Origin of the sequence: Ramlibacter sp., from assembly GCF_028291745.1 — a bacterium.
Classification (GTDB): Bacteria; Pseudomonadota; Gammaproteobacteria; order Burkholderiales; family Burkholderiaceae_C; genus Ramlibacter.
Genome location: NZ_JAQGNQ010000056.1, coordinates 165,536 through 251,693, shown reverse-complemented (window position 1 = coordinate 251,693; position 86,158 = coordinate 165,536). Strand labels below are relative to the sequence as shown.

The 86,158-nt window shown below is 69.5% G+C and carries 75 protein-coding genes and 1 pseudogene (1 of these 76 only partly in view); 38 read left to right on the top strand and 38 right to left on the bottom strand.

Annotation, left to right across the window (positions count from 1 at the left end; translation table 11 throughout):
* The 5 genes and pseudogenes from JWP60_RS10275 to JWP60_RS10255 all read right to left on the bottom strand — a co-directional run.
* Positions 1–1,593 (bottom strand): annotated as a pseudogene (locus tag JWP60_RS10275) (copper oxidase); the annotation flags it as partial.
* A gap of 480 nt (positions 1,594–2,073) precedes the next feature.
* Positions 2,074–2,463 carry a response regulator gene (locus tag JWP60_RS10270; RefSeq protein WP_299790176.1) on the bottom strand — a complete coding sequence of 130 codons (390 nt, stop codon included), beginning with the start codon at positions 2,461–2,463 and terminating at the stop codon, positions 2,074–2,076.
* Positions 2,464–2,642: 179 nt separating this feature from the next.
* Positions 2,643–4,082 (bottom strand): efflux transporter outer membrane subunit, encoded by a 1,440-nt coding sequence (locus JWP60_RS10265; protein WP_299790173.1) that lies wholly within the window; start codon positions 4,080–4,082, stop codon positions 2,643–2,645.
* Between the two features lie 244 nt (positions 4,083–4,326).
* The gene (locus JWP60_RS10260; RefSeq protein ID WP_299790171.1) at positions 4,327–4,476 is read right to left on the bottom strand and encodes a hypothetical protein; all 150 of its coding nucleotides are present in this window, start codon (positions 4,474–4,476) and stop codon (positions 4,327–4,329) included.
* Positions 4,477–4,514: 38 nt separating this feature from the next.
* Positions 4,515–6,446, bottom strand: a complete 1,932-nt coding sequence (locus JWP60_RS10255; protein ID WP_299790168.1) for a hypothetical protein — start codon at positions 6,444–6,446, stop codon at positions 4,515–4,517.
* A gap of 204 nt (positions 6,447–6,650) precedes the next feature.
* On the opposite strand from JWP60_RS10255, the gene JWP60_RS10250 reads away from it, so the two are divergent.
* The 7 genes from JWP60_RS10250 to JWP60_RS10220 all read left to right on the top strand — a co-directional run bounded on the left by JWP60_RS10250 (position 6,651) and on the right by JWP60_RS10220 (position 18,198).
* A complete protein-coding gene (locus JWP60_RS10250) occupies positions 6,651–8,048 on the top strand; it encodes a sensor histidine kinase (RefSeq protein ID WP_299790165.1) in 1,398 nt (465 codons plus the stop codon).
* The gene (locus JWP60_RS10245) at positions 8,041–8,685 is read left to right on the top strand and encodes a response regulator transcription factor (RefSeq protein ID WP_299790162.1); all 645 of its coding nucleotides are present in this window, start codon (positions 8,041–8,043) and stop codon (positions 8,683–8,685) included. The genes JWP60_RS10250 and JWP60_RS10245 overlap by 8 nt, the downstream gene beginning before the upstream one ends.
* A 12-nt stretch (positions 8,686–8,697) precedes the next feature.
* The gene (locus JWP60_RS10240) at positions 8,698–9,900 is read left to right on the top strand and encodes an HlyD family efflux transporter periplasmic adaptor subunit (RefSeq protein ID WP_299790159.1); all 1,203 of its coding nucleotides are present in this window, start codon (positions 8,698–8,700) and stop codon (positions 9,898–9,900) included.
* A 94-nt stretch (positions 9,901–9,994) separates the two neighbouring features.
* Positions 9,995–12,694, top strand: a complete 2,700-nt coding sequence (locus JWP60_RS10235) for an ATP-binding cassette domain-containing protein (RefSeq protein ID WP_299790156.1) — start codon at positions 9,995–9,997, stop codon at positions 12,692–12,694.
* A complete protein-coding gene (locus tag JWP60_RS10230; protein WP_299790153.1) occupies positions 12,691–14,847 on the top strand; it encodes an ABC transporter ATP-binding protein in 2,157 nt (718 codons plus the stop codon). Before JWP60_RS10235 ends, JWP60_RS10230 begins: the two co-directional genes overlap by 4 nt.
* Positions 14,844–16,067, top strand: a complete 1,224-nt coding sequence (locus tag JWP60_RS10225; RefSeq protein WP_299790150.1) for a class I SAM-dependent methyltransferase — start codon at positions 14,844–14,846, stop codon at positions 16,065–16,067. The genes JWP60_RS10230 and JWP60_RS10225 overlap by 4 nt, the downstream gene beginning before the upstream one ends.
* Before the next feature lie 211 nt (positions 16,068–16,278).
* Complete coding sequence (locus JWP60_RS10220; protein ID WP_299790147.1) at positions 16,279–18,198, top strand: PAS domain-containing sensor histidine kinase; 1,920 nt, start codon at positions 16,279–16,281, stop codon at positions 18,196–18,198.
* On the opposite strand, the gene JWP60_RS10215 is transcribed toward JWP60_RS10220, so the two are convergent.
* Positions 18,190–18,600: a response regulator gene (locus JWP60_RS10215; protein WP_299790144.1), complete on the bottom strand. Its 411-nt coding sequence runs from the start codon at positions 18,598–18,600 to the stop codon at positions 18,190–18,192. The two genes, JWP60_RS10220 and JWP60_RS10215, sit on opposite strands and share 9 nt — an antisense overlap.
* A gap of 48 nt (positions 18,601–18,648) precedes the next feature.
* Between JWP60_RS10215 and JWP60_RS10210 the strand changes: the two genes are divergently transcribed.
* From JWP60_RS10210 to JWP60_RS10195, 4 genes are all read left to right on the top strand, one after another.
* A complete protein-coding gene (locus JWP60_RS10210; protein ID WP_299790141.1) occupies positions 18,649–19,686 on the top strand; it encodes a D-cysteine desulfhydrase in 1,038 nt (345 codons plus the stop codon).
* Between the two features lie 98 nt (positions 19,687–19,784).
* The gene (locus JWP60_RS10205) at positions 19,785–21,167 is read left to right on the top strand and encodes a HAMP domain-containing sensor histidine kinase (protein WP_299790138.1); all 1,383 of its coding nucleotides are present in this window, start codon (positions 19,785–19,787) and stop codon (positions 21,165–21,167) included.
* Between the two features lie 2 nt (positions 21,168–21,169).
* On the top strand, positions 21,170–22,630 hold the full coding sequence (locus JWP60_RS10200; protein WP_299790135.1) for a sigma-54 dependent transcriptional regulator: 1,461 nt from the start codon (positions 21,170–21,172) through the stop codon (positions 22,628–22,630).
* A 170-nt stretch (positions 22,631–22,800) separates the two neighbouring features.
* On the top strand, positions 22,801–23,001 hold the full coding sequence (locus JWP60_RS10195) for a hypothetical protein (protein ID WP_299790132.1): 201 nt from the start codon (positions 22,801–22,803) through the stop codon (positions 22,999–23,001).
* A gap of 95 nt (positions 23,002–23,096) precedes the next feature.
* On the opposite strand, the gene JWP60_RS10190 is transcribed toward JWP60_RS10195, so the two are convergent.
* The 3 genes from JWP60_RS10190 to JWP60_RS10180 are packed head-to-tail and all read right to left on the bottom strand — an operon-like array spanning position 23,097 to position 25,832.
* Positions 23,097–24,074 (bottom strand): tripartite tricarboxylate transporter substrate-binding protein, encoded by a 978-nt coding sequence (locus JWP60_RS10190; RefSeq protein WP_299790129.1) that lies wholly within the window; start codon positions 24,072–24,074, stop codon positions 23,097–23,099.
* A 20-nt stretch (positions 24,075–24,094) separates the two neighbouring features.
* Positions 24,095–25,156 (bottom strand): Ldh family oxidoreductase, encoded by a 1,062-nt coding sequence (locus JWP60_RS10185; RefSeq protein ID WP_299790126.1) that lies wholly within the window; start codon positions 25,154–25,156, stop codon positions 24,095–24,097.
* Positions 25,149–25,832 carry an aspartate/glutamate racemase family protein gene (locus JWP60_RS10180; RefSeq protein ID WP_299790123.1) on the bottom strand — a complete coding sequence of 228 codons (684 nt, stop codon included), beginning with the start codon at positions 25,830–25,832 and terminating at the stop codon, positions 25,149–25,151. The genes JWP60_RS10185 and JWP60_RS10180 overlap by 8 nt, the downstream gene beginning before the upstream one ends.
* Before the next feature lie 148 nt (positions 25,833–25,980).
* On the opposite strand from JWP60_RS10180, the gene JWP60_RS10175 reads away from it, so the two are divergent.
* The 4 genes from JWP60_RS10175 (at position 25,981) to JWP60_RS10160 (ending at position 26,917) form a co-directional block, all read left to right on the top strand.
* Positions 25,981–26,337 (top strand): hypothetical protein, encoded by a 357-nt coding sequence (locus JWP60_RS10175; protein WP_299790120.1) that lies wholly within the window; start codon positions 25,981–25,983, stop codon positions 26,335–26,337.
* A gap of 69 nt (positions 26,338–26,406) precedes the next feature.
* On the top strand, positions 26,407–26,574 hold the full coding sequence (locus JWP60_RS10170) for a hypothetical protein (RefSeq protein WP_299790117.1): 168 nt from the start codon (positions 26,407–26,409) through the stop codon (positions 26,572–26,574).
* 20 nt (positions 26,575–26,594) lie between these two features.
* Positions 26,595–26,771: a hypothetical protein gene (locus JWP60_RS10165; protein ID WP_299790114.1), complete on the top strand. Its 177-nt coding sequence runs from the start codon at positions 26,595–26,597 to the stop codon at positions 26,769–26,771.
* Positions 26,768–26,917, top strand: a complete 150-nt coding sequence (locus JWP60_RS10160; protein WP_299790111.1) for a hypothetical protein — start codon at positions 26,768–26,770, stop codon at positions 26,915–26,917. Before JWP60_RS10165 ends, JWP60_RS10160 begins: the two co-directional genes overlap by 4 nt.
* 146 nt (positions 26,918–27,063) lie before the next feature.
* Here JWP60_RS10160 and JWP60_RS10155 read toward each other — a convergent pair whose 3' ends face one another.
* Positions 27,064–27,825 carry a hypothetical protein gene (locus JWP60_RS10155; protein WP_299790109.1) on the bottom strand — a complete coding sequence of 254 codons (762 nt, stop codon included), beginning with the start codon at positions 27,823–27,825 and terminating at the stop codon, positions 27,064–27,066.
* 101 nt (positions 27,826–27,926) lie between these two features.
* Between JWP60_RS10155 and JWP60_RS10150 the strand changes: the two genes are divergently transcribed.
* On the top strand, positions 27,927–28,298 hold the full coding sequence (locus JWP60_RS10150; protein ID WP_299790106.1) for a hypothetical protein: 372 nt from the start codon (positions 27,927–27,929) through the stop codon (positions 28,296–28,298).
* Between the two features lie 6 nt (positions 28,299–28,304).
* Here JWP60_RS10150 and JWP60_RS10145 read toward each other — a convergent pair whose 3' ends face one another.
* The 3 genes from JWP60_RS10145 to JWP60_RS10135 are packed head-to-tail and all read right to left on the bottom strand — an operon-like array spanning position 28,305 to position 31,183.
* On the bottom strand, positions 28,305–29,204 hold the full coding sequence (locus JWP60_RS10145) for a DMT family transporter (protein ID WP_299790103.1): 900 nt from the start codon (positions 29,202–29,204) through the stop codon (positions 28,305–28,307).
* Positions 29,205–29,208: 4 nt separating this feature from the next.
* The gene (locus JWP60_RS10140; RefSeq protein ID WP_299790100.1) at positions 29,209–29,700 is read right to left on the bottom strand and encodes a methylated-DNA--[protein]-cysteine S-methyltransferase; all 492 of its coding nucleotides are present in this window, start codon (positions 29,698–29,700) and stop codon (positions 29,209–29,211) included.
* A gap of 1 nt (position 29,701) precedes the next feature.
* On the bottom strand, positions 29,702–31,183 hold the full coding sequence (locus JWP60_RS10135; protein WP_299790097.1) for a DNA-3-methyladenine glycosylase 2 family protein: 1,482 nt from the start codon (positions 31,181–31,183) through the stop codon (positions 29,702–29,704).
* Between the two features lie 106 nt (positions 31,184–31,289).
* Between JWP60_RS10135 and JWP60_RS10130 the strand changes: the two genes are divergently transcribed.
* The 3 genes from JWP60_RS10130 to JWP60_RS10120 are packed head-to-tail and all read left to right on the top strand — an operon-like array spanning position 31,290 to position 34,899.
* On the top strand, positions 31,290–32,672 hold the full coding sequence (locus tag JWP60_RS10130) for a phosphomannomutase/phosphoglucomutase (RefSeq protein WP_299790094.1): 1,383 nt from the start codon (positions 31,290–31,292) through the stop codon (positions 32,670–32,672).
* Positions 32,669–33,655 (top strand): lipopolysaccharide heptosyltransferase I, encoded by a 987-nt coding sequence (waaC, locus tag JWP60_RS10125; protein WP_299790091.1) that lies wholly within the window; start codon positions 32,669–32,671, stop codon positions 33,653–33,655. Before JWP60_RS10130 ends, waaC begins: the two co-directional genes overlap by 4 nt.
* Positions 33,656–33,657: 2 nt before the next feature.
* Positions 33,658–34,899: a 3-deoxy-D-manno-octulosonic acid transferase gene (locus tag JWP60_RS10120; RefSeq protein WP_299790088.1), complete on the top strand. Its 1,242-nt coding sequence runs from the start codon at positions 33,658–33,660 to the stop codon at positions 34,897–34,899.
* 112 nt (positions 34,900–35,011) lie between these two features.
* On the opposite strand, the gene JWP60_RS10115 is transcribed toward JWP60_RS10120, so the two are convergent.
* From JWP60_RS10115 to JWP60_RS10085, 7 genes are all read right to left on the bottom strand, one after another.
* Positions 35,012–36,328 (bottom strand): TolC family outer membrane protein, encoded by a 1,317-nt coding sequence (locus JWP60_RS10115; protein ID WP_299790086.1) that lies wholly within the window; start codon positions 36,326–36,328, stop codon positions 35,012–35,014.
* A gap of 56 nt (positions 36,329–36,384) precedes the next feature.
* On the bottom strand, positions 36,385–36,720 hold the full coding sequence (locus JWP60_RS10110; RefSeq protein WP_299790084.1) for a rhodanese-like domain-containing protein: 336 nt from the start codon (positions 36,718–36,720) through the stop codon (positions 36,385–36,387).
* Between the two features lie 10 nt (positions 36,721–36,730).
* On the bottom strand, positions 36,731–37,420 hold the full coding sequence (locus JWP60_RS10105; protein ID WP_299790082.1) for a protein-L-isoaspartate O-methyltransferase: 690 nt from the start codon (positions 37,418–37,420) through the stop codon (positions 36,731–36,733).
* A gap of 15 nt (positions 37,421–37,435) precedes the next feature.
* On the bottom strand, positions 37,436–40,636 hold the full coding sequence (locus tag JWP60_RS10100; RefSeq protein ID WP_299790080.1) for an efflux RND transporter permease subunit: 3,201 nt from the start codon (positions 40,634–40,636) through the stop codon (positions 37,436–37,438).
* Positions 40,637–40,649: 13 nt separating this feature from the next.
* The gene (locus tag JWP60_RS10095; RefSeq protein WP_299790077.1) at positions 40,650–41,837 is read right to left on the bottom strand and encodes an efflux RND transporter periplasmic adaptor subunit; all 1,188 of its coding nucleotides are present in this window, start codon (positions 41,835–41,837) and stop codon (positions 40,650–40,652) included.
* Entirely contained in the window at positions 41,834–42,523 is a 690-nt protein-coding gene (locus tag JWP60_RS10090) for a TetR/AcrR family transcriptional regulator (protein ID WP_299790074.1), read from the bottom strand. Before JWP60_RS10090 ends, JWP60_RS10095 begins: the two co-directional genes overlap by 4 nt.
* A gap of 87 nt (positions 42,524–42,610) precedes the next feature.
* Complete coding sequence (locus tag JWP60_RS10085; protein WP_299790071.1) at positions 42,611–43,375, bottom strand: YdcF family protein; 765 nt, start codon at positions 43,373–43,375, stop codon at positions 42,611–42,613.
* A 93-nt stretch (positions 43,376–43,468) separates the two neighbouring features.
* Here JWP60_RS10085 and msrA point away from each other — a divergent pair, with 93 nt between their 5' ends.
* A complete protein-coding gene (gene msrA, locus JWP60_RS10080; protein ID WP_299790068.1) occupies positions 43,469–44,005 on the top strand; it encodes a peptide-methionine (S)-S-oxide reductase MsrA in 537 nt (178 codons plus the stop codon).
* 136 nt (positions 44,006–44,141) lie between these two features.
* On the opposite strand, the gene pdxH is transcribed toward msrA, so the two are convergent.
* Positions 44,142–44,798, bottom strand: coding sequence for a pyridoxamine 5'-phosphate oxidase (pdxH, locus tag JWP60_RS10075; RefSeq protein WP_299790065.1), 657 nt, complete (start codon positions 44,796–44,798; stop codon positions 44,142–44,144).
* Positions 44,799–44,824: 26 nt separating this feature from the next.
* Here pdxH and JWP60_RS10070 point away from each other — a divergent pair, with 26 nt between their 5' ends.
* Positions 44,825–45,361: a nucleotidyltransferase family protein gene (locus JWP60_RS10070; protein ID WP_299790062.1), complete on the top strand. Its 537-nt coding sequence runs from the start codon at positions 44,825–44,827 to the stop codon at positions 45,359–45,361.
* 53 nt (positions 45,362–45,414) lie between these two features.
* Here JWP60_RS10070 and JWP60_RS10065 read toward each other — a convergent pair whose 3' ends face one another.
* On the bottom strand, positions 45,415–45,999 hold the full coding sequence (locus JWP60_RS10065) for a gamma-glutamylcyclotransferase (RefSeq protein WP_299790059.1): 585 nt from the start codon (positions 45,997–45,999) through the stop codon (positions 45,415–45,417).
* 118 nt (positions 46,000–46,117) lie between these two features.
* Between JWP60_RS10065 and edd the strand changes: the two genes are divergently transcribed.
* Positions 46,118–47,944: a phosphogluconate dehydratase gene (edd, locus tag JWP60_RS10060; protein WP_299790056.1), complete on the top strand. Its 1,827-nt coding sequence runs from the start codon at positions 46,118–46,120 to the stop codon at positions 47,942–47,944.
* Positions 47,935–48,591, top strand: a complete 657-nt coding sequence (gene eda / locus JWP60_RS10055) for a bifunctional 4-hydroxy-2-oxoglutarate aldolase/2-dehydro-3-deoxy-phosphogluconate aldolase (RefSeq protein ID WP_299790053.1) — start codon at positions 47,935–47,937, stop codon at positions 48,589–48,591. Before edd ends, eda begins: the two co-directional genes overlap by 10 nt.
* A gap of 141 nt (positions 48,592–48,732) precedes the next feature.
* On the opposite strand, the gene gloA is transcribed toward eda, so the two are convergent.
* Entirely contained in the window at positions 48,733–49,122 is a 390-nt protein-coding gene (gloA, locus tag JWP60_RS10050; protein ID WP_299790050.1) for a lactoylglutathione lyase, read from the bottom strand.
* Positions 49,123–49,220: 98 nt separating this feature from the next.
* On the opposite strand from gloA, the gene JWP60_RS10045 reads away from it, so the two are divergent.
* The 5 genes from JWP60_RS10045 to JWP60_RS10025 all read left to right on the top strand — a co-directional run bounded on the left by JWP60_RS10045 (position 49,221) and on the right by JWP60_RS10025 (position 56,874).
* Positions 49,221–51,008, top strand: coding sequence for a BamA/TamA family outer membrane protein (locus JWP60_RS10045; protein WP_299790047.1), 1,788 nt, complete (start codon positions 49,221–49,223; stop codon positions 51,006–51,008).
* Entirely contained in the window at positions 51,005–54,808 is a 3,804-nt protein-coding gene (locus JWP60_RS10040) for a translocation/assembly module TamB domain-containing protein (RefSeq protein WP_299790044.1), read from the top strand. The genes JWP60_RS10045 and JWP60_RS10040 overlap by 4 nt, the downstream gene beginning before the upstream one ends.
* 202 nt (positions 54,809–55,010) lie before the next feature.
* Positions 55,011–56,246: an MFS transporter gene (locus tag JWP60_RS10035; protein WP_299790041.1), complete on the top strand. Its 1,236-nt coding sequence runs from the start codon at positions 55,011–55,013 to the stop codon at positions 56,244–56,246.
* Positions 56,247–56,433: 187 nt separating this feature from the next.
* Positions 56,434–56,610: a ribbon-helix-helix protein, CopG family gene (locus JWP60_RS10030; RefSeq protein WP_299790038.1), complete on the top strand. Its 177-nt coding sequence runs from the start codon at positions 56,434–56,436 to the stop codon at positions 56,608–56,610.
* Between the two features lie 60 nt (positions 56,611–56,670).
* Positions 56,671–56,874: a CopG family transcriptional regulator gene (locus JWP60_RS10025; RefSeq protein ID WP_299790034.1), complete on the top strand. Its 204-nt coding sequence runs from the start codon at positions 56,671–56,673 to the stop codon at positions 56,872–56,874.
* A gap of 10 nt (positions 56,875–56,884) precedes the next feature.
* Here the strand turns inward: JWP60_RS10025 and JWP60_RS10020 are convergent, their stop codons facing one another.
* The 8 genes from JWP60_RS10020 to ugpC form a co-directional block, all read right to left on the bottom strand.
* Positions 56,885–57,685, bottom strand: coding sequence for an SDR family oxidoreductase (locus JWP60_RS10020; RefSeq protein WP_299790031.1), 801 nt, complete (start codon positions 57,683–57,685; stop codon positions 56,885–56,887).
* Entirely contained in the window at positions 57,682–58,326 is a 645-nt protein-coding gene (locus JWP60_RS10015) for a 2-dehydro-3-deoxy-6-phosphogalactonate aldolase (RefSeq protein WP_299790028.1), read from the bottom strand. The genes JWP60_RS10020 and JWP60_RS10015 overlap by 4 nt, the downstream gene beginning before the upstream one ends.
* Positions 58,327–58,328: 2 nt before the next feature.
* Entirely contained in the window at positions 58,329–59,210 is an 882-nt protein-coding gene (locus tag JWP60_RS10010) for a 2-dehydro-3-deoxygalactonokinase (RefSeq protein WP_299790025.1), read from the bottom strand.
* Positions 59,211–59,457: 247 nt separating this feature from the next.
* A complete protein-coding gene (locus JWP60_RS10005) occupies positions 59,458–61,185 on the bottom strand; it encodes an IlvD/Edd family dehydratase (RefSeq protein WP_299790022.1) in 1,728 nt (575 codons plus the stop codon).
* Positions 61,186–61,193: 8 nt separating this feature from the next.
* Positions 61,194–62,066, bottom strand: coding sequence for a carbohydrate ABC transporter permease (locus tag JWP60_RS10000; protein ID WP_299790019.1), 873 nt, complete (start codon positions 62,064–62,066; stop codon positions 61,194–61,196).
* The gene (locus tag JWP60_RS09995) at positions 62,063–62,917 is read right to left on the bottom strand and encodes a sugar ABC transporter permease (protein WP_299790205.1); all 855 of its coding nucleotides are present in this window, start codon (positions 62,915–62,917) and stop codon (positions 62,063–62,065) included. The genes JWP60_RS10000 and JWP60_RS09995 overlap by 4 nt, the downstream gene beginning before the upstream one ends.
* Before the next feature lie 112 nt (positions 62,918–63,029).
* Complete coding sequence (locus tag JWP60_RS09990) at positions 63,030–64,343, bottom strand: extracellular solute-binding protein (RefSeq protein WP_299790016.1); 1,314 nt, start codon at positions 64,341–64,343, stop codon at positions 63,030–63,032.
* Positions 64,344–64,406: 63 nt separating this feature from the next.
* Positions 64,407–65,486: a sn-glycerol-3-phosphate ABC transporter ATP-binding protein UgpC gene (gene ugpC, locus JWP60_RS09985; RefSeq protein WP_299790013.1), complete on the bottom strand. Its 1,080-nt coding sequence runs from the start codon at positions 65,484–65,486 to the stop codon at positions 64,407–64,409.
* A 331-nt stretch (positions 65,487–65,817) separates the two neighbouring features.
* On the opposite strand from ugpC, the gene JWP60_RS09980 reads away from it, so the two are divergent.
* Positions 65,818–66,588 carry a transglutaminase-like domain-containing protein gene (locus JWP60_RS09980; protein WP_299790011.1) on the top strand — a complete coding sequence of 257 codons (771 nt, stop codon included), beginning with the start codon at positions 65,818–65,820 and terminating at the stop codon, positions 66,586–66,588.
* 142 nt (positions 66,589–66,730) lie between these two features.
* Here JWP60_RS09980 and JWP60_RS09975 read toward each other — a convergent pair whose 3' ends face one another.
* Together JWP60_RS09975 and JWP60_RS09970 are read right to left on the bottom strand one after the other, a co-directional pair.
* Positions 66,731–67,309 (bottom strand): nucleoside-diphosphate sugar epimerase, encoded by a 579-nt coding sequence (locus tag JWP60_RS09975; protein WP_299790008.1) that lies wholly within the window; start codon positions 67,307–67,309, stop codon positions 66,731–66,733.
* Complete coding sequence (locus JWP60_RS09970; RefSeq protein ID WP_299790005.1) at positions 67,299–69,095, bottom strand: DEAD/DEAH box helicase; 1,797 nt, start codon at positions 69,093–69,095, stop codon at positions 67,299–67,301. Before JWP60_RS09970 ends, JWP60_RS09975 begins: the two co-directional genes overlap by 11 nt.
* A 327-nt stretch (positions 69,096–69,422) precedes the next feature.
* Here JWP60_RS09970 and JWP60_RS09965 point away from each other — a divergent pair, with 327 nt between their 5' ends.
* The 3 genes from JWP60_RS09965 (at position 69,423) to JWP60_RS09955 (ending at position 75,592) form a co-directional block, all read left to right on the top strand.
* Entirely contained in the window at positions 69,423–71,663 is a 2,241-nt protein-coding gene (locus JWP60_RS09965) for a DUF1631 family protein (protein ID WP_299790002.1), read from the top strand.
* An 81-nt stretch (positions 71,664–71,744) separates the two neighbouring features.
* Complete coding sequence (gene ettA / locus JWP60_RS09960; RefSeq protein WP_299789999.1) at positions 71,745–73,412, top strand: energy-dependent translational throttle protein EttA; 1,668 nt, start codon at positions 71,745–71,747, stop codon at positions 73,410–73,412.
* 104 nt (positions 73,413–73,516) lie between these two features.
* On the top strand, positions 73,517–75,592 hold the full coding sequence (locus tag JWP60_RS09955) for a DUF1631 family protein (RefSeq protein WP_299789996.1): 2,076 nt from the start codon (positions 73,517–73,519) through the stop codon (positions 75,590–75,592).
* 130 nt (positions 75,593–75,722) lie between these two features.
* Here the strand turns inward: JWP60_RS09955 and JWP60_RS09950 are convergent, their stop codons facing one another.
* The 3 genes from JWP60_RS09950 to JWP60_RS09940 are packed head-to-tail and all read right to left on the bottom strand — an operon-like array spanning position 75,723 to position 77,195.
* Positions 75,723–76,055 carry a hypothetical protein gene (locus tag JWP60_RS09950; protein ID WP_299789993.1) on the bottom strand — a complete coding sequence of 111 codons (333 nt, stop codon included), beginning with the start codon at positions 76,053–76,055 and terminating at the stop codon, positions 75,723–75,725.
* A 2-nt stretch (positions 76,056–76,057) separates the two neighbouring features.
* Positions 76,058–76,531, bottom strand: coding sequence for an OsmC family protein (locus tag JWP60_RS09945; RefSeq protein ID WP_299789990.1), 474 nt, complete (start codon positions 76,529–76,531; stop codon positions 76,058–76,060).
* A gap of 13 nt (positions 76,532–76,544) precedes the next feature.
* Positions 76,545–77,195 (bottom strand): GntR family transcriptional regulator, encoded by a 651-nt coding sequence (locus JWP60_RS09940; protein WP_299789987.1) that lies wholly within the window; start codon positions 77,193–77,195, stop codon positions 76,545–76,547.
* 257 nt (positions 77,196–77,452) lie between these two features.
* Here JWP60_RS09940 and JWP60_RS09935 point away from each other — a divergent pair, with 257 nt between their 5' ends.
* Positions 77,453–78,298, top strand: coding sequence for a hypothetical protein (locus JWP60_RS09935; RefSeq protein ID WP_299789984.1), 846 nt, complete (start codon positions 77,453–77,455; stop codon positions 78,296–78,298).
* A 58-nt stretch (positions 78,299–78,356) separates the two neighbouring features.
* Here JWP60_RS09935 and JWP60_RS09930 read toward each other — a convergent pair whose 3' ends face one another.
* Both JWP60_RS09930 and JWP60_RS09925 read right to left on the bottom strand, forming a co-directional pair.
* Positions 78,357–79,685, bottom strand: coding sequence for a TAXI family TRAP transporter solute-binding subunit (locus tag JWP60_RS09930; protein WP_299789981.1), 1,329 nt, complete (start codon positions 79,683–79,685; stop codon positions 78,357–78,359).
* Positions 79,682–80,659 carry a P1 family peptidase gene (locus JWP60_RS09925; protein ID WP_299789978.1) on the bottom strand — a complete coding sequence of 326 codons (978 nt, stop codon included), beginning with the start codon at positions 80,657–80,659 and terminating at the stop codon, positions 79,682–79,684. The genes JWP60_RS09930 and JWP60_RS09925 overlap by 4 nt, the downstream gene beginning before the upstream one ends.
* Positions 80,660–80,763: 104 nt before the next feature.
* On the opposite strand from JWP60_RS09925, the gene glgP reads away from it, so the two are divergent.
* The 5 genes from glgP to JWP60_RS09900 all read left to right on the top strand — a co-directional run.
* Complete coding sequence (gene glgP / locus JWP60_RS09920) at positions 80,764–82,452, top strand: alpha-glucan family phosphorylase (RefSeq protein WP_299789975.1); 1,689 nt, start codon at positions 80,764–80,766, stop codon at positions 82,450–82,452.
* Between the two features lie 175 nt (positions 82,453–82,627).
* Positions 82,628–82,918, top strand: coding sequence for a hypothetical protein (locus JWP60_RS09915; protein WP_299789972.1), 291 nt, complete (start codon positions 82,628–82,630; stop codon positions 82,916–82,918).
* Positions 82,919–83,032: 114 nt separating this feature from the next.
* Entirely contained in the window at positions 83,033–83,377 is a 345-nt protein-coding gene (locus JWP60_RS09910; protein WP_299789969.1) for a DOPA 4,5-dioxygenase family protein, read from the top strand.
* Between the two features lie 89 nt (positions 83,378–83,466).
* Entirely contained in the window at positions 83,467–85,161 is a 1,695-nt protein-coding gene (locus JWP60_RS09905; RefSeq protein ID WP_299789966.1) for a long-chain fatty acid--CoA ligase, read from the top strand.
* Positions 85,162–85,267: 106 nt separating this feature from the next.
* On the top strand, positions 85,268–86,158 hold the 5' portion of the coding sequence (locus JWP60_RS09900) for an ATPase domain-containing protein (protein WP_299789963.1). It continues 624 nt past the right edge of the window; 891 of the gene's 1,515 nt are visible here — the first part of the coding sequence; the start codon lies at positions 85,268–85,270; its stop codon lies beyond the right edge, outside the window.

Genomic DNA, 86,158 nt, shown 5'->3' with positions numbered 1-86,158 from the left:
GCCCAGCGCCAGGAAGCGCGACACCGAGCCGTTCAGGATCCGGAAACGATAGCGGCGGGCCCGCACGTCCAGCGTCGGGGCGTACTGCCAGTTCACCGTCAGGCGGTCGCCGATGAAGCCGTCCGTGTTGAAGGGGTTGAACCACAGCTGGCCGGTCTGGTCCCACGCCTTGTCGGCGATCACCAGGTTCACGTCGTAGTCGCGGTTGCCCCAGGCCATCGCGCTGCCCGAGGGCATGCGGATGTTGACGCCGTCGTTGATGGCCTCGTTACCCCGGTCCAGCGCGGAGTAGTAGTTCATCATCACCGCGTTGCCCTTGTAGACGTTCTGGGCGGTGAAATCGAGCATGTGGTCGTGGAACCAGTGCGTCGACATCGTCTCGCGCCAGTCGCCGCGGATCTTGATGCTGCCGTTGACGCAGTCCTTCAGGCCCGGGTTGGCATCGTTGACCCACAGCTGCTCGCCGGGCCCGCAGGGGAAGGCGGCGCGCGCGTCGGTGGCGGAGGTGTTGATGGTGTCGTAGCCCGCGAGCTGCAGCGGCCAGCGATAGTCGTAGAACTGGCCGGGGAAGAAGAAGGCGTTGGCGAAGCCGTCGCTTTCCGCCGGGTTGTGGCCGTTGTGCTCGTGGGTCGTGATCGTGTGCAGACCGAAACCGCGGTTGGCTTCCGGGTTGATCGGCAGCGCGTTGTAGTGCCGCATCATGATCGGCTGGCCATAGCGCGCCATCAGCAGCTTCGGCGGGAAGGTGCCGTCGAAGGTCCACAGCGACTGGTGGTTCTGCACCGGCATGTTCGGGTGGATGCGGGGCAGGATGCCCTTGGTCGTGCCGTCGAAGCCGGGGAGACCCGTGGTGTTGAAGTACAGGCCGCCAGGGCCGAACTCGCCCACGCTGTAGTGGTGCAGTTGCTTGTTGTCACGCAGGCCGCCGTTGCTGCGAGCGCCCGCCTGCGCGGTCTTGTAGAAAGACTGCGGGAAGAACTCGTTCCAGCGCTGGTGGGCCCAGCCCTCTCCGGGCGGACGGCCTTCGGCCGGCGGGCTGCTCAGGAAGCGGCCGAGGAACAGTTCCACGTCCGATTGCCACGGGTTGCTCAGGAGCGTGTTGGCTTCGCGGGTCGGGAAGGGCGAAATGCCGGCCTGCTTCAGGAACGCGTCGAGCGCGAGGCTTGCCGGGCCGCTGCGGGCCACATCGGCCGGGTCCTGCTCCGGGTTCGAACCCAGGCTCGGACGCGGGAAGGGATCGGTTCCGGCCTGGACGCCGGGATCCAGCTTCTCGGGACCGAACTCTTCGAACATCAGCAGCTTCTGGGTGAAGGGCTGCGCGCCGAACATGGGGCTGGGCAGCCCGTTGGTGGGATAGTTGAACGGGAACAGCGCGTCGCGCTGGATCACGTTCGCGGTGCCTACGTCCTTCTTCTCGGCGAAGACGCCGCCAGGCAGCTCCAGGGCTCCCTGGTTGGCCTCGGGCAGCGTCAGCAGGTTCTGCAACGCCGCCGTCGGGTCCGCTGGCTGATCCGTCTGGGCCGATGGGTCGGTGGCCGGAGGGGGTTCGAAGGGATCGAGTGCCGCCTGCGCGGTGAACGTGACCGAACCCATGGCGGCAACGCAGACCGCCGTCAAAACGAACCTCGTGGCGGGGCTGACCCCTCGCCCGCTATAAGCGCTTCTCGACTTCATTTTTGCTAGCTCCTCAGGTTTTGATTCGTGTCGTTGCGTGCGCAACGTTCTTGGCTCCTGCAAGCATCTGTAACGCATCAACCATGCCAGTGAAGGAAATCGCCTACACGGGCATCAGCGCGTTTCGTACTTCGCCCAAAATCCGTTCGCTACCAAGGAGGGATGTGTTCGATACCAAGGTGCCGTGGGTCTTCACCCACTCCCCCGCCATTGGGGAAAATGCCCCGAGACAAGGGGTGGGGACCCGCTTGCGTGTCTCGGGCGACACGCCCTCATCCCGATGGATGAGGCAGCGCGAAAACACGGCACGCAACAGCGCTGCGGAAGGCGGAGGGGGAATAGCCCCCTTGCTGGGGACGCAGCCCCGGACTACCCCCGGTTACGGGGGCTTACCCATGCTTACGGACGCGTGGGAAAGCTGGAGTAGTCCTGCTGGGCTTGGAACAGCCGCTCTTCCATCTCGGCGAGCGAGAAGGGCTTGTAGAGGATGTGGCGGATGCAGTGCATCTGCGCCGCGGCGGAGACCGTATCGGCCGGGTGCGCCGTCATCAGGATGCAGCCGCAGCCATGGCTTTGCCGGATAGCGCCGAGCACCTGGAAGCCATCCATGTCGGGCAGCTGGTAATCGAGCAGGATCACGCGGGGCTGGAAGCTTGCGGAGGCGGTGACGGCGAGGCCGCCGGTACGGGCCACCAGCGGCTCCCAGCCGCGGCGTTGCAGGAACTGCCGCAGGTTGTCGCCTAGCGTGTCCTCGTCCTCGACGATCAGGACCCTGGTCCCGTGAGCCACGATTACTCCCTTGAAGCTGGCGCGCACGCGCGCATGACGGTGAAAACAGCTCACTCGTCAGCGGTGCCGGACCCTGTGCGGCTGCCTCGAAGCTGGCTCAGGGGAGATGAGCACGTGCCATGCCATTCTCGGGAATCTGCAGGGTCAGGCGCAAGGCTTGTGCGCCGGAAGGGCCGACCCTAAGGGTTTGCCGGGGGGCGGTCAGCGGCCGATGCAGCCTCCCAGCCGCCACCGAGTGCGCGAATGAGGCGTACGGTGGCCTGGTACTGCTCGGAACGCACCTGCAGTGCCTCGCGTCGATTGCGCAGCTCGGTGCGACGCGCGTCGAGCACGTCGAGCTGGCTGGCCAAGCCGCTGCGGTAGCGGGAGTCGGCCAGCAGCGCGGCACGGCTGCCCAGCGTGACGGCGGCCGACTGGGCCTGGGCCTGGCCGGCGAGCAACTGCAGGGCGGACAGCTGGTCCTCCACGTCGCGCAGCGCGACCAGCACATGCTCGCGATAGCTCACCAGCGAAGACTCGAGATCGGCATCGGCCAGCTGGATGCCTGCCTTGCGCCGGCCGCCGTCGAACACGGTGGCGCCGAGCAGGGCGCCTATGCTCCAGACTTGCGACGACGCCTGCAGCACGTTGACCAGGGTTGGCGACGCCGTGCCGCCCGAGGCGGTCAGCGTCAGTTGCGGCAGCCATGCAGTGCGCGCGAGTCCGAGGCGCGTCTGCGCCGCTTCGATCGCGCGCCGGGCCGCGGCGACATCGGGGCGGCGGGCGAGTACCGTGTCCGGAAGGCCGGCAGGAATGGCGGGCAGGGACGACGTCCAGTCTTGCGGTGGCAACGCGAAGAGCGAGGCCGAGGCACCGGTCAGTACGGCCAGTGCATGTTCGACCTGGGTCCGGCGCCGCTCGAGCGCCAGCGCATCGGACTCGATGGCCGCGACCTCCGCCTGGGCGCGCACCCATTCGAGTTCGGCCACCGAGCCGCCGCGGAAGCGCCTCTCGGTGATGGCCAGCGTTTCGCGGTACGCGGCGGCGGTGCCCTGCACGAGCGCGCGTTCGGCATCGAGCGCCCGCAGCGCGAGGTAGTTCTGCGCGACGTCGGCCTGCACCAGCAACTGTGCGTCGCGCAGCAAGGCCTGCTGCCCCTGCGCATCGAGCGAGGCGGCGTCCGTGGCCTGCTGCAGCCGGCCGAACAGGTCGACCTCGTACGACAGATCCGCGCTGCCGCTGAACAGCGTGCCCTGGCCGCCGATCGCATTGATCAATGGGCCGCCCTGGCGGCCGGCGCCCCCTTTCACCGCGAGCAGCGGCGCGCTGGCGGCATCGGTGCTGCGCACGAGCGCACGCGCACGCGCCAGTCGCGCGGCCGCGGCCTGGATCGAGGTGCTGCCGGTTGCGGCGCGCGCTTCGAGCTCGTCCAGCGTTGGGTCCCCGAATGCCTTCCACCAGGCGTCCTGCTGCAGCGGCGGCGCGGGTTGCGCAGCGGCCGCGGAGGGCGCGTGGCGAAAACTTGAGCCTGGCGCCACCGCTTCAGGTTGGCGCATCGGTCCCGCGCTGCAGGCGCACAGCGCCAGCGCCACCAGGCCATGCGTGGCGGCGGACAAGGCAGAGGGCAGGCAGCGAAACATGGAAGCGATGGGCTGGCTGGGTCCGGACAGGACAGTGGGGACGGATGCCGGTGAGCCATCCGCCCCCTGAAACTTGCGCGCGGCTGGCAAGCCGCGCGACGGTCGGTCGGGCCTGCAAGGAAGCACCGCACCGGTCATGGCGAGGATTCCTTGAACACGGAAGGCGGGTAGCGCTTCCTTGCCCTGCAGGCCGCCAGACGTCCGGAGGTGGGTGAGTTGGGTCACCCACCCCCAAACGTGGGGGTTAGATACCCACGCAGCGGCTGATGGCCGGGAAGTAGAAGCCGACGGTGCCGGCGACCTGGCTGCTGCTATGGCCGCCGACCTTGGCGTTGCTGCTGGCGGCGCTGCTGTTGCCGCCACTACCCGCGCGAACGTTGGATTTGATCTTCATGGTGCTATCTCCAGTGTGTGTGTGTGCTCTTGCACGTTTTATCGCCGGCCCTGTGCCGGCAACCCTTGGGGGGCTGAGTCTTGAGATGCAAAACTCAGGCCCGATTCGTCTCGGATCTCCAGGGCGTCACAGGTGATCGCCACGTGAAATCCAAGCAGTCTTTCCAGTTCATCCAGCAGGTGCGGCAGGCGCCGCGCCTCGTCGGCCTGCAGCAGCACGTGGATGTCCACGTCGGTGGCCGTGAAGGGGCGCTTGGGCTGCGGCCGCCCAAGCAGGTCGTTGATGCGCCGCTGCACGTCGCCCGCGAGGCAGAGGGTCTCCTGCGTGCGCACGAACGAATGCATCAGGGTCTCGACCAGCAGGTGGACGTCGTCCTGGCCGGAGCCGTCCCCGGCCGTGCAGCGGTCCTGCAGGATGGCGCGCAGCGTCTCGGCGGCGGCATGGTGTTGCTCGCCCAAGCGGCCCGAAACGCGATGCGCAAGCGACTGGCGCACCGGGTCGCCGAGGCCGGCGGCGCACTGCGCGAAGATGTCGCCGTACACGCGTTCGCGGTTCGCGCGCCATTCCTCGGTCGCGTGGAAGGTCTCCTGCTGCAGGAGCAGCGCCTTCTCCTGCAGGTAGGTGTCCAGCCGTTGCAGCGCGGGCGTGCGCTCGCCGCTCCAGTTGCTGACGATGGCGGCCATGCGCGCATAGGTGCGCGTCATCAGCGGCCACAGCGAGAACACCACTGCGAAGGCCTGCAGGCCCAGCAGGCCGTAGTCGATCGCCACCTCGAGGTCGGCCAGCGCGCTCTCGACCGCCGGATCGAGCGGCACCTGCGCGTACCCGGCGCCGTCCTGCCCCTCGATCAACAGGCGCAGGAACTGGTCGATCATGTTGCTCGGCCCGGCGCAGACACCGTGCTGCGAATGCAGCGAGTTGTTGCGCTCGGCGTAGGCGTGGATGTCGGCGGAGGTGACCGGCGTATCGGGTGACAGCGTGGCTTCCGCCACGGGGATGAACAGCATGTGGTGGGTGGTCAGGCGCACGCCGTCGGTCACCCGGAACATGTTGGAGAGCACGGGGTGCAGTTCCCCGTTGGCGACGCGTCCCTGCTGGCGCGCCAGCTGGTAGGTGGGCACGGCGAGCACCAGCGTCGAGAGCCGCTCGACGTCGCCCAGTGTCATCACCGTGCGGGCCGAAGGAAAGCGCTTGAGGTAGGCCGTGCGGATGCGCAGCAGCGCGCCCATGATCTGCGACCAGTGCGAGCGCATCGCCTTGAGCGCGCTCACGTTCATCGGCCGTTCGTCGAGATAACGGCTGCCCGGATAGATGCAGGTGCGCCAACGCGTCGGCACCTCGACCCGCAGCGGCTTGGGAAAGACGTTGGCTTCGCCGACCTGGCGTCCCTCGGAGTCGAGCGCGATGTGCGCCACGCGGAACACCGGCACCACCAGTTCGAGGTAGCCCGGCTCCAGTGACTGGCCGGCAACTTCGCGGGTGATCTCCTCGAATTCGTCCCAGCTGCGGGCGCGGGCGCTCGGCGCGGGCGGCAGCGGCGAGGGCTGGTCCTTGCCTTCGGCGGCGGCGCCAAAGCCGAGCGGCGCAGGCACGCCTCGCAGCAGCACGCCCTCCACGATCAGTTGCTCCAGCAACTCGCACATCCGTGGCCACTCGTAGCCGTCGCCCCAGGTGGTGGTGTCCTGCGCCACGAAGCTGCCATGCCGCACCAGCGCCTCCCCGAAGGCGAACAGGTCCGGTTCGTCGAACACGATCTCCTTGGTGCCGCAGTACAGGTGGAGTTCGCGCACACCTTCCGGCGAGTCGGCGTACTGCACCACCGAACGCTTGTTCATGGGCAGGTGCAGCGGATCGCCGGGGGCCAACCCGGCCGCCGGTGTGTCATGGCCGAAGGGGCAACCCCCCAGGCCGGCGGCATCGCCGGCGCTGTCGGGGGCCCTGGCAGGACCGGATTGACCAAGGTGTGTCATGGAAAGCATGCTATGGGTTCGCTCAACCGGACGTTAGCCTCGTTGCGCGCGATTTGCATGGCTCCCACGTTCCATCCGCTAGGCACCTTGGTGCCTTTGACAATGTCAGGCCGACTGTTACATTGCCTCGGCGTTAGTGGAGCCGCGTGCAGCTTGGGATGCACGCGGATGAGATGCGAAGGTGGAGGGCCGGACCGACCGGGGATGATGAAGAACTTCTTTTTTCGGCTGTCGCTGTCCCAGCAGTTCCTGCTGCTCAGCTTTCCGATCCTGCTTGCAGGCACGCTGATCATCGGCCACTGGATCGGCAACCAGGTCGAGGAGAGCGTCGTGCGCCGCATCGGTGGCGTGACGGCGCTCTACGTCGACAGCTTCGTCGCGCCCCACGTCCAGGTGCTGCTGCGCCAGAACGACCTGGAGCCGGGCGATCGCGCCGCGCTGTCGGACCTGCTCACGCACACGCCTCTCGGCCAGAAGATCGCCGGCCTGAAGATCTGGCGCGCCGATGGCCGCGTGCTTTTCAGCAACGATCCCAGCCAGATCGGCAAGGTCTATCCGATCGACGAGGGCCTGGCGGACGCCTTGCACGGCGACATCTTCTCGGAAATCAGCGAGCGCTCGGACGAGGAGGAGCACGGCCAGCCGCTGCCCCGCGTGATCGAGACCTACACCCCCATCCACGCCGACCGCCTGGGCAAGATCATTGCGGTCGCCGAGTTCTACCAGGTGCCCGACGAGGTCGACCGCGAAGCCGCCGCGGCGCAGCGCCAGAGCTGGATGAGTTTCGCGGCCACCATGCTCACGATGTACCTGCTGCTGTTCGCGGTGGTTCGCCGCGGCAGCGAAACCATCGTGCGCCAGCAGCGGGACCTGAGCGAAAAGCTGGCGCAGCTCACGTCGCTCAACGCCCAGAACGCGGTGTTGCACCAGCGCGTCAAGCGCGCGGCCGAACGTGCCACCGCGCTCAACGAAAACTTCCTCCAGCGCCTCTCCGCCGACCTGCACGACGGCCCCGGCCAGGACCTCGGGTTTGCCCTGATGCAGCTGCAGACGGTCGACGCGGGCTGCGGCGACGGGCAGTCGGGCCAGTGCGCTGCCAGCAATCTTGCGCCGGTGCGCGCCGCGGTGCAGTCGGCGCTGACGGACTTGCGTGCCATCTCCGCCGACCTGCAGCTGCCGGACATCCATCACCTCACGCTGACCGAGCTGGTGGCGCGGGTCGTGCGCGACTACGAAACCAAGACCTCCACCCGCGTGCAGCTCGATTCGCAGGTGCCCGACGTGAACGCCTCCACGCGCATCAAGATCACGCTGTGCCGCGTGCTGCAGGAGTCGCTGGCCAATTGCTTCCGGCACGCGCAGGGCAAGAACTGCCACGTCACCGTGCGCGGCAACGAGGAAAACCTGACGCTCGAAGTGCGCGACGAAGGACCTGGGTTCCAGCCGAATTCGGGCCGGCGGCACGGCCGCCTCGGACTCGCCGGCATGCGCGAGCGGGTCGAAGTCGTGGGCGGCACCTTCAGCATCGAATCCGCCGCCGACCAGGGCACCACCGTGCGGGCCATCCTGCCGCTCACCTCCAGGGAGGAAATCCATGTCTGACCGCATCAGTATCGTCGTCGTCGACGACCACCCGCTCTTCCGCCAGGGCGTCGTTTCCGCGCTGCAGGGGGAGCCGGACTTCCAGGTCGTCGGCGAGACCGACTCCGGGGAACAGGCCCTGCAGCTCGCGCGCACGCTGATGCCGCAGGTGATGCTGCTCGACGTCAGCATGGTCGGCTGGAACGGCATCCAGACCGCGGAGAAGGTCAGCATCGCCTGCCCCGCCACGGCCATCGTGATGCTCACCGTCTCCGACGACAAGGACCGCCTGCTGGCCGCCTTCAAGGCCGGCGCCCGCGCGTACGTGCTCAAGGGCGTCTCTGCGCATGAACTGGCACGGGTCGTGCGTGCTGCTGCTGCGGGCGAAGTCTATGTGTCCCAGTCCCTGGCCGGCGAAATGCTGGTGTCGTTGACGCAGGGCAAGGCACCGGACCCGCTGCAGGAGCTGACGTCGCGCGAACGCGAGATCCTGGCGCTGATCGGCAACGGCTACACCAACCGTGCGATCGGCGAAAAGATCTTCCTGTCCGAGCAGACGATCAAGCATTACGTGACCAACATCCTGCAGAAACTGCAGGTGCGCAGCCGCGTCGAGGCGGCGCTGCTGGCCAACAAGCACGACCGCTCGATGCGGTAGGAGACCCAAGCAATGGCGACCCGTTTCGCGCGAACCACGAGGTCGCTGGCGCACGATGGCGGCCACCGCACGCTGTTCGCCTGGCTCACGGCCGCCGTGCTGCTGACGGCCTGGTTTGTCTGGTTCGTGTTCGGACGGGTGACGCTCTACGAGGTGTCGCGCCACGCGCGTCTTGAAGTGCAGCAGTCCGCGCATCCGGTGGCCGCCCTGGTCCCGAGCAAGATCACGGTCAACACGCTGGTGCTGGGGCAGGAGGTGCATGCCGGCGACCGGCTGATCGAACTCGATGCCGCTCCCGAGAAACTGCGCCTCGCCGAGGAGGCGACGCACCTGCGCGCCATCGTGCCGCGCATCGCCTCGCTGAAAAAGGAGATCGCGTCCCTGGAGCAGGCCGCCGGGCGCGATCGCGCCGCGGCCGTGGCCGCCAACGAGGCCGCGCAGTTCCGCACCCGCGAGGCCGTCGCGGCCGTGGAGTTCGCGCGCGACAACGAGCACCGCCTGCGCGAGGAAAGCGCGGTCGGCGGGGTCGCGCAGATCGAGGCGGCGCGCGCCCACACCGAGGCCTTGAAGCTGGGCGCCTCGCAGGAAGCGCTGGCCGCCGAATCGCGCCGGCTGGCCACCGAAGCGCAGGCGCGTGCCTACCAGCAGGAGGCGCAGGTGGAAAGCCTGCGCCGCTCGGTGCTCTCGCTGGAGGGCGAGGTGGCGGCGAGCGAAGCCACCAGCGAGCGGCTGAAGCAGGAGATCGATCGCCACACCGTGCGCGCGCCGATCGACGGCACGGTCGCCGACGTCGCGGCGCTGCACACCGGCGCCTACGTGGCGCAGGGCGAGCGGCTGGCGACGGTGGTGCCGCATGGCAGCCTGATCATCGTCGCGGACTTCGCTCCGGCAGCGGTGCTCGGGCGGATCCGCCCGGGCCAGAGCGCGCGGCTGCGGCTCGATGGTTTCCCGTGGGCGCAGTACGGCAGCATCGAGGCGACCGTCACCCGCGTTGCCGGGGAAGTGCACGACGGCCTGGTGCGCGTGGAGTTCGCGCCGGCGGTGTCCGCGCCGTCCCGGCTTGCGCTGCAGCACGGACTGCCCGGCACGATCGAAGTCGGCATCGAGCAGGTCACGCCGGCGCAACTGGTGTTGCGCGCGGCCGGCCGCTTCGATGCCTCGGCACCTGCTGCGCCGCAGCCGGCCAGCGGGCCGGGCGAAGTGGCGGCGAAATGAGCGCCGCACGCCGGCCCGAAGGCGCTCGTCCCCTCCGCTTGCCCAGGGGCGAGGCGCGCGCCGTGAAGCCGACAAGCCTGGGCGAGGTTGCCCGATGAGCACGCTCGCTGCCGGCCTCGCCCGCCGCTGGCTGGTGCCGGAGGTCGTGCAGACCTCCGCCATGGATTGCGGGCCGGCTTCGCTGAAATCCCTGCTCGAAGGCTTCCGCGTCCCGGTCAGCTACGGCCGGCTGCGCGAGGCCTGCCAGACCGACGTCGACGGCACCTCCATCGACAGCGTCGAGATGTTGGCCAACCAGCTCGGGGTGGCGGCGGAACAGGTCCTGATTCCGATCGACCACCTGTTCGTCGATTCGGCCTCGGCGCTGCCCGCGGTCGTGGTGGTGCGCCACTCCGACGGCGCCACGCACTTCGTGGTGGTGTGGCGGCGCGTGGGCGGCTGGGTGCAGGTGATGGACCCGGCGATCGGCCGCCGCTGGTTGCGCAGCGGGCGCTTTCTCGAGGAAGTGTTCCGGCACGAGACCACCGTCCCCGCGAGCGAGTGGCGCGAGTGGGCCGTGTCGCCCGACTTCCTGCGGCCCCTGGCCGAGCGCATGGCGCGCCTGGGCGCAACGCCCGCCGACACGCAGGCGCTGGTTGACGAAGCGCTGGCCGACGAAACCTGGTTCGGCCTCGCCGCGCTCGATGCCGCCGTGCGCTTCATCGCCTCGGTGATGGATGCCGACGGCCTGCGCAAGGGGCCGGAGGCGTTGCGCGTCACGCATTCGGTGTTTCGCGACACGCATCGCAGCACTGACGACATCTTCCATATCGTTCCGCCGCGCTACTGGTCGGCCTGGGCCGACCGGCTCGACGACCAGGGCGAGCTGCAATTGACCATGAGCGGCGCGGTGCTGGTGCGCCTCTCCGGCCGCACGGCCACGGCGCCGGCTGCAGGACCGGACGCCGTGCGCGCGCCCGAGATGAAGGCGGCGCTGCTGGAAAGGCCGCAGCATCCGCTGGCGCTGATCCGCCAGCTGCTGCAGGGGGAAAGCCGCCTGAGCCTCGCCGCGCTGGCGGGGGCGATGGCCGTGGGGGCCGGTGCGGTGCTGATCGAGGCGCTGATGTTCCGCGGCCTGTTCGACCTTGCGGGCTCGCTGACCGTCGCCACGCAGCGGCTGCTGGCCTTCCTCGCGGTGCTCGGATTTTGCGCCGTGCTGCTGGTGATCGAGCTGGCCATCGCTTCCGAGGTGATGCGCCTGGGTCGCCAACTGGAGGCCCGGCTGCGCATCGCGTTGCTGGAGAAGCTGCCGCAATTGACCGACCGCTACTTCCACAGCCGCCCCGTGTCCGACATGGCGGAGCGCAGCCACAGCCTGCAGACGATGCGCCTGTTGCCGGGGCTGACGCTGCACCTGCTGCAGGCGCTGTGCGACATCGCGTTCACGCTGGCCGGCATTGCCCTGATCGATCGCGCCAGCGTCGGCCCGGCGCTGCTGATCGTGCTGGCGGCGATCGTCATCCCGCTCGCGCTGCAGCCGCTGCTGAACGAGAGCGACCTGCGCGTGCGCAACCACTCGAGCGCGCTGCACGTGTTCTATCTCGACGCCTTGCTCGGGCTGGTGCCGATCCGCTCGCATGCGGCCGAACCGGCGGTGCGCCGGCGCCACGAAGGCCTGCTGGTGGAATGGGCGCGCTCGGCCCGCGGCCAGTTGATGCTTTCAGTCGGAACGACCGCGGTGCAGGCACTGGCCTGCGTGGCCATGGGCGCCTGGCTGATCGCGCAGCACTTCGCGCATTCCGCCACGGTGAGCGGCGCCGACCTGCTGCTGGTGTACTGGACGCTCAAGCTGCCGGCGCTCGGCCATTCGCTGGCCTCGCTCGCGCAGCAATACCCCGCGCAGCGCAACGTGCTGGCCCGCCTGATGGAGCCGCTGTCGGCGCCGGCCGAAGCGGCGCTTGCGCACGCTGCCCCAGAGACCGGGCAGGGTCCCCACGGCGGCGTCGAAGTGCAGGTGGAACAGGGCAGAGTCGTGGTCGCCGGCCATACCATCCTGGAAGACCTGGACGTGATCATCCGCCCCGGCGAGCACGTGGCGGTGGTCGGCTCCTCGGGCGCCGGCAAGTCGACGCTGCTGGGGCTGCTGCTCGGATGGAACCGGCTGGCCGACGGCACGTTGCGGCTCGATGGCGCGCGTGCGGCGGCGGCCGATGTCGAACGCCTGCGCCGCCACACCGCGTGGGTCGATCCCGCCATCCAGCTGTGGAACAAGCCGCTGCTCGACAACCTGCTCTATGCCACGTCGGACACGCGGGGCCTGGAGCAGATCGGGCCGGTGCTCGATGCGGCGCGGCTGCGCGGCATCCTGCAGAAGCTGCCCGAAGGGCTGCAGACGTACCTGGGCGAAGGCGGCGCGGTGCTGTCCGGCGGCGAAGGCCAGCGCGTGCGGCTCGCGCGCGCCTTCCTGCAGGAAGACGTGCGACTGGCCCTGCTGGACGAGCCGTTCCGTGGCCTCGACCGCGGCCAGCGCCACGAGCTGCTGGCCGGGGCGCGCAAGTGGTGGAGCGATGCGACCCTGCTGTGCGTGACGCACGATGTCGGCGAGACGCTGTCCTTCCCGCGCGTGCTGGTGGTCGAGGGCGGCCGCATCGTCGAGGACGGCCGGCCCGCGGACCTGGCCGCCACGTCCTCTCGCTACAGCGAGATGCTGGCGGCGGAAAGCGACGTGCAAGCGCGCCTGTGGCGGGATCCGCAGTGGCGCCGCGTGCACGTGGACGGAGGCACCGTGCGCGCTGCCGCAGGAGCGGGCACGTGAAGGCCCCGTCGCTGCAGCCGTACCAGGACGAAGGCATCGCGCCCTTGCTCTGGCCGGTGGAGCGCCTGGGCGAGGCGCTGGAAGAACTGGCCCGGCGCGCGCGCCTGCGCCTGGTCGCCGGCGACAGTCCGCCCATGCCGGCCAGCCTGGCGGCCGACGGCCTGCAGGAGCAGGGCCGGTGGATCGAGTGGGCGGCGCAGCGCCTGGGCCTGGAGGCCGAGGCACTGGACGCCGTGGCGCCGGAACTCGAGCCGTTGCTGCGCGGCGCGGCACCGGCGTTGCTGCGCGTCGAGCACGGGGAGCAGGTGGGTTTCCTCCTGCTGCTGAAGTCCGCGGGCCGGCAGGTGCGGCTGGTCGGTCCCGACCTGCTGGTGCACAGGCGCGATCTTGCCCACCTGCGCGCCGCGTTGTGCGCGCCCTATGAAGCACCGTTCGCCGACGAAGTCGATGCCTTGCTGGCCGCCGCCGAAGTGCCGCCGCAGCGGCTGGCCGCCGTGCGTTCGGCGCTGCTGCGCGATCGCCTGAGCGCGCAGCAGGTGGCCAGTTGCTGGCTGCTGCGGCTGTCGCCGGCACGCGGCTTCTGGGATCAGCTGGCGCAGGAAGGCTTGCGCCAGCGCATCGTGCCCATCGTCCTCGTGTTCGGCGGCGCATACGGGCTGGAGATTTTTTCCTGGAGCCTGATCGGCGAGAGCACGCTGCATGGCCGGGTCGACCGCGGCTGGCTCACCGCCTGGATCCTGCTGGTGCTGTCGCTCGTGCCCTTGCAGATGTTGGGCAACTGGCTCGATGCGCGGTTTGCGCTGGACGCCGGCCGCATCTTGAAGTCCCGGCTGCTGGCCGGCGCGCTGCGCAGCGACGTGGAGACCGTGCGGCGCCAGGGCGCGGGCGAGTTGCTGGGGCGCGTGCTCGAATCGCAGGCGCTCGAATCGCTGGCCTTGAACGGCGGCTTCGGCGTGCTGGTGGGCCTGCTGGAACTGCTGTTCGCCGGCAGCATCCTGGCTGCTGGCGCCGGCGGTGGCTTGCACGTGCTGCTGCTCGCGGGTTGGACGCTGCTCTCGCTCGCCCTCAGCTGGCGCTACCTGCGGCGCCTGCGCACGTGGACGCTCGAGCGGCTGCGCATGACGCACGACCTGGTCGAGCGCATGGTGGGCCACCGCACGCGCCTGGCGCAGGAGCAGGCGCAGCGGCGTGACCACGACGAAGACCGCGAACTCGGTGGCTACCTGCACACCTCGCGCACCATGGACCGCTCGCTCGTGCCGATCCTGGGCGGCTTGCCGCGCGGCTGGATGCTGGTGGCGCTGGCGGGCATCGCGCCTGCCTTCGTCACGGGCCGGGCCACTTCGATCGACGTGGCCGTCGCACTCGGCGGCATGCTGCTGGCAGGCCGCGCGCTCACCAGCATCTCGGAGGGCGTGGGGGCGGTGGCGCGGGCCTCGATCGCGTGGAAGCAGGTGTCCGGCTTCTTCCGTGGCGGCGAGCAGTCGGTCGCCACGCGCCAGCCTTTCCTGCCCACCGACGCGACATCGCACGACGAAGCTGCGGGTGCGCTGATCGACGCGCGCGACCTGAGCTTTCGCTACACCGCGTCGGGCCGGCCGGTGCTGGACAGCGTCGACCTGGCGATCCGCCGCGGCGACCGCATCCTGCTCGAAGGCGGCTCGGGCGGCGGCAAGTCGACCCTCGCATCGCTGCTCACGGGCCTGCGGCAGCCGGCCAGCGGCTCCCTGCTGCTCAATGGCCTGGACCGGCAGACGCTCGGCGACAACTGGCACAAGCTGGCGGCGGAGGCACCGCAGTTCCACGAGAACCACATCCTCAGCGGCACCCTTGGCTTCAACCTGCTGATGGGACGCAACTGGCCGGCCTCGAGCGAGGACCTGCAGGAGGCGCGCACGCTCTGCGAGGAACTCGGTCTCGGCGAATTGCTGGAGCGCATGCCCTCGGGGCTGGCGCAGACGGTGGGCGAGACCGGCTGGCAGCTCTCGCACGGCGAACGCAGCCGCATCTTCCTGGCCCGCGCGCTGCTGCAGAAAGCGCAGCTCACCGTGCTGGACGAAAGCTTCGCCGCCCTCGATCCCGACACCCTCGGCAAGTGCCTGCGCACCGCCTTCGACCGCGCTCCGACCCTCATGGTCATCGCCCACCCATGACCGCACGTCCTGCCTTCCTCGCTGGCCTCGAGACCGAGCGCCTGCGCGCCTCCCCCAATTTCGTGCTGGCCTTCAGCCAGGACGGCCGGCCGTACGTGGCGCAGGAGACCGAGCCCTATATCCAGTTCTGGCTGACGCAGCGCTATCGCATCCTGCTGTCGCTGTTCTCGGCGCAGCGTGGCGCCACCGGCGCGGAAGCCGTCGAGGCCTACTTCCGCCTGGCCGCGCTGCCGCCGCAGGACGCCGAGCGCAAGCGCCTGCTGAAGGCCATTGCGGACATGCGCGAATGCGGCGTGCTGATCGGCACCCGCGACGACGTCTCGCGCTACGACGCGAAGATGGCGCAGGACTACCTGCGCCACCGGCCCTTCCCGCGCGAGCTGGCCGACTTCCTGATCGCGCAGGCGCCGGTGCGCGCGGACACCCGCGTGCTCGATCTCGCCGGCGGCCCGGGCAGCCTGGCACTGGAACTGGCGCGCGTCTCCGAAGACGTGACGCTGATGGAGCTGTCGCGCGGCTTCGTCAATGCGGCGCGCGCCCGTGCCAGCCGCCTGGGCAAGCAACTCACCACCGTGCACGAGTCGTGCAACCGCCTGATGTACAGCGGCGACGAGTACGACGTGATCACCATCTCGCAGGCGCTGCACTGGCTGGACGACGTGCTGGTGTGCCGCGGCATCGTTCGCGTGCTGCGTGCCGGCGGCAGCTTCTTCGTGATCCAGGCCACGATGGACATGGCGGACCGGCATCCGCTCGCGCCCGTGCTTGGCAGCCAGTCGATCCTGGGCGCCAAGGACCCGCGGCCCTTCGCGCAGCAAGTGCAGTCGCTGCTGCGGCGCCTGACGCTGCTGCTGGAGGCGATGCATGCGCCCGACGTGCAGCGACACGACCCGACGCAGCGCAGCACCGGCTCGGACGGCGCGGCCCTGCCAGCGGTGGTGCCCGCCGGCGTGTCCTTCTTCCGCCAGCAGCGACCCTTCGACCTGGGCTATGCGCGCGCCTTCCTCACGCCGCGGCACATCGAGGGCTCGGGGATGGCGCCGCAGGCCTTCTGGGACATGCTGGAGACGCGCTGCGCGCAGGCCGGCGCGCAGGACTTCCTGGCCCACATGGACTGGGCGGTCCTGGAGTTTCGCCGCGGTGGCGCACCGGCGGAACTGCCGGCCGATCTCGCGACGCTGCCGGTGCGCAAGCTCGCCTGGGAGCCGCCCGCCGATTGAGCGGCGCCACTCGCGCCGCTCCCGATGCCTTCGTGCCATGAAGGCTCGGCAGCGCGCCAGCGGGCAGCGTTGTAGGACTGCGCCGCAGGCACGCACATGCGGCGCACAAATGCTGCGCAGGCCGGGCGGCGCGGGTTCTAATAGCGGGTGATCACTCGCGCACCGCGCGGCGTGCAGGGCCGCCGCGTCCAAGCCAGCAGAAAGAACCCCTGTGGACGAACCATCGAAACCTGCGCCCTCGCCGCCTGACGAAGAGGCCGAGCGGCTGCGGCTGTTCATCGGCTCGGTCACCGACTATGCGATCTACATGCTGGCGCCCGATGGCACGGTGGCGAGCTGGAACGCGGGAGCGCAGCGCTTCAAGGGCTACACCGCCGACGAGATCGTCGGCCAGCACTTCTCGCGCTTCTACAGCGCGGAGGACCGCGCCGCCGGCGTGCCGGAGGGCGCCTTGCGCACCGCCCGCGAGCAGGGCAAGTTCGAGGCGGAGGGCTGGCGCATGCGCAAGGACGGCACGCGCTTCTGGGCCAGCGTGGTGATCGACCCGATCCGCAACGAGCAGGGCAAGCTGGTCGGCTTTGCCAAGATCACGCGCGACATCAGCGACAAGCGCGCCACCCAGGAGGCGCTGCGCGAAAGCGAGGAGCGCTTCCGGCTGCTGGTGCAGGGCGTCACCGACTACGCGATCTACATGCTCTCGCCCGCCGGCCTCATCACCAACTGGAACGCGGGCGCGCGGCGCATCAAGGGCTTCGAGCACGACGACGTGGTCGGCACCCACTTCTCGCGCTTCTACACCGAGGACGATCGTGCCAACGGCCTGCCGATGCGGGCGCTCGACGAAGCCGGCAGCAAGGGGCGCTTCGAGGCCGAGGGCTGGCGCGTGCGCAAGGACGGCACGCGCTTCTGGGCGCACGTGGTGATCGACGCGATCCGCAACGAGGCGGGCGTGCTGGTCGGCTTCGCCAAGATCACGCGCGACATCACCGAGCGCAGGGAGGCCGCGCTGGCGCTGGAGCAGGCGCGCGAGGCGCTGTTCCGGTCGCAGAAGATGGAGGCCATCGGCAAGCTCACGGGCGGCGTCGCGCACGACTTCAACAACCTGCTCAATGTGGTGACCAACGGCCTGTCGATCCTGCGTGCCCGCACGCGCGAGCCGGCCGACCTGCGCATGATCGACGCCATGGAGCAGGCCGCCGGCCGCGGCGCGCTGCTGACGCAGCAGCTCCTGAGCTTTGCCCGCCAGCAGACCCTGAACCCGGAGGCGCGCGACCTGAACCGGGTGATCGCCTCGTTCGAGGCCGTGCTGCGCCGCGGCAGCCGCGCCGGAATCCAGTTCCAGGTGCAGCTGGCCGAGGCCCTGCCGCAGGTGATGATCGACGCGGCGAAGTTCGAGACGGCGCTGCTCAACCTGGTGGTGAACGCCCGCGACGCGACGCCCGATGGCGGCACGATCGCCATCGCCACCGGCCGGGTCGACCTGCAGGCCGGCGAGGTGGGTGAGCTGGGGGCGGGCAGCTACGTGGCGATTTCGGTGCAGGACAGCGGCGCCGGCATGTCGGCGGACGTGGCCGCGCGCGCGATCGAACCCTTCTTCACGACCAAGGAAGTCGGCAAGGGCACCGGCCTCGGCTTGAGCCAGGTGTACGGCATGGTGAGGCAGTCGGGCGGTGACCTGTCGATCCGCTCGCGCCAGGGGCAGGGCACCACGATCACGATGTACTTTCCGGCGCTCTCGGGTCATTCCGAGTCGTCCCGCCACGAGGGCGACAGCGCCGACAAGGTCCTGATCGTCGACGACCAGCCCGACGTGCTGGAGGTGACCTGCGAGTTGTTCCGCTCGCTCGGTTTCGAGGTGGTGGCCGCCAACTCGGGAGAAGACGCCATCGACGTGCTCAAGCGCACGCCGGGCATCCACCTGATGCTCAGCGACGTGGTCATGCCGGGCATGAACGGCGTGCAGCTTGGCCGCAAGGCGCAGGAGCTGGTGCCGGGCCTCAAGGTGATCCTCGCTTCGGGCTTTGCCAACCCGGCGGTCGCCGCCAAGGAGGACAGCCTGCAAGGCTTCGAATTCCTGCCCAAGCCCTATCGGGTGGGCGACGTGGTCAAGCGGCTGCGCACCCTAGGCTGAGTCGCCGAGGCGGCGGCGCAGCGCCTCGTTGTCGCTGCGCAAGGCCCGCAGTTCCGCGATCTGCGCGAGCTTGTGCAGCAGCTCCACGGAGCGCACCGGCTTGACCAGGTAGTCGCAGGCACCGGCCTGCAGCGCATCGACCGCGGTCTCGACGGCGCTGAAGGCCGTCATCATCGCGAAGCTGGCGTCGCAGCCCGCCGCGCGCGCCTGCCGCAGCACGTCGATGCCGCTCATGTCCGGCATGCTCAGGTCGCACAGCGCCAGCTCGATGCCGCCCTGCGCCAGGCGTGCGAGCGCCTCGTGGCCACCCGCGGCAAGCTCCACTTCGTGGCCGGCGCGCCGCAGGGGCGCGGCGATCACCTGGCGGATGGCCGGCTCGTCGTCGATCACCAGGATGCGCATGCGCGGCAGTGTAGCCGGGCCGCCGCGGCCTTCGACTACCATCCCGCCATGGATCTCTCCCGCTTCCCCCGCCGCCGCTACACCGGCTTTGCCACGCCGCTCGAATTCCTGCCGAACTTCAGCCGGGCGCTGGCCGCCGGCTGCCCGGGTGGCCAGGGCCCCAGGATCTGGATCAAGCGGGACGACATGCTGGGCCTGTTCCCCGGCGGCAACAAGACGCGCAAGCTCGAATTCCTGGTGGCCGACGCGCTGGCGCAGGGCGCCGACACGCTGGTCACCTGCGGCGCGCCGCAGTCCAACCATTGCCGCATCACGCTGGCGGCGGCGGTGAAGGAAGGCCTGAAGTGCCGCTTCGTGATCGAGGAGCGCGTGCCGAACAGCTATCGCGAAGATGCCAGCGGCAACCACTTCATGTTCCGGCTGCTCGGCGTGGAGGCGATCACCGTCGTCCCCGGCGGCAGCAACATGGCCGCCGAGATGCAGAAGGTGGCCGATGCGGTCGCGCGCGCCGGCCGCAAGGCCTACATCATTCCCGGCGGCGGCTCCAATGCGCTCGGTGGCCTGGGCTACGTGGCGTGCGCGCAGGAACTGCAGCAGCAGCTGTTCGAGCAGGGCGTCACGCTGGACCGCCTCGTGGTCGGCTCGGGCAGTTCGGGCACGCACGGGGGCCTGGTCGCCGGCTTCCTGGGCAACAACATCCGCATCCCGATCGTCGGCATCGGCGTCAGCCGCGATCCGGCGGACCAGGCGCCGCTGGTGCTGAAGGAAGCGCAGGCCACCCTCGACCTCCTGGGCGTGGACCTGAAGGTGAAACCCGAGCACGTGACCTGCGTCGGCGGCTACTGGCAACCCAAGTACTCGGTGCCGAACGCGCGCATGGCCGAAGCCGTGCAGATGCTGGCGCGCACCGAGGGCATCCCGCTCGACCCGGTGTACACCGGCAAGATCATGGCGGGCCTGATCGGCCTGGCGCGCACGGGCGAACTGCGGGCCGGCGAGAACGTGCTGTTCCTGCACACGGGCGGCCTGCCTTCGCTGCACGCGTACGAGGCCGACGTGTTGGGCGGGACCGAACTGCCGGCCTGAGCGTTTTCCCTCTCCACGACCTTTGGGGGGTATGAAGGGCGGCGACGCTCCTGCACAATCTCCCGCAGAGGAGCGGAACACATCCGCATTGGGGACGCATGGACGCCACGGTTTCAGCCCTGCCGGCAACCGGAAACTTCAGCCTGCGCCGACGCTTTGCGGTCACGAGCCTGCTCGTGATCGTGGGGATCGCGCTGGGGCTGGGCTGGCTGCTGTCCGAAATGCTTACCGACCGCATGCTGCGGCGCGAAGGCGAGGTGAGCATGGAGTTCATCCGCAACCTGCTGCTGACCGACAGCTCCGCCGGCTTCCTGCAGCACCCGGAGAGCCCCGTACTGCGCCAGCGCTTTCTCACGTCGATGGAGCACGTGTCCTCCATGACCGAGCCCGTGCGCGCCAACGCCTTCGGCGGCGACGGCCGCGTGATCTGGTCCACCGACGACGGGCTGGTCGGCCGGCGCGACGAGGACAACGACGAACTGCAGGATGCGCTCAAGGGCGAGCTCGTCGTGCACAGCGGCACCGTTGGCAGCCTGAACGACAAGCAGGAGCACCAGGGCCTCTCGCGCCAGACGCACTACTACGTGGAGAGCTACATCCCGGTGCTGGCGCCCGGCACGCGGCAGGTGATCGGCGTCATCGAGCTGTACAAGGTGCCGGTGCAGCTCAGTGCCGCGATCCGCGACGCCGTGCTGCAACTCTGGGTAGCCTGTGCCGGCTCGGCGGCGGTGCTGTTCCTCGCCCTCAACGGGGTGGTCGGCCGGGCCGATCGCGTGATGCGCGAGCAGCAGACCAGGCTGGCCGAATCGCAGGCGCTGGCCAGCGCGGTGGAACTCGCGGGCGCGGTCGCCCACAACCTGCGCAATCCGCTCGCCTCGATCCGCAGCGCCGCCGAAATGCTGGACGGCGCCACCCATTCGCCGGCCGAACAGGCCGAACACCGCGACGACATCATCGCCTCGGTCGACCGCGCCAACCGCTGGATCACCGAACTGGTCCGCGTCTCCAACGCGGCGCAACTGCCGCTCGACCCGGTGAAGCCCACGCCGCTGTGGCGCGACTGCCTGGACGAACTGAAATCCGAAATGAAGCGGCAGCACGTCCTCTGCCAGTTGCAGGAGGGCGATGCGCCCGCGGTGCGCGCCCACCCCGACATGCTGCGACAGATCCTCCTGAGCGTGCTGGCCAACGCGATCGAGGCCATGCCGCGCGGCGGGCCGCTGGCCATCGGCTGGCGCACCGAGGGCGAGGAGCTGCAGATGACGGTGGACGACGGCGGCGTCGGCATCAGCGATGACGCGCGGCACGCGCTGTTCCGCCCTTTTTTCAGCACCAAGAGCGGTGGCCTGGGCGTGGGCCTGGCGCTGGCGCGGCGCACGCTCTTGCAATGGGAAGGCGCGATCGACCTCAGCGCGCGCACCGGCGGCGGCAGCCGCGTCACGCTGACGCTGCCGCTGGCCGGCGCCCAGGGAGTGCATTGATCATGGCGCAGCTGCTGGTGATCGAAGACGAGCTCGTGCTGGCGAAGAACATCGCCCGCTTCTTCGAGCGCCAGGGCCACACGGTGGGCCTCGCGCATGACGGCCAGGCCGGCCTCGAGAAGGCGCGCGAGTTGCTGCCCGACGTGGTGATCGTCGACTTCCAGCTGCCCCATCTCAACGGCCTGGAGGTGATCCGGGAACTGCGGCGGCTCGACGACGAAGTGCGCATCATCATGATCACCGGGCACGGCACCATCAACCTGGCGGTCGAGGCGATGAAGGCCGGCTCGATGGACCTGCTCACCAAGCCGCTGTCGCTGGCCACGCTCGACGAGGTCGTGCAGCGCGCCGTCAAGGACCGCGCCGGCAAGACCGTGCTGCGCTACTACCAGCAGCGGGACAACCAGCACGCGAGCGTCAATGCGCTGGTGGGCGACTGCCCGCAGATGCGCGCGCTGCGCGAGATGATCCTGGCCGTCGCCCAGTCCGAGCCCAACGACCTGTCGCCGGTGGCGCCGGTGCTGGTGCAAGGCGAGACCGGCACCGGCAAGGAACTGGTGGCGCGCGCCTGTCACCTGGCCGGCCCGCGCGCGAGCGGCCCCTTCATCGAGGTGAACTGCGCCGCGCTCCCCGCCACGCTGATGGAGGACGAGCTGTTCGGGCACGAGAAGGGCGCCTTCACCGATGCGCGCGCGCGCAAGGTGGGCCTCATCGAGGCGGCCGACGGCGGCACGCTGTTCCTCGACGAGATCGGCGAACTCGAGCTGGCGCTGCAGGCCAAGCTGCTGCGCGTGCTGGAGAACTTCCGGGTGCGGCCGATCGGCTCGGTCGCCGATCGCCGCGTGAACGTGCGCATCGTCGCGGCCACCAACCGCGACCTCGCGCGCGAGGCGCAGGCGGGTCGCTTCCGCAGCGACCTGGTGTATCGCCTCTCCGTGTTCCAGATCCGCATCCCGCCGCTGCGCGAGCGCGCCGACGACGTGATGCTGCTGGCCAACGAATTCCTGCAGCGCCTGGCCACCCGCTACGGCCGCCCGGCCCTGCGCCTGCAGCCGTCGGCGCAGCTGGCCTTGCGCAACTATCCCTGGCCGGGCAACGTGCGCGAATTGCGCAACTGCCTGGAGCGCGCCGTGCTGATGCAGCGCGGCCCCGACCTCGACCCCGAGGACCTCGCCCTGCCCGCGCGCGATGCGCTGATGCCGCTGCAGGTTCGCCACGCTGCATCGGCGATCATGCATCTTGGAGCCGCCGCCATCTCCGGCTTCGGCGCGCTCTCCGGGCCCGTGCCGCTGGGGGGCAGCGGCGTCGCGCCGCTCGACGCGGTCGAGCGGCAGCACCTGCTGCAGGCGCTGGAAACGCACGGCTGGAACGTCAGCCTGGCCGCCCGGGCGCTGCAGGTCACGCGCGACACGATGCGCTATCGCATGGCCAAGCACGGCTTGCATCGGCAGGCGGAGCGTTGAACGTGAGCGGGCGATAACACCCAGCGGCGGGGGTGTCGCTGGGGGACAGCACCCGCGCTGCTGCGCTTGCGCCCCGTAAAACCGCCGCTTGTCTTCGCCTGGTAGCCGGCTGTCGCTGGCTCGGCCGTGGCACGCAAGCTGCAGACTCAGCGGTCGTTGGAGGAGCACTCTTGATCGACCTGCATTTCACCTTTGCCTATGTGGCCGCAGCCCTGGCGACCGCCGCCCTCGTCTGCGACGAATCCGCCGGGCCCGTTCTGGCCGCTGGCGAACATCCCGGCCAGCCGGACCAGCCCGAATGGGTGCGCCGGCCCGTGGATCGCGCGAACCGGCACGACGAGCGCCCGATGGCGTTCAGAGTTCAGCGTTGAGCGTTGGGCGTTGGGCGTTCGGCGTCGGGGGCTTACGTCCAACGCCCAACGCCCGACGCCCAACGCCCAACGCCCAACGCCCAACGCCCGACGCATCACTCCGACGTGATGTTGTTCTGCTTGATCAGCGTCCCGTACTTCGCATACTGCGCCCGCGTGAGCGTGCCCAGTTCCTCGGGCGTGGTGCCGCGCGGCGTGAGGCCCTGCGCATTGAGCTTCTCGCGCACCTCGGGATCGGCCAGCGCCTTCTGCACTTCGGCGGCGAGCCGGTGCACGATCGCGCTGGGCGTGCCGGCGGGCGCCATCATCGCGAACCAGGAATTGAACTCGAAGCCTGGCATGCCGGATTCGCTCACCGTCGGTACCTCGGGGAACTGCGGCAGGCGCCTGGCCGTGGTCACGCCCACCAGCCGCAGCTTGCCGCCCTTGACCAGCGAATTGACGGTGGCGATGCCCTGGAAGGCGGCGTCCACTTCCTTGCCCGCCACGCCCAGCGCCGCCTGCGTCGCGCCCTTGTACGGCACGTGCTTCATGTTCAGTCCGGCCTGCGAGGCGAACAGCGCCATCGCGATGTGCTGCGGGCTGCCGTTGCCGCCCGAGCCGTAGTTGATGACGCCGGGCGCCTTCCTGGCCGCGGCGATCAGGTCGGCGGCCGTCTTTAGCGGCGCATCGGCCGGCACCACCAGGCCCCATTCGACCGTGGCCACCAGCGAGATCGGCTCGAAGTCCTTGAGGATGTCCCAGGGCATCTTCGCGTTCAGGTGCGGCACCATCGTCATGATGCTGTCGTTGAAGCCGCCAATGGTGTAGCCGTCGGGCGCGGCCTTGGCGACCGCGCCGGCGCCGATCAGGCCGGCGGCGCCGGGCTGGTTCTCGATCACGATCGCCTGGCCGAGATTGCGACCCATCTTCTCGGTGACCACGCGCGCGGCGGCGTCGACCGCGCTGCCGGCGGCCAGCGGCACGATCATGCGGATTGGTTTGGTGGGCCAGTTGCCGGTCTGCGCCTGCACGGCCGATGTGGCGCAGAGCGCTGCAAGCAGCGGAAGGACGAAGCGGCGGGTCATGCGCATGGGGTCTCCTGGATTTTTGTTCAAATGTCCTGCAGCAGCGGCATGCCGATGTCGCGGGCAAAGGCGTCGAGCTGCGCGCGCAGCGCGGGCGGCAGCGCCAGGCCCTCGCGCTCGTTCACGATTCGCCTGGCGTGGCTCTGCTCGCCGGGCATCCAGATGCGGTCCACGCCCGGCATGCGCTCGCTGGCGCGCAGTTCGCGCACCAGCTTGTCGACGCGCGCCTTGAAGGCGTCGAGCTCGCCGAAGGCATCGGGGTCGATCGCCACGATCGCCTGGCCGGTGTTGGTGACGGTCACGTCGTCGTGGTTGAAGTCGATCGTTTCGCTGCCCATCGCGGCGCCATTGAGCGTGCCGGCCAGCAGGCCGACGATCATCGCCAGGCCATAGCCCTTGTAGCCGCCTATGGGCATCAGGAAGCCTTCCTCGGCGCGCTTGGGGTCGGTCAGCGGCTCGCCCTGGCGGTCGATCATCCAGCCGACCGGCATCTGCTCGCCGCGCTGCGCCTTGGCCTTGACCTTGCCGTAAGCGGCGACGGTGGTTGCCATGTCCAGCACCACCGGCGGCTCCTCGCCCGCGGGCACGGCCACCGCGATCGGATTGGTGGACAGCAGCATGTCCAGGCCGCCCCAGGGCGGCAGGTGGTTGGCATTGCCGACCGCGAAGTACATGCCAACCATGTCGTGGTCCAGGCACATGCGCGCATAGAGCGAGGCCGGCCCCGCATGATTGGACAGGCGCGCGCCGACCCAGGCGACGCCGCACTGGCGCGCCTTGGCCACGGCCAGTTCCGCGGCCTGCTTCATCACCAGGTGGCCCATGCCGTTGTCGCCGTCGATCAGCGCCATGGCGGCCTTTTCCTTGACGACCCGGATCTTCGGCCTGAGGTTGATGCCGCCGGCGCGGATGCGGCGCGCATAGGGGACGAGGCGGATCACGCCGTGGCCGTCCGAGCCCTGCATCTCGGCTTCGGTCATCAGCTGCGCCACCACGCCGGCGTCCTGTGCGGGCAGGCCCAGTCGTTCGAGGGCGGCGGTCAGGAAGCGGCAGACCTGCGGTGCCGGAATTCGTTGTTGTTCAGACATCCCGCATTGTTTGCATGAGGGCGCACACGGCGCAATCGGGACTGCTCAGGACCGGGCAGGGCAATTGCGCCTGGGCCTCGGGGGCGGCCGCGGCCATCGAAAACTGCGCCAGCATCACGGCATCGCAGTCGGCGAGCGCCACGGCGGCCTGCGCGATCTTGCGGTGGTGGTCGGCCGCGCGGCCGGCGGCGAGGTCGTCCATCGCCTCGGGCACGAAGACGCTGCGCAGGTCGAGGGCGACGGCGCGGGCGGCGGCGAGCTGTTGCAGTTCGTCGGCCATGGAGGGGATCGACGCCTGGAAGGTGGCCAGCAGACCGAGCTTGAGCGGGCGTCCCGGCTTCGCCAGGGCCAGGGCATCGTCGAACATCGCCTGATTGGGTTTGAGCGTGGGCAGGCCGGTGGCGCGCGCGGCGACCTCGATGGCCGGGCCGAAGGCGGAACACGTGAACAGGATGCCCGCGGCGCCGGTGCCCTGCGCATAACGGGCCAGGGCGACGAAGCGCTGCACCATGGCGTCGGTCAGCCGGCCCGCCTCGGCGCGGTCGACCGAGAGCGAGTCGTCGAGCAGGTTCATGCGGGTGGCCTGCGGCCACAGGCGTTCGAACGCGGAGCGGATCGGTTCGACCGCGAGGGGGGTGGCGTGGATCAGCGCGATGCGCGGTGCGGCTGCGGTCATGCGCGATGCTAACGCCACGGGCCATGCTGGTGCTGAGCCACGGGAAGCCGGCACTGGCGCTGCCTCGGCAGCCTCCGGCCCGCGCACCTGCCCTCGTCAGGGGCCTCGTCCTACAGCGCCTTCCCGATCGACTGCCTAGCATCCTTGCATGAGCACGAGGAACGGCCCGCACGCGCGGGCCAATGCAATGGACGATCACCGGAGCGTCTCCCGCTCCGGGAGCAGCACACAACGCTACAGCCGCGCCGAATACGCGAAGGTGCTGGCGCTGCAGGAAGAGGTGTCGCGCGCCGACGCCGATTACCAGCGCCTGCGCAACGCCTACATGGGGGTCGCCGAGAGCGAACCCACGCACGAAGTCGCCCTGGCGATGATCGGCGCCGACATGGACCGCGCGCATGCGCGCCTGCAGGCCCTGATCGGCCTGCCGCGACTGCCTTTCACGCACGAACCCAGCTCCGTGATGCGGCGCGACGCGCAACGCCGCGCCGACGGCCAGCACTGAGCGCTGGCGCCGGCTGCCCGGCGCTGAGTTGCGGGACCATGCGCCCATCAGGAGCCCTTGCGGACCGCCATGCATCCACCGTCCCCGCCCACGCATCCCGTCGAGCCCGACAGTCATCCCGGCGAGGCCGATGCTCCCTCGCCCAATCCGTCGCAGCTGCCGGTCGAGCCCGAGTTCGGGCAGGCGCTGCCTTTGGCGGAGCCCGAGGACCCTGGCGTGAGCAAGCCGCAGATTTGAGTGATCCAAGGAGTCCCCGCATGCCCTACATCCCTACCCCTCGCGGCATCACGCCGCCCGCCCCCGGCCTTGACCGGGAGGAGCCGGCCTTCGTGCCCGAGGAGGACATTCCCGACAACGACCGGCGCGCCGCTGGCCGCGCGGAACGCACCGGCTCACGCGACGAGCGCCCGGCGCGCAGTCCCGAACGCGAATGAACTGGCACGCGCCGCCGCCGGCGCCGCCCGCACCGGTCGACGCTCCGAAACCGGCCAACCCGGAGCCGACGTCCGCGCCGATCGATCCGGAAAAGGGGACGGTGCACGATCCCGGTGAGGGCAAGTCGGAGCATCCGCGGCAGTAACAGTCGAGAGCGGACAGCCGGAAGCGGACAGCCGGACGCAGAAGGCGCAAAAGTTTCGCAGAAGGCGCAAAAGGACTTCCTTTGAGGGGGGTGCTTTTGCGAGCTTTGGCGGGGCTTTGCGGCTTTGCGTCCGGCTGTTGGGCGTCCTATGAAGGCTCGCCCAGCAGGGCTTGCGCGTCGTCGTCGCTGCCGCCGATTGGCGTGGCTTTCGCCAGCGCCATCCATACGCCGAAGGGCAAGCTCGCGCGGGCGGGGCGCACGGCGGGGCGGGCGACCGTCAAGCGGCCATCGAGCGCCAGCAGCACGCCGCATTCCGCCGGCACTTCCTCGGGCTGCGCGATCGGGCGGCCGCGCGCGTCGGTGCCCAGCACGTACCAGCATTCCCCGAGATCGCGATAGGCCCCGCGCTTGGCTTCCTGCCGCAGGTCCGCCTGCAGGTCGGCGCGTCGCACCTTGATTTCATGCACGACGGGCTCGACGTAGCTCTCCACCGAGGTGTGCCGGATCGAGAAGACGTCGGGCCGGGCGATGCACCAGCGGTGCGGCTTCGCCGGGTCGCCGGTCGGTACCTGCGCGCGCAGGCTCAGGCCGGTCCAGGCGAGGCGGCCGGCGCGCGCCATTTCCCGCGCGACCCGTTCGACCAGCGCTTCATGCGCGGACAGGGCGGCGCGATTGCGCGCGAGCACGGTCGCGAGCCACTGCACGCCGGCGTCGGTGACCCGCAGCGTCTCGTGGCCAAGCGGCGACCGCAAGCGCTCCAGCAGGCCGGCCGCGAGCAGGTCGATCTCCAGCGGGTCCTGGCATGGCCAGCCCGCGGAGCGGTAGATGTCGCGCAACCGGCGCGCGTGCGCCCGTGTGAGCTCCGGGCTGGCGGCATCGGCAACAGGGGCAGGGCTGGCGGCTGGCATGGCGAAGGCGCCAGTGTACGGTCGCACGGTAGGCACACTCCCACGCACCCACGCGCGCTCGGCTTATCGCTCCGCCTGAGTGGGTGCACACAATGTGCCGCATGGTCGAGAAATGCATGCAGTCTTCGCGCTTCGGCGCGGCCCACCCCGCCCTGGTCGGCGGCCCGATGACGTCCGTGCTTTACGGCATCACCGCGATCCGGCTGGAGGGCAACCAGGTGACCGAGGTGATGATGGGCATGGTCGACCCCAGCCTGGAGTACTGGGACCTGCGCCCCGCGCCCACGCGCCTGGTGGAAGTGGTCGACCGGCTGGTCGAAGGCGACACCATCGTCGCGCTGTTCCCCACCGAATGCGGCACCCTGCGCATGGGCCCCGAGGTGAAAGTGCAGGTGCTGCCCGAGGGCATCGAGACGCTCGCGCCGGAGGAGGACAGACCCGGGCAGCGGCTGACCGATCTGCCCCGGTTCTAGCCGTGGTCAGGAGTCGGCGACCCGCAGCGCCGGCAGCTTGAGCAGCCCGGTCGCCAGCGCGGTGCCGCAGACGATCACGGCGCCGCATCCCAGCATCCAGGGCGTCACCCGTTCTCCCAGGAACAGCCCGCCGTAGAGGATGGCGAACGCCGGCACGACGAAGGTCACGGCCACCGCGCGCGCAGGGCCGGCCTGATCGATCAGCCGGAAGTACAGGATGTAGGCGACACCCGTGCACAGCACGCCCACCACGCCCAATGCCAGCCAGGCACGCGCGCCCGGCGCCTGGGCGGGCCAGAAGCACGCGGCCGGCACGGCGAGTGCCACCGAGGCCGCCAGCTGGCTGCCCGTGGCGGTCACCAGCGGCGGCACGCCGGCGAGATAACGCTTGGCGGCGCTGGCCGCGAAGCCGTAGCAGACCGTCGCCAGCAGGCAGGCCAGCACGGCCCACGCGGGCGCGACGCCGGAGGCGCCCGCCTGGAAGCTGGCCTTGTCCCAGGCCAGCATGGCGACGCCAGCGAAGCCGAGCACCAGGCCGGCGATGCGCGACGCGGTCAGCCGTTCCTTCAGCCAGCCCCAGGCGATCACCGCGCCGAACAGGGGCAGCGTCGCATTCAGGATGGCCGACAGGCCGGTCGTGATTGCCAGCAGCGCGAACGAGTACAGCAGGAAGGGCAGCGCCGAATTCAGCACGCCCACCAGCGTGAGCGCCGGCCAGTGGCGGCGCAACAGGCGGCCCTGGCCGCGCGCCAGCAGCAGCGGCAGCAGGAAAGCGGTGGCCACCGTCACGCGCATGGCGGCCGTCGCCACGAAGCCGAACTCCACCACGCCCAGGCGCATGAACAGGAAGGACGCGCCCCAGATCGCCGCCAGCGTGACGAAGTCGATGATAGCTGCGGGGGTCATCGCGCTATCCGGCCAGGACGCCTTCGAGCCGCAGTAGCGCCGTCTTGCGCTCCAGCCCGCCGGCATAGCCGGTGAGCGCGCCGCCGGTGCCGAGCACGCGGTGGCACGGGACGACGATGCTCACGGGGTTGCGGCCCACCGCCGCACCGATGGCGCGCGCCGCCTGCGGGCGCCCCAGCTGCCGCGCGATCTGGGCGTAGCTGGTGGTGCCGCCGCGCGGGATCGCCTGCAGCGCCGTCCACACGCTTTGCTGGAAGGGGGTGCCGAAGCGCAGGTCCAGGGGCAGCTCGAAGGAGGTCCGCTCGCCGGCGTAGTAGGCGGTGAGTTGCGCGATCGCTTCGCGCAGCACCGGATGCCCGGGGTCCTGGCGCCAGCCGCTCGCGTCCGGGCCATGGCGCTGGCCGACGAACCACACGCCGGCCAGGCCGAAGTCGGTGGCCGCCAGCAGCATCGTGCCCAGCGGGCTCTCGTAAAGGGTGCACACGCGTTCGGTCATTTCATGCTCCTTGCGACAGCGCGCTCCAGGCGCGCACCACGGCATAGCTGCGCCACGGCTTCCAGGCTTGCGAGGCGGCTTCCGCCTCGCGCGCGGGTTGCTTGCTTTGCTGCACGCCCAGCGCCTTGTGCAGGGCGACATCGCCGGCCGGAAAGGCATCGGGCCAGCGCAGTGCCCGCATCGCGATGTATTGCGCCGTCCAGTCGCCGATGCCGGGCAGTTCCTTCAGTGCCGCCACCGTGGCGGGCACGTCGGCTCCCGGGTGCAAGGCGATGCGGCCTTCGGCCACGGCGCGCGCAATCGCGACGATGGCCCCCTGCCGCTGCCGCACGATGCCCAGCTGGCCGAGCGCGTCGCCTTCCGCCGTGGCCAGCACGGCCGGCTCCGGGAAGGCGAAGCGCAGTGCCGGATCCGGCGTCGCCATGGCCGTGCCGAAGCGATGCACCAGCCGCTGCGCCAGCGTACGGGCGGCCGCCACCGTGATCTGCTGTCCCAATACGGCGCGCACCGCGAGTTCGTAGCCGCTCAATGCGCCCGGCACCCGCAAGCCATCGCCCAGCGGAAAACTGCCGTGCAGGCGGGCATTGATCGCATGCGGATCCGCATCGAGATCGAGGGCCGCGCGCACGCGCCGGATCACCAGCGGCAGCACGCCGTACAGCGTGTCGCTCACGGAGAGCAGCACCTGGCAGCGCTCCTCGTCGAAGGCCACGCGGATCCAGCCCTCCCAGCGGCGACCGCCCGCATCCAGCGCCAGCGTGCGCGCGAGCTGCGTGTCGGTCACGGCTTCGAGACCCTCGATCGCCCGCGTGCGGAAGAAGCCCAGCATCGCGGCCACGTCGTACGGTGGCCGATAGCCCAGCCGCACCGCGCACGCGGCTTCGCCCTGCGCTCCCTCGCGCCGCAGCGCCGAGGGGCTGAGGCCGTAATGCGCCGTGAACGCGGCATTGAAGCGCCGCACGCTGCCGAAGCCGCTGACCAGCGCCACCTGCGTGACCGGCAGCGGCGTGTCGGCCAGCAGTTGCTTGGCGTTGAGCAGGCGGCGTGTCTGCAGGTACTGCAGGGGCGATACGCCCAGCTGCGCCTCGAAGATGCGGCGCAGGTGACGGTCGCTCACGCCCAGCCGCCGGGCCAGCGCCGCGACCGAGGGCGCTTCGTCGCTCCAGGCCTCCGGTTCGTCGAGCAGGCGAGCTGCCTGCTGGGCCAGCGTGGCGCTCGCATCCTGCACCGACCAGCGCAGCGACTGCGGTGCCAGCTCGGGGCGGCAGCGCAGGCACGGCCGGAAGCCCGCGCTCTCCGCCTGCGCCGCCAGCGTGAAGAAGCGGCAGTTCTCCGGCCGCGGTGTGCGCACGCGGCAGACCGGCCGGCAGTAGATGCCGGTGCTGGTCACGCCGGTGAAGAAGCTGCCGTCGAAGCGCGCGTCGCGGGTCTGCAGCGCCAGGTAGCAGGCGTCGGGGGCAAGCGGCAGGTCGGCGGGAGACATGCGGTCGATGATACGCAGCGCCCCGCGCAGGACTAGCCGGATCCGGACATGTTCCTCGCGGGGTGCCGCCTAGAATGCATCCGACGCACTCCCACCGAAAACAACCATGCAGCTCAGCCCCAGCATCTTCAAGGCGTATGACGTCCGCGGCATCGTTCCCTCCACCCTCACCGAAGAGGTTGCGGAGGCACTGGGCCGCGCCTTCGGCACCATGGCCCGCAAGGAGGGCGAAAAGACGGTGGCCGTCGGCCGCGACGGCCGCCTGAGCGGTCCTTCGCTCAGCGCCGCCCTCGTGCGCGGCCTGGTCGCCAGCGGCGTCGACGTGATCGACATCGGCATGGTGACCACGCCGATGCTCTACTTCGCCGCCAACACGCTGGCCAACAGCGGCATCCAGGTGACCGGCAGCCACAACCCGAAGGACTACAACGGCTTCAAGATGGTGCTGGCCGGCCGCGCGATCTATGGCGACGAGATCCAGGCGCTGCGGCAGTTGATCGAGAGCTCCGGCTGGGACCAGCCCGCCAGGCCGGGCACCGTGCGCAAGGTCGACGTGCTGCAGTCCTATAGCGATCGCATCAAGGGCGAGATCAAGCTGGCGCGGCCGCTGAGGGTCGTGGTCGATTGCGGCAACGGCGTGGCCGGTGCGTCCGCGCCCGGCATCTTCCGCGCCATCGGCTGCGAGGTGATCGAGATGTTCAGCGAGGTGGACGGCAACTTCCCGAACCACCATCCGGACCCGAGCAAGCCCGAGAACCTGCGCGACCTGATCGCCAAGCTCAAGGAAACGGGCGCCGACCTGGGCCTGGCCTTTGACGGCGACGGCGACCGCCTGGGCATCATCACCAAGGGCGGCAACAACATCTATCCGGACCGGCAGATGATGCTGTTCGCGCAGGACGTGCTCTCGCGCGTGCCCGGCGCGCCCATCCTGTTCGACGTCAAGTGCACGCAACGGCTCGCGCCCGCGATCGCGGCCGCGGGGGGTGTGCCGATGATGTACAAGACCGGCCACTCGCTGATCAAGGCGAAGATGAAGGAAGTGAACGCGCCGCTCGGTGGCGAGATGAGCGGGCACATCTTCTTCAAGGAGCGCTGGTACGGCTTCGACGACGGCACCTATGCCGGCTGCCGCCTGCTGGAGATCCTGTCGCGCCATCCCGATCCGAGCGAGGTGCTCGACGACCTGCCCACCAGTTTCTCGACGCCCGAACTGAACGTGAAGTGCGAAGAGGGCGAGCCGCAGCGCGTGGTGACCGAACTGGTGAAGAAGGCCAGCTTCCCCGCCGCGCAGGTGACCACCATCGACGGCCTGCGGGTCGACTGGCCGGACGGCTTCGGCCTGATCCGCGGCTCCAACACCACGCCGGTGCTGGTGCTGCGCTTCGAGGGCCACACGCAGGAGGCGATGCACCGCATCGAAGGCGAGATGCTGGCCCTGCTGCGCACCGTCAAGCCCGATGCGCGGATCGGGGAAGCGGCCCATTGAGGATTCTCCTCGTCAAGCTGTCTTCGCTCGGGGACGTGGTGCAGACGCTGCCCGTCATCCACGACATCCGCTCGCAGGTCCCGGGGGCGAAGATCGACTGGGTGGTGGAGGAGGGCTTCGTGCCCCTGGTGCAGCAGGCGGCCGGCCTCGAGCGGGTGATTCCGGTCGCCTTGCGGCGCTGGCGCCGCTCGCTGTGGTCGGGGCACACCGGGCGCGAGCGGCGCGAAGCGCGCGCGCAACTGCGGGCGCAGGCCTATGACGCCGTCATCGACTTCCAGGGCTTGATCAAGTCGGCGGCAGTGGCGCGCCAGGCGCGCCTCGCCCCGGGGGGCTTCACGGCCACCTACGGCAACGGCAGCGACCTGTGCGGCTACGAGTGGCCGGTGCGCTTCCTGCTGCAGAAAACGCCGCCCATGCCGCGCCGTATCCATGCCGTCGCCCGTTATCGCCTGCTGGCGGCGCAGGCGCTCGGCTATCCGGCGCCCGAGGGGCCGCCGGTTTATCCCTGGACGCGCCATGCGCCCGCGCAGCCGCCCCAGGTGATGCTGGCGCATGGCACCACCCGCGCCGACAACGAATGGCCGGCGCGCGACTGGATCGCACTGGGCCGCACGTTGGCGGCCGACGGTTTCGAACTGCTGATTCCGCATGCCAGCGAGCGCGAGGCCGAATTCGCGCAGGCCCTCGCGGCCGGCATCGGCGCGGGCGCGCGCGTGCTGCCCCGCATGAGCCTGCCGGCGCTGCTGGAGGTGATGCGCGCCTGCTCGGGCCTGGTCGGTGTCGATACCGGCGTGGCCCACATGGGCGTCGCGCTCGACCTCCCGGTGGTGGAGATCTTCAGCCAGCCACGTTCCTTGCGCGCCGGGCCGGTGGGCCGCGCGCACCAGTGTTCGGTGGGTGGTGAGCGCGCACCGACGGCCGCTGAAGTGATCTCGGCCTGGCAGGCGTGCTGGCATGCGCGCGCCGACGCCGCGCTGGCGTGAGGATGTCGCGGGTCTACTCGCTCCTGATGACGGCGGCGCAACCGCTGCTGCGGCGCAAGCTGCGGCGGCGCGGGGTCGCCGAGCCGGGGTACCTGGAACACGTCGAGGAGCGCTTCGGCCGCTACCAGGCGGCCACGGAGCCCGGGCGGCTGTGGATCCATGCGGTGTCGCTCGGGGAAACGCGTGCCGCCGCCATCCTGATCGCTGCCTTGCGCCGCGCGCGGCCGGAGCTGCGACTGCTGCTGACGCACAGCACCGCGACCGGCCGCGCGGAAGGGCAGCGCCTGGTGCGCGAGGATGATGCGCAGGCCTGGCTGCCCTGGGACACGCCCCGCGCGGTGCGCGGCTTCCTCGATCATTTCCGCCCCGCCGCCGGCATCCTGATGGAGACCGAGGTGTGGCCCAACCTCGCCGCCGCCTGCCGGGCGCGCGACGTGCCGCTGGCGCTGGCCAACGCGCGGCTGTCGCCGAAGTCGCTGGCGCAGGCGCGTCGCCTGTCTCGCCTGGCGCGGCCTGCGTACGGCGCGCTGCGGGCGGTGTGGGCGCAGACCGAAAGCGATGCCCGCCGCCTCGCCGAAGCGGGCGCGACCGTGCAAGGCGTGTTCGGCAACCTCAAGTTCGACGCCGCGCCGGATGCCGCGCAACTCGCGCAGGGCCGCGACTGGCACGCGGCCGCGCCGCGGCCCGTGGTGATGTTCGCCAGTTCGCGCGAGGGCGAGGAGACCGAGTTCCTGCGCGCGATCGCATCGCGTCCCGGCGTGCAGTGGCTGCTGGTGCCGCGCCATCCGCAGCGCTTCGACGAGGTGGCCGCGCTGGTGGCGCAGTCGGGCCTCACCGTGTCGCGCCGCAGCGCCTGGCCCGATGCGCCCGCGCCGGCTGCGGTCTGGATCGGCGATTCGCTGGGGGAGATGGCGCTGTACTACGGGCTGGCCGACGTCGCCCTGCTCGGGGGCAGCTTCGCGCCCCTGGGTGGCCAGAACCTGATCGAGGCGGCGGCCTGCGGCTGTCCGGTGGTGATGGGGCCGCACACGTTCAACTTCAGCGAAGCGGCGGAACTGGCGCTGCAGGCGGGGGCGGCGCGGCGCGTGGCGACGATGGAAGAGGGCGTTCGCGTCGCCGTCGAACTCGCCCGCGATGCGGCCGCGCGCAGGGAGTCAGCCCAGGCCGGTGAGGGCTTCGCCGCCGCGCATCGCGGTGCGGCGCAGAAGACGGTCGATGCGGTGCTGGCGCTGCTGGCGCCGTAGGGTGGGATGCGCGCAGCGCACCCCACCATGGCCTCGCGACGGTGGAGTGGCCTGCGGCCATTCCACCCTACCCCAGGGCAGGTGCTGAAGGCACGCCACCCAGGCGCGTCCCTCAGGGGGTCAACAGCGCATTCAACCGCGCCAGGTCTTCCGCCTGCAGCGTCCCGTTCGCCTGCCGCAACTTCAGGTGTCCCAGCAGCACGTTGTAGCGCGCCTGCGCCAGGTCGCGCTTGGTCTGATAGAGCTGGCTTTGCGCGTTCAGCACGTCGATGTTGATGCGCACGCCCACCTGGTAGCCCAGGCGGTTGGCGTCCAGCGCGCTCTGGCTCGAGGCTTCCGCGGCCTCCAGCGCGCGCACCTGGCCCTGGCCCGAGGCCACGCCGAAGTAGGCCGTGCGCACGGCCTGTGCCACTTGCCTGCGGGTCGCTTCCAGGTCGGCGCGGGCCTTGTCTTGCAGCGACAGCGTTTCGCGGATGCGGTTCTGCGTCGCGAAGCCGGTGAAGAGGGGCAGGTTGAAGGCGATGCCGACGCTGCCGCTGCGCGGGCGCGTGTCGCCCAGCGTGGTGGTGGTGCCGCCCAGGTTGTTGTTCAGGCCGTAGCTGGTGGTGAGGTCCACCGTGGGCTTGTTGCCCGCGCGCGCCTTCTCGGTTTCCAGTTCGGCGATCTCCACGGCCCTGCGCGCCTGCTGGATCGCCGGGTTCGCCTCGTCGCCCGCGGCCACCCAGGCTTCGGGGTTCGCGGGCTGCGGCGCGGGCACTTCGATCGGCGTGGCCAGCGGATTGGGCTGCGTGTTGTCCTTGCCCACCAGCGTGTCGAGCGCGATGCGCTTCACGCGCAGGTCGTTGTCGGCGGCGATTTCCTGCGCCAGCACCAGGTCGTAGCGGGCCTGCGCCTCGCGCGTGTCGGTGATGGTGGAGGTGCCCACTTCGAAATTGCGCTTGGCCGACGCCAGCTGTTCGGCCGTGGCCGCCTTCTGCGCCCCGATGAAGGCCAGCGTGTCCTGCGCCGCCAGCACGTCGAAGTAGGCCTGCGACACGCGGATCATCAGGTCCTGGCTCGAGGCCGTGAGCTGCGACTGCGCCAGTTCGACCAGGCGCTCCCCCTGCCGGTAGGTCGCGACGTTGGCCGGCCGGTACAGCGGCTGCGAGGCGCTGATCGCTGCCTGCTGCGTCGTGAAGCCGTGGTCCACCGACGTGTTCTCCAGGGTGCTGCGCGTGAGGCCGGCCGTCAGCGCGGCCTGCGGGAGCAGGCCGGCACGCGCCTGCGCGCTGCGAAAGACGGTGGCATCGTAGTTGTAGCGCGCCGACTGCCAGGTGGCGTCATAGGCCTGCGCCGCCTGGTACAGGTCCAGCAGCCCTTCGGCATGCGCCGGCGCCGCCAGCACGGCGCCGATCAACCCGGCCAGGGGTAACAGCCGCAGCACATTCATCGTCCGTCCGTCCTTCGCCAGGTTCTGCTCATCTTTGTTGCGCGTTGTAACACGGCTCAGTAAAGCGGAACGCCGGGATCGCGCTCGCGCGACCAGGCGTCGATTCCTCCCGCGATATTGGACACATCGGTGTAGCCCTGATGCGCCAGGAAGAGGGCGACGCGCTGGCTGCGCATGCCGTGGTGGCACAGGCAGGCGATCGGCCGGTCGTCCGGCAATTCAGCCAGGCGCGCGGGGATTTCCTGCATCGGGATGGCGATGACGTCGACGTCGTCGGGCTGCACATGCGCGGTCTGCACCTCCCAGGGCTCGCGCACGTCCAGCAGCAGCGGCCGCGCGGACTGGCCCTGTACCCATTGGTCGAACTCGCCGGGGCGCACCTGCGGAATCATCGCCGGCGCTTCAGAAGTGGAAGCGCGAGGCTTCGGGGAAGTGCGCCAGCCGCGGTGCCAGCGTGTCCCAGGGCTGGGTCGTGACGTAGGCGGCTTCACCGGTGCGGGTGATGAAGGTCGCGCGCATCACCGGCTCGTCACCGGTGATGGCTGCCAGCCGGCCACCCACCTTCAGTTGCGCCAGCAGCGCAGCGGGCACTTCGTGCACCGAGCCGGAGAGCAGGATCGCATCGAACGGTCCTTCCGCGGCCAGGCCCTTGGCGCCGTCGCCTTCCCGCACTTCGACGTTGGCAAAGCCCTCGCGCTGCAGGTTCTCGCGCGCCAGCCGGGCGAGTTCCGGATCCAGTTCCATGGTGATCACGCGCTGCGCACGGCTGCCCAGCAGGGCGGCCATGTAGCCGGAGCCGGTGCCGATTTCCAGCACCTTCTCATGCGCCTTGGGTGCCAGGTCCTGCAGCAGGCGCGCCTCCATCTTCGGCTCCAGCATGCACCAGCCGTTCTTCATGGCCTGCTCGGTGTCGGCCACCAGCGGGATCATCAGGTCCGAGAAGGCAAGCACCTTGTGCGCTGCCGGCACGAAGTCCTCGCGCCTGAGGTGCGACAGCAGGGCGAGGATGTCCAGGTCCAGCACGTCCCAGGGGCGGATCTGCTGCTCGATCATGTTGAAGCGGGCGCGTTCGAGGTCGGTGGTGGCGGTCATGGGTTTCGCAAGCGGTCAGGACAAACCGTCCATTTTAGAAGCGGGCACGGCAGCGGCTCCGGAGCCGCTGGCCGCCGGGGTGCGGCGGCGCCGCAGCCACTGGGCAAGGTCGTCGAGATAGCAGTACACGACGGGCACCACCACGAGCGTCAGCAGCGAGGACGTGATCACCCCGCCGATCACTGCCTGGCCCATGGGCGCGCGCTGCTCCGAACCTTCCGAGAGCGCGAAGGCCAGCGGCACCATGCCGAACACCATGGCCAGCGTCGTCATCAGGATGGGGCGCAGGCGGACGCGCGCTGCATGCAGCAGCGCCTGCGAGCGCTCCATGCCCTGCTCGCGCATGCGGATGGCGAAGTCCACCAGCAGGATCGCGTTCTTGGTGACCAGGCCCATCAACATCACGATGCCGATCACCGAGAAGATCGACAGCGTCGAGCCGAACATCAGCAGCGCCAGCACCACGCCGATCAGCGTGAGCGGCAGCGAGGTCATCAAGGCCATCGGCTGCAGGAAGCTCTTGAACTGGCTGGCGAGGATCATGTAGATGAAGATGACGGCCATCGCCAGCGCGGACACGGCGTAGCCGAAAGACTCCTTCATGTTCTTGGTCGAGCCGCTGAACTGGTAGCGGTAGCCGGGCGGGAACTGGATCGTGTCGAGTCGCGCGCGGATCGCGTCCGAGATCTCGCCGGCGGAGCGGCCGTAGGCATTGGCGTTGATCGCCACCTCGCGCTGCAGGTCGCGCCGGTTGATCTGGTTCGGGCCGGTCGATTCACGCACGCTGGCCACCTGGTTCAGGCGCACCACGCGCGAGCTGCCGTCGGCGTTGCTGCCCATGGCAAAGGGCAGGCGCTCGAGGTCCTGCGGCGTGGTGCGGGCGCCGGGCGCGAGCCGCACGTTGACGTCGTAGGTCTGGTCGTCGGGCGCGCGCCAGTTGCCCACGGTCTCGCCGGCAACCAGCGTGCGCAGCGAGGCCGCGATCTGGCCGACCGAGAGGCCGAGGTCGGAAGCCGCGTCGCGCTTCACCGCGACCGAGATCGTCGGCTTGTCCGCCTTGACGCTGGAGTCGAGGTCCACCAGGCCGGGGATGTCGCGGATCCGCTCGCTCACCAGCCGCGCGAGCCGCTCCAGTTCCTTGAGGTCCGTGCCCTGCAGCGAAAACTCCACCTGCTTGTTGCCGCCCACCGCGTCGAGCAGGCCGGCGTGCGTGACGGTGATGCCCGGCACGCTCTTCAAGCGCTCACGCAGGATCGCTGCCATCTGGTCGACGCTGCGCTGGCGCTGCTTGCGGTCGACCAGGCGCACATACACCGATGCGTAGATCTTGCCGACCTGGGTGCCGGTGTTGATGGTGGTGACCGTGTAGCGCACCTCGGGGAACTCGCGGATGATCGCTTCCACCTGGCGCGCCTTGGCCTCGGTCAATTCGAGCGAGGAGCCGACCGGCGTGTAGAAGTTCAGGCTAGTCTCGGAGTAGTCGGCCTTGGGCACGAACTCGGTCCCGAGCAGCGGCACCATCAGGATGCTGGTGGCGAAGATCGCGATCGAGGCCAGCACCGTCGCCAGCTTGTGCCGCAGCGCCCAGCGCAGGGCGTCCTGATAGGCCTGCGCCAGCGACTCGGTGGCACGGTCGAACCAGCCGGTGACGCGGCCTATGCTGCGGTCGTACAGCGTGAGCTTGTCCTTGCGCTGGCCGTGCGCCGCGGCCTCGGGGTCGTGCCACACCGAGGACAGCATCGGGTCGAGCGTGAAGCTCACGAACATCGAGATCAGCACCGCCGCCACGATGGTCACGCCGAACTCGTGGAAGAACTTGCCGATGATGCCGCCCATGAAGCCGATCGGCAGGAACACGGCCACGATCGAGAAGGTGGTGGCCAGCACCGCCAGGCCGATCTCCTGCGTGCCATCGAGCGCGGCCTGGTAGGGCGGCTTGCCCATCTGCACGTGGCGCACGATGTTCTCGCGCACGACGATGGCGTCGTCGATCAGCAGGCCCACGCACAGCGACAGCGCCATCAGCGTGACCATGTTGATCGAGAAGCCGAAGGCGTACATGAAGAGGAAGGTGCCGATCAGCGCGATCGGCAGCGTGAGCCCGGTGATGACGGTGGAGCGCCAGGAATTGAGGAACAGGAAGACGATCAGCACCGTCAGCAGCGCGCCCTCGATCAGCGTGTGCCGCACGTTGTCCACCGACACGCGGATCGGCCGCGCGGCATCCGCGACCGGCTCGAGCTTCACGCCGGCCGGCAGCTGCGACTGCATGTCGGCCAGCGTGCTGGTGAGGCCGTCGACCACGGCAATGGTGTTCTCGTCCTGCGACTTCTGCACCTGCAGCAGCAGCGTGCGCTGGCCGTTGTAGAGGGCCAGGCTCTCCACCTCCTGGCCACCGTCGGCGATGCGCGCGACCTGGTCCACGCGCACCGGCGCGTTGCCGCCGGCCGGCCCCTTGCGGGTGACGATGATCCGGCCGAAGTCCTCGGGCCGCTGCATGCGCGCATCGACCTGCACCACGCGGTCCTGTGCCAGCGAGCGGATCGCCCCCACCGGCAGGTCCTGGCTGTCGTTGCGCACGGCGCTGACGACCTGGTCGGCGGTGATGCCCAGCGCCTCCATGGCCGCGGGCTGCAGGTAGATGTCGATCTCGCGCTTGGTGCCGCCCACCAGCGTCACCTGGCCGACGCCGCGCACGTTCTCCAGCCGCTTTTTCAGGACCTGGTCGGCCCAGTTGGTCAGTTCGACCGGGCTCATGGGCCGGGCGCCCTTGCTGGCATCGGGCAGCACCGCCAGCGACCAGATCGCGCGGCTGGCCGGGTCGAAGCGCAGCACGCGCGGCTCCTTTACCTCGACGCGCAGGGTGGGGCGCACGGCCGCGATCTTCTCGCGCACGTCCTCGGCGGCCTTGCGGCCGTCGACGTACAGCTGGAATTCCAGCACCACCACCGCTTGCCCTTCGAGGCTGCGCGAGGTCAGGGCATTGATGCCGGCAATCGAATTGACCGCCTCCTCGATCTTCTTGGTGACCTCGCTCTCCACCACCTCGGGCGAGGCGCCCGGGTACTCGGCGGTGACCACCACGACCGGGAAGTCGATGTTGGGAAACTGGTCGACGTTCAGCCGCTGATAGGCGAACAGGCCCAGCACCACGATGGCGAGCATCACCATCGTGGCGAACACGGGGTTCTTCAGGCTGACGCGGGTGAACCACATAAGGGACCAGGGCTCAGGGGCTGCTGGATTTGCTCCCTCCCCCTCTGGGGGAGGGTTGGGGTGGGGGCGCTGCGGCCGCCCCAGTGAACTTCACTGCCGTGCCCTCCCGCAGCGGCCCCACATGCCCGCGAATCACCAGCGCGCCGTCCGGCACGCCGGTCACGGCCACCCAGCTTTCCTGGTCGATCTCGCCGCGCGCGCCGGTCTGCACCGCCCGGTGCGACACCTGCCCGTTCTCCACGACCTGCGCATAGGGCGCCGGCTTGTCGGTGCGCACCGCGGCGAGCGGCACCGCCAGCGCGGACGCACTGCCGGTCTTCACTATGCCCTGCGCGAACAGGCCCTGGCGCAATCCGGCCGTGTCGGCAATGGCCAGGTAGACCAGCACGCTGCGGCTGCCCGCCTGCGCGCTGGGATTGATCCGCACCACCCTGGCCGCCGCGGGCCGCTGGCTGCCTTCCACCTGCAAGGCCGCATCCTGGCCGACGCGCACGTCCACCGAGTCGGCGGCACTCAGCGTCGCTTCGACTTCGAGGCGCGAGAGGTCGACGATCTCGATCACGCGCGCATCGATCGCGACCCGCTCGCCGTTTTGCGTGAGCCGCTGCGACACCACGCCGGAGATCGGTGCGCGCAGGACGGTGTCCTCCATGCCCTTGCGGGCGAGATCGACCGCGGCCACCGCCGCCTGGTAGCTCGATTGCGCCCCTGCCAGCGTGCTGGCCGAGGTGTCCAGCGCAGTGCGCGAGATAAAGCCCTGGTCGACCAGGGCCTTGTTGTTGCTGTACTGGCGCTCGGCGATGTCGATCTGCGCCTTGGCCGCATCGGCCTGTTCCTGCGCCTGCTTCAGCCGCGCCTGGCCCTCGGCGGGATCGATGCGCGCCACCACCTGGCCCGCGCGCACCGGGTCGCCTTCGCGCAGCGCGAGGCCCAGCAACTCGCCCGCCGCGCGCGCCTTCACGTACGCGGAATCCACGGCGCGCAGCGAGCCCGAGACCGGCAGACCGCGCTGCAGTTCGCGCGTCTGCGCGCGCACCACGTCGCTGGCCGCCAGCTCCACGGCGGGCTGCGCCTTCTGGGCGGCGGCCTGCTGCTGCGCGATCTGCTGCGCGCGCCGCCCGCCCACGATGCGCCAGCCCGCGGCCGCCACGACGACGACCGCAAGCAGTACGAACAGCAGCGTCTTCCACCGGCTCTTCATGCGTCGTTTTCCTCCTGGCTCGCGCCGGGCACGCACAGGCCGTGCAGCAGGTTGTCGATCTGCGCCTGCACGTAGCGCTCGGGCTCGAGCGGATAGTCCTGCGGCGAGCAGGCGCCGAGCGAGTGCTTCATCATGATCAGGAAGATCATCGGCGCAATGATGCTGAACACGCTGTATTCCACGTCGATGGCGCGGAACTCGCCACGGGCCACGCCGCGCTGCAGGATGCGGCGGATCAGCTCGGTGCCGGGACGGATCACCTCCTGCTGGTAGAAGGCGGCGATGTCGGGGAAGTTGCGCGCCTCGCTGATGATCAGCTTGGTGATGCCCGAGGCGCGGGTGGCGCCTATGCGCTCCCACCACACGCGCATGCAGTAGCGGACCATCTCGGGGCTGGAGCCCTCGAAGCTGTCGAACTCCTCGTTCCACTCGGCAAAGCGGCCCGACAGATTTTCCCGGATCACCGCCTTGAACAGTTCTTCCTTGGTGGGGAAGTAGAGGAACAGCGTGCCCTTGGAGACGCCGGCGCGCGCCGCGACTTCTTCCGAGCGGGTCGCGGCAAAGCCCTTCTCGACGAAGAGGTCCAGCGCGGCATCCAGCAGTTCGCCGGGACGCGCTTCCTTGCGGCGGCCGCGGCGGGGCAGGAGGTCGGCGCTTGGCTCGACGGCAGGCTTGGAAGGGCGCATGGAAAGTTACTGACTGACTGGTTAGTAATATAGACGGCGCTGCCGGCGGGCGTCAAGCCGACCCAGCCATGGACAAGAGGAGAGCGATCAGTGAAGCGCTGCGACGGCGCGGCCGAGTGCCTCGCGAATGACCGTCCAGCAAAGCACCGCGCCATCGGGCGTCGGCAGCCATTCGAGCCACGCGTTCCCGCGTGCCGAAGGGAAGCCGGTCGGGGCCGGCAGGACCTCGAAGCCGGCCCGGCGGAATTCGCGCAGCGCCCGCGGCATGTGGAGGGCGCTGGTGACGAGCGCGATGCGGTGCACGCCCGCGGGCTGCAGCAGTTGCGCGCTGCGGTCCGCGTTTTCGGCGGTGTCGCGCGAGCGGTCCTCGGTCCAGCGCAGCGTCAGGCCGTAGTCCTCCTGCAGCACGCGTCGCGCGACCGAGGCTTCCGCTTCGCGCTGCGCCGGGCCATTGCCCCAACCGAGGCCGCCCGAAAATGCCAGCGGCTTGCCGCTTCGGCGTGCCAGCCAGGCGCCATAGCGCAGCCGCTCCATGCTGTGCGGGCCGAGCTGCGGCGTGCCGTATTCGGGCGCCTGCGGCAGCACGCCGCCACCGAGGATCACGATGGCCTGCACCTGCTGCAACTCCCGGGCTTGCACCACCGGGGTCGCGGGCGCGAGATGACGCGCGAGCAGCAGGCCGAAGCCGTTGGTGGCGAGGAGATACGCGAGCGCGATGGCCACGCTCGCAAGCCAAAGTCCCGCGGCGCGTCGGCGGGTTGCCAGCGCGATGCCGATCAGCGCGAACAGCAGGGGGCCGGCCGGGGGCAGCACCAGCGCGGCGAGCACGGGCTTCCACTCACCGGCTTGCATGATTCGTGTCCTGGTCGGTGTCGCTGGCGTGCATCGCCGCGGATGGTAAGCGAGCGGGCGGAGCGGCTACAGTGCACCTATGGAGAACCGAGCATGAGCGACTTGCAAACGATCGTCCTGGGTGGCGGCTGCTTCTGGTGTACCGAGGCCGTCTACAAGGAAGTGCGCGGCGTCACGGACGTCGAATCCGGCTACAGCAACGGCGAGACGCAGCACCCGAGCTACGAGCAGGTCTGCACCGGCCGCACCGGCCACAACGAGGTGGTCAAGCTGACCTATGACCCGGCGCAGGTCAGCACGCGGCAGTTGCTGGAGATCTTTTTCATCATCCACGACCCGACGCAGTTGAACCGGCAGGGCAACGACGTCGGCACGCAGTACCGCAGCGGCATCTACACCACGACGCCGGAACAAGAGCAGGTGGCGCAAGAGATGATCCGCAGCATCAACGAGGAGAAGCTGTTCGGCCGCGAGCTGGTCACGGAGGTGCAGCCGCTGACGAACTACTCGCCCGCCGAGGAGTATCACCAGGACTTCTTCGAGAAGAACCCGACGCAGGGCTATTGCCTGGCGGTGGCGGCGCCGAAGGTGGCGAAGTTTCGCAAGACGTTCACCGAGCTGACCCGCTGAGTTTCTTTACTCCTTCCCCCTCCGGGGGAAGGTGGGGATGGGGGCGCTGGGGGCGCTCTGGGGGCGCTCGGCGTGCTTTCGTGGTCCCGGAGCGCCCCCACCCCAACCCTCCCCCGGAAGGGGAGGGAGCAAGACATCAGGGTGCCAGGCGCTGCCGCACCCATTCGCCGTCAGCCAGCCGATAGCGCAGCCGATCATGCAGACGGCTCTTGCGCCCCTGCCAGAACTGCCACTCGTCCGGCACCAGCCGATAGCCGCCCCAGTGCGGCGGCCGCGGTGGGTTCAGCAGAAACTGCGCGCCGTATTTCGCGGCATTGGTCACCAGCACGCTGCGTCCGGGGATCACCTGGCTTTGCGGACTGGCCCAGGCGCCGATGCGTGAGTCGAGCGGGCGGCTGGCGTAATAGGCATCGCTCTCGGCGTCGCTGGTCTTTTCCACACGGCCTTCGATGCGCACCACGCGCTCCAGCTCCAGCCAGTGGAACTGCAGCGCCGCATACGGGTTGCCGGCCAGCTCCACGCCCTTGCGGCTCTCGTAGTTGGTGTACCAGACGATGCCGCGCGCGTCGTAGCCCTTGATCAGCACCACGCGCGTGCTGGGACGCAGGTTGCCCGCCACCGTGGCCAAGGTCATTGCGTTGGGCTCGGGCACTTGTCCGGCAATCGCCTCGGTGAGCCACTGGTCGAATTGCTTGAGCGGGTCGGCGTGCGAAGCCTCCTCGCTCAGTTCGGCGCGCTCGTAGCTCTTGCGCAGTTCGGCGATGCGATCGGAGGTGCTGCTCATGGCGTCCATTTTCGCATCGGTGTTAGCGTGCGGGCATGTCCGTCGCTTCACCGATCGTGCTCGTGCTTGCCTCCGGCCGGGGCGAGCGCTTCCTGGCTTCCGGCGGCCACGGCTCGAAGTTGCAGGCGCTGCTGGCCGGGCAGACCGTGCTCGCGCACACGCTGGCAGCCGTGCGCGCGAGCGGCTTGCCCTGGCATGTCGAAGACGCCGGTCACCCCGGCATGGGCGACTCGATCGCTGCCGGCGTGCGCGCGACCGCATCGGCGGCCGGCTGGCTGGTGCTGCCCGGTGACCTGCCCCTGATCGCGCCCAGCTCATTGCTGGCAGTGGCCGACGCCCTGCGGCGCGCCGCTATCGTGCTGCCGATGCATCGCGGCACGCGCGGCCATCCCGTGGGCTTCGCGCGCGAACACGGTGCGGCGCTGCAGGCTCTCACGGGCACCGAAGGCGCGGCGGCGATCGTGCGCGCCTCGCAAGCGCTGAAGCTGGCGATCGACGATCCGGGGATCGTGATGGATATCGATACGGTGGCGGATCTGGCGCGGGCGGAGGCGCTGCTCGCATCGCGTTGACGCAGCGCACTCCACCATCGCCGCCCGGTGGTGTGCGCGTCGCGCATCCCACCCTACTTCTGGATCAGGCGCAGCAAGCGCTCCAGGTTGCGATCGCGGATCTCGTGCCGCTGCAGTTCCTCGAGCGTGCGATGCGCATAGTCGCGCGTCGTGCCGTAGATGCCCGAGGCAAGGGCGAAGATGGCGCGGTATTCCTCTGCGCTGAGCTCGCCGGTATGGTTGGGGCTCTTGCGCGAGAGCGTGAAGGCAAGCGCGCGCACCGGCCCTTGCGGCGTGTGCGCACTCAGCCAGCGTGGGTCGTACACGGCCATCGCCATCTCGCGGCTCCACAGGCGCGTGAGGGTCGCGGCGCCATGCTCCCGCGCGATGCGGAACACCACGCCGCGGCAGCATCCGCCCGAGAGCAGCCCGAACACCAGGCCGGGCCGCTCGGGCGTGCCGCGGTTGATGCGGCTCCACATCTTCAGCGCCCGATGCCAGCCATGCACGCGCGCGGGCCTTCGTTCCTCGAAGTCGAAGTCCGGTCGCCAGATGAGCGAACCGTAGCCGAAGAGCCAGAGGTCTTCGTGTCCACCCCACTCCGCGAGTGCCTGCTCCAGCATCGGGCCCGGGTCCCGCAACGGCTTCAAGGCTTCCATAGACGTCCCCGACTCTAGCGGACCGGCCGTGAAGTTGGTAACCGGTTCGTACCTCGGCGCCAGCCACAAGGCCGCGGCCGCGCGGTAGCATGCGGCAACGCAGTCAGCGCAAGATTCCATGAAACTCCATCCCGTGCTGGAGGCGGTGACCGCCCGGATCCGCCAACGCAGCGCGCCCACCCGGGCCGCCTATCTCGCGCGCCTCGACGAGGGCGCGGGGCGTCAGCGTGGCGCCGACCGCATGGGCTGCGCCAACGTCGCCCATGCCTTCGCGGCGCTGCCGAACAACGACAAGTTCCGCGTCGTCGCCGAGCGCGCGCCCAACATCGCGATCATCAACTCGTACAACGACATGTTGTCGGCGCACGCGCCCTTCGGCCACTTCCCGCCGGTGATCAAGGACGAGGCGCACCGGCTCGGCGCCAACGCGCAGGTGGCCGCCGGCGTGCCCGCCATGTGCGACGGTGTGACGCAGGGCACGCATGGCATGGAGCTCAGCCTGTTCTCGCGCGACACCATCGCGATGGCCACGGCCGTGGGCCTGAGCCACGACGTGTTCGATGCGGTGCTGATGCTGGGCATCTGCGACAAGATCGTGCCGGGCCTGCTGATCGGCGCCTTGCAGTTCGGCCATCTGCCCACCGTTTTCGTGCCGGGCGGTCCCATGCCCAGCGGCCTCTCCAACACCGAGAAATCCAAGGTGCGCGAACTGGCGGCGCAGGGCCTCGTCGGCCGCAAGGAATTGCTCGAGGCCGAGGAGAAGGCCTATCACACGCAGGGCACCTGCACTTTCTACGGCACGGCCAACAGCAACCAGATGCTGATGGAAGCGATGGGCCTGCACGTGCCGGGCTCGGCCTTCGTGCAGCCGCAGCAAGCTTTGCGCGAAGAGCTCACGCGCGAGGCGGTGCGCACCGTGCTCGGCATCCTCAAGACGCGCCGCTACGTGCCCATTGGCCGCATGGTCGACGAGCGCTCCATCGTCAACGCGATGGCGGCGCTGCTGGCCACCGGCGGTTCCACCAACCACCTGATTCACTGGGTGGCGGTGGCGCGTGCCGCCGGCATGGTGATCGACTGGAACGATTTCGACCAGCTCTCGGCCGTCGTGCCGCTGCTGGCGCGGGTCTATCCGAATGGAGTCGCCGACGTCAACCAGTTCCAGGCCGCGGGCGGCCCGGGCTACGTGATCCGCGAACTGCTCGATGCCGGCCTGATGCACGAGGACGTGCTGACCGTGCGCGAAGGCGGCTTGCGCGAATACACGCGCGAGCCGGCGCTGCAGGCGAGCGAACAACACGGCCTGGTGTGGTCCGATATCGGCCCCTCGCGGGAGGAGAGCATCGTGCGTCCGGCCGGCGCGCCCTTCAGCCGCACCGGCGGCCTCAAGCTGCTGGTGGGCAACCTGGGGCGCAGCGTGATCAAGGTGTCCTCGGTGCCCGACGACCGCCACGTGATCGAAGCGCCGGCGCGCATCTTCGACAGCCAGGACGCGCTGCTGGCCGCCTTCCAGGCCGGAGAGCTGGAGCGCGACCTGATCTGCGTGGTGCGCTGGCAGGGACCGCAAGCCAACGGCATGCCGGAACTGCACAAGCTCACGCCACCCCTGGCGGTGCTGCAAGGCAAGGGATTCCGCGTGGCGCTGGTCACCGACGGCCGCATGAGCGGCGCCTCCGGCAAGGTGCCGGCGGCGATCCATGTGTGCCCGGAAGCGGCGGCCGGCGGGCCGCTCGCGCTGCTGCGCGATGGCGACGTCGTGCGCCTGGACGCACCGGCCGGCCAGCTCGAGGCGCTGGTCGATCCCGCCGAATGGGCGCGGCGCGAGCCCGCCCGCATGAGCGACGCGCAACGCGAGGCGAACGGCCACGGGGTCGGGCGCGAACTGTTCGCCGGCATGCGGCGCAATGCACTTGGCGCCGAGGAGGGTGCCTGCACATGGCTATGAGACCAGAGATCCCCGAGCGCCCGACGGCGCAGCAGGTCATGCAGGACGCGCCGGTGATCCCGGTGATCGTGCTGAGCGCGCGCGAGCAGGCGGTGCCGATGGCGCGCGCGCTGGTGGCAGGCGGCATCCGCATGCTGGAGGTGACGCTGCGCACGCCGGTGGCGCTGGCCTGCATCGAAGCGATCGCCCGCGAAGTGCCCGAGGCGGTGGTTGGCGCCGGCACCCTGCGCAGTGCGGCCGATGCACAGGCGGCGGCGCTGGCCGGCGCCCGCTTCGCGGTGAGTCCCGGCTACACGCGCTCGGTCGGCAAGGCGTGTCACGAACTCGGCCTGGCCCTGCTGCCCGGCGTGGCGACCGGCAGCGAAATCATGATGGCGCAGGAAGACGGCTACACCGCGCTGAAGTTCTTCCCCGCCTTGCAAGCGGGCGGCCTCGCCATGCTCAAGGCGTGGAGCGGCCCCTTCAACGACGTGAGGTTCTGCCCCACCGGCGGCATCACGCCGCACAACGCAGCGGAGTTCCTGGCCCTGCCCAACGTAGCCTGCGTCGGCGGCTCGTGGCTCACGCCGGCGGATGCTCTGGCCGCGGGCGACTGGGCGCGGGTCACGCGACTCGCGTCGGAGGCGGCGGCTTTGCGGCGTGTTTGATCGAGCGTTTCTGAACGCAGAATTCGCAGAAGTAGCGCAGAAGTCGCAGAAAAGACCAGGAAACCTTTCAAGGTTTTCTTCTGCGTTTTCTGCGTCGCTTCTGCGCCTTGTGCGTTGATTTGCTCAGACTCCAGCCAGCGCCTATTCAGCTTCTCGCTGGATCAGCTCGATCTTGTAGCCGTCCGGATCCGTCACGAAAGCGATCACCGTGTTGCCGCCCTGCACCGGGCCGGGCTCGCGCGTGATGTTGCCGCCGGCGGCGCGGATGCGGTCGCAGGCGGCATAGGCGTCGGCCACGCCGATGGCGATATGGCCGAAGGCGCTACCCATCTCGTACTGGTCCACGCCGTGGTTGTAGGTCAGCTCCAGCTCGGCGTGTTCCGGGTTGGTGCCGTAGCCGACGAAGGCGAGCGAGTACTTCTGCTCCGGCCGTTCGGTGGTGCGCAGCAGCTTCATGCCGAGCACACCCGTGTAGAAGGCGATCGAGCGCTGCAGGTCGCCGACGCGCAGCATGGTGTGGAGGATTCGCATGGCCACGATGATAGATCGGGACCGCGCGGTGTCCAGGCTGCATGAGTCGAATTCGGCCTACGCGGCGCAACGGCCGGGACAGCGATAGTTCGCACTCCATGCTCCGCTCCTTCCTAGCTGCCGCGGGCCTGGCCCTGCTGGCGCTGCTGGCGACGGCCGCGGCCGCCCAGACCCAGCAGCCCGCGTTCGATCTCGTCGTCCGCGCGCCCGATCCCTTGCGGCAACTGCTGGAAAACAACCTCGAACTGCGCCGCTACCGCGAGGTGAGCGATCTCGATGACAGCGAGGTCGCGCGCCTGATCGTGCTCGGCGAAAAAGACGCGCGCGAGCTGCTGGCCACCCAGGGCTACTTCTCGCCCGATGTGCGCATCACCCGGGAGAGCGGACCGCCCATCCGGCTGGTGGTGACGGTGCAGCCCGGTCCGCGCACGCAGGTGCAGGCCGTCGACATCGCCTTCGAAGGCGACATCGCCACCAGCACCGACGCTGGCGCCATCGCGCAGCGCGAAGGCATCCGCTCGCGCTGGCTGCTGCCCTCGGGCCTGCCGTTCACGGCGGGCGGCTGGGATCGCGCGAAGGCGGAGGCCACCAAGCAGTTGCTGGTGCGCCGCTATCCGGCCGGCCGCATCAGCTACAGCCTGGCCGATGTGGACGCCCAGGCGCAGTCCGCGCGGCTCGGGCTGAAGCTGGATTCCGGCAAGCTGTTTCACCTGGGGCCGCTGCGCGTGATCGGCATGCAGCGCTACGACCCGGTGCTGGTGCCGCGGCTCGCGCGCCTGCAGGAGGGCGCCGTGTACGACCAGGAGCAGCTGGTGCAGGCGCAGTTGCGGCTTTCCGGCAGCGGCTACTTCGATTCCGCCTTCATCTTCGTCGACCCCGAAGGCGATCCCGATGCGGCGCCGGTGCAGGTGAGCGTGCGCGAGGCACGGCTGCAGAAGGTGGTGCTGGGCGTGGGCTTCACCACCGATGGCGGCCCCCGTGCGACGGTGGAGCACATCGACAACCGGCTGCCGGTGATCGGCTGGCGCGCCGTGACCAAGCTGCAGGTGGAGCGGAAGAATCCGTTCGCGCAGACCGAATGGACCGGCCTGCCCGACGAGCGCGGCTGGCGCTGGTCCACACTGGCTCGCATCGAGCGGCTGGACGACGAGCGCCTGATCACCAACAGCGAGCGGCTGCGCGGCGGCCGCTTCCAGAACACCGACCACATCGACCGCAACATGTACCTGGAGTACGAGCGCTCCACCGTGCAGAACCCGCGCAACGTGGTGCTCACGCCGCTGGAGACCGGCCAGGGGACGGCCCTGAGCGTCAACTACATCTGGACCGGCCGCTACTTCGACGACCTGCAGGTGCCCACGACCGGCTACGGCGTCGGCATGGAAGTGGGCGGCGGCGTCACCTTGGGCAGCGTGCACCAACCCTTCGAGCGCACGCTGCTGCGCTGGATCACCTTCCGGCCGCTGCCCCAGGGACGGCTGCAGCTGCGCGCGGAAGCCGGCGCGGTGCTGGCGCGCGACGACGCCCCGGTGCCGGCGACGCAGCTCTTTCGCACCGGCGGCGACACCACGGTGCGCGGCTACAGCTTTCTCGACATCGGCGTACGGCTGCCCGGCGGGCTGGTCGGGCCCGGCCGCTACATGACCGTGGCCAGCGTCGAATGGCAGCGGCCCATCATCCGCAATGCGCAGCCGACGCAGTTCGAGCACACCTTGTTCATCGACAGCGGTGCGGTGGCCGATCGCATAGGCGCGCTGCGCCAGCAGGTCGGCATCGGCACCGGCATGCGCTGGCGCAGCCCCGTCGGGCCGGTGGAAGGCGCCATCGCCTATGGCGTGCAGGCGCACAAGCTGCGGCTGCATTTCACCGCGGGGTTCGTCTTTTGAAAGCGCAGGCTGCGCGCGCGGCACGCGGGCTCGTGCGCATCGTCGTCGGGCTCGCCCTGCTGTTGCTGCTTGCCGCCGCCGGCTTGTGGTGGTGGTCCGGCCAGGAGGGCTCGCTGGATTGGCTGCTGCGCCGCGCGGCGCACGGCGGGCCGCTGCAGTGGCAAGGTGTGCAGGGCTCGGTGCGCGGCCGCTGGCACATCGATCGCATCGTCTGGGAGCGCGACGGCCTCAAGCTGGTGGCGGAGGACATCGAGCTGGCGTGGCAACCGGTCGCCCTGCTGAAACGCACGGTGCAACTGGAGCTGGTGCAGGCTGCGCGGGTCCGCGTGATCGACCAGCGGCCACCGACTAACGAGCCGCTCAAGCTGCCCGCCGACCTGAGCCTGCCCTGGCGCGTGACCGTCGACCTGCTGAAGGTCGGCGCCTTCGCGTACCAGGGGCGAACGAACGTAGACGCCAGCAATCTCGCGGCGAGCTACGGCTTCGACGGCATTCGGCATGCGCTCGACTTGCAGTCGCTGCAGGTGGCCGGCGGCAGCTATTCGGGCGACGTGAAGCTGCAGGCGCGCGGCTCGCAGGCGCTGACCGCCACGGTCGCCGGCCGCTTCCAGGCGCCGGTGCCGGGCACGCACGAGCACGTGCCGCTGGAGTTTCGGGTGCGCGCGCAGGGGCCCGTCAGCGCCTTCGATGCGCGCGCGCAGCTGCAGGTGGTGGAGCAGAACGCTGCCGCCGCCGCCCTGCCGCGGGCGACCGCCACCGCACGCGTCACGCCTTTTGCGTCCATGCCGGTGCCGCGCGGCGCCGCCGATTTCGAACGACTGGACCTGGCGATGTTCTGGCCGCAGGCGCCCCGCACGCTGCTGTCCGGACACGTCGCGGTCGTGCCCGAGGGCGCGGCGCGCTGGCGCCTGCAGGCCGATGTGCGCAACGGGCTCGCCGGCCCGTGGGACGCCCACCGGCTGCCGGTGCAGTCCGCGCGCGGCGCGGGCGAGTGGCGCGAGGGCGCGGCGCTGGTGAAGTCGATCGCGGCGGAGGTCGGCGGCGGCAGCATCGCGGGCAGCGGCGCCTGGGAAGGCAAGGGCTGGAGCTTCCAGGGGCGGGTCGATGCGGTCGATCCCTCGCAGCTGCTTGGCAGCCTGGCGCCACTGCCCCTGACCGGTCCGGTCAAGCTGAAGGGCGAGGGCAAGGCGGTGGACTTCGACGTCGCGCTGCAGGCCGGCGCGCCCCGGCGGCGTCCTGCATCGGCGCGCAAGGACAGCGCCGACAACAGGCTCTTGGCCGCCGCCGGTGCGCTGGAGCTGCGCGACGCCCTGGCGCAAGGCCGCTACAGCGGCGAGCTGTTGTCGCTCTCGCAGCTGCGCGTGCGCACCAGCGATGCCTCGCTGGAAGGCCAGCTGGAATGGGACTTCGCCGCCACGGCCGCCAGCGGTCACCTGCAGTTGCGGGCACCGGGCCTGCAGGCGCAGGCGCGCGGCAGCCTGGCGCCCGGGCGCGGGCAGGGCGCCGGCGACGTGTCGGCCGACGACCTGGCGCAGGCGCAACGCTGGCTGGCGCGCTGGCCCGGTGTCGGCGCTGCGCTCAAGAGCGTCGCCTTGCGCGGCCAGGCGCAGGCGCATGTCGCCTGGCAGGGCGGCTGGCGCGATCCGACCGTGCAGGCGCGCGCCAGTGCGGGAACGCTGGCCTGGCAACAAGCGGCGCGCGACCCAGCGGCGTTGCCGTGGGTCTTGCGCGATGCGTCCTTGCAGGTGCAGGGGCGCTTGCGCGATGCCGCACTCGATGTGCACGCGCAGGCGGAGCAGGGCCAGCGCAAGCTTGCGCTGGCCGTGGCGGGCCGGCTCGGCGCCACGCTGGGCGCGCCCGCGGTCAGCTGGCGCGGCCACATCGCAAGCGCGGCGCTGCAATTGCAGGATCCGGGAATCACGCCCGGTCCCTGGCAACTGCAATTGCGCCAAGCCGTCGACTGGCGGGCGGCCGGCGGCAACTTCGATCTGAGCGCGGGCGAGGCGGTGCTGCATGCGCCAGCCATGCGCAGCGGCGCCGCGGCCAGCGACGCCGTCCTCACGTGGACACCGGTGCATAGACAGGCCGGGCAGCTCACCACGGCGGGGCGACTGAGCGGGCTGCCGCTGGCGTGGATCGAGCTGGTGGGCGGGCCGCAGCTGGCCGGTTCCGCGCTCTCGGGCGACCTGGTGTTCGACGCGCAGTGGAATGCGCAGCTGGGAAAAACCGTGCGGCTGGACGCGTCGCTGGCGCGGGTGCGCGGCGACGTCAACGTGCTCGCCGAAGCCATCGACGGCGGCGCGACCCGCGTGAGCGCAGGAGTGCGCGATGCGCGCGTCAGCGTCAGCAGCCAGGGCGAGCAGCTGGTGTTCGCGCTGCTGTGGGACAGCGAGCGCGCCGGCCACGCCGAGGGCCAGATCCGCACGCGGCTGGCGTACAGCGCCGACGGCTGGGGCTGGCCGCAGCAGGCGCCGATTTCGGGCCGGGTGCAGGCGCAGCTGCCCCGCATCGGCGTGTGGTCGTTGCTGGCGCCCCCCGGCTGGCGGCTGCGTGGATCGCTCGGTGCGGACATTGCGGTGGCCGGCACGCGGGCGCAACCCGAGCTCTCGGGACCGCTGCAGGCCGACGACCTGGCGCTGCGCTCGGTGGTCGACGGCGTCGAATTGCGCAACGGTCGCTTGCGTGCGCAACTATCGGGACAGCGGCTGGTCGTGAGCGAATTCCTGCTGCGTGGCGGCGAGGAGGCCGGCGCCACCGGCGGCACGCTGGTCGCCACCGGCGAGGGCCGCTGGACGCCGCAGGGGCCGGTGTTCCAGGCGCATGCGGTGCTCTCGCAGCTGCGCGCCAGCATCCGCAGCGATCGCCAGCTGACCATCTCCGGGCCGGTGGATGCACAGGTGGACGGCGCCGCCGCGACCGTCACCGGTGAACTGCGGGTGGACCGCGCGCGCATCAAGATTCCCGACCAGTCGCCGCCGCAGCTGGGCGACGACGTCGTCGTCCGCAACGCCCCCGGCGTCGAGGCGACCCAGGCGGAGCGCGGGCAGCGTCCGGCGGCGGCAACGGCCAGTGAGGGCACGAGCCGGCGCGCCGTGACGCTGCGCGTCGCGTTCGATCTCGGTGACGACTTCCGCGTGAGCGGGCGCGGCGTCGACACGCGACTGGCCGGCACGCTGCAGGTGCAGGGCGCCGGCAACGGCCTGCCGCAGATCGCCGGCGTGATCCACACGGTGGGCGGCACCTATGAAGCCTATGGCCAGCGCATGGACATCGAGCGCGGGGAACTGCGCTTCACCGGCGCGGCCGACAACCCGGCGCTGGAGGTGCTGGCCGTGCGGCCCAACATGACGCAGAAGGTGGGCGTGCAGATCACCGGCCGCGCGCAGTCGCCGCACGTGGAGCTGTATTCCGATGCGGGGCTGTCCGATGCGGAGACGCTGTCGTACGTGGTGCTCGGTCGCTCGTCGGCCGGCAGCGGGGCCGAAACGGCGCTGCTGCAAAGGGCGGCGGCGGCCCTGCTGGCGGGGCGCCGCGGCACCGGCAAGACCCTGGCCGGCAGCCTCGGCCTGGACGACCTGACGGTGGCCAACGACGGCACCAGCGGTCCGGTCGTGCGCCTTGGCAAGCGCTTTGCCGCGAATTTCTACGCCGCCTACGAGCGCAGCCTGTCCGGGGCGCTGGGCACTCTGTTCATCTTCTACGACGTGTCGAAGCGGGTGACGGTGCGAGCGGAGGCGGGCGAGCGGGCGGGGCTGGACTTGATCTTCACGTTTGCCTTCGACGGCTGGGGAAAGAAATAGGGCGGCCCGGCCGGCGGCCAGCGCCGTCTCATCGATGCGACACCGGCGAGCCAGAAAAAAGGCGCAATGAGGCACAGCGGCACAGCTGGGTCTCGCCGGAGGCAGCGGATCCGAGACTTGAGCCCGGGGGCGTGGTAGCGTTGCACGCGCAGCTCGGCGGGCGGTACGACCGGCCCGGCGAGACCCCCGAAGGAGACATCCAATGACTGACACCGCGCGGCGTACTGCGTTCTGGCTGGTGATGCTGGCGGCTGCCGGCACCTTCGGCCTGACGATGGGCGCGCGCCAGAGCATGGGTTTGTTCCTCTCGTCGCTCAACACGGCCACCGGCCTCGGGCTGGGCAGCGTCAGCCTGGCCTTTGCCTTCGGGCAGTTATGGTGGGGACTCACGCAACCGTTTGCCGGCGCGCTGGCCGACCGCTATGGCGCCGGCCGCGTGCTGGTGCTGGGCGTGATCCTGCTGTGCATCGGCACCTTCATCACGCCCTTCATGACCAGCACGCCGGGCCTGATCTTCGCGATCGGCGTGCTCGCCTCCGGCGGCTCCGGCATGGCCGGGCCGGCGGTGCTGATGTCGGCTGCGGTCCGCATGATCGCGCCGGCGCGCCGCGGCTTCGCCACCGGACTGGTCAACGCGGGCGGGTCCTTCGGCCAGTTCGCGACCGCGCCGCTGGCGGCGGCGCTGATCGTCGGCGTGGGCTGGGGCTCGGCCATGCAGGTGCTGGCGTTCATGGTGTTGCTGGCGCTGCCGGCGGCCTGGGTGCTGCGCGGCAATGCGGCGCAATCCGCCCCGGTTGCGGGCGAGCCGAAGACGGTGGGGGCGCGCACGGCGGTGGCGCAGGCGGTGCGCCATCGCAGCTACCTGCTGCTCGGCGCCGGCTTCTTCATCTGCGGCTTCCACGTCGCCTTTCTCGCGGTGCACCTGCCCGGCGTGGTGGCGGCCTGCGGGCTGCCGACGCAGTGGGGCGGCTGGGCGCTGGCGATGCTGGGGCTGTTCAACATCATCGGCAGCCTGATCGTCGGCTGGGCGGTGGGGCACTGGCGCTCCAAGACGCTGCTGTCGCTGATCTACGCAGCGCGCGCGCTGGCCGTGCTGGCCTTCCTGTTCGCACCGAAGACCGGGCCGGTCGTGCTGCTGTTCGCCGCAGTCATGGGCCTGACCTACCTGTCGACGGTGCCGCCGACCGCCGGGCTCGTGGCCAAGTTCTTCGGGTCCGCCAACATGGCGACGCTGTTCGGCCTGGTGATGCTGTCGCATCAGGTCGGCGCCTTCGTCGGTTCCTGGCTCGGCGGCAAGGTGTTCGAGCTGACCGGTGCCTACGACTGGCTCTGGTACGCCGACATCGTGCTGGCGCTCGGCGCCGCGCTGATCCACCTGCCCATCCGCGAGGAGCGGATTCCCGCGCGGCGGCCGTCCGGCGCTCCCGTCACGGCCTGAGCCGCTTCGCGCGCCGCACGCGCTGCCGTGCGGTCTGACTCAGCGTCTGCCGTTGCCTACAAGCCGTAGAGCCTTCAAACCGGCGAGCGGCGGGCAAATCCCCGTGCCCCATCCGGGCGAACGTACTACCATCCGACTCACATGATAGGTGCACAGTATTATCATGTCTGGACACCAGAACGATCGCATGGAAGATAAACCCGCCCGCCTCACCGTCCTGATCGACGCGGAGAAGAAGAAGGCATTCGAGGCGCTCTGCGCCTCCCAGGACATCACGGCCTCGCAGATGGTCCGCCAGCTCATCCGCGACTACCTCGTCAAGCACGGCATCGAGTACCCCCCAGGAGCCGGCCATGAGGAGTGAGCGGCCCCGCTGCGAACGGAAAGGAATTACAATCCGATTAACATCGGAAACCGTTCGCCCATGGAGCTCAAGACCGCCCGGTTGACCATCCTGATCGATCCCGCGAAGAAACTGGCTTTCGAGACACTCTGCCGCACGCAGGACATGACGCCCTCGCAGGTGGTGCGCCGGCTGATCCGCGACTACATGGATCAGCAGGATCTCCCCGCCGCCGTGCCCAAGCCTGCGCTCGCGCGCAAGTCCGGGTCTGCGCGCAAGCGTTGAAAGCGCGCGTTCAGACCGGCACGGTGTAGTTCAGCGTCATCCGGCCGCCGTCCACCACCACGATCTCACCGGTCACGTAGCTGGCTGCGTCGCTCGCGAGCCAGGCCACGACGTCAGCCACCTCCGCCGGTTCACCCAGCCGCTTCATCGGCGTGCGGCTCATGATCCGCGCCTTCGCTTCCTCACTGGTGAGCACCGACTTCGCCGCAAGCTCGGTGGCGATCGTGCCCGGTGCGACCGCATTCACACGAATGCCGTGCGGCGCCAGCGCCAGCGCCATCACGCGGGTCAGCTGGTTGATGCCGCCCTTGCTGACGTTGTAGCTGGCGATCGTCGGGATGGTCAGCACCCCGTTCACCGAGCTCATGTTGACGATCACGCCGCCTCCCGCCTTGGCCATCTCGCGCGCGGCGGCCTGCCCGACCAGGAACGAGCCCTTGAGGTTGACGCGCAGCACGGCATCGAAGTCGGCTTCGCTGATCTCCAGGAAGTCCGACGCCTTGAAGATGCCGGCGTTGTTGACCAGCACGTCGATGCGGCCATGCGCCTGCATCGTCCGCGCCACCAGCGCATCCACCTGCGCCTTGTCGCCGACATCGCAGTGCACGTAGAGGCCTTGCAACTCGTCGGCGAGCGCCTGGCCCTGCACATCGTCAATGTCGGCCAGCACCACCCTGGCGCCCTCGCGCGCGAACCGCCGCGCGCAGGCTTCGCCGATGCCCTGCGCGGCGCCGGTGACGATGCACACGCGGCCGGCATGGCCGAAGTGCACGGCGGATGAAGACGGCGGAGCGAGGGGCGCGCTGTTCATGCGCGCATGGTACCCGTCCACGCATCCGCGAACACCTGCGCCGAGGCCGCCACCGCCTGGGCGCTCATGCCCGGCTTGTACAGCGCCGAGCCGATGCCGAAGCCGTTCGCGCCGGCAGCGCGGTAGCCCGCCATCGTCACAGGCGCGATGCCGCCGACCGGCATCAGCAGCACGTCCGGCGGCAGTACCGCGCGCAGCGCTTTCACCGCGGCCGGCGGGATCATCTCCGCGGGAAACAGCTTGAGCGCGCTGGCGCCAGCGGCCAATGCGGCGAACGCTTCGCTCGCTGTCAGCACGCCCGGCAAGGCAAGCATGCCGAGCTCGCGCGTGCCTTCGACCACGCGCGCATCGAAGTGCGGCGAGACCACCAGGCGCCCACCGGCAGCGTGCACCTGGCGCACTTCCTCGGTGGTGCGCACAGTGCCGGCACCGACCAGCGCCTGCGGAAAACGGCGCGCGAGCAGCTCGATGCTGCGCAGCGGCTGCGGCGAATTCAGCGGCACTTCCAGCAGCCGCCAGCCCGCGCCGACGAGGGCGTCGCCCACGGCCTCGGCTTCATCCGGCGTGATGCCGCGCAGGATCGCCACCAGCGGCAGTTGTTCGATGCAGGCCTGCCAGGTGTCGTTGACGGAAGCGTCCATGTTCACTCCAGGGTACGGGCCAGCGCCCACAGGCCGCGCCAGGTAGCTTCGGGTCCGAGGGTGCGCGAGGTGCATCCCAGCGTCCGTAGCGCGAGCGCGTAGCGTTGCGTGAGGGCGGGGGCTCCGATCAGCACCACCGCGTCGACAGCGTCGCTGCGCTGGCGCAATTCTTCGCCGATGACGAGTCCCGAGAGATAGCTGGCAAGCGCTGGCGCCGGCAATCGATCGAACAGCGCCAGCGTGCGCGCGCTGAACGCGCTGCGCAGCAGGCCGCCGCTTTGCTGCGCATAGCGCACGCCCTGCGTGAAAGCGTCTTCAGCGAGCGGGCCGTCCTCGGCGGGCATCATGCGCCCGAGGATCGAATGCTGCCGCAAGAGCGCATAGACCTCGCCCGACATGAAGGTCGCAAAGGACTGCACGCGCGCCTGCGCCACCTGCACCCACTTGCTGTGGGTGCCGGGCAGCACGTAGACGCCATCGCGCTGCTGCAGCAGGTCGATCGCGCCGAACACCTGCACCTCCTCGCCGCGCAGCACGTCGGGCACGCCGTCGCTCTCGCAGGACAGGCCGGGGACCAGGGCAATGCGCTGCGGCTCGACCCACGCCAGGCTGCGTGCCAGCTCGGCGAAGCCCGCGGGACAGGCGCAGTAGGGCGCCTCGCGCCAGCCCTGGCGGCTGCCAGCCATGCCGCTGACCAGGCACAGGGAAGAGGGTTCGGCGAGCCAGTCGCCGCAGGTTTCCTGCAGCACGTCGGGGAAGCCGCCGGCCGGGACGGTGAGGATGCCGCGCGCGGAACTACGCTGGTCCAGCACCGTGCCGTCGGCGGCAATGCGTGCTGCGCGCAGGGACGAGGTGCCCCAGTCGACGGCGATCAGGGAAGTCATGCGAATGCTGAAGTTCTGGTTGTCCGGATGTCATTGCGGGCTTGACCCGCATCCCGGGCGGCGGTCATGCATCCTCGGATGTCATTGCGGGCTTGACCCGCAATCCATGCGGCGGTGATGCGAGCGCCGCGTGGATCCCGGGTCGAGCCCGGGATGACATCCATGGAGCCGCGATGACATCCATGGAGCCGCGATGACATCCATGAAGTGCGGGATGACATCCGGGGAAACATCCTCACCGTGCTGCCTAGTGATTGTCCCGCGGCACGAACGATCCGCGCTTGCCCACCAGGAAATCGAGATCCGCGCCTTCGTCCGCCTGCAGCACGTGGTCGACGTACAGCTTCCAGTAGCCCGATGACATCGGCGGCTTCGGCTTTTCCCACGCGGCGAAGCGCGCGGCCAGTTCCTGGTCGCTCACTTCGAGGTGCAGGCGGCGCTTGGGCACGTCGAGTTCGATGATGTCGCCGTTTTGCACCAGCGCGAGCGGGCCGCCCGCCGCGGCTTCCGGCGCGGTGTGCAGCACCACCGTGCCGTAGGCCGTGCCGCTCATGCGCGCATCGCTGATGCGGACCATGTCGGTGATGCCCTTGCGCAGGATCTTGGGCGGCAGGGGCATGTTGCCCACTTCGGCCATGCCGGGGTAGCCCTTGGGCCCGCAGTTCTTCAGGACCAGCACGCAGGTCTCGTCGACATCGAGGTCCTCGTCGTCGATACGCCGGTGGAAGTCCTCGATGTTCTCGAACACCACGGCGCGGCCGCGATGCACCATCAGCGCCGGCGTTGCCGCACTCGGCTTGATCACCGCGCCGCGCGGCGCCAGGTTGCCGCGCAGCACCGCGATGCCGGCCTTCTCCTTGAAGGGGGCCGCCAGCGGCAGGATCACTTCCTGGTTCCAGTTCTGCGCATCGGCGATGTTCTCGCCCACGGTGCAGCCGTTGGCTGTCACCGCATCCAGGTGCAGGTGCTCGCGGATTTCCTTCATCACCACCGGCAGGCCGCCCGCGTAGCAGAAGTCCTCCATCAGGTGCTTGCCCGAAGGTTGCAGGTTGACCAGGCAGGGCAAGTCACTGCCGAGGCGGTCGAAGTCCTCGATCGCCAGTTCGACGCCGATGCGGCGCGCGATCGCGATCAGGTGGATCACCGCGTTGGTCGAGCCACCGATGGCGGCCAGCGTCTTGATCGCGTTCTCGAAAGCCTGCCGCGTGAGGATGCTGGAGAGCTTCTGGTCGATGTGCACCATCTCCACGATGCGGCGACCGGCATTGCGCGCGATCACGTTGCGCCGGCCATCGACGGCGGGATAGGCCGCGTTGCCCGGGAGGCCGACACCCAGCGCTTCCACCATGCTGGCCATCGTCGAGGCCGTGCCCATGGTCATGCAGTGGCCGTGGCTGCGGTGCATGCAGCTTTCCGCCTCGAAAAAGTCCTGCAGCTTGTGCGTGCCGGCGCGCACCTGCTCGCTCATGCTCCACACGCCGGTGCCCGAGCCGAGCTCCTGGCCGCGCCACTTGCCACTGAGCATGGGGCCGCCGGAGACGCCAATGGTGGGCAGGTCGACGCTCGACGCGCCCATCAGCAGCGAAGGCGTGGTCTTGTCGCAGCCCATGAGCAGCACCACGCCATCGATCGGATTGCCGCGGATCGATTCCTCGACGTCCATGCTGGCGAGGTTGCGATACAGCATGGCGGTGGGACGCAGCAGCGTCTCTCCGAGCGACATCACAGGGAATTCGAGCGGAAAGCCGCCGGCCTCGTAGACACCGATCTTCACCTGCTCCGCGAGCGTGCGGAAGTGCGAGTTGCAGGGCGTGAGTTCGCTGAAGGTGTTGCAGATGCCGATCACCGGGCGACCATCGAACTGGTCGTGCGGCACGCCCTTGCCCTTGACCCAGCTGCGGTAGGCGAAGCCGTCGCGGTCCTGGCGGCCGAACCACTGCTGGGAGCGCAGCTCCTCCGGTTTCTTTCTCTGCATGGAAGCGCTTATTCCTTGACGGCGCCGGTCAGGCCCGACACGTAATATTCGACGAAGAACGAATAGATGATGGCCACAGGCAGCGAGCCGAGCAGGGCGCCCGCCATCAGCGGCCCCCAATGATAAACGTCGCCTTCGACCAGTTCGGTCACCACCGCCACCGACACGGTCTTCACTTCGGACGACGAGATGAAGGTGAGCGCGTAGATGAATTCGTTCCACGAAAGCGTGAACGCGAAGATGCCCGCCGAGATCAACCCCGGCACCGCCAGCGGCAGCACGATCTTCCACAGGATCTGCAGGCGGCTGGCCCCGTCGATCAGCGCGCACTCTTCCAGCTCGTAGGGAATGGTGCGGAAGTACCCCATGAGCAGCCACGTGGAGAACGGAATCAGGAAGGTGGGATAGGTGAGGATCAGCGCCCAGCGCGTGTCGAACAGCCCGAGCTGGAACACGATGGCCGCCAGCGGGATGAACAGGATCGAGGGCGGCACCAGGTAGGCCAGGAAGATCGAGAGGCCCACGTGGCGCGAGCCGCGAAAGCGCAAACGCTCGATGGCATACGCCGCCAGCACCGAGCACAGCAGCGACACGAACGTGGACACCACGGAGACCACCACGGTGTTCCACAGCCAGGCGGGATAGTCGGTGTGGAACACCAGTTTCTCGAAGTGCGCCAGCGTCGGCCCTATCACCCAGAAGGGATTGCCTGCGCGCGAGAGCAGCTCCTGGTCCGGCTTGATGGAGGTGATCACCATCCAGTAGAACGGGAACAGCAGCACGAACACGAACACCCCTAGCGGGAGGTAGAGCGTCACCACCCGGCGTGGCAGCGAGCCGAGATAACTCATCCCGCCGGCGTCGTTGTCGTCTTTCTTCATTTGTCGTTGCCGCCTTGCTGCCATGTGCGCCGCTGCAGGCCGAAATACGAGAAGAGGATGGAGGCCAGCAGGAAGGGAATCATCGCGATGGCGATGGCCGCTCCTTCGCCCAGCGCGCCGCCCGGAATCGCCCGCTGGAACGACAGCGTCGCCATCAGGTGCGTCGCGTTCAGCGGACCGCCGCGGGTGAGCACGTAGATCAACTGGAAATCGGTGAACGTGAACAGCACGGAGAAGGTCATCACCACCGCGATGATCGGGGTCAGCAGCGGCAGCGTGATGAAGCGAAAGCGCTGCCAGCCGGTGGCGCCGTCGATGGCGCCGGCCTCGTACAGCGATGGCGAGATCGTCTGCAGGCCTGCCAGCAGCGTGATCGCCACGAAGGGCACGCCGCGCCAGATGTTGGCGGCGATCGTCGACAGCCGCGCGTTCCACGGATTGCCGAGGAAGTCGATGTAGTGGTCGATCAGGCCCATCTTCATCAGCGCCCAGCTCACGATGGAGAACTGCGCGTCGTAGATCCACCAGAAGGCGATCGCCGACAGCGCGGTCGGCACGATGTAGGGCAGCAGGATGACCGTGCGGAAGAAGGTCTTGAACGGGATGCGCTCATTGAGCAGGATCGCCAGCCACAGGCCCAGCACGAACTTGATGACGCTGGCCACCACCGTGTAGAAGAGGGTGTTGAACAGCGCCAGTTGCGTGACGCTGTCGCCCCAGAGGAAGCGGTAGTTCTCCAGCCCGATCCAGTGGCCGCCGCGACCGATCTTGGTATCCGTGAACCCCAGCCACACGCCCAGTCCGAGCGGGTAGGTGAGGAACACGACCAGCAAGGCCGCCGCCGGCAGCATGAACAGCAGCCCGAGCAGGTTGCGGTTGTTCTGCAGGCGCTGCCGCAGCGCCCGCCTGCGGGGTGCGGCCGCCGCCGGCAAGACCTCGATCGCGTCGGCCTTCACGCTCACCTCAGACCTTGTAGTAGCGATCGGCGCGGTCGCGGGCCCGCTGCATCGCTTCCTTCGGCGTCTTGGAGCCGCTCACCGCTTCGGCCACCATGTCCTGCACGATGAAGTCGGCCAGCGCGCCGGCGGAGGCATAACCCAGCTTGCCCATGTAGCCGGCCGGCCGCATGTTCTTGACCGAATCGCGATACGGCGTGTTCTTGGGATCCACGGTCCAGACCGGGTTCTTCTCGTAGGCGCGCAGCGGCTGCGAGATGTAGCCGCCGGCCGCCTGCATCCACGGGCCGTACTGCTCCTGCTCCATCATGAAGCGCACGTACTCCTTGGCCGCCTTCGGGTACTTGGTGTGCTTGAACACCATCTGGTTGAAGAACAGGTGGTATTCGGTGGGCGTGCCCACGGGCCCGACCGGGAAGGCGGAGTGCTGGATGTCGCCCGCAATCTCCTTCATCTTCGGATCGGTCGCGTTCTTGGCGGCGTAGTAGATCGAGATGCCGTTGTTGGTGACCGAAATCTGGTTGTCCAGGAAGGCCTTGTTGTTGTTCGGGTCCAGCCACGAGAGCGTGCCGGGCACGAAGGTGGCGTACAGCTCCTTGCCGTATTCGAGCGCCTTCAGCGTCTCGGGGCTGTCGATGATGACCTTGTTGTTCTTGTCGACCAGCGCCGCGCCGTGCGCCCAGATCAGCCATTGCGTCCAGCCGGAGTCGCCGGTGGCGTGCCCGAGCGCCATGCCGCCCGGCGTGCCCTTGGCCTTGAGCGCCTGGAACATCTTCAGGAAGCCGTCGGTGTCGCGCGGGAAGGCATTGAAGCCCGCCGCCTTCACCTGGCTCTCGCGGTACACCATCATGCTGCCGGTGCCGCCCAGCGGCACGCCGATCCACTTGCGGCCGTCGGGGCGCATGTAGGCCTCGCACGCGGGATACCAGCCGCCGTATTTCTTGCCCAGGTACTCGGCGACATCGGTCATGTCGAGGAGCTTGTCGGGGTAGAGGTTGGCGTCGTCGTTGGTGGACAGGATGATGTCCGGGCCGGCGCCGGTGTTGGCCGCCACCGCGGCCTTCGGGCGCACGTCTTCCCAGCCTTCGGCGTCCAGGCGCACCTCGATGCCGTACTTCTCGCTGAACTTCTTGACGTTGGCGGCGTATGCGTCCTCGTCACCCTGCACGAACCGCTTCCAGCGCAGCACCCGCAGCTTGGCGCCCTTTTCCGGCTGGTTGTTCCACTGCTGCGCGTGGGCCGCGGCGGGCCACAGCGTAGGCAGCGACACGGCAGCGGCGCCGGCGGATGCCTCTTGCAGGAATTTGCGTCGGTTCGTCATCGAGAGTCTCCTCAGGGTTGGATGGAAACAGGCACCAAGCGGAACGCCCTGGCAGGCGCGCGCTCAGTGGGCCAGGCGCATGCCGCTGGCAGCATCGAACAGGTGCGCCCGCGCCGGGTCGGGCCGCAGGCGGATGATTTCTCCGGGCCGGAAGGCATGGCGGTCGCGGAACACGCTGGTGACTTCCACGCCCGCGATCTTGGCGAAGACCTGGGTGTCGGCGCCGGTGGGCTCGACCACCACGACCTCGGTGGCCACGCCGTCGTCGCCGTCGGCCAGCTGCATGTGTTCCGGGCGCGTGCCGTAGACCACGCTCTGGCCATCGCTCAGCCCGGCGGCCGCGGCGGGCGCCGGCAGCGACACGCCACTGCCGAACTCCACGCGCGCGTTGCCGCCGGCGCGCCGCAGCACGCCGGGCAGGAAGTTCATCGCCGGCGAGCCGATGAAGCCGGCCACGAACTGGTTGACGGGATGGTCGTACAGATCGAGCGGCGAGCCGGTCTGCTCCACCCGGCCATCGCGCATCACCACGATCTTGTCGGCCATGGTCATGGCCTCGATCTGGTCGTGCGTGACATAGACCGAGGTGGTGGCGAGGCGCTGGTGCAGTTCGCGGATCTCGGTGCGCATCTGCACGCGCAGCTTGGCGTCGAGGTTGGACAGCGGCTCGTCGAACAGGAAGACCTGCGGGTCGCGCACGATGCAGCGGCCCATGGCGACGCGCTGGCGCTGGCCACCCGAGAGCTGGCGCGGGAAGCGATCGAGCAGTTCGCCCAGCCCCAGGATGTCGGCGGCCTTGCGCACGCGCTCGTCGGCGAGCGACTTGGGCTGCTTGGCCAGCATCAGGCTGAACGCCATGTTGTCGCGCACCGTCATGTGCGGATAGAGCGCGTAGTTCTGGAACACCATGGCGATGTCCCGGTCCTTGGGCGTGAGGTCGTTGACCACGCGCCCGCCGATGCGAATCTCGCCGGCGCTGATTTCCTCCAGCCCCGCGATCATGCGCAGCAGGGTGGACTTGCCGCACCCCGACGGTCCCACCAGCACGGCGAACTGCCCGTCCTCGATGGCGATGTCGACACCCCGGATGATCTGTGCGGCACCGAAGAACTTCTCCACGCCCCTGATTTCGACTGTGGCCATCGTCTCTCGTTGTGTGTGAGGAAAGGCAACGGAACTTGTAGCATGAAAGAAATGCTGCGTCATCAGCATTGCACCCGCCGCGCCCCCGCGCCGCAGGGGCCGCTAGGGGAAGACCCCCATGCGAAAGCGCTTTGCCGGCGCGGCCTGGCGCGGCGGCGCGGGGCTGCGCGCCTGCTTGCGCGCTTCGTTGCGCGCGCAACCACTTTGCGGCTTTCCCCGCCTGGCGTAAGCCACACACCTAGCGGTGGCCGTGTCGCCAGCGCCTACAATTTCTGACATGACCGGTGTCCCGGATACACCGGCAATCAACGTTGGGAACAGAGGTCATCACGTGCCCCAGTCCGCACCGCCAGCACCGGATTTGGGCGTCGACGATCCGCAGCTCTGGCTGGGGCCGTCACGCCTGATCGATCTGGAAGATCCGAAGCTCCGCCTGCGGGTGCACTCGCTCACCCAGCTTTGCAAGAACGACCGGGAAAAGGCGATTGCCATCTATGGCTTCGTCAAGCGCCTGCCGCTCGCGCGCCGCTTCAAGGCCCGGCCGCAGACGGCCCGCGAAGTGTTCGATTTCGGCAGCGGCGATGCGCCCGAGAAGGCGACGCTGCTGGTGGCGATGCTGCGGATTGCCCGGCTGCCCGCGCGCATGCGCTACGTGATGCTCAGCGGCGAGATCCTGCGCGGCATCGCCGCCGGCATGACGCAGGCAGCGCGCCCCATCGTCGAGATCTGCCTGAACGAGCGCTGGCTGCGCACCGACACCTACATCTTCGATCCGGCGTGCATGGCTGCGGCCCGGCAGCGCCTGCGCGACCGCGGCTGGGAGTGGGGCTACGGCATCCACGTCAACGGGCACATGCTGTGGAACGGCCACGAGGACGCCTTCCTGGGCGGCGTGCCCAGCGAATGCGATCTGATGGTGGTGGGCCAGCTGGGCGTGTACCACGACCCGGCGCAGTACCAGCGCTCGCGCCCCACGCGCCGGCACTCGCGCCTGCGCGCGCTGTACTGGAACATGGTCGCGCCGCTGGTGGACGGCGCGTACCGCAGCCTGCGCAACGAACCGGAGCGGCCGCCGCGCACGTCTTCCAGCCGGATTTCCTGAACCCTCCGGATGTCATCCCGGGCTTGACCCGGGATCCATGCGGCGCTTGGCCGACCGCCGTCTGGATTGCGGGTCAAGCCCGCAATGACATCCATGTGGATTGCGCAGTCCTGGCCCCCGATCACAGGGTTGCCGGAGCTGCCTACCGCTGCTGCATCGCCCCCGACAGCAGCACCTTCTTGCCCACCGCCACCGGCACTTCGTGCAGCAGCGCGCCTGCGACGTCGCGCGCCGCGATCGAACGGAAGTCCGCGGGAATCAGCGGGCGCAGCCAGCGGCTTAGCCGCACGGCGAGCTGCTCGCCGCTGCGCACCGGTTGCCCGAGGGCAGCGCGATCGCCGGCCAGCATCGAAGGCCGCGCGATCACCAGGCCCGCGAAGCCCAGGCCGGACAGTGCCTCTTCGAGTTCGCCCTTGACGCGGTTGTAGAAGATCGAGGAGTGCGCATCGGCGCCCATCGCGCTGACCAGGCCCAGGTGGCTGGCGCCGGCTACCTGTGCGGCGCAGGCGACGGCCAGGTTGGCATCGAAATCGACGGCCCGAAAAGCAGACTGGCTCCCGGCCACCTTGATGGTGGTCCCGAGAGCCAGGTAGGCTTCGTCGACGGGGGGCAGGGCCCCCAGTGCCGCGAAGTCGACGATGTGCGTCGTCAGCTTCGCGTGGCTGGATGCCAGGGAGCGGCGGGCCACTACGTGGACCGCCGCCACGGTCTCATCGGCCAAAAGTCCTTGCAGGATTTCCCGGCCCACGAGCCCCGTAGCCCCCGCCACCAGTGCGGTTCGGCCGCGCACCGCCGCCACCGCCGCCGCCTCGCCGGCCGTTCTTGGCCATGCTGTCGACGCTGGTGCGCAGCGGATCGGGCTGTCCATCGGTGCTCCTTTGCACGGGCTCGCGGACGACGAACGGGCTGCGGCTATTGTGCGCGCCCTCGCGCGGCTGACGTTCCTCGTCACGCTGCGGCCGTTGCACGTTTTGCACGTTTTGGCCGTTTTGGCCGTTCTGCGCGTTCTGCGCGTTCTGCCCGTTGCGGTTGCCGCGGGGCGGACGCGCCTGCTGCGGTTGCGGCTGTTGCGCGCGCGACTGGCTGTTGCCATTGCCGTTGCCGTTGCCGTTGCCGTTGCCGCGAGCCTGCTGACCTTCGCTGCGCTGGGCACCGTTGCCGTTGCCGCTGCGCGCAGTGCCGCTGCGACCGCTGCCGGCACGGCCGGAGCCGCCCGACTTGTCCTTGTTCTCGCGGATCCGCTGCATCATCTCGCCGCGCGCCGCCTTGGCCGCCGCGTTCATGACTTCGCGGCTGGGCGGGCGGCCCTTGCCGCCCCACAGCACCTGACGGCCCATGGCGATGGGCTCGGCCTGCTCGCCCGGCTCCGGGCCGAAGCCCGCGACCACGTCGACGGCGACGTCCTGCTTGGTGAAGCGTTCGATCTCCTGCATGAAGCCTTCTTCGTCCAGGCAGACCAGCGACACCGCCTGGCCTTCCTTGCCCGCGCGGCCGGTGCGGCCGATGCGGTGGACGTAGTCTTCCGGCACGTTGGGGATCTCGTAGTTCACCACGTGCGGCAGGTCGTCGATGTCGATGCCGCGGGCAGCGATGTCGGTGGCCACGAGCGCGCGGATCTCGCCGCTCTTGAAGCCGGCCAGCGCCTGCGTGCGCGCGGTCTGGCTCTTGTTGCCGTGCAAGGCCATCGCTTCGATGCCCTGCTTTTTCAGGTGGTCGGCCACGCTGTTGGCGCCGAACTTCGTGCGGGTGAACACCAGCACCTGCGACCATTCGTGCTGCTGGATCACGTGGGCCAGCAGTTCCTTCTTCTTGTTGCGGCCCACCGGGTGCACGGTCTGGGTGATGCGCTGCACCGTGGTGTTGCGCGGGGTCACCTGGATGCTCTGCGGATTGCGCAGCAGGCCGTTGGCCAGCTCGCGGATCTCGTCGCTGAAGGTGGCCGAGAACAGCAGGCTCTGCTTGTCCTTGGGCACCAGCGCCAGCACCTTCTTCACGTCGGGGAGGAAGCCCATGTCCAGCATGCGGTCGGCTTCGTCCAGCACCAGCACCTGCACCGTCGACAGATCGAGGTGACCCTGCTGTTGCAGGTCGAGCAGGCGGCCCGGGGTGGCGACCAGGATGTCGACGCCCTTCTTGATGCGGTCGATCTGCGGGTTCATGCCGACGCCGCCGAAGATGACGGTGGAGGACAGTTGCAGGTACTTGCCGTATGTGCGCACGGATTCCTCGACCTGGGCGGCCAGCTCGCGCGTCGGCGTGAGCACGAGGGCACGGATGCCCAGCCCGCCGAACTTGTTGCGGGCGCTGCGGGCCATGGTGAGCTTGTGCAGCACGGGCAGCGTGAACGCTGCGGTCTTGCCGGTGCCGGTTTGCGCGCCGGCGAGGAGATCGTGGCCTTCGAGGACGGCCGGAATGGCCTGGGCCTGGATCGGGGTGGGGGTTTCGTAGCCTTGCTCGCGGACGGCCTTCAGGAGAGCCGGTGCGAGATTCAGTTCGTCAAAAGTCATTGAGCAATAGAGCGCCGTTCCGGGCGCGGGGACATCGGCCGTTCCGAGCCAGGCAGGCCGGATCCAGTGAAGGCAGATGGGTACCAGGGGGTGGGAGCCGGCAGGCGCTTGGGCCCGCTTCGTCCCCAGCGAAACGCTGAGCCCGCAACCAACTGGAGGCCGCGGGAAGAAGCATTGTCGCATGTTTGGAATGCGCGTGCCTCGGCGGGCGTTGTGCCCGCGCACCGGTCATCGTGCCAAAAGTGTCACCTGTCCTGCCCGAAAGTGCCATACGGTTGAGCCGCGGACATAATCGCCTTGCCCACGGGCACGCATAACATGGCCAAGATGATGAAGCTCCGCCTGGGCGTCGCGGACGATCCCACCCAGCTCCAGCCGTCGCTCAGCGACTGCCTGGCGGCTGTGCTCAAGCGCGCCGACGCGCTGATGGCGGACGTGCTCAAGGCCGTGGAAATCGGAACGGCGGCCAGCGGCCCGGGCCGCATCCCCGCGTTCCAGCAGCCGGCGCTGCGTCATGCCATCCTCGCGCTGCAGACGCAGTCCGTGCCTTTCAAGGCGGACTTCGTCACCGAACTGACCCGCCTGGTCTATGAGGGCGGCGGCAAGGACCAGACCCAGACCGAGGTGCTGCGCTACGAAGACCTGCAGTTGTTCGCGGACGACCAGCTCGATCAAAGCATCGAGCTGGCCCGCGCGCAGCAGGAGGTCGCGCAGGCCGTCGACGACACGCTGCCGGCCCTCGATGCCCTGGTCAGCACGATGCTCGGATGGCGCACCATCCAGCCCGGGCTGAACCCCTTGCGCCCGGACGTGTTCGTCCGCGCCCTGCAACATGCGCTGGCCCTGCACGTCACCAACTCGCAGGTCCGCGAGACGCTGATCACGCCGGCCGCCGGCCTGCTGGGCGTGCACCTGCGCAAGCTCTATCGGGAGCTGGCCGAATGGCTGCGCTCCACCGGCGTCGAGCCGGCGGTGCCGCTCGGTGGCCGCATCGACAAGAGCACGGGCGCCGCCGGCAAGCCGGTGACCGATACGGTGGCCAAGACGCTGCTGACGCTGGATCGCCTGCGCAAGCTGATCGCCGGCGACTTCGACCCGCCGCGCAAGGGCGAATTCCTGCACACCATGCCGGCCTCGATGTCCATGCTGCAGGAGCTGAAGAAGGCCGAAGAACTGGTCAAGCGCCTGGAGCAGCGGCCCAAGCCCACCAGTGCGCCGGCGCAGCCGGTCGACATGCTGGCGCAAGTTGGCCAGCCCCCGGCCGCGCCGCCCCGCATCGGCGAGCAACTCGGGCAGGAAGTGGTGCGCCTGATGTTCGACCACCTGGGTGACGACCGCCGCCTGCTGCCCTCTCTCAAGGGCGAGCTGCGGGCCATGGAGCCGGCGGTGCATCGCCTGGCGAAGGTCGACTCGCGCTTCTTCAGCGACCGCACGCACCCGGGGCGGGTGCTGCTGGATCGCATCACGCAACGCAGCCTGGCCTTCACCGCCGAGGACGATCCGGGCTGGCCCCGCTTCCTGGGTTCGGTCGCTTCGGCCAGCCGCTGGCTGGAAAGCAAGGTGGTCGATGCCGACACCTTCCGCGAGCTGCTGGAGATCCTGGCCACGCAATGGGACGTGCTCGACGAAGGCGCGAAGCAGAAGCGGGAAGAGGCGGCCAAGGCGCTGCTGCACGCGGAGCAGCGCAACCTGCTGGCCCAGAAGCTGGCGGGCGACTTCGTCGAACTGCTCGAAGGCCTGGATGTCGCCGAGTTCGTGCGCGACTTCCTGAAGAACGCCTGGGCCCAGGTGGTGGCCGATGCGCAGCTCAGTTGCAAGGACGGCTCATCCGACCCGCATGGCTACCGCGCGCTGGTCGACGACCTGGTGTGGAGCGTGCAGAAAAGCTCGGCCCAGCGGGGGCGCGTGCGGCGGCTGGTGCAGATGATCCCCACCCTGCTGCAGCGCATGCGCGAGGGCCTGCAGCGCATCGCCTATCCGCCGGAGCTGACCCAGCGTTTCTTCGACCACCTGATCACGGTGCACAAGGCGGCGGTGCACGAGGGGCGCGATCCGGCAGCGCAGGCCGCGGCCGATGCGGCGTGGACCGCCGAGTCGCAGTTCTCCGAAGAAGACGTGGAGATGTGGCTCGACCACGTCGAGGTGCAGGAGTCGGGCTACGTCGACTTCCCCGGCATCGAGACCGGCATCGAGCATGTGGCCTCCGCCGAAGCGGCACAGCAGGAAGCGCACGCCCGGGAGCAGGAGGCGCAGCAGGCGGTCGAGGCCGGCGTCGACCCGGAACCCGCTGTCCTGCGGCCCGAGGAGATGCGCCTGGGCGCCTGGGTCGAGATCCACATCAAGGGCGAATGGGTGCGCGCGCAACTGACCTGGGCGAGCCCGCACGCGACGCTGTTCATGTTCACGTCGGTGGGCGGCACGGCCCATTCGATGTCGCGCCGCACGCTGGACCGCCTGCGCGCCTCCGAGCACCTGCGCATCGTCGCCGATCGCCCGGTGGTGGACGAGGCGCTGGACCAGGTGGCGCAGGCGGCGCTGAAGAACAGCCTGGACGGCAAGGGTAGCTGAGGCATCGGGGTTCCCAGACCCTGGAACCCGCTTGCTGGGCCCTTGCAGGGATAATGCGCGGTTTCCCGCAGCAAAAGCACCATGGCCCAGTACGTCTACACCATGAACCGCGTCAGCAAGATCGTGCCGCCCAAACGGCAGATCTTGAAGGACATCTCGCTCAGCTTCTTTCCTGGCGCCAAGATCGGCGTCCTGGGCCTCAACGGCTCGGGCAAGTCCACGCTGCTGAAGATCATGGCCGGCCTCGACACGGAGATCGAGGGCGAAGCCACGCCCATGCCGGGCTTGAGGATCGGATACCTGCCGCAGGAGCCGCAGCTCGAACCCGAGCAGACGGTGCGCGAGGCGGTGGAAGGCGGGATGGGCGAGGTGATCAACGCCAAGGCGCGGCTGGAAGAGGTCTATGCCGCCTACGGCGACCCGGACGCCGACTTCGACAAGCTCTCCGAGGAGCAGCAGAAGCTCGAGGCCATCATCGCTGCCGCGGGGGCCGAGAGCGGCGGGGAGCACCTGCTGGACATCGCGGCCGACGCCCTGCGCCTGCCCCCCTGGGAAGCCGTCATCAAGAACCTCTCGGGGGGCGAAAAGCGCCGCGTGGCGCTGTGCCGGCTGCTGCTGTCCAAGCCCGACATGCTGTTGCTCGACGAGCCCACCAACCACCTGGACGCGGAATCGGTGGAATGGCTGGAGCAGTTCCTGGCCCGCTTCTCGGGCACCGTGGTGGGCATCACCCACGACCGCTACTTCCTTGATAACGCCGCCGAATGGATCCTGGAGCTCGATCGCGGCGTCGGCATCCCGTACAAGGGCAACTACTCCAACTGGCTGGAGCAGAAGGAAGCCCGCCTGGAGACCGAGCAGCGGACCGAAGACGCCCGCACCAAGGCGATGAAGAAGGAACTGGAGTGGGCGCGCTCGAACCCCAAGGGCCGGCAGGCCAAGAGCAAGGCGCGCCTGGCCCGCTTCGAGGAACTGTCCGACTTCGAATACCAGAAGCGCAACGAGACCAACGAGATCTTCATTCCCGTGGGCGAGCGCCTGGGTCATGAGGTGATCGAGTTCGTGAACGTGAGCAAGTCCTTCGGCGACCGCCTGCTGATCGACAACCTGAGCTTCAAGGTGCCCGCGGGTGCCATCGTCGGCATCATCGGTCCCAACGGCGCCGGCAAGTCCACGCTGTTCAAGATGATCGCGGGCAAGGAGCAGCCGGATTCGGGCGAGGTGAAGATCGGCAAGACCGTGCAGATGGCCTTCGTCGACCAGCACCGCGACGAACTGGCCAACAACAAGACCGTGTGGGAGGACGTCTCGGGCGGCCTCGACATCATCAACATCGGCAAGTTCCAGATGGCCAGCCGCGCCTACTGCGGCCGCTTCAACTTCAACGGCGGCGACCAGCAAAAGCGCGTCGGCACGCTGTCCGGCGGTGAGCGCGGTCGCTTGCACCTGGCCAAGACCCTGCTGCAGGGTGGCAACGTGCTGCTGCTGGACGAGCCCTCGAACGACCTCGACGTCGAGACGCTGCGCGCGCTCGAAGACGCGCTGCTGGAGTTCGCCGGCAGCGTGATGGTGATCAGCCACGACCGCTGGTTCCTCGACCGCATCGCCACGCACATCCTGGCGGCCGAAGGCGACAGCCAGTGGGTGTTCTTCGACGGCAACTACCAGGAATACGAGGCGGACAAGAGAAGGCGCCTCGGCGAGGAAGGTGCACGACCGCACCGGGTGCGCTATAAAGCATTGAAGTAATAGCGAAGCGTCCCCGCGCAGACCGGGACCCATTGCCAAGACCAAAGCCAACCGTCCCCGCGCAGGCGGGGACCCATGCCACGACCGAAGGAAGGGGCGGCCGCATGGGCGGCGAAACGCAGCAACCGCACTACCAGGCGCTTTACCGCGCCTGCATCAAGGACGCGGCCGTCGCCGGCGCGCACCTGATGCAGGCGACCTTGGCGCGCGCCCTGCAGGAGTTGCCGGAACGGGCAGCCGCGATCGACGACCTGATCGAGCGCAGCATGCTGCTCGAGGCGGTGGACGTGCTGCGCGATCACCAGCAGCCGCTGACCGATGCCTTCCCCCAGGCGCTGCTCGCCGAATTCGCCCAGGCGATTTCCGGCGACCGCGCCTCCGCTCTCAGCTTCGAATCGCTCTCCCTCATGGGCGACGACCAGGTGCTGGAGAACGCCGACCTGGTCAGGGCCGCGCGCGAGCTGGAACAGGCCGTCGCGCCGCAGCTGGCCCGGCTGGAGTCCGCGCTCTCGACGATGCACCTCACGCCGGCCGGCGGCATGCAGCGGCACCCGCTGCGGCCGGAGATCTATGCGCGCAGCATCTATCGCGTCGCCCGCCAGAGCCCGGTGTCGCCGGTGGTGCGCCGGCGCTGGCTGCGCTGGCTGCCGCCGCTGATGGCCTCCGAGCTCGCGCAGTCGTATGCGCAGATCGCCCGGCGGCTGCGTCCGGAGGGCAGCCTCGACTCGGGTTACGCGCCCGTGTCGCAGGACGCCCTGGACCGCGCGACCCAGCTCACCATCCGCGAGCTGCGCAAGCTGCTGGCCGGCGAGCCGGGCGACGGCGCCGACGAGGCCGTCATCGTCTTTGCCGAAACCGAGTTCTCGCACACGGTGCCGTCGGCGCTGGAGATGGTGCAGGACATGCGCAAGGTGGACCAGCTGATGCTGCAGCTGCGCCAGCGCCAGGTCGCCATGCCGGGGCGCGGCGGCGACAGCCTGGCGGCCTTTCGCGAGGCGATGCGGCAGGAGGCCCGCCGCCCGGCGCAGGCGCTCGGCCTCGAGGTGGTGCACCTGATGGTGGAGAACCTCGCCGGCGACACCCGCCTGCTGCCCTCGGTGCGCGAGGTCGTGCGCGACCTCGAGCCGCCACTGCTGCGGCTGGCCCTGGTGGACCCGCGCTTCTTCAGCGACCGCGACCATCCCGCGCGCCAGTTGCTGCAGCAGCTGACGCAGCGCAGCCTGGCCTGGACGTCGCCGGAGGAGCCGGGCTTCGCCGGCTTCATGGACGGACTGCAGCAGGCCACCGAGGCGTTGCTCGATGCCCGTTCCACCGGCCCCGAGACTTTCGAGATCGCGCTGGGCGCCCTGGTGGAGGCCTGGGAAGAGGCGCAGCCGCGCGGCCGCCGCAACCGCGAGCGCGCGGTGCGCGCCCTCGTCTGGGCGGAGCAGCGCAACCTGCTGGCCGAACGCATTGCGCGTCAGATGCTGGAACGGCCCGATGTCGCTGCCGCGCCGCGCGAGGCGCTGGCCTTCCTCACCGGCCCGTGGGCGCAGGTGATGGCGCATGCGCGCCTGGGCGACGGCACCGGCGACGAGGACCCCGGCGGCTATGGCTGGGTGGTGCAGATGGTGCTGTGGAGCGTGCAGCCGGCGCTGGCTTCACGCGTGGCCAGCCAGCATCGCGCGCTGGTCAAGCGCATCGACCAGGGCCTGGCCAGCATCGACTATCTGCCCGCCGATACGGACCGCTGGCAGAACCTGCTGTCGGCCCTGCGCGACCTGGCGTTGTCAGCGGCCAGCGGCAGCTTGCTGCGGGTCACCGAACCCGAGACGGCGCCGGAGAGGGTCGATACCTGGCTGGCGCCGATCGAGATGCACGAGTCGGGCTTCGTGCCGGACTCCAGGATCCCGCTGGGCTCCACGGTGTCCGAGCCGGACACGCTGCCGTCGCCGGAACTCGCGGTCGGCGCCTTCGTCGACCTGATGTCCGATGGCTGGGAGCGCTGGCAACTCACGTGGGCGAGCCCGCACGGGCTGCTGTTCATGTTCACGCATGCCAGCGGCGCAACCCGCTCGATGACGCAGCGCAAGCTGCAAGCCATGCTGGGGCAGGGGACCCTGCGACTGGTGTCGGCGCACCCGGTGGTGGATGGGGCGCTGGATGCGGTGGCAAGGGCAGCCTGGCGCAATAGCCTGTAGAGGCGCGACGTCGCGTTCGACGGAGGGATGTCATGCCGGGCTTGACCCGGCATCCAGGGCGGCGCTTCATCCGGCGCCGCGCGCCCTCACCCCCACCCTCTCCCCGAGGGAGAGGGCGCAAGACCGTGCATCAGGCCTGCCACACCCCATACCCCTTCTCCCGCAACGCGATCCCCAACTCCACCTCCATCTCCACCGCAGCGTGATACGGCATGGGGTTGTAGACCGCATACAGGTCGGGCCGCAGCCGCACGCCGAAGTCCTCCACGAAGCCGTTGGCCTGGATGCCGGCCTTGTGGCGGTCGAAGCGCAGGTCGGGGTCGAGTCCCGTCATGCCGACATAGACGAAGGGCATGCCCAGGCGGTAGTCGGGATTGCAGCGGCGAAAGCGCGCGTTGTTCCAGACGCGGTCCTCGAGTTCGACCACATAGACGTGGTAGGTGGCGCGCGGCTTGCGGGGCATGCTCAGACCTGCCGCCACCCGCCTTGCACGCGTACCTCCCCGCGCAGCGACTGGCCGATGTTGCAGCGGGCATGCGCCGCGTGGTGCAGGGCGGCGAGCGCTGCGTCGTCGGCGGGCTTGCTGCCCGATAGCACCACCTGCGGGTGCAGCACGACTTCGACGATGCCCATGGCGCCGTCGGGAAAGGCGGCCAGTCGCCCTGCGGCGGCGTCCTGGTAGCTGTCGACCACGAAGCCCTGCGCCGCGGCCAGCGACAGGAACCACAGCATGTGGCAGCTGGAGACCGCGGCGACCAGCGCCTCCTCGGGATCCACCGCTGCCGGATCCGACAGTGGCACGCGCACCGAATGCGGCGAGCTCGAGCCGGGCACCACCGCGCCGCCGTCGAAGCGCCAGGCGTGCGCGCGGGGATAGCGGCCATCGACGAAATCGGCGGTGCCGCGCGTCCATTCGACCGTACAGGTATGGCTGCTCATGGTGGGCTCCTTCTCAGGCAGCTTTCGCCAGGCTGGCGAGGGCGCTGCGCTCGGTCTCTTGCAGGTGCGCCTGCAGCACCCGGGTGGCCGCGGCCGCGTCGCGCCGCTTCACCGCGCGGATCAGCGCGTGGTGTTCCTCGTGCCAGCCTTGCGCGCGGCTGCCGGGCTTCAGGCGGGCGAAATAGAAGCGGTCGACCCGGAAGCGCAGCCGCCGCACCGTCGCCATCGATTCGGCCCGCTGCGCGGGGGCGTACAGCGCCTCGTGGAATTCGCGGTCGCCAGCGATCCAGTCCGCCACACCGTGTGCCTTGTCGAGGGCGGCCTGCACCGTCTCCACGCGATTGAGCGTGGCGGCGGTGTGCAGCGGCACGGCCTCCATCAGCATGTCGCTCTCGATGAGCCAGCGCAGGCGGAACAGTTCGCGCAGTTCCGCTGGACTGGTGGTGCGCACGAACATGCCCTTGTTGGGAACCATGTGCAGCAGGCCTTCGGCCTGCAGCTGGAACAAGGCCTCGCGCACCGGCACGCGGCTGACGCCGTATTCGATCGCGATCTCTTCCTGCCTCAGCGCTTCGCCACCGGCCCAGCGGCCGCGATCGAGCGACTGCCTCAGCAGCTGCGTGACGGCGGAGGAGGTGGTCTGGGCAATGGACGAGGCAGGCATGGGCTCGATTTATACGTGTATACAAGTTGAGCCACAAGGCACCTATGGCGCCACAACAACAGGGCAGAGGCAGCGCCCGATCGATGGTTTTGCTGCCTGGGAATATTCACGAATTCGTGATCATGCCCCGCTGGAGTGCATGAGTTTTTCACACCTACAGGCCCTGTAGGACAAGACGCTGTAACAGCCCGAACTTTCGCTGACACCGTCTCTCAGTAGGTCTTGTTCGCAAATTTTCCAAGACAAGGGACTCGAGGATGAAAGAGCGTATCGCTTCGCACCTGACCGCCACGCACAACGTGGTGATGCTGGCAGCCCTGCTCGGCATCGGCCTGACCGGCTCGGTCGGCACGAGTCCCGCTCCGATTTCGGACACCCTGGTTCAGCGCGTGCAGTTCGGCAAGGTGGGTGCGCCCGCGCAGGTGGCGCTGGCCACGAACGCGCAGGCCGCGCGCTTCCCCCTGAAGTTCAGCCCCAACAGCTACTACGACCAGCTGCGCGCCAAGCTCAACTGGCTGCCGATCCGCTATGCCGGCAACCTCCTCAAGACGCCGGATTCCGAGTCGCGCCTGCTGCTGGCGCAGTCCGCCGCCAAGCGCGCCGGCCTCGAGCAGGTGGGGCTGAGCTACCGTGACGTGTACGGCATCATCCGTGCCGAGACCTCGTGGATCCCGCGCCTGGGCGCCAGCAAGGACGGCACGCCCAACCTGGGCCTCGCGCAGTTCGAGCCCGCCACGGCCAAGGCCGTCGGCCTGACCGACCCCAGCGACCCGGTGCAGGCCGTGCACGCCGCTGCTTTGCACCTGCGCGATGCGGCCGTGTGGAGCGCCAAGCGCATCGCCAACCTCAAGCTGACGCCGGAACAGCGCGCGGTGAAGCTGCGCGAAGGCGTCTCGATCTACTACAACCTCTCCAGCAAGGGCCGCAGCGTGTGGAACGGCCTCAACACGGCCACCTTGCCGATCGAGACCCGCCGCCACATCGCCAATGCGCGCATCGGTGCCCGCGAAGCCGGCGAACTCGAACAACAGCTGGAGGAGCTGAAGGGCCGCATGAGCCAGCCGGGCATGATGACCGCCTCGTACCAGAGCAACGGCGGCTGAGCGCGCCCGCTCCCGTCGACGACGCCGGCCGGCTGCGCAGCCCGCCGGCGTTTCTGTTTCAGCCCGCGCCCACGGCCTTCCTGCGCACCACGTCGATGTTGTTGCGCAGCGCGTAGAGCTCCTCCGCATACGCCAGCGGCACCGTGATGCGCCCCACGCGTTCATCGAGCGCGTCGAGTTCGCGCACGACTTCGGCCGCGCCTTGCGGCTGCGCGGCGAGCCGGTTCTCGATGTCGCGCAACTGCCCGTACCAGCGGAACACGCGCGAGCGGATGCGGAACTGGTACACCGGCGGCACGATGCGCGAGAGCGGCAGCAGCACCGCGACGATGATGCCCAGTGCGAGCCACATGCGTTCCACCAGGTTGGCCAGCCCGAACGGCAGCCACCGTTGCAGGAACGGCTGGCCGCCGGCGATGGTGCGTTCGGCCTCGCGCGAGATCGGATATTCGCTGTGCTCGAGGTTCGGGAAGCTGCCGGCGCGGTTGAACCATCCCGCCGGCCCGTGCAGATCCCGGGCCGTCTGTGCGAACAGTTGCAGCAGCGCGGGATGCGTGCCCTGGCGCGCGAGCAGCGCCGTGGTGGTGGCGACCAGGCGCACGTCCTGCGGCGGTTGGTCGCGTGCCAGGTCCACCACGCCGCGCGGCAGCAGCACCGGCGTCAGGAAGGGGAAGCGGCGCGAATACGCTTCGCTCTGGCTGAAGTCCATCAGCTTCACCCCGGGCGTCTGCAGCAGCATCTGCACCATCAGCGATTCGGGTGCCGAAGCAAACACGAGGGCATCGATCTCGCCCGCGAGGAAGGCGACGGTCGCCGGTGTCTGGTCCAGGTGCGAGAGCTTCAGTCCCGCGGGATCGATCTTGTTGGCCTCGAGCAGCTTGTTCATCAGGAAGGGCACGCCGCTGCCGACGGTGCCCACGTTCAGCCGGAAGAACTGCATCTGCGGCAGCGCACTCACCACGCCGCCGGGCAGATTCTTCGTCGCATCCTCGCGGTAGAACAGCCAGAGCGGCTCGACGAACAGGCTCCCGAGCGACTCGATGCCGCTCTCTTCGTTGGCATTGCGATCGTCGCTGCCGCCCTGCACGAAGCCGAGATCGGCGCGCCCTTGTCGCAGCAGCTGCAGGTTGGCCGACGAGCCTTCGCTGGGCAGCAGCACCACGTCGATGCCATAGGGCTTCAGTGCCTTCTGGTAGCGCTTGCCGAATTCATCGTAGGCACTCTGCGCCGGGCCCGTGGCGAGCGTCACCCGCTTGGGCGGGTTCGGATCGAGCCACCAGTAAGCCAGCACCAGCAGGCCGATGGCGAGCAGCGCCACCGGTCCCGCGGAAATCAGCAGGTCGCGCAGCGACACGAGCGTGTAGCGCAAGGCCTTCGCCGGCGTCATGCCAGCTCGCCACAGGCGGGCAGGTGCAGGTCGCCGACCGAGACGCCGCGGGCTGCGTGCACGGCGCGGACCACCGCCTGCGCGCAGGCCTCGGCCGCCATGGTGCACAGCGTCATCATGCCGAGCGTGCGCCCGCTCGCGCCGGTGGCGAGCGCAAACAGCGCATCGCCGTCGGACAGCGTGTGCACCGGATTGATGGCGCGCGCCAGGCCATCGTGGCCGACGGTGGCCAGTCGCCCGGCCTGCGCCTTGGTGAGGATGGCGTCGGTGGCGATCACGCCGATGGTGGTGTTGCTGCCAGCCAGCATGGGCCGCGGCACGTCACCGCGCAGCAGCGCGCGCCGGGTATCGAGCAGCGCGTTGCCGTCCTCGGTGCGGGCGCCCGCGATCACCTGTCCGGTCGCGGGATCGATCACGTCGCCGACCGCATTGCAGGCGACGATCGCACCCACCGTGATGCCGTCGACCGTGATCGAAGCGGAGCCGATGCCGGCCTTCATCGCCCGGCGGAACCCGAACACCTTGCCGACCACCGCGCCGGCGCCGGCACCGACGTTGCCCTCCGCGGGCGCCGCGGTGCTCGCCGCCACGCAGGCCGCATGGCCCGCCGCGGCGTCGGGACGGATGCGCGGATCGCCCAGCGGCAGGTCGAACAGCACGGCGGCCGGCACGATGGGCACACGCACGGGCCCCACCTGCAGTCCGATGCCGCGTTGATCGAGCCACTGCATCACGCCGCTGGCCGCATCCAGGCCGAAGGCGCTGCCACCGGACAGCAGCACGGCATGCACCTGTTCGACCACGTTGCCGGGCGCCAGCAGGTCGGTCTCGCGCGTGCCCGGCGCCGCACCGCGCACGTCGACGCCACCCACCGCGCCAGCGCGCGCAAGCACCACGGTGCAACCGGTAGGCCGGCGCGGATCGGTGAAGTGACCGACCGCGATGCCGGCCACATCGGTGATGGAAGAGCTCATGGGGGGGCATTATCGGTCGGCACATGTCAGCCATGCAGCGCGTTGCTCCCTGCCCAAGCCGCGGCGTCTGGTGCATCATCGCGGCAGACAACGCGGAGCTGCGCATGGCTGTTCCCAATCCCAACCGTCCCCGCATCGCCTACTTCTCGATGGAGATCGCGCTGGAGGACGGCATCCCCACGTACAGCGGCGGCCTGGGCGTGCTGGCGGGCGACATGATGAACAGCGCGGCCGATCTCGGCGTGCCCATCGTCGCCGTCACGCTGGTCAGCAGCGAGGGCTATTTCCGCCAGGAGATCGTGGCGGGCAAACAGGTCGAGCGACCGGAGCACTGGGACCCGCCGGCACGCGCGCAGCGCCTGGACTGCAAGGTCTCGGTGCGCGTGGGCGACCACGACGTGTGGATAGGCGCGTGGCAATACGACGTTGCCAACCAGTCCGGCCCGTTCTCGCCCGTACCGGTGATCCTGCTCGACACCGACCTGCCGGAGAACCGCCCCGAAGACCGCGAGCTGACGCACTTCCTCTACGGTGGCGATTCGACCTATCGCCTGCGGCAGGAGATCGTGCTGGGCGTCGGCGGCGTGCGCATGCTGCAGGCGCTGGGCCTCAACATCACCAAGTTCCACCTGAACGAAGGCCACTCGGCATTGCTCACGCTCGAGCTGCTGCGCCAGCGCGGCGCGGCCGAGGCGCGCGGCACCGCGCTGCAGGACGCGGTGACCGCGGTGCGCCGGCGCTGCGTCTTCACGACCCATACGCCGGTGGAGGCGGGGCACGATCAATACAACTACGGCCTGGCCGAGCAGTGGATCGCCGGGCTGGTGCATCCCAGCGTGCTGCATACCTTGGGCGGGCCCGACCGGCTCAACCTCACCCGGCTGGCGCTGTCCCTGTGCGGCTGGGTGAACGGGGTGGCGCAGCGCCATGCCGAGGTGTCGCGCGCGCTGTTTCCCGGCTACGAGGTGCATGCGATCACCAACGGCGTGCATGCGATGCGCTGGACCGCCCCGCCGATGCAGGCGCTGTTCGACCGTCACATCCCGCAGTGGGGCCACGAGCCCGAGCTGCTCGTGCGCGCCTTGCGCATTGCCGATGCCGAGATCGTCGCGGCGCACATGGAGGCCAAGCAGCAGTTGCTGCAGGCACTGGCGAACGCGCCCGGCGCGGCCCAGCTCGATCCGGCGCGCTTCACCATCGGCTTCGCCCGGCGCATGACCGACTACAAGCGCCCCGGACTGCTGTTCTCGGACCTGCAGCGGCTGCGCGCGATCGCGCAGCGGTTCCCGTTCCAGGTGATCGTGTCGGGCAAGGCCCATCCGCACGACGAGGCGGGAAAGCGCCACATTGCGAGCCTGCACGGCTGGGCGCAGGAGCTGGGCAGCGTGGTCCCGGTCGTGTTCGTTCCGAACTACCGCATGGAAGTGGCCAGGTGCGTCGTCTCGGGCGTGGATCTCTGGTTGAACACGCCGCAGCCGCCGCTCGAAGCGTCCGGCACCAGCGGAATGAAAGCCGCGATGAACGCGGTGCCCAGCCTCAGCATCCTCGACGGCTGGTGGCTGGAGGGCTGCGACGAGGGCGCGACCGGCTGGGCGATCGGCGACGACGGCGGCGATGCCAACCAGCATGCCGCTTCGCTTTACGACAAGCTCGAGCACATCATCCTGCCGACCTTCTACGAGCGGCGCGCCGAGTGGTCGTTCGTGATGAAGTCGACCATCGCCCGCAACGGCTCCTACTTCAACAGCCACCGGATGCTGCGGCGCTATGTGTCGGAGGCGTACTGGAACTGAGCGCTACCGTCATCACGTCTTGTGCACTCATCCGTGGGCCCGTCTGGGGCAGGACACGTCCTACCCGCGTCCCAAGGCTTCTCCGACAGGGTCCAATCGCTGGGCTTCGCACAATGACGCTTCTGCCGGCATGCGCCGGCAATCTTCCCGCAACAACGGCCGAGAGAGGAACCCCATGAACGCAGAGACGTCGTCCCAGAACCCCTTCCCCACCAGCGCCGAGAATGCCGGCAGCAGCGGAACCAACGGCCTCAATGGCGACGCGAACCGCGTGCGCCGCATGGCCCAGACCCTGCACGAGGCGGTCGATTCGCTCGAGGAAAAGCTCGGCTCCGGCAGCGAGCGCGTGATGGGCCTGCAGGAGGAATACGGCAACATGGCGCGCGACCAGGTCCGCAGCAATCCGCTGGCTGCCCTCGGCGTTGCCTTCGCCGCCGGCTACATCATCTCGAAGATCCTGCGCTGAACGCAGGGCGCTGCGCGCGGACGCAGCGGCCTCCCGGCTCCCGCTGCCTGGCACACCGCGCCCGGCGGCGGAGTGCTGCGCGAAGCCTTACCGCGCCCGCGCTCACAATGCGCCATGCCGCGCCGCCCCCTGAACCTCCATCCGGCGTACCACGCCCACGTCTACTTCGACGCGGCCACGGTGGACCAGGCCCGCGCGCTGTGCGAGGAGGCCGGGCGCCAGTTCAAGGTGGCGGTCGGCCGCGTGCACGAACGCAACGTGGGGCCGCATCCGCGCTGGAGTTGCCAGCTCGCATTTTCGGCAGCCGAATTCGATCGCCTCGTGCCCTGGCTGGAGGCGCATCGCAACGGGCTGGACATCCTGGTGCACGGCTTGAGCGACGACGCCGTGCGCGATCACACCGAGTCGGCCTACTGGCTCGGTAACGAGTGGCCCCTCGACCTGGATACCCTGCGCTGACGTCGCCTGCGCGACCGCGCGTGGGGCTTCCCCGCATGCCCGTGCTGCCGGGTTTGGCTATCGTCGCGGCTTCAGGAGTCTCGCCCTTCATGGATCGTCCGCACCACAAGTTCTGGCCCAAGCGCCTGCCGCATGCGCTGACCATTCCCGCCACCACGCTATGGGACAACCTGGCGATCAGCGCCCGCCGGTATCCGGCCAAGCCCGCCATCGTGTTCTTCGGCCGCATCTTCCCGTATGCGGAGGTGCAGCGGCAAGCCGAGCGGCTGGCCGCGCGACTGCATGCCCTCGGGGTGAAGAAGGGCGACCGCGTGCTGCTGGACATGCAGAACTGTCCGCAGCTGCTGATCGCGCACTTCGCCATCCTGCGCGCCAATGCGGTGGTGGTGCCGGTCAATCCGATGAACCGGGCCGAGGAGCTGAAGCACTACATCGTCGACCCCGATGCGAAGGTCGCGATCACCACCGGCGACCTCGCCCCCGAGATCGCCAAGGCGAACGCGCAGTTGCCGCGCGAGCAGCAGCTCGCCCATCTGGTGGTCACGCAGTTCACCGATGCCTTCGATCCGCAGGCGCCGCACGCGGGACCAATGCCAGGGGCGTGGAAGGACTGGCTGCTGACGCGCCACCCCTTGCCCGAGCTGCCGCACGGCGACGTGCTGGCGTGGACCGATGCGCTCGCCAACGAGCTGCCGCTGCCGCCGCTGACGGTGGGTCCGGAAGACCTCGCGATCCTGCCCTATACCAGCGGCACGACCGGCCACCCCAAGGGCTGCATGCATCCGCACCGCAGCATCCTGCACAACGCGCTGGCCAGCAGCCTGTGGGGCAATGCCTCGCCGGAAGCGGTCACGCTGCTGGTGGTGCCGATGTTCCACATCACGGGCATGGTGAGCCTGATGCACTCCAACATCTACACCGGCGCCACGCTGGTGATGATGCCGCGCTGGGACCGCGACGTCGCAGGCTGGCTGATCTCCAACTGGAAGGTCACCACCTGGACCAACATCCCGACGATGGTGATCGACCTCCTGGGCAGCCCCAACTTCGCGCAGTACGACCTCTCCAGCCTGGCCTACATCGGCGGCGGCGGTGCGGCCATGCCGCAGGCCGTGGCGCAGCGGCTGCTGGAGCAGTTCGGCCTCAGGTACGCCGAGGGCTACGGCCTCACGGAGACCGCGGCGCCCTCGCACAGCAACCCGCCCGATGCGCCCAAGCAGCAGTGCCTCGGCGTGCCCTTCGTGAGCTGCGATGCGCGGGTGGTCGACCCGGAGACCTTGCAGGAACTGCCCGCCGGCGAGCAGGGCGAGATCATCGTCCACGGACCCATGGTCTTCAACGGCTACTGGAAGCGGCCCGAAGCGACCGAGGCGGCCTTCATCACCTTCGCGGGCAAGCGCTTCTTCCGCACCGGGGATCTCGGGCGCATGGACCAGGACGGCTATTTCTTTCTCACCGATCGCCTCAAGCGGATGATCAACGCGTCCGGCTTCAAGGTCTGGCCGGCCGAAGTGGAGGCGCTGATGTTCCGCCACCCCGCGATCCAGGAGGCGTGCGTCATCTCGGCCCGCGATCCCTATCGCGGCGAGACCGTCAAGGCGGTGGTGGTGCTGCGCGCGGCCTTCAAGGGCCAGGTCGGCGAGCAGGAGATCGTCGACTGGTGCCGCGAGAACATGGCCGTCTACAAGGTGCCGCGCATCGTGCAGTTTGCCGACGCTCTTCCCAAGAGCGGCAGCGGCAAGGTGATGTGGCGGACCTTGCAGGAAGCCGAAGCCCCGGCGTGAGTCGGGCGCGCGAGCTCGAACTTGTCGGAACCCGCCTACACCCCCTCAGCCACCCAGCAGATAGGATTGCAGCGCAGCCGCATGTCCTCGCGGCTGCTCGCACTGGATGAGACGCAACGCTTCGACCCCCGATCTTCCCGTACAGGAACGCGCATCGACCGGCATCGCCGGGCTCGATGACATCCTGGGCGGCGGCCTTCCCACCAATCACGTGTATCTCGTCGAGGGCGATCCCGGTGCCGGCAAGACGACGCTGGGCCTGCAGTTCCTCCTGCAGGGCGTGCGCCAGGGCGAGAAGGGCCTGTACGTCACGCTCTCGGAAACCGCGAGCGAGCTGCGGACCGTCGCGGCTTCGCACGGCTGGTCCCTGGAGGGCATCGAGCTGTTCGAGCTGGTGAGCAGCGAAGGCCTCAGCCCGGACCTGGAACAATCCATCCTGCATCCCTCGCAGATCGAACTGGGCGAAACCGTACGCGGCGTGATTGCGGCCGTCGAGCGCGGGCAACCGGACCGGGTGGTGTTCGACAGCCTCTCGGAGATGCGCCTGCTGGCGCAGGATCCCCTGCGCTATCGCCGGCAGGTGCTGGCACTGAAGAAATTCTTCGGCGACCAGGGTTGCACCGTGCTGCTGCTGGACGACCGCAGCAGCCGCGACAGCGACTTGCAGTTGCACAGCATCGCCCACGGCGTGGTGAGCCTGGAGCAGTCGGCCGACCAATACGGCCCCGAGCGGCGCCGCCTGCGCGTGTACAAGATGCGCGGCATCAAGTTTCGCGGCGGCGATCATGACTTCGCGCTCGACACCGGCGGCCTCTCGGTCTTCCCCCGGCTGGTGGCGGCCGAACATCGCCTGCGCACCGAGTTCAAGATCGTCAGCACCGGCGTGCCCGAACTCGATGCCCTGATGGGGGGTGGCCTGCCGTGTGGCAGCAATACGCTGTTCAGCGGGCCGTCCGGCGTCGGCAAGACGACCACCGCGCTGACCTGCGTGATCAGC

Bases quoted from the DNA above. Each gene is read 5' to 3' on its own strand.
- JWP60_RS10265 (WP_299790173.1), bottom strand. From the start codon at position 4,082: ATGTTTCGCTGCCTGCCCTCTGCCTTGTCCGCCGCCACGCATGGCCTG.
- JWP60_RS10260 (WP_299790171.1), bottom strand. From the start codon at position 4,476: ATGAAGATCAAATCCAACGTTCGCGCGGGTAGTGGCGGCAACAGCAGC.
- JWP60_RS10255 (WP_299790168.1), bottom strand. From the start codon at position 6,446: ATGACACACCTTGGTCAATCCGGTCCTGCCAGGGCCCCCGACAGCGCC.
- JWP60_RS10250 (WP_299790165.1), top strand. From the start codon at position 6,651: ATGATGAAGAACTTCTTTTTTCGGCTGTCGCTGTCCCAGCAGTTCCTG.
- JWP60_RS10245 (WP_299790162.1), top strand. From the start codon at position 8,041: ATGTCTGACCGCATCAGTATCGTCGTCGTCGACGACCACCCGCTCTTC.
- JWP60_RS10240 (WP_299790159.1), top strand. From the start codon at position 8,698: ATGGCGACCCGTTTCGCGCGAACCACGAGGTCGCTGGCGCACGATGGC.
- JWP60_RS10235 (WP_299790156.1), top strand. From the start codon at position 9,995: ATGAGCACGCTCGCTGCCGGCCTCGCCCGCCGCTGGCTGGTGCCGGAG.
- JWP60_RS10225 (WP_299790150.1), top strand. From the start codon at position 14,844: ATGACCGCACGTCCTGCCTTCCTCGCTGGCCTCGAGACCGAGCGCCTG.
- JWP60_RS10215 (WP_299790144.1), bottom strand. From the start codon at position 18,600: ATGCGCATCCTGGTGATCGACGACGAGCCGGCCATCCGCCAGGTGATC.
- JWP60_RS10210 (WP_299790141.1), top strand. From the start codon at position 18,649: ATGGATCTCTCCCGCTTCCCCCGCCGCCGCTACACCGGCTTTGCCACG.
- JWP60_RS10205 (WP_299790138.1), top strand. From the start codon at position 19,785: ATGGACGCCACGGTTTCAGCCCTGCCGGCAACCGGAAACTTCAGCCTG.
- JWP60_RS10200 (WP_299790135.1), top strand. From the start codon at position 21,170: ATGGCGCAGCTGCTGGTGATCGAAGACGAGCTCGTGCTGGCGAAGAAC.
- JWP60_RS10190 (WP_299790129.1), bottom strand. From the start codon at position 24,074: ATGCGCATGACCCGCCGCTTCGTCCTTCCGCTGCTTGCAGCGCTCTGC.
- JWP60_RS10185 (WP_299790126.1), bottom strand. From the start codon at position 25,156: ATGTCTGAACAACAACGAATTCCGGCACCGCAGGTCTGCCGCTTCCTG.
- JWP60_RS10180 (WP_299790123.1), bottom strand. From the start codon at position 25,832: ATGACCGCAGCCGCACCGCGCATCGCGCTGATCCACGCCACCCCCCTC.
- JWP60_RS10175 (WP_299790120.1), top strand. From the start codon at position 25,981: ATGAGCACGAGGAACGGCCCGCACGCGCGGGCCAATGCAATGGACGAT.
- JWP60_RS10170 (WP_299790117.1), top strand. From the start codon at position 26,407: ATGCATCCACCGTCCCCGCCCACGCATCCCGTCGAGCCCGACAGTCAT.
- JWP60_RS10165 (WP_299790114.1), top strand. From the start codon at position 26,595: ATGCCCTACATCCCTACCCCTCGCGGCATCACGCCGCCCGCCCCCGGC.
- JWP60_RS10160 (WP_299790111.1), top strand. From the start codon at position 26,768: ATGAACTGGCACGCGCCGCCGCCGGCGCCGCCCGCACCGGTCGACGCT.
- JWP60_RS10155 (WP_299790109.1), bottom strand. From the start codon at position 27,825: ATGCCAGCCGCCAGCCCTGCCCCTGTTGCCGATGCCGCCAGCCCGGAG.
- JWP60_RS10150 (WP_299790106.1), top strand. From the start codon at position 27,927: ATGGTCGAGAAATGCATGCAGTCTTCGCGCTTCGGCGCGGCCCACCCC.
- JWP60_RS10145 (WP_299790103.1), bottom strand. From the start codon at position 29,204: ATGACCCCCGCAGCTATCATCGACTTCGTCACGCTGGCGGCGATCTGG.
- JWP60_RS10140 (WP_299790100.1), bottom strand. From the start codon at position 29,700: ATGACCGAACGCGTGTGCACCCTTTACGAGAGCCCGCTGGGCACGATG.
- JWP60_RS10135 (WP_299790097.1), bottom strand. From the start codon at position 31,183: ATGTCTCCCGCCGACCTGCCGCTTGCCCCCGACGCCTGCTACCTGGCG.
- JWP60_RS10130 (WP_299790094.1), top strand. From the start codon at position 31,290: ATGCAGCTCAGCCCCAGCATCTTCAAGGCGTATGACGTCCGCGGCATC.
- JWP60_RS10120 (WP_299790088.1), top strand. From the start codon at position 33,658: ATGTCGCGGGTCTACTCGCTCCTGATGACGGCGGCGCAACCGCTGCTG.
- JWP60_RS10115 (WP_299790086.1), bottom strand. From the start codon at position 36,328: ATGAATGTGCTGCGGCTGTTACCCCTGGCCGGGTTGATCGGCGCCGTG.
- JWP60_RS10110 (WP_299790084.1), bottom strand. From the start codon at position 36,720: ATGATTCCGCAGGTGCGCCCCGGCGAGTTCGACCAATGGGTACAGGGC.
- JWP60_RS10105 (WP_299790082.1), bottom strand. From the start codon at position 37,420: ATGACCGCCACCACCGACCTCGAACGCGCCCGCTTCAACATGATCGAG.
- JWP60_RS10100 (WP_299790080.1), bottom strand. From the start codon at position 40,636: ATGTGGTTCACCCGCGTCAGCCTGAAGAACCCCGTGTTCGCCACGATG.
- JWP60_RS10095 (WP_299790077.1), bottom strand. From the start codon at position 41,837: ATGAAGAGCCGGTGGAAGACGCTGCTGTTCGTACTGCTTGCGGTCGTC.
- JWP60_RS10090 (WP_299790074.1), bottom strand. From the start codon at position 42,523: ATGCGCCCTTCCAAGCCTGCCGTCGAGCCAAGCGCCGACCTCCTGCCC.
- JWP60_RS10085 (WP_299790071.1), bottom strand. From the start codon at position 43,375: ATGCAAGCCGGTGAGTGGAAGCCCGTGCTCGCCGCGCTGGTGCTGCCC.
- msrA (WP_299790068.1), top strand. From the start codon at position 43,469: ATGAGCGACTTGCAAACGATCGTCCTGGGTGGCGGCTGCTTCTGGTGT.
- pdxH (WP_299790065.1), bottom strand. From the start codon at position 44,798: ATGGACGCCATGAGCAGCACCTCCGATCGCATCGCCGAACTGCGCAAG.
- JWP60_RS10070 (WP_299790062.1), top strand. From the start codon at position 44,825: ATGTCCGTCGCTTCACCGATCGTGCTCGTGCTTGCCTCCGGCCGGGGC.
- JWP60_RS10065 (WP_299790059.1), bottom strand. From the start codon at position 45,999: ATGGAAGCCTTGAAGCCGTTGCGGGACCCGGGCCCGATGCTGGAGCAG.
- edd (WP_299790056.1), top strand. From the start codon at position 46,118: ATGAAACTCCATCCCGTGCTGGAGGCGGTGACCGCCCGGATCCGCCAA.
- eda (WP_299790053.1), top strand. From the start codon at position 47,935: ATGGCTATGAGACCAGAGATCCCCGAGCGCCCGACGGCGCAGCAGGTC.
- gloA (WP_299790050.1), bottom strand. From the start codon at position 49,122: ATGCGAATCCTCCACACCATGCTGCGCGTCGGCGACCTGCAGCGCTCG.
- JWP60_RS10045 (WP_299790047.1), top strand. From the start codon at position 49,221: ATGCTCCGCTCCTTCCTAGCTGCCGCGGGCCTGGCCCTGCTGGCGCTG.
- JWP60_RS10035 (WP_299790041.1), top strand. From the start codon at position 55,011: ATGACTGACACCGCGCGGCGTACTGCGTTCTGGCTGGTGATGCTGGCG.
- JWP60_RS10030 (WP_299790038.1), top strand. From the start codon at position 56,434: ATGGAAGATAAACCCGCCCGCCTCACCGTCCTGATCGACGCGGAGAAG.
- JWP60_RS10025 (WP_299790034.1), top strand. From the start codon at position 56,671: ATGGAGCTCAAGACCGCCCGGTTGACCATCCTGATCGATCCCGCGAAG.
- JWP60_RS10020 (WP_299790031.1), bottom strand. From the start codon at position 57,685: ATGAACAGCGCGCCCCTCGCTCCGCCGTCTTCATCCGCCGTGCACTTC.
- JWP60_RS10015 (WP_299790028.1), bottom strand. From the start codon at position 58,326: ATGGACGCTTCCGTCAACGACACCTGGCAGGCCTGCATCGAACAACTG.
- JWP60_RS10010 (WP_299790025.1), bottom strand. From the start codon at position 59,210: ATGACTTCCCTGATCGCCGTCGACTGGGGCACCTCGTCCCTGCGCGCA.
- JWP60_RS10005 (WP_299790022.1), bottom strand. From the start codon at position 61,185: ATGCAGAGAAAGAAACCGGAGGAGCTGCGCTCCCAGCAGTGGTTCGGC.
- JWP60_RS10000 (WP_299790019.1), bottom strand. From the start codon at position 62,066: ATGAAGAAAGACGACAACGACGCCGGCGGGATGAGTTATCTCGGCTCG.
- JWP60_RS09995 (WP_299790205.1), bottom strand. From the start codon at position 62,917: ATGCTGCCGGCGGCGGCCTTGCTGGTCGTGTTCCTCACCTACCCGCTC.
- JWP60_RS09990 (WP_299790016.1), bottom strand. From the start codon at position 64,343: ATGACGAACCGACGCAAATTCCTGCAAGAGGCATCCGCCGGCGCCGCT.
- ugpC (WP_299790013.1), bottom strand. From the start codon at position 65,486: ATGGCCACAGTCGAAATCAGGGGCGTGGAGAAGTTCTTCGGTGCCGCA.
- JWP60_RS09970 (WP_299790005.1), bottom strand. From the start codon at position 69,095: ATGACTTTTGACGAACTGAATCTCGCACCGGCTCTCCTGAAGGCCGTC.
- JWP60_RS09965 (WP_299790002.1), top strand. From the start codon at position 69,423: ATGATGAAGCTCCGCCTGGGCGTCGCGGACGATCCCACCCAGCTCCAG.
- ettA (WP_299789999.1), top strand. From the start codon at position 71,745: ATGGCCCAGTACGTCTACACCATGAACCGCGTCAGCAAGATCGTGCCG.
- JWP60_RS09955 (WP_299789996.1), top strand. From the start codon at position 73,517: ATGGGCGGCGAAACGCAGCAACCGCACTACCAGGCGCTTTACCGCGCC.
- JWP60_RS09950 (WP_299789993.1), bottom strand. From the start codon at position 76,055: ATGCCCCGCAAGCCGCGCGCCACCTACCACGTCTATGTGGTCGAACTC.
- JWP60_RS09945 (WP_299789990.1), bottom strand. From the start codon at position 76,531: ATGAGCAGCCATACCTGTACGGTCGAATGGACGCGCGGCACCGCCGAT.
- JWP60_RS09940 (WP_299789987.1), bottom strand. From the start codon at position 77,195: ATGCCTGCCTCGTCCATTGCCCAGACCACCTCCTCCGCCGTCACGCAG.
- JWP60_RS09935 (WP_299789984.1), top strand. From the start codon at position 77,453: ATGAAAGAGCGTATCGCTTCGCACCTGACCGCCACGCACAACGTGGTG.
- JWP60_RS09930 (WP_299789981.1), bottom strand. From the start codon at position 79,685: ATGACGCCGGCGAAGGCCTTGCGCTACACGCTCGTGTCGCTGCGCGAC.
- JWP60_RS09925 (WP_299789978.1), bottom strand. From the start codon at position 80,659: ATGAGCTCTTCCATCACCGATGTGGCCGGCATCGCGGTCGGTCACTTC.
- glgP (WP_299789975.1), top strand. From the start codon at position 80,764: ATGGCTGTTCCCAATCCCAACCGTCCCCGCATCGCCTACTTCTCGATG.
- JWP60_RS09915 (WP_299789972.1), top strand. From the start codon at position 82,628: ATGAACGCAGAGACGTCGTCCCAGAACCCCTTCCCCACCAGCGCCGAG.
- JWP60_RS09910 (WP_299789969.1), top strand. From the start codon at position 83,033: ATGCCGCGCCGCCCCCTGAACCTCCATCCGGCGTACCACGCCCACGTC.
- JWP60_RS09905 (WP_299789966.1), top strand. From the start codon at position 83,467: ATGGATCGTCCGCACCACAAGTTCTGGCCCAAGCGCCTGCCGCATGCG.